The following is a 115,343-nucleotide window of genomic DNA, read 5'->3' as shown; positions in this document are numbered from 1 at the left end:
GAATTACCCTACCTTATATCTTACCATTACACTATTTGTTTTTCAACAAGACAGAAATGGATATATCTACTGCTCTACAATGACAGATTCACCTTCACTTTGATCTCCGTCCATCCATTTCCACTTTTCAAACAGTTGAATTTTTCCGTTATCCAGCTGCTTAGGAGTGGACTCGCAAGCCCCGCTTCTCATGCTGCCGTCCTTGCTTACATGGTGATATCTAAAATGAAGTGTTCCATCCTCATTCACAGTTCCTACAAGTACGCCAGATATAATACTGCCGCCTTGATATGTGCCCGTTAATATATTCCCGTCCTGACGATATTGAAATATGGTTCCTGCTGATACTTCTCCGTTACTCGAATTAGACTGCGGGATAAAGGTTTTTCCGTCATATTGAAACAACCGAATCAACCACCTTTTCTTTCCTATTGTACCATAGGCCTGTCACACATTCGACAAAAATGATGCAAATTTTAACAAGTGGGATTCAATTTATATTAGTTTAGCCACATTTTAGCTTTTCTATATATTAAATTGCTTTTTTTAGAAAATGTTCTACTTTCTCAAACAATTGCTGGGCACATGGCTCATGACAAACATGATGTTTACAATCGGGCAAATAAAACATTTCTTTCTGGCGAGACGGGACCTTATGATAAATAAATTCTGCACTTGAAGCAGGCACAATCCCGTCGCTTTCCCCTTGAACAATTAACACAGGCAGATGAAGCTTCTCAAGCGAATTCTTCGTCTGCTTTACCAGCTTCACAAATTCTATCGCAGCTGACAGCGGCGTGCTTGTGAGCTTATGACGATATCGATCATACAAAGGGTTTGTATCAATTAACCCAGACAGGGACTCCTTTACCATCTGCCTTGTGTCTTGCATCATTTGTTTTGGGTTCACATATTTAGCCGCAGCACTTAATAGGACGAGACGGGCAACTGGGTACTTCGCTGCTAAATAAGAAGCAATCATTCCGCCCATAGAAAAGCCGATCAAATACATGGTGTCACAAGTTCGATAAAGGGATAGAAGTTCGAGTTCAGCTGTCGCTATCCATTCTTGATAAAGAATGCCTTTTAACTGAAGCTCCTCTCCATGCCCCGGAAGCGTAACAGACTGCACATTCCAATCTGCCGCCTGTTTTAAATATTGCGCCAGCGGTTCTACTTCATAAGGGGCACCAGTAAAACCGTGGATACATAAACAGCCAATCATTCTGTCACCTTCTCACTTTTATAGTGCAGTAATGACTTCTTCCAATTTCATACCGCGTGAGGCTTTGACAAGCACAACATCGTCAGGCCCTGCCACTTCAGCTAGTTTTTTCTTCAGGTCCTCTTTGTCCATAAAGGAGAAGACGTGCTCAGCCCCGAATGATTTTTTCGCTCCTTCAGCAATGAATGCACCTAGACGGCCATACGTCATGACATGATCAATAAATTCTGGCTTGATGTAACGGCCTAATTCATAATGATACGTTTCTTCTTCGCTGCCCATTTCGAGCATATCTCCAAGTACAAGAATACGATTGGCGAAGCCGTCCATATCTCCCACAAGATCAATGGCTGCTTTCATAGAAGTAGGACTTGCATTATATGCATCATTGATGACAGTGATTCCTTTGTCTGTTTTAATCAGCTCAAGACGCATCCCCGTCAACTTCGTTTGCATCAGTCCTTGGGCAATTTGTCTTTCATTCAGCCCAAAATGCTGGCCTATAGCAATAGCAGCAAGTGCATTCTTCACATTATGTTTCCCTAATACAGGAATGAGAAAACCTTGGGCATACCCTTCGACCTGAAATTCTGTTCCTTCTGCAAGCTGGTTGATGTGCGTTACCTTGATATCACAGTCCTCTGCTTCTCCAAAGGTTTTCACACGCTGAGAAAGTGAACTTGCTCTTTCGCGAAGCAAAGGCTCATCACCTAAGTAATAAAAGATGCCGTCTTCTTTTAATCCTTTTACGATCTCACATTTTGCATCAGCAATGGCTTCTCTTGATCCTAAATCTTGCATATGTGATTCCCCGATATTTGTGATGACTGCCGCATCAGGCTCAGCCAGATCTGATAAAAATTCGATTTCGCCTTTTGCACTCATGCCCATCTCCAAAACCGCAATATCGGTTCCTTCTGGCATTGCAAGAATGGTGAGCGGAAGACCGATATGATTATTAAAGTTACCGTTTGTTTTATGAACTCGATACGCTGTTTGCAAGACGGAATGAATCATATCTTTCGTTGTGGTTTTCCCATTACTTCCTGTAATACCGACAACACGAGGGTTTTCTTCTTTTAAGTATGATTTCGCCAGCTGTTGAAGGGCAGCTAGTGTATCCTCTACAAGAATTACCGGAACGCCTTCTGGCGGATTGGCTTCTTTTTGATTCCAAAGAACAGCTGATGCTCCAAGCTCCACTGCTTTCGAAGCAAATGTGTGACCATTAAAATGTTCTCCGATAAGCGGGATAAACAGGGCGCCGTTTGATACTTTTCGTGTATCTGTTGTCACTCCGTGAATCTGTTCTTCGCCAAAAGCTTGATTAGATAGGGTTCCACCAGCCATTTGGGCGATTTGTTTCACTGTACGTTTGATCATGATTTTTCGCCTCTCTTTCTCATTTCACGTTTGAAGGAAAAGAGACACTACCTAAGGATAGTGTCTGCTTGCTGCTCACATTAAAAAGTTGTTTTAATGGTTTGTTTTTCTTGATGGCGTTCAATTGCAAGTGACACCAGCTTTTCAATTAACTCTGGATACTCTACACCAGTGTGCTTCCAAAGTAATGGGAACATACTAAATGGTGTGAATCCAGGCATTGTATTCACTTCATTGATCAACACTTCACCTTTTTCTGTAAGGAAGAAGTCTGCACGTACGAGACCAGATCCATCGAGGGCTTTAAATGCCTTAATTGCCATGTCATGAATCGTCTTATATTCATCCTCTGACACACTCGCCGGAATGATCAAATCTGTATCGCCGTCTTCATATTTTGCTTTGTAATCATAAAAATCTGTTTTAGGCGCAATCTCACCAACGACAGAGCATTTCGGCTCATCATTGCCTAATACACCAATCTCGATTTCTCTTCCAACGACGCCTTCTTCTACGACCACACGACGATCATATTGGAAAGCGAGGTCAAATGCAGTCTGCAGTTCTTCTTTGCTGCGGCATTTGCTAATTCCAACACTTGATCCCATGTTGGCAGGTTTCACAAAGCATGGATAGCCCAGTACTTTTTCCACCTGTTCTAAGCTGTCTGGTGTCGCTTTCTCGTAGTCTTTTTTATTGAAAGAAAGGTGCTTTGCTTGTGCAAGTCCTGCTTGTGCAAAAACATCTTTCATCATGACTTTATCCATACCCGCGGCAGACGCGAGAACGCCGTTGCCGACATACGGGATATTTAACAGTTCAAGTAATCCTTGCATTGTGCCATCTTCTCCATTTGGTCCGTGCAGCAACGGGAAGACAACATCAATTTTCTCATCAGCCGATGCAGGCTGTGGAAACATGCTTTCATTTAAAGAAGTTGGTAAAAACGTCTTTGCGTTCTGTTCAAATTGAAGCATTTTGACGTTTGATACTGGTTCAGTGAGTTTTTCTCCTCTTAACCATTCACCCTCTTCTGTAATATAAATTGGATGTATATCGAACTTCTCAGTGTTAAGTGCTTTTGTAACTGCAAGGGCTGTTTGCAGTGATACATTATGTTCGGCTGACTTTCCGCCGTAAATCAATCCTAAACTTATTTTCAATGGATACTCCCCCCACTAAAATTCATCTTTACTATCTTATCACTTTCAAGCAAAAATGCTCTAATTAATTTTTGTTGTTACGTAATTGAAATGATTTGTAAAGGTTGTAAGCGCCTCCCGAGCATTTGTATGTCATTCGCCTTTATTTTATATTAAAATGACAATGAAAAGGAGTTGTGACAAATTGAAAAAAATCACAAGTACTGAACAATTCAATGAAATGATTCAATCAGACAAAGAAGTCATCGTTAAATTCTTTGCAACATGGTGTCCTGACTGTACAAGAATGGACATGTTCATTCCAGACATCCTAGAAGCTTATGCTCACCATGAATGGTTTGAAATAAATAAAGATGATTTCCCTGAATTAGCTGAAACGTATCAGGTAATGGGCATTCCAAGCCTGTTAATTTTCAAAAATGGTGAAAAAACAGGTCATTTACACAGTGCAAATGCAAAATCGCCTGAAGAAGTGACAGAATTTCTTCAAGAGCACGTTTCTTAATTGATGAAACGAAGGACATCAGCAAACTCTTGCTGATGTCTTTTTTCTTTTTAAATCTCTTCATAAGACGAGCTGCACAGCCAAAACGTTTCAAATTGATGTTTCACTTACGACAAGTCACGACAACATTATTTCCTGGGAAAGAATGCAGCGTCGAACCAGCTTGGAATATGTCGGTTACGTGAATTTTCTGAATTGAATCTTTACTTCTGACATTTGTCTTTGTATAATGGAATTGCTAATTGAAAATGATTATCAATTTCATCTATGTGAAATCCTATAGACGTCCATTCTTATTAAGGAGCGATGAGTCACATGTCTAAGAAGAAAATTAAAACCTACCAGCAATTGATTGAAGAGAACAAAAAGGCCATCATGCGCGATCCTCAAATGATGGAAAGTATTTACGAAACCATCGACAAAAAACACCAGAAGCAGCTTGCAGCTGCTGGGCGTGAATCATAACTATGAGAGGAGCAGTCATCACTGACTGCTCTTTTGTCTGCTTCAACAAAATAAAAAAGCCGATAAAATCTGTTATTCGATTTTATCGGCTTTTGTTTTAATGTGATTTCGCTACACGGTCCTGCTTCATACCTAAATAAATGAGCATATATGTGAGATAACCCATTGTCATCGTTAAACCACCGAAGAAAAATTGAGAAAAGACTGGTTCCTCAAATGTCGTGACGGCAGCAAGAACGATCCAGCTCGCATATAAATAGACCATGAACCATTTCATATTTCTTTTAAGTGTATACAGAAAGAAAAGACCCGCTAACGAAAAAATCCCCAGCGCTAGTCTGAAATAAACAAGATGATCAAATTGGAAGGCAAAAGACACAAACGAAAACGACAGCAGCAGCAAAATTGGTAAAGCCGTAATGAAATTTTTCACGATAGTGCCACCTCCATGACTCTTTCTTATTATAAGACAAAATCAGCAGGTTATCGTGAAATACAGACTCGTTTTCACAAAGATGTCACGAATTTTTCTTGTTATTTGACACAATTTTTACACATTTACATCACGTTTCCAAAAAAGAATCCAAGCCGATCCAATAAAGAAAACAAAATGCGCCCCTACTATAAATAGAGAAAACAAAATGCTCATCCCATGAAAAGGCGGCGGTCCTTGAAAGCTGTACTGAGTAAAGTCCGTATTCGCGAAAAGGAGGATTTTCCCCCACTGATTTTCTAAGAGAGACATGATCGGCACAAGTGATTTCGCCGCATATAAAACAAAAAACGAGGTCACAAGGGCAACAAGACTGTTTCTAAACAAACTGGAACACATAAAAGCAAAGCTTGCCATCATGATCACTTCCACCCACTGAGATCCAATGACGGCAAACGTATGCTGAAATAATTGCCCTGTTCTTTCATCAAAATCAGTACCGAAGAAAATAAGACCAAATAGAAAAGCCAAAACATAATAAAAAACAAACAAATAAATGACTGTCAGCACAAGTGTGATGTATTTTGACAGAAAAATGTGCAGTCTTGTTTTTGGCCGGATCAATAGAAACTTGATCGTCCTTTTCTGAAACTCTGTTGAGATCAAGGTCGCGCCAATAACAACAGCAAGCACCTGCAAAATAAACACGACGTTCGTGGAATAAGCAAAATAGTTCGCGACTGTGTCTTGTCCACCAAAGCTTGATATGACTCGTTTTAAGGTTAGAGCCATGGCCAGTTGAAATACAACGATCAATAAAAGAGCAATGAGTGTGATCTTTTTCTTCATGATTTTCTTATGCTCATTCTTGATGAGGTTAAGCATCTGTCGTCCCGCCTTCCGTCCATTTCATAAATGCCTCTTCAATTGACTGCTTTTGAGGCATCAATTCAAGTACATCAAACCCCGCCAGCACAAGCTGTTTGTTCAGCTCTGGCACACGTTCTTTGTTCAGTTGAAGCAGTACACGCGCTCCATTTCGTTCATATGTATAGTCGTGTGCGTCAAGCCATGAGACGGCCTTTTCTACTGGCTGAACATTCATCAGCACCTGCTCTTTCCCCTCCATATCCCGGAGATGAGTACTAGCTTTGATCTGTCCCTTTTGAATGATAATCATGCGGTCACATAGCTCCTCTACCTCATGCAATAAATGCGTCGCAAATAACACCGAGGTTCCTTCTTCCTTTACAAGCATTTGTAAGTGCTCCCGGAATTCCTTCATTCCTGCAGGGTCCAGTCCATTTGTCGGTTCGTCTAAAATGAGCAGGCTCGGCCGATGCAAAATAGCTTGTGCAATCCCAAGCCTTTGTTTCATCCCTAGTGAATACGTCTTGACCTTCTGATGAATGGCATCCTCCAGACGAACTCTTTCCACCACTTCCTGAATGCGTTCCTCCGTCACGCCATCGTGCATCGCTGCATACATTTCAAGGTTTTCAAAGCCTGTTAAATACGAATAAAATTCTGGGTTTTCTATGATCGCACCAACAGATGACATCGCTTTAAGAAAATCGTCATCTTGTGAATATCCATTGATCATGATGTTGCCATTGTTTTTTTTCATCAAGCCAACGATCAATCGAATCAAAGTTGTTTTTCCAGACCCATTGGGACCAAGTAATCCGACAATTTCTCCTTGCCCAATGTCTATAGAAATATCCTGCAAGATCATTTTCCGGCCAATTAGTTTATCGACTTTCTCTACTTTTAAAACAGCAGACTGCAAAGTGGTTCCTCCTTCTGATGTAAAGCCTGTGGCGGCAGTTATGACCGCTCATCCTGTAAAAAGTATATCACGCGAGACAAATCAATCCATGAAAAAAAGGACTGATCCAGTCAGCCCTTCTTGCTTATTACAGTGATAAGTTAGGTGTCGGCGCTTCTTTTTCGTGCTTCTTTTCAGTTTCAGAAACAATCACCGCACATGCTGCGTCACCTGTAATATTAACTACGGTTCTTGCCATATCTAATAAGCGGTCTATGCCAAGGATCAGCGCTATTCCCTCAACAGGAAGATTCACGGAATTTAACACCATGGCCAGCATGATGAGCCCTACCCCTGGGACACCTGCTGTACCGATACTTGCTAAAACAGCTGTTAAGACAACCGTCAGCATTTGAACAAGCGTCAGTTCAACCCCATACACTTGAGCGATAAAAATGGTCGCAACACCTTGCATAATGGCTGTGCCATCCATATTAATGGTTGCACCCAGCGGCTGCACAAAGCTTGAAATCGGCTCTGGCACCTTTAAACGCTTTTGCGCTGTTTCCATTGATACCGGCAGCACTGCGTTACTGCTTGATGTACTAAATGCAACAACCATCGCTGGGGAAAATCCCTTAAAGAATGCCATTGGATTTCGTTTAGCTAAGATAGCAATGGTTGATCCATATGTCAGGAAGAAATGCAGGATAAGCGCAATTAACACGACCGAGAAGTAAAGTCCCATCGCTTTCATGGCATCCAGCCCCTGACTGCCGATTGCCGTTGCAATCAAACCGAATGTCCCGTACGGTGCAAATTTCATCACAACACCGACAAGATACATCATTAATTCATTTCCTTGTTCAAACAGTTTCAGCAAGCCTTCCGTTTTTTTACCAAGCATGGCTATGCCAAGACCTAAAAATACACAGAAGACGATAATTTGAAGCATGTCTCCTTCAACTAACGATTGGACTGGATTGGTTGGAATGATGTTGAGTAGTGTGTCTGCCATTGATGGGGCTTCCTCTGCGGAATAATCAGCCGCTTTTGTATCAAAATTGCCGAAGGCTCCCGGCTTGATCAATAAGGCTAATGAGATGCCAATGATGATGGCAAAAGTTGTAGTGAGCAGGAAATAAGTAATGGTTTTTGCGCCGATTCTGCCTAGCTTCTTCGGATCACCAAGGCCTGCTACACCGAGCGTGATCGAAAAGAATACAATGGGCACAACCAGCATTTTAATCAGGTTTAAGAAGATTTGACCTAGAGGTGTAAATAAATAAGGGTCTAACACTTTGAATACATCTGGAGCAAAAAGGTTGAGCAGCAATCCTGTGATTGCACCTACAAACAAGGCAATAATAATTTTCGTCGCCAGCTTCAATAAAATCTCCCCTTCCTCGTCAAAAAGCCCACGAGAGAGTCTTCTCGTGGGCCTGCGTGTCCATACATGTACCACTGTCTACTCTCTTCACGCTGATGAGGTTAGCTGACGGGTTAGGACGAAGAGATGTCCTTTTTTCTCAGATAAGAAAAATTCACCCCAAAAATTTGGGTCCCCCATTCCTTTAGAAGGATTAAGCGTGTGGTAATATGATATTTTCATACCATTTATACCTTATTTTTAGAAAATTGTAAACAGGTTCATATGAACTTTTTAATTACTTTCTTCCCTATTTGTCACTTCAAGAATATCTAAAATAAACACAAAGATTGGGATACCGATAATAAGTCCCCAAATGCCAATATAGTGTTCAGAGAAGATCAGCACAATAAACGTGAAGAAAATAGGGAGCTCTGTTTTAGCTGACATGAGCTTCGGATTCAAGAAGTATGCTTCAATGGCATGGATAATGACAATCACCAGCACAATATACAGGACATACATTCCGCCTCCGAGTGTATACGCAATGATGCTGAGTGGAATAAGAGAGATCACTACACCCGCTACTGGGATTAAGCCTAGCAAAAAGACCATGACCGCTAATCCAAATAACTGCGGGAAACCCATAATGCCTAACGCGATGGTCGTTAGCACACAATTAACGGTTGCAATAATAAACTGAGCTTCAAGTACTTTTCCAAACGTTCGGGAAAATTTACGTCCAAAGAAGGCAATTTCATGATAGAACACGGAGATTTTACTCGTTTTGAACTTGTTCATGAATTGAATGAGGCGTTCTTTTTCGAACAGGAAGAACATGCTTAATATTAAGGACATAATGACCTGGATACTGAATGTGCTGAAATCGGTTATGTATGTATAGAGGAAATTAAACCCTTTCTCAAAGAAAGCTGATATTTTGAAATCTCCGAATACGTTCGTGATGACGTCAAAGAAGGGTAAATCTTGTGGATGATCTGCAATTTTCTTTCCTAAATGAAATAGCTGCTCTACCTGTTTGGCGATGATTGGCACAAAAACGAATCCGCCAAATGTCAATCCGCCAGCCAGAAGAATATACAAAATGGTAATGACCGATTTCTGTCCTATTTTCAGGAAGCGATTTAAAAAGCCTCTAATGACCTCTTCCAACCGATTCATCAAAAAGGTGAAAATGAAGGTCAAAAGAATTAAATTCATCATTCCTCTTAATAGATATAATGCTGTGGCTAATACTACAAATACTGAAAACCGCTTAACACCGGGTTTTTCGAACAATTTTAAAAATGCCGTCATTACGTTACACACCTGCCAGGACTAAAGTCTATTTTTCATCGTATCTGATATACATTATATCGGATCTTTCTGTAAATTATATAATAAAAGGTCAAAGAGGTCTTACGATTTGTATTAATTTTATTGTTTTTTCTTTTTTACACAAAAAAACCGAACCCATGTAGAACATAAGGTTTCGGTTTTTGGTTGTTTTTATACTAAACAGCCTGCTTCATATTCCGCATTTCCTGAAGTGCTGTTTTGCTCTTCGCTTCGTCAAATTCACCTTCACTCTTCGCGACAACAATTGTTGCAATTCCATTTCCAATGAGGTTTGTAATCGCTCTTCCTTCACTCATGAAGCGGTCAACCCCAAGCAGCAGTGCTAGACCCTCTAACGGAATGACCTGTAGTGCCGCAAGAGTAGATGCAAGCACGATAAATCCGCTTCCTGTCACCCCAGCTGCTCCCTTTGATGTAAGCATCAGAACAAGGATAATAGTGATCTGCTGACCGATCGACAAGTCTACACCAAACACTTGTGCCAAGAAGACGACGGCCATTGATAAATAGATTGAAGTTCCGTCTAGGTTAAAGGAATAACCTGTTGGAATGACAAGACCAACAACAGACTTAGAGCACCCGTAGCGTTCCATTTTATCCATCATTCTTGGCAGCACGGATTCTGAAGAACTTGTGCCAAGAACAATCAAAATTTCATCCTTGATAAACCTTAAATAACCTAGCAGGCTGAAGCCATACATTTTACAAATGATGTTCAGCACAACGAAGATGAACAGGAACATCGTCATATAAACGGAGAGCATCAGACTCGCCAGCGGTCTAATTGATGCTAAACCAAAGTGTCCGATCGTATAAGCCATTGCCCCAAACGCACCGAGCGGCGCAGCACGCATGATATATCCAATGATTTTAAAGAAAACAAGTGACAGCTTATCAAGCCATTCGATGATGCCTTTCCCCTTCTCGCCAAGAGCAGCGAGCGCAACACCGAATAAAATAGAGAAGAATAAGACCTGTAAAATATCACCCTTTGCGAAAGCATCAACCATGTTAGATGGCACGATGTGTGTAACAAATTCCATCCAGTCGATACCCTGTCCGCCATTTTGGGTATATTGTGAGACATCCCCTTTTTCAAGCTTGCTATAGTCAAGACCTGCACCTGGCTTCATGATATTCACAACAAAAAGACCGATGACCAGAGCAAGTGTCGTGACGACTTCAAAATAAATAAATGCTTTTCCCCCAACTTTTCCAACCTTTTTCATATCCCCCATCTTGGCAATACCAAGAACAATGGTTAAGAAAATAATTGGTGCTATGACCATTTTAACGGCATTGATAAAGGTGTCACCAAGCGGCTTCATTTCTTTTCCGACGTTTGGCCAAACCATCCCGACAATGATCCCGATGATGACAGCTGCAATCACCTGAAATGTCAGGTTCTTCAAAAGCCTTTTCATAAAAAATCAACTCCCTCACCCTTTGATGTAAACGCTTAACTGTTATCTGTAGATAAATGATAGCGATTTCATCAAAGGCTGTGAAGCTTATGGACATATCGTACATTTTGGTCTTTTTGGTCTCTTAGTCAGAATGTACGATATATTTATTCACAGGACGTCCAATCCCCCCATATTGCATATCTAATTTCAGCTCGCCTTCTTTGACGAGGAAGTCTAAATACCGGCGTGCCGTGACACGGGCTATGCCAAGTGCATTAGCAACTTCCTCTGCAGACTGGGCGCCTTCCTGCAAGCCCATATAAGCTTTAATTTCGTTCATCGTATGCACATTCAGCCCTTTAGGAAGCCAAGTATCTTCCTGCTTAACAGCAGGCTTTCGTATGATATCATCGAGCATCTCCTGAGAAAATTCTGCTGCGGTTTGGATCTTTGATTTAAACGCCTTATAGCTTTCAAGTGATTCTTTCATTCGTTCAAATTTGAATGGTTTAATAATATAATCCCGCGCACCATTTTGAAGCATGATGCCGATGGTCTCTTTGTCCTTCGCTGCTGAAATGACAATCACATCCACTTTCATCTTCTGTTTTCTGATGTCTTGCAGCGTTTTGACGCCATCCTTTTTTGGCATATATACATCAAGTACCACGAGGTCTGGACGAATCTCTTTGATCAGCTGGATGCCCTGCTCCCCATTTCCAGCGACAGCTGCTACTTGAAAGCCAGGAACACTCATAATGAACTCTTTATTCACTTCTTGCACCATCGGGTCATCTTCAATTAACAGCACCTTAATCTGAGTCATCTGTCTCTCTCCTCTATGGTCATTGGGAATTCGATTGAGAAGGTGGTACCAATGCCGATGCTTGATGTGACCTCTACACTTCCCATCCCTTTGTCGATAATCGTTTTTACAATATACAGGCCATAGCCTGTTCCGCCCTCTTTGCCATGTGTGAAGCCTTTATCGAAAATAGAAGGTATCATTTCTTCTTCGATCCCGGAGCCATTGTCTTCAATTAAAATCGCGAGGACATCCTCCGTTTGATCGATACTAATGGAAATGACTTTTGTGTCTCTTTCTACAGTATCATACGAAGCAAAGGCGTTCTCAATGAGATTTCCGAGCAGCTTCGTCATATCATGCTGATCAAGCCGTTCAGGGAAATCACGCAGACAGCTATGTTCATCTACTTCGACCATGATGCCAAGCTCCTTGCCCCTTCTGATTTTGCTCATCAATAACCCTGAGACAGCATCATGCTCTATGACGCGGTGAAGAAAGTCCGTCACATGTTCCTGCTCCTCTGTCGTTTGAAAGGCCAGATCGAGCGCCTGATCGGCTTTACCCAGCTGAATCAGACCGGCAATCGTATGAAGCTTATTCATATGCTCATGGTTTTGCACCCGCAAACCGTCCACAAAGTTCTTAACCCCTGTGAGCTCCTCCGCCAATTTTGCCGCTTCCGTCCGGTCCTGAAAAATGGCAACTGCTCCGATGATCTTCTTTTTCATCACAATCGGAATCCGGCTGCTCATGATCCGCTTTCCACTCATATGAATTTCTTCATTGTAGACGGGTTCTGCGCGGTCGATAATTTCAGGAAGTCTTGTATCAGACAGCACATCCCAAATATTCCGGCCCACGACATCACCCGTCACGCCAAAAATCTGCTTCGCCTTCTCATTAAAAATGGTGATCATGTGCTGATTATCAATGGCGATAACCCCTTCATTAATAGAGTGAAAGGTTGCAGTGCGTTCCTCTAGCATTCTGACAATCTCATGCGGCTCCAGCTTAAACATTTGCTGTTTAATATGACGGGCGAGTAAAAATGAACCCACAAGCCCAAAGCTGAGCGTCAAGAGGAGGATCATGAGGATATCGCGCTTCATTTCTCCTAATATATCTGCCATACTTGGCAGAGTTCTTCCTACAAGCACAACCCCTGTTTGATTAAATTGATCATCCTTGACTGGATAAAAAGCTCTGATGGCTGTTCCAAGCTCTCCCTCTGCTTCTGAGAAATAAATATGCTCTGCAAAAGCCGGCTCTTCATCAGTTCCTTCTGAGCGCTGGCCAATCCTCGTTTTCACTGGATGCGTTAATCTCACATGATCCATATCCATCACGACAATGTAGTCAGCGTCTTGAATAATCCGAATCTCTTCGATCGCATGCTGTAATCGATCACGTTCCTTTGTCTGATCAGCTAACGCCTGCTTCACCTCATTCATTTCAGCCACAGTTCTCGCCGTGTTCATGAGTCTTTTTCGAAGCTCCCGTTCCTCTGTTTGCTGAATTCCCCCAACAAGAACAATTCCTCCGATTAAAAGGGCGAAAATGACAACGAAATATGTGAGGATGGTAAGCTTCCATCTAATAGATAATTGTTGTAATTTCAATCGATTTCTCATCATTTTTTCACCTGTATCTTTACGAATTCTTCCTCTGTCAAGTATGCTTGACATAAGGGGGATCTGACGCATGAAGAATTTACTCGCTTATACACTTTTGCTCATGATCGGTTTTGTAACCGCTTTATACTTTGGTTTTTATCATATGATGCCAAAATCAGCGACAACCTTTGATGATGAACAGACAGGACTGAAGGACCAGCTTGTGTTCAAATTCAGCCATGTCGTGGCAGACAATACACCTAAAGGACTTGCCGCAAAGAAATTTGCTGAGCTCGTGCACGAAAAATCCGATGGAAAGATCAGCATTCAAATTTTCTCCAACGGAAGCCTTTATTCTGATATTGAAGAAATTAATGCACTCAAAGAGAATCAAGTTCAATTTATCGCTCCGTCTACCTCGAAGCTCGGCATGCTGTCTCCTGAGTGGCTGGCACTTGATCTTCCCTTTGCTTTTTCAAATTACAGCGCGGTTCAAGAAGGCCTGCACGGTGCAATTGGACAAAGGTTGTTTGGCACGCTGCAAAAAGATGGATTAAAGGGAATGGCTTATTGGACAAATGGCTTTAAGCAAATTACCTCTAATAAAGGACCCATCAAACAGCCGGCTGATTTAAAAAACCAGTCTCTCCGCATTATGCAAAGCGACATGATTGAAAAACAATTCAAACTCCTTGGCGCAAAGCCCTATCAGGAATCATTTAATTCAACGTTTCAGCTATTAGAAACCAAAAAAGTAGACGGTGAAGAAAATACCATTTCAAATATTTATTCAAAAAAATTCTATCATATACAAGACTATATGACGATCAGCAATCACGGGTATTTAGGCTATGTGGTCTTAACAGATCAATCCTTCTTTGACCGCCAGACACCCGAAACGAAACGAATTTTACTTGAAGCCATGGAAGAAACAACGGCTTGGAATGAAAAGCATGCAGAACAGATGAACAAAGATCAGCTGGAGGACATTAAACGTGAATCGCCGATTGCCATTCATGAATTGACGCCAGCAGAAAGACAAAAATGGATGAAAGCCCTTGATCCTTTGTATGATGAAGCCGAAAAAACGATCGGCTCCACCCTCATCAAACAGATCCGCGAACTGCGTGCACGTTATGAACACTCACCTATTCATGCTTTTCAGGAAGAGGATGAGAGCAAATAAAAAATCCCTTTGATAAGGGATTTTTTTATGCGCCGGACTCACTCTGTTCTTGCTGCGTGAGCTCTTCTAATCTTGTTAAAATTCTTCGTTTTCGGTATTGCATCATGCCTGTTTCGGCAATTCCTTTTAATTGTGAGCGGTTCGAAACGGCACCAAACAAAATCCCAGCAATGGGCACAAGCTGAAACAGTTTCTTCCAGCCAAACGAATCCCGGTAATTATAGACGACCTCACGCCACCCTTGGATTTGAGAAATCATGTTTTCATGCTTCCCTTCGGATGCATGATAGCTTTTCAGCTCTTTTAGAATCGATTTCTTTCCAACGACATCAGCAGAGTTCAGCTGCAAGCATTTAATGATGAAGACCCGCTCCTCTTTGTTTTTAGGATCATAGCCATAGGTGACGGCAATATCCTGCAATGTTTTCAGAGAGAGGCCCAGTACCGCAGGAATATCAGCAGCTAGCGTAAACATTCCGCCGACACCAGTTGTCGCGCCTTGTACCGTCGCGAGATTCGTTCTGTTTTTCCCCATATGTTCACTAATGGCATCCATCAATTCGATTGGGGCCTTTCCAATATCCTCTATACGCTGGATGGATTCGCCCTCACACTTCTTTTGAAATTGATGAATGATGCCTTTTTCCGACGTCAAATAGGCACCGCCAGACTGAATGTAATGACCCATTTCATCTAGCAGCACACCGATTTTTTTCTGAATAAAAGCAGGCGTCAGCTTGTCCAGCATTTGAAATGGAAGGCGGCTGAGTTTCTCCCAAAACCATACCTTTTGCTGGTCTTTCTCCCATTTTTCAATCTCCTTTAATTGTGCTTTTAGCCACTCTCTTTCCTCCATGCATATGCCTCCTTAGATGTCGCTGAAGTATTTGTCTGTTATTATACACAATCCTTGTCCATCATACGTATAGAACATTGAAGCGGTTCCGAAAGGTTTTAATCTTTTTCAAAACGGTTATTGCTTAATAAACAAACAAAAGAGGAGTGGTCAACATGTTAGGATTTCTAATTTCATTAGTTGTGGCGATTGTCATCGGTCTCATTGGGAGTGCACTCGCTGGGGGCAGTGTACCAGGAGGATGGATCGGTTCAATGATTGCCGGGTTTGTAGGCGCTTGGATTGGTCATGGATTACTGGGAACGTGGGGTCCTAGTCTGGCAGGCTTTGCGATCATTCCAGCAATCTTAGGAGCAGCGATCTTTGTCATTATTTTAAGCCTGATCTTCCGCAGTGTGGGATCAAGGGTATCTTAAAAAACAAATAACAGAGGAAGCAGTAGGGACACCGTCTAAAAGGCGGTGTTTTTTATGTTGCTCGTTGACAAGGTATCTATTTTTTTCACTTACATATGATAAACAAACCTATTAGTTCAGATAGTTGACTTTTCATGAATATGGGCATATGATGATTAAAAATTGCATCAAGGAAACTTTTTGTGCCCAAGCAAAACTTTGTAGAATCTAGGTGATGACATATGACAAACAAATACATCGAGGCACAGGCACACATGTCAACGGCAGCTGAGCGTGCACTTGAAGGTAAGGTCAAAGGATTTAGAAGGCTTCTTCCTTTTCTAGGCCCTGCTTTTATCGCTGCCATTGCTTATATTGACCCAGGAAATTTTGCCACCAACATTGCGGCTGGCTCTAAATATGGATATCTCCTTTTATGGGTCATTCTCATATCAAATCTCATGGCTTTGCTCATCCAATCCTTGTCCGCAAAGCTTGGAATAGCGACAGGTAAAAACTTACCTGAAATCGCACGTGAAGAGTTTCCAAAACCCGTCTCCATCGGTTTATGGATTCAGGGCGAACTCGTCATTATTGCCACAGATTTAGCCGAGTTTATCGGGGCTGCACTTGGTTTATACTTGCTTTTTCGGATCCCGCTGCTTGAAGCATCCATTATTGCAGCTATCGGATCATTTGCGATTTTAGAATTGCAAAGACGGGGATATCGCGCATTAGAAGCCGGCATCACTGGCATGCTGTTCGTTGTCGTGATCGCTTTCGCTGTGCAAACCTTTGTCGCCAAGCCTGATATGGCAAGTGTCGCAGGCGGGCTTTTCATTCCAAAATTTGATGGCGCAGATAGTGTACTGCTTGCAGCCGGAATTTTAGGTGCCACTGTGATGCCGCACGCGATCTATTTACATTCAGCATTAACCCAAAGGAGAGTCGTCGGCAGAACGGAAAAGGAGAAAAAACAGATTTTCCGCTTTGAGTTTTTAGATATCCTTATTGCGATGCTAGTCGCTGGAGCCATCAATGCCAGTATGTTGATTGTGGCAGCCGCTTTATTTTATAAAAATGGTCTCTTTGTTGAAGATCTGGATGTTGCGTTCCAGCATTTTAGCACACTCGCAGGTCCTGTATCAGCTATCTTATTTGGTGTAGGACTGCTTGTAGCCGGACTATCAAGCTCTTCTGTCGGTACATTGTCAGGCGATATCATTATGCAGGGTTTTATTCAATACCGGATTCCGCTGTATGTCCGCCGGCTGATTACTATGATTCCCCCTATTGTGATCATTGCATCTGGGGTGAATCCGACATCTGCACTTGTGATGAGTCAGGTGGTCTTATCCTTTGGTATTGCCTTTGCTTTAATTCCGCTCATCTTATTTACAAGTAAAAAACGAATTATGGGCGAATTAACGAATGCCCGCTGGGTAACAGGAATATCTTGGGTGATAGCAGCTCTTGTTGTCGCACTCAATCTCTTTTTAATTGTGGATACGTTTATGTAAAAGACAGTAGTGATGCTGTCTTTTTCTTTTCATATGGTTATGGTAAAATTCCCCTGAGAGGATGTGGGCACATGTTTTTTTATCAGGATCAAGAGATAGCTATGCGGCTGCTTGAGCCAAGAGACGCAAGAAGTCTATATTTGCTCATCCAGCGGTCAAGAGAGCATTTACGTGAATGGATGCTTTGGGTGGATTCAACGAAAACAGAGGAAGACAGCATGGCGTTCATTCAAGGCGCAATGCAGCAAGCCTTGCAGAACAACGGTTTTCAAGCGGGCATCTGGTCACATGGAGAGCTTGTCGGGATCATCGGCACCCACCAAATTCATTGGATCGACAGGACTGTTTCAATTGGCTATTGGCTCGGAGAAGGCTATCAAGGAAAAGGCATCATGACAAGAGCGTGCAAAGCAGTCATTCATTATTTATTTGAAGATTGTGGACTGCACCGCATTGAAATCAGGGCTGCTGTCGATAACCTGAAGAGCAGACGCATCGCAGAGCGTTTATCCTTTTCGCTTGAAGGCATTTTGAGACAATGTGAATGGCTGGGCGACCGCTTTACGGATCATTGTGTATACGCTCTTTTGCAGCCTGAATATATGAAAGAAAAAACGCATTCTATGAATCAGCCCACGTAATTGTGTCGATTGCATGAATTATTTTACAAAGTGAAGCTTTGTAGTATCGGTTGCGATCAGCATCTGATAAAATAGAAGGAAAAATCGAGGTATGAAGTATGTCTCTTATTATTTTATTTTACTTATGGATTGTCCCTTTATTATTTGGCATTTTCTTCTCATTCTTAACAAAGAAAGCCACCTACAAACGCCGCTTTGTCCCATCATATAGCATGGCAGGACTCAGCATCGTTTTTCTCATTCTGGCACTTGTCTTTTCAGCCAGCCATTTTCTATTCATTTGCGGTATGTTCCTATTTGCCACAACCCTTGTCGGCACAGGCATTCCTTTATTTTTAGCCTTTACAAAAACACCATCATAAACAAAAACCACCTTTTCGCAATGGAAAGGTGGTTTCTTTTTTATTGATTTGGCATTCTGTAAGTCACAGTGGCATCTTGATTGGCTTCAATTACTTTCACAATGTCTTGAAGGATCTCTGCTGCACGATCGTTTGAGTCATACTTACCAAGCGTCTTGACCCAAGTATCGCTTCCTGCGATCATCCCTTCAATCTTTTTGCCGGCTACAGTGACTTCGTGGACATGAACGAAACTTTGCTGGTTTTGTGTGAAAATCCATAGCATGGTTTTGGCTCCTTTACGATTTGAAATGTTTTTATCTCTTTTCTTCTCATTTTAAACTTCTTTAACTAAAAATTCATTTGAACATTGATCAACCATTGAACTTTTCAGCATAAATGAGATCTGATTCACTAGGTTCTGCCTTAAGTTCTTTCACATTACCTTCTTTATCATATTTTATATAAGTCATCTCTCGACCAGCAATACACTCACATTCATATTTTTTATTTCCATTCTCAAAAAACTCGACTTGATATCCATCCACAGCGTTCTTCCTCATATACCCTATTTTTTTCACAAAGCCATTTGGATAAAATTCCACATACTTCCCCTGTTTAATACCTTTCTCTACATAGAAATAACTTTCAAGATGTCCGTTTTCGTACATATCATACGCTAGTCCAGTAAAGAGTTGTTCTTCCCCTCCTGAAGTATATTCCACAATTGCTAGTTCGTAGGGTCCCCCATACTCTAGAGATTTTTCAAACTCAGTACCACTTTCTAGAACTATCTTCTTTGACAATATATCATTTAACATATAAAAACCCTTTCAGTTTTCTAACTTTCAGCAAAATGAAAATATAGGTTAACTAAAATGAAATCTCCTTACCCACTGCTCAAGAAATCATTCCTAACACTTTCTTTTCGCATTCTAAATTTGCGTCTGTTTCAAAAAGGATTCACTTCGAAAAATGTTCTGTCATTGATCTTAACTAATGCTATTTACTGTATCACCAGAATCAATAGCATAAGGTTTTAAACCCACTTTTCCCCTGAAACACAAAAACCTCGAAAGGTTTTTAGCCATCAAGGTTTTTTGTATTTCATAATTCTCTAATTCAATGCATCTTCTAATGTTTTCTTTTCATGTTCTAACACACCACTTATGATAATGCCACATACTACCTCATCTTTGTCCAAAGCAAATCCTACTGTATCGTTTTGTAAAACAGACACTGTATCATTTTCTGAAAATAAAATTAAAACCTTATCTAACCCTATATATACGTCTAATTTACCTTTCTCATCTATATAGGTCTTATCATTATGTTCTTCTACTTGAAAATTTGGTACTCCTTTAATCACATTTATATTTTTGTTATCCAATTTAAAATTTTCCATTTTGTGTACATTTTCACTTAATGTTAGTGTAATTGAACGAAGGCTGCCTGTATATTTCCCTATACCTATTTCAATTAAAGATTTCTTAAAATCTCCAGTTCTCCAATATATCGTTGGCTCTTTTGATATATTCCAACTACCAAATTCTATATTAATCGGTGTATAAAGATCATATTCAATATTTATAGACTGACTGTCTTTGTATTCTGTTACTTTTAACATCATCATGTCTCCTTCTAAGGCATATACACAGCATGCTTTATTACAGGTAGTAATCCGTCTCCGCGGGGTTTACTAAATATTAATTCCCAATTTCCTATCTTCATAATTTCTTCGTATTTAATTCCTTGCTTAGCAGCATTGTTAACAGAGCTTTGGAAACTCGACAATAAAGTTTGGCTATTTATCGGCATACCATGTGTAGTTGCATCTCTTGTTATATACTCAACCATATGTTTCGTTCCATTCGGATGCACCCAAAACTTCCCATCTGATGTTGCTAATTCAAATGATTTTGGGATTTTTGTACCTTCATAATGTGGTTGAGTAATTTTTATATTTCTCCACACTGTACCATTATCTCCATTTTTAACAGCACTCTTAACTCCCATCTTACCATGAAACCCTTTCGCCCCAAACGGCAAAAGCATCCCCAGAGCCGCGTTCATACTTGCTTCCTGCTGTTCTTTTGAGATCTTGTTTCCAAACATGTCTCGGCCTGTGATCGCTTCGCTGAAACCGTTGGTGGCGGTGAGACCATATAAGCCTTTTTGCGATGTTTTCAGGGCGTCAAAGGATTTTTGCGATGTCTTGTAGATATCGACTGCCCTGACTGCGGCTGATGTGGCTTGAGTTGTTTTATAGACGGCCTTTCCGCCTTTGAAAATGCGGCCTGCCCAGCCGACGATTGGGATGTAGCCTGCGGCTGCCATGCCGCCTGCCGCGACTCGCTGGCCTGCGGTGAGTTCCTCGCCTGTGATTGGATCAACGCCTGTTGCGGCACGTTTTGCATCGTTCACGCCAGTCAGTTCATTCACGATGTTTCCACCATAATCGAGGGCTTTTTCATACCAAGGGCGGTTGGCGAGGGCTTCTTGTTCCTTTGCGATCTTGCGGGCTTCTTCTTGTTCTTTTTTGATTTTCAGATATTCAGAAGTTTGCTTCTCAATATCGCTCTTTGCCTTGTAGATGTCGCTATTTTGATACGCTTTCTTGTCAAAATTCATAGGCGAAATCGCTTTTCCGTCATTTGTCGCATTCATCATTTCAGCGTACAATGCCATTGCAGCTTGCTGTTCCGTCTCTGACAAAGCATATTCATCTTTTAAATTTTGATCAAGCTCTCTCAGTTCTTTGACCGTCTTTTTTCGTTCATCTTCCGCATCTTCTATTTTTTCATCAAAGGTTTGGCTATCAAATACCTCTAGGGAAATGAGGTCATCAATGTCTTGAAAAATCGTTTTGAGTGCCTTTTTTTGATCCTTTACAATGCTTTTGGCGTTTTTGATGCCCATATGTACTGCGTTGTCTAAAAAGTGTTCCTCTATAAAGGTATCGCCGCCAAAGCTCGTATCATCCAGTGTCCCAGAAACACCTTCATGAAAGGCTTTTTGCTTATCAATGAAGCTGATAAACATGTCTACATTTCCAGCGAGCTCTTTATAGAAACTTTTAATATTATCGGCTCCTTTCCCAGTGAAATCATCACCGAGGTTGGCAACACCTTGTAATGCCTTTTTTAAATCTACCATTTGTTCGCGGAGTTCTTGATAGTGTTTTGCCCTTGTGTCCATGGCACTGGTTAGTGCTTTTGCATCAAGTATCTTGCCCAGAAGAAGTCACTCCCCCCATTATTGATCATAAAGTCTATTTTACCTTTCTCAGCGAATTGGAAAAATAGGCTTTAAGTTACAAAAATAATTTCCATATATTTTTAGAGGAAATAAAACAAGTGATAATTGAAATGTTTTTTCCTTTCATTAAAAAAAGTCAGTCCTCTTTTGAGAGGACCGACTACATTTTGTTTAGAAAAAGCGTTTTAAACTTTTCTTGAGTGGAGGGATATCCAGCTCGCCTTTTTCGAAGAATTTTTTCAGTAAGTATTTACTAAAACCAGCTGCTTGTGTGTACGTAATTTTCCCAGGTAACGGCGGTTCATTGGTGACAGCAACATCAATAATGACGGGTTTATCTGATTGAAGGGCTGCACTAAAAGCTGGAGCTAGTTCTTCATGTGATGACACGGAGATTCCTTTGCCGCCGCATGCTTCTGCGAACTTAGCAAAATCAATATCTTCCAGCTCTATACCATAATTGATGTTTCCTTTTACCTGTTGTTCATATTCGATCATTCCAAGGTTGTTGTTGTTTAAGATCACAACAACGATCGGCAGTTTATATTTTACCGCTGTCACAAAGTCTTGCATGACCATTGTGAAGCCACCATCGCCGCAGACAGCAACCGCTTGACGATTCGGTTCATTTAACTTAGCAGAGATCGCTCCAGGCAAACCACAGCCCATTGTGGCAAGCCAGCTGGAGATGATGAAATCCTGCTGTTTCATTTCAAAATGGCGTGCCATCCATACGGTCACATTCCCTACATCAACAGAAAGAATGGCGTCGTCTTCAACTGCTTCTTCTAGTCTAGCAATGACTTGCTGCGGTTTAAGCGGTGATGTGGCAACGGATTTTTCCTTATCCATTTCTTCCCGCCATTTCATCATATGCTCTGTACAAGCTTCAAGGAAACCACGCTGCTCTTTATATTCAATGTAGGAGGTCAGTTCCTGCAAACCACTCTTGCTGTCACTCACGATTCCTACGTCTACTGGATATCTTTTACCGATTTGATCTGGTTTAATATCCAGTTGAATGGCAGGTGTGTCCTCTGGTAAGTAGTCTCTATATGGAAAAGAAGTTCCAAGCATAATTAAGAGGTCACACTCTTCCATTGCTTCATAAGCTGGCTTCGTTCCAATTTGACCTAGGTTTCCTAAAAAGTATGGATGCCTGTCTGGCACAACCCCTTTTGCAGGAAGTGTGATGACGATAGGTGCAGCAGCCTTTTCTGCAAATGAAAGAAGCTCTTCTTTTGCATTTCGTAATCCTTTACCTGCTAAGATGACCGGCTTCTTCGCATTGTTAATTAGCTGTGCTGCCTTTAGCAGTTGATCTTTCTTTGGCCGTACCTCTCCCTCAACATAAAGAGGAGATGTATAAACTGGCTTACGCTTAATTTTTTGAGAAAATAAGTCATCTGATACGGTGAGAACAGCCACCCCTTTATGGGTATAAGCTGCTTTAATGGCTTGATTCAATAAATCAGGCAGAGCTTCTGCTGTTTGTACCTGCTGATTAAAGACAGCGACGTCGTCAAACATCCGCTCTAATTTGATTTCTTGGAATGTGTCTCTTCCTACTTCATTCGACGCAACCTGCCCTGCAATTGCTAAAACGGGTGCGCCATCTGCTTTTGCATCGTATAGTCCATTTAATAAGTGGACAGCACCCGGTCCAGCGATGGATAAGCAGACACCGAGCTTACCTGTTAGTTTGGCATCAGCCGCCGCTGAGAGTGCCGCCACTTCTTCATGTCTCGTTTGTATAAATTGTATTTGGCTTGATTCATGCCTAAGCTCTTCAATCAATTCGTTTATGCTGTCGCCGGGCATTCCATAAATATGTTTTACGCCCCACTCTTCCAGTAGCGCTGTTACTTCTTTTCCTGCGGTTCTTTGCGGCATGTGAGAAAACTCCTTTTTTCTTACTCCATACCACCGCACCCTTTTGATCAAACGTTTCAACTTGCTGCTACTTTTTAAAATGATATGGAAGGGTGGCGACCACAATATCCCGTTTCCATAATAGACGGAACCTTAATAAAAAGGCAGATTGGTTATGCAAGATCGTATGCCATCTTTTTTTCGGGATAAATTGAGGCACGAGCACCATCACTTTATATTGATGCGCATTTGCTTTTGCCTCAACCGTTTCAAGAAATTTATCAAGCGGATGAATAAGACTTCGATAAGACGAATGCAATATCACAAGCCGCACACCGCTGTTCAGTTTTTCCCAATCCGCTTCAATTTTCTTATCTTTTTCTTTATCAAAGGATACATGAACTGCTATGACTTGATCTGATAAGGATTTTGCATATTGAACAGATTGCTCGACGACACGTGTTACACCGGCAATTGGCACGATGACCACATTTCCTTTAATCTCAACAGGCTCTGTTTCATTCATTAAACGCAGTTGTTCTCCAACAGACAGATAATGCTTTTTAATGGAATGAAAGATCAATAGCACAATAGGCATGAAAACAAATACTGGCCATACAAGATGGAACTTGGTCAAAATGAGAATCATGAGAACGGTGAAAGAAATCAGTGCTCCGACTATATTGATAGGCATTTTCGTTTTCCAGCCCTGCGGTTTTTCACGAATCCACTTCACACACATACCGGTCTGCGACAAGGTAAATGGAATAAATACACCGACAGCATATAGCGGGATGAGGTGTTCCGTTTTCCCATCAAACAACCAAATGAGCAGCATGGAAGCTACACCTAAAAAGATAATGCCATTAGAATAACCAAGTCGATCCCCTCTTACTGTAAACATGCGCGGCATATATTTATCCTTTGCTAAGTTGACCGCCAATAAAGGAAAGGCGGAAAAACCTGTGTTTGCCGCTAATATCAAGATTAAAGCTGTGACAGCCTGAATAACATAATAGAAAAATGTACGTCCAAATGTATCTGATGCAATTTGTGATACAACCGTTTCTTCTGGCTTTGGTGAGATGCCAAAACCAAACGCAAGCAATGTCACACCCACAAATAAAACAGCTAGTAATCCACCCATCATCAATAATGTTCTCGCTGCATTTTGTGCAGCTGGTTTTTTAAAGGATGGAATGGTATTTGAAATGGCTTCTACCCCAGTCAGTGCAGAACAGCCAGACGAAAATGCTTTTAATAAAAGAAACAATGTAATGCCAGGTACATGCGTGCCTATCGCTGTATGCTCAGGTGCTGGAGGAACGCCTCCTGTTAATAATTTAAAACCGCCGACTCCAATTAATATAAGAAGTGATATGACAAACAAGTATACGGGATAAGCCAAAATAGATGCCGATTCTGTCAATCCACGAAGGTTAAGCACCATAATCAAGATGACCAATACAATTGAAATCAGCACATGATATGGATATAGTGCCGGAAAAGCCGATGTGACGGCATCGGTACCCGCTGATATGCTCACTGCTACAGTCAAAATATAATCTACAAGCAATGATCCGCCAGCGACCAGTCCTGGCTTTTCACCTAAGTTTCTGCTAGAGACGACATAGGCTCCGCCGCCTTCTGGATAAGCATAAATAATCTGGCGGTAAGATAGAATTAACGCCATTAAAAGAATTAATACACAACCTGCAATCGGGAGTGAGTACCAAAATGCTGCTGCACTAACGACTGAAAGAACTATCAAGATTTGTTCTGTACCGTATGCAACGGATGACAATGCGTCTGATGACAATAATGCCAACGCTTTGATTTTTGATAGTTTTTGTTCTCCTGCTGCCTGTGATTTTAATGGTTTCCCAATTAAAATACGCTTCATCAAACTGTACATGTGATGCCCGCTCCTTTAGTGTCAAACGATTTAAGTTACAAAAGATGGATCGCCAAAAAGACACAGAGGCAATAGAATGCCCCTGCGTCTATTGTTTAGATCACAGGTTGGTCTTTGCTCTCTTTAACGCTTACGAGGTTAGCTGACGGATTCGGGCGCAAGAGACTTTGCCCTACCTAAAAAGGATTCACCCCACGTGGTGTCCTGCACCACCAATGGTTCCCCCGCTCATCGAAATGATTCAGCGATTGGTCTTTTATAAAAGAGATCATACTCCCGTTTAACACCAAAGTAAAGACATTTTTTCAAGGTCTTTTGATCGTTTAATCAATCAGTCTTTTTGCGGTTTTTTCGCACGAAATAAATAATCATCACGACCACAAAAATAATCAGTGCAGCGATACATGCAAAGTAAATCCAAGAATCATTGATGCCTTGCTTTTCATCTTTTGGGAGATCATTTGTTGTGCTGCTGACCGTTTGATGATTAGAGAACATGTCTTTGTTTTTGCTCTCGATTGCAACTGTTGCCGTTTCCGTATTTGTTTGCAGGAAATGAATCACTTCATGTGAAAGATCAGCGTCAGCTGCATTCATTCCGGAAAAGACGGTCATTGTTTGTTCTTTATTCCATACAGATGGCTGCGTCCATACAATACGAGCAGTCGTTTCATTGATCATGCCAAAGGAGGATACATCATACTGATCCTTTTTCACTGGAACGATGAGATCGTCTGCCTTTTCTTTTAAAAGAGAGAACGTTTGAATGCCCCCGATGAAAATGAGAGAGTGATCTTTCAATTGATCATTTGTCACATTTGAAGCTTTGATCAAATGATATTGGGCAGCTTCCGGCTGACTAAATGATTCTGTCAGCATCGCCATTTGATTGATCGTTTCTTGCTTGATTTGATCTGGCATGATGATCAATGTTTTTCCTTGCTGCGTTTTTGATGTGAAAGGAAGCGGCCATGCGGCTAAATCCGGTGTATCACTAGTCGTCCCTTCTGGTATTTGAAGAGAGCTGTTCTTATCAATGTAAATCCAGCCTTCTTCATCCGTATGTCTGCAGGCTTCCATGTTTTTAAAGCCTGTAGTAACAAATTGCAAATCAATATATTCGTTCTTTTGGAGTACTTGTGAATCTACTGGAATTGACACATGATAGAATCCATTCTCATCTTTGTTTCCTAGTTTTGTTAACGGTACGTCGTGCGGTTCGTTATTGATCATGACTGTTAAGCGTTCCGCTTTGTTCGCTGTATCAGATTTTTTAAATGATAGATTTAGTTTAGCTCCTGATTTTTGATGAGCGATCAATGCCTTTGGATAATAGTAATGATCAGATGCCGTCTTTTTGGTTCCAACCGTGACATCATCACCACCAAAATCTTTTAAACGAATTTGATGAGATGGTTTTGATGTTTTAACAGTAACCTTTTGAAGGAGTAAATCTGTCCCAGTGAGCTGACCTGTCAGTTCTGGTTGAGTCAGGACATTGATTTTTTCAGCAATTGTTTTTGGCTGCTTAGCAGTGACAAATAAAATGGGCTGTTCTTTTTTCTTTCCTGTCAAGGTTCTCACCGCTAACGTGAGCTGATCGCTTGCTGTTTTCATCTTTGCAGCTTGCTCGATCGATTTCACTCGTCCATCCCAGTTTCCTTTTGCTCCCACAGCAATGGTTGGATGAGCGATTTGCTTGAGGTCCTTTTCTTGGACGAGTTTGAGGTCTGCTTGGCGGTCTTTGTTTTTCAACGTCCGGTATACTTTCATAGCCGCTTCTAATTCAGCTGCTTCCGGTGAATTTGGAATCACAATATCTGTTTGTTCTTTCTGATCACCTGTTTGAATGAAAAATGAAGGGAAGCTGTCTAACGTCACGTCTTTCGTTTGAGTTCCTTTGAAATCCAGCTCACTTTCAGGATATACTTTCAGCCAATTGGCAGGTGTCTCTTGGTTGATACACACACCTTCTTTTAACACGCCATAAAATGTGAGCTGAATTTGATGAGAACCTTTTTTCAATTGCGCTTTGTTCAATTTGATTTGAATTGATTTCTTTTGATTTTTCCCTGATACGGGAATGGTCTTTTCAATCTCTCCATCAATCATGACTGTGAACGAAGATGGCGAAATAAGTAATGGTGAAGCCTCTATATTTAATGTAAGGGTGCTAGACTCAACTTTTCCTCTCTCTATTTGATAGGAAAATTCAGTGCGGTCTTCTTGTCCATACAAGGTTACTAGATCTTCTGATAATGCTTGCGTTTCCGTTTGACTTCCTTTAGATGAGCGAATCCAGTCATCTTTCACTTGTACTCGATTTGATTGCGCCATTGCTTGACCCGCCATGAAAAAAGGCTGAATGGCAAGGGATATCATCAATATAAAAATCATCCATTTTACCGATTTCAATTTGTCACCCGCTTTTCTTTTGTTGTTGATCGTAACGCTCAGTTTTGTACCATTTCACTTCTTGTTTGAATAAACGGCTCTTTGCCTCTACACATAAGGAGTACACGACTAGCGCAATCCATACTTGAGAATAAGTGAAGTACATGAGCGCCACAATGAGTATATTTTGTTTGGTGAGCTCTGTTTTCTCAATACTTAGTGTAATCATCACTTCTGTTAGAAAGAGGAAGAAGGCCAATCCCCACAGGATCAGTGCAACAGCCCCTACAGATAAGTGAAGGTCAACAAATAGGTTCACGATAAAGATGCCATTTGAGAGCAGGACACCGAAGAAAAATAAGAAATACGTAAAGAAGAAATAAAACAAATCAAAAATCATTCGTTTTCGTTTCAGCTTCATAAACTGTTTCAAAAATTTGAGGACAACATATTGATTGCCTCGAGCCCAGCGCGTTCTTTGCCGCCACCAGACCTTCCATGTCTCAGGCTCTTGTTCCCATGTAATCGCAGCTGGGAAAAATCGAATGACATAGCCAAGGTTATAGACACGGATCGTTAATTCGGTGTCTTCAGCCAACGCATGAACATCCCAGCCGCCAAGCTCTTCTAAAATGTGCCGGCGGATGGCGAAGTTGGTGCCCGGTATTGTCGCAATGCCAAACCACTTCCATCTTCCGCCTTGCGCCATCCATTGAAAGCAGATGGTCTCAATATTAATAAATTTGGTCAGCAGATTTTTGGCTGCATTGATGACCCTGAATTTCCCGACAACAGCGCCTGCCTTTGGGTCATTCAATAAACCAAGAACCAAATGATAGACGGCCTTTTGTTCAGGCATGTTATCTGCATCGTATACGCAGATGACTTCTCCTGTTGAAGCCTTTAAGCCTTCATTCAGTGCAGTTGATTTTCCCTTTCCTGCAAATGGCGGTTTCGTTTCAATCATATGGACATGATCATATTGCTCACTGAATGACTGCACGATGTCCCCTGTGCCATCGGAGGAATTGTCATTTATCACAATGATTTCAAGGAGATGTTGAGGATAGGATAGCTGGACCATTGCTTTTAGCGTTTGCCGAATGACAACTTCTTCATTATGAGCAGGAATCAGAATGCTGACGGTCGGCAGTTCTTTCCCTTGTTTCGTCCATTCAGGCAGCACTTTTTCGTAGGTCAGGTAGTGCTGAAAGCCGCCCTGCATGAGAAACATGTGGTATAGGAGCATGATCCAAATCAGTATTAATGAAAGATAAAATAAGACATCAGCCACCTAATTTTCTCTCCTTAAAAATACGTTTTTTCATTGTCAGTCTTAAATACAATGTGTAAAAAGCAAATGCCGCAATAAACAGCATCACCACGACGGTGAGAATTCGCAGCATATTTTCCATGCCGCTTCGTTTAACTGTTGTGGTTTCCGCTCTATTGGATTGTTCTACATGAATATGTCCATCCCCTGATGTTTTGATCTGTACATGTGGTGTTTGGACTGTCTGTTTTGTTTTCTTTAAATCCAGCCATTCACTAGAAGGAATTGCATCCATCTGCGTCATCAGATTCTGCAATCCAGTTATTCCGGATTCCACATCATAGGACAGCCCGATTGCGGCTGATTGAAGATGCTGGATGGATTGAATCTTTTGTTCTGTTAAAATATTTGAACCTTCTTCGTCAGATGCTGGCTCTACTGATTGCTGGGGATATAAAGTCATGCCATGAAGCATGTCGGGTTTCGTCACGAGCGGCGGAGCGCCGGCTGTTTTCCAAGTATGATCCGACAGCTGTACCTGTCCAAACAGACTGGACACATGCCTTGATATCACTTCGTAGCCTTGTTGAGATATGGCATCATGCGGCACCTCGAATGCCAGTGGATAGAGACCTTGCTGCGCAAGAAACTCAATGCCTTTTGTCAGTTTTTCTTCTGTATAGATGGTTTCTTGCTGCTGATTCGATTTCGTATAAGCATGGAAGTCTTTTTCATTCGAAAAATGGCTTTCACTTTGCTTCTTCTCAGCTTTTTTAGGGTCATTTGACGTAATGGACTGATCATTCTTTGCATCCCAGAACTCAAAGTCCTGACCAGAATCCTCCGTGCGATACGTACGGCTAAATCCATGGAGAATGATGCTGGCTCCATCGCTTTGCAATTGTTTTAACACTTTTACAAGCTTCGGGCGGTCACTCAGTGTCACTTCATCGCCTGTTGTTCGATCCACCCAAACAGGGGTTACCGCTATTAGAAACGGAATATGCTGAGTGGATACGTATTGTCCAAGCTCAAGCAGCTTCTTTTCGTCAGTGACAGGACTGATGTTCCCAAGCCTTAAGTATTTTGTGGTCAGCTGATTAGAAGAAGGAAGGCGTTTTTCTAGCACTTCTGCAAGAAGCTCGCTGTGCTGCACGACATTTAGGATTCCAATATAGGCGGCACCTTCCTTTGTTTGAATCACAAATGGAAGATCAGCTTTATGTTTTTTCAATAGAAATTCCCTTTGCAAGTCTGCCCCTTGAACCGTTAACGCACTGATCCTTTTCTCTAGCTGACGGTATGCTTTATCATCTGTATATTTGATTTGACTCGTGTGATCTTGTTTGTGAAAAGTAAGCGCGGAAAATGGGCGCAGCTGTTCCGCATTGTATCCAATGGCTATGATCTTCTGTGCTTCGTTCATTACACGAATGGTCTGTTTTGGTAAGGTTCTCTTTATTTCCCCTAGATAGATGACTTGCTGAAATTCGCTGATCTTCTTTTCAGCCAAATGTTCATCAGATACAATCGTCGTCTGTTTGGAAAAATGTCCGGCGAGTAGATCCAGCATATGCACTGCTGGAGTCGTTTCTCCTGATTCTGTTGAATAAACGATCAGGGTATCTGGCTTGGCAAGAGCGTCGGCTGAAGCCATGTATTGAAACGAAAGAATCAAAAAGAGAGCAATCATCAAACAGCATTTCATCAAAGAATTAAAGTTCATTCATCATCATCTCTTTTTCTAGTTCTTCTAAAAATTGTTCTGGCGTGCGATACTCCGAACTGCTTGTTAAATGACAGACATGAAATGTCAAGGTGACTTCACGGCCGTTTAACAGCACATGCTTTTTCAATTTATCCTTTAGCTTCTCAAGGACGACAGAGACATTTTCTTCTGGTGTGTGAGTAAGCAGCAGGCCTATTCGTTCTTCAGATAATCGAAATTTCTTATCGGTTTCTCTGACACTTTCGCGAATCTTGTTACTTAATTGCTGAAATAGGTGCTGCATTTCTTTTTCTCCATATAACGATTTGAATTCTGCTGCATAATGAATGTGAAGAAGGATAAAAACGAATGGCTGTTTGTAGCGTTCTGCCCGTTTCATTTCCTCAGACAATTCCAGCCTCATCCGTTCTGCATTGTCAAATCCAGTGGTCGAGTCAATTGCCACAAATTGTTTCATAGCCTGCTTTTGTTGTTCAATGGTTTGCCGCATCGTCTTGATCCGCTCATGCAAGCTTCCTGCTGAAATCGCGAAAAAGAGGAGGGCTGCGCCCCAAATCACCACATCTTGCAATGTTTGATTGGTAAAGAAGGGGTTTGTGTGGCCAAGCTCTGTAAAGAACATAGCACTTCCTATAAAGAACAACATCAGCAAGGTAAAAATTAATGCTGGTAAGATGCCAAATAAAATCCCGCATCCTAACACGACAAAAGTCAGTGTGATCATCAAAAAGCTCTCTGCATCATGTACGCCAAGGTAGCCCATAAACAAAATAAGACCTGCAAACGTGAGGAGCAGAGAATAATATAAACGATACGTATTACTGAATAACCGATTCATTAAAAAGCTCCCTTTCTGCAATGAGAGGCAATAAATTGTCAAATGAGTGTGTGTCTTTTTCGTTCATGTACCCTCCATAATAATCCTTGAGAGGATCTTGAATTTGTAATTCTTTCATGCGGTCATACACCTCTTTTGCGAATTCCGGTTCGTTTCGTTTAAGAGCATACAAGATGACCAGCGCATATACAGAAGGCGATTCATATGTCACTGCTGGCTGCAATGTGCTCAGTTTATATCTACCGTACAATTTTCCTTCTTTTGTAAAAGTCGTTTTAAGCCATTTCATGATCGCGGACGTATTCACCTTTGCACGATCGGCATGTAGAGCCGTATAGAGTTGATCAATCATATTGATTTCTCGATCAAATGAATAGGCTTTTTTCTTTATGTCATAGGATTTAGGAAAGAATCCTTTTTTTCTCGGTGCTTGTTTTAGAATGGCCAATTGGTTACTCGTCATTTGTTTCGTGAATATTTTGAGGGATTCCAATTCTTTGATTGCTTTTGGGTCTAAATATGAGAGTGTGATTGTGTGTGAAGTTCGATTTGTTGATGCATCATAATAATCGGACAAGATGCCTCTATACATATTTTTGTCTTTTAACGCTTGTGCGATTTCTTTTGCTGTTGTTTGATATGCTGCATTCTTCCATAAACGATCTGCCTTTTGAAGTGCCGCCACTACCCGTAAATCATCAACCAAGGCATTGGCTTTACTTTTTTGATCAGATTCGATTTGCCAGCTGAGAAGATGATGGTCTAGTAAAAATTCATCTTGCAGGACACCCAATTGTTGGTCAAACGAATTTTGGTCTTTTTTTCGAACAAGATAATCCATCCAAAGCCCCAGCGATTCGGATAAGTAGATGTGCTGCTCTGCAAATGAAGTGCGGATCAAGCCTTGATCTGTCATGAGGTGATGAGTAATAAAATATTCTCCAGGCAATACTGGCTGTGGTGATACTGGATAAGCTGATTCCGTCTGCTGCTTCCAGGTACATCCACCTAGTAGAATGACAATGAGTAAAACAATACCTATGCGATGTATGGGTGTATCCATTCGTGTCCCCTTTCAACTCCCGTTCTCTTAGCATTCCAACGATTTATTATAGATTGTTTCTGTTTAAATTTAAATAAATATTTTATACCAAATTACGAGTCTTTTCGCATAGACATTCCCATTTTCAGAAAAACAATATGTCGATATGCTTGATTACATTGGAAAACCCATGCGTTTCCGCATGGGTTTTTATAATACTATTGATCTAATTTTAATTTCTTTAATTGCTCAGCCAGTGCGTTATTGATTGGTTCTTCCACTTTCTTTTGTTTCTTCATATATTTAGACACATCGTGCTTACTGGCTTTCTTTTGATTGGATTGTGATTTGCGTTTTTCGAAAACAGACAGTTTTTCTCTATGGCCGCACACACAAGCAAAGATTTTGCCATCGCCTTCTCCGCGCAGCTCGAGCTTTTTATGACAGTTCGGGCAGCGTGCGTTTGTTTTCTTCGCCACATTTTTACGGTGGCCGCATTCTCGGTCTTGGCACACGAGCATTGTGCCATGTTTTCCGTTTACTTTCAGCATCAGTTTTCCGCAGTCCGGACAATGGGTGCCAGTGACATTGTCATGCTTAAAGGTTTGGTTCGTCTGTTTGATTTCAGATACGGCTTGTTTTGCATAGGTCTTCATTTCACTCATGAATTGAGAAGCCTTCAGCTGTCCTTTTGCGATTTTAGAAAGCTTTTGTTCCCATTCCGCTGTTAACGCAGGAGACTTTAAGTCTTCAGGCACTAAGGAGAGCAGCTGCTTCCCTTTCGATGTGATGAAAATGTCTTTGCCCTTTTTCTCGATTAAGAAACTGTTAAACAGTTTTTCAATGATATCGGCTCTTGTGGCCACTGTCCCTAGTCCGCCTGTTTCACCAAGGGTTTTCACTAAATCCTTTTCCTGATTCTGCATAAATGCCGCTGGGTTCTCCATAGCAGATAGCAGGGTTGCTTCATTAAAACGAGCAGGAGGTTTCGTTTCTCCTTTTGTTTCTTTCAGCTGGCGTACTTCAAGTGATTGCCCTTCGGAAAGTACCGGCAGATGCTGATCTGCTTCGGCTGATTCCTCTTCTTCATAGGATTCATCGTACACAGCTTTCCAGCCGGCTGATTGCACAGTTTTTCCTTTTGCTGTGAATGTTTCACTGCCTATTTTGGCGATCACCGTTGTTTCCTCGTATTCAAAAGGATTCATGAGTACAGCAAGGAATCGTTTGGCAATCAGATCATATAATTTACGCTCTTTATCACTTAATGCACCAGGATACAGCTCTTCCTCGGTTGGAATAATCGCATGGTGATCTGACACTTTTGCATCGTTGACAAAGCCTTTGTGTGCTTTCACGCCTGATTGTAAAATGCGGTTCACATGCTGAGCGTACGGTCTGACATTCATTCCTTTTAATCGATCTTTTAATGTAGGAACGATATCCGCTGAAATAAATCGTGAATCTGTACGCGGGTATGTCACAAGCTTATGCTGCTCATACAACCGTTGAAGCGTAGACAAGGTTTCTTTCGCTGAGAAGCCATAGCGTTTATGCGCATCACGCTGCAATTCAGTGAGGTCGTACAGCCCTGGAGCAAAAGCTTTTTTCGCTGTTTTTTTCAATGCATCGATCGCTGCTGGTTTTCCTTTGCAGCCTGCCAAGCGCTCTTTTATGACATTCTCTTGGAATGTGCGGTTTTGCTTTGTTTTGGCATCCTGCCACGTCAAGGTAAGTCCATCTACTTGTGCAGTCATTCCATAAAACGGCTTCGGCTGGAATTGCTGAATGTCTTCTTCTCGTTTGGCGATCATGGCAATCGTTGGTGTTTGTACCCGTCCGCAGGAAAGCTGCGCATTGAACTTGGTCGTCAGCGCTCTTGTTGCGTTGATCCCTACAATCCAGTCTGCCTCAGCACGTGCAACCGCTGAGCGGTACAGATTATCATATTCTCTGCCGTCTTTTAGTCGTTTGAAGCCTTCTTGAATGGCTTTGTCCGTAACAGATGAGATCCATAGTCGTTTTAGCGGCTTTTTCACATGCGCTTTTTCAAGAATCCATCTTGCGACAAGCTCCCCTTCACGTCCAGCATCTGTTGCGATGACAATGTCTTTTACATCTTTTCTTGCTAGCTGTGCTTTTACTGCTTGGAATTGTTTTCCTGTCTTTTTCATGACGACAAGCTTTAGCGGCTCTGGAATGATCGGCAAATCCTCTAAACGCCAGGATTGAAATTCTTTTCCGTAGCCTTCTGGATCAGCCAGTGTGACCAAATGGCCAAGGGCCCACGTGACAATGTATTGATCTCCTTCTAAAAAACCATTTCCTTTTTTATGACACTTCAGTACACGCGCTAAGTCACGTCCTACTGAAGGTTTCTCTGCTAATACAACTGTTTTTGACACTAGATTTCACATCTCTTTCTTCTATCCATCCTTTTATTATAGCAGACGTGGAGATGCGGTTCTAATGACGGATTATTTCTTCAAACGCGTGATAATTTCGTTTGTGATTTCTTGTGTTTGATAAGCCCCGCCGATGTCTGCCGTTAAAAAGCCGTCTGCTGTGACTGACTCGATGATTTCGAGCAGGTGTGTACCTAGTTCTTCCTCTCCGAAATGATCAAGCATGAGTTTAGCGGTCCAAATTTGACCGATTGGGTTGGCAATTCCTTTCCCTGCAATATCTGGGGCTGATCCATGTACAGGCTCAAACATGGATGGATATTTGCCATTTACATTGATGTTGGCAGCAGGCGCCACGCCAATACTTCCCATAATCGCAGCCCCAAGATCAGTTAAAATATCGCCAAATAAATTGCTGGCAACAATCACATCGAATTTCTCTGGTCTTGTCACAAAGAAGGCTGAGAGCGCATCAATGTGCTGCGAGTCTGCTGTCACCTCTGGATAATCCTTTGCTACGTCTCGAAACACTTCATCCCAAAATGGCATTGTATGAACGATTCCATTCGATTTGGTTGCACTTGTCACATGCTTTCGTCTTTTTTCTGCTAATTGAAAAGCAAAGCGCATGGCTCTCTCTGTCCCTTTTCTGGAGAAAACAGCATTTTGAATGGCAAGCTGATCTTCCCCTTGATAGATGCGGCCTCCGATTTCACTATATTCGCCTTCACCGTTTTCTCTTACAACAAGAAGATCGAAATCCTTTGGCTGAGCAAGCGGGGAGCGAATACCGCTCAGCTGTTTTGCAGGTCTAACGTTAATCACCTGCTCAAATTCACGTCTAATTTTAATCAGCAATCCCCAAAGCGATACATGATCCGGCACTAAATTGGCATCTCCGACTGCCCCTAAGAAAATGCTGTCAAAGGCTTTCAGTTGTTCCAATCCATCCTTTGGCATCATTTCGCCATGCTCTAAATAATATTCACAGCTCCACGGAAAATCCTGAAAGGTGAAAGACAGACCGCCATGCACATCTGATATCGCTTTCAAAACTCGGATGGCTTCAGGCACAACTTCCTTTCCAACCCCGTCTCCTAGAATTGCTGCAATTGAAACATGCTTCATTGATTTTTCCCCCTTCGTCATCGGTCGACCGTCGACCATTTAATTCGAGTTTACTAGAGAGTGTCTGTTCTTACAATGGACAAAAGACGCTTTTTTGATCAAAGCGCCTTTTTATCCTGCATCAGCACACGGGGCTTCTTTTTCTTTCTTCCCGCACTTTTTTTATCTGAAAGCAGCAAACCTCCTAAGGTCAGTACCGTTCCAAGCGCAGACATGAAGGTCAATCTCTCGTGAAGAACGATCATTGAAATGACCATCGTAATAATGGGCACTCCATAAATATACACACTCGATTTCACCACACCGAGCGTTTTCACGGAAAAGCTCCATGTCAGAAAACAAATGGCAGATGCGAAAAGGCCTAAAAACAGCAAGTGGAAGGCAAACGATGGATTCGTCAATCGTTCCCAGTCTAAACGAATTTTAAAATGCCAGATCAGTGGAATCATCCATAGCAGTCCGTAAAAGAAGACACGCCTTGTTACCTGAATGATATGGTAGCCATATTGGTTGATCATCTTCGATAAAATGGAATAGAATGCCCAGACGATAGTGGCCGTTAATGCTAACGCATCACCGAGTGGATTCAATTGAAACGTCGCCATTCCATTCATACTGATCAGCACGATTCCCGTCATCGCGATGAAAAAGCCTATGAAAAACCGGCTGTGCAGCGGCTCATCTTTTAATAAAAAATAAGACAATAGAAAAGAGAAGAATGGGACAACGGAGCTGATGACACCTGCATTCGAAGCAAACGTATAAGTAAGTGCGACATTTTCTAAAAAGTAATATAAGACCACACCGCATAAACCTGCCAGCGCAAACATCCCTTCATGCTTTTTATTTCGCACCTTCATGGTGACTGGATAGATGATCACCAGAGCCAAGTACCCTATAAAAAAACGGAAAAATAAAATCTCTGTTGGAGAAAAAGCCGTTAATAATATTTTGGTAGAGATAAAGGTGGATCCCCATAAAAAAATGGTGAACATGGCCGCTAAATGACCAAGCAGCTGTTTATTTTTCATCAGCTGTTACCTGCTTTACAAAAATTTGCTGATACTGCCCTGGCGTGAGCCCAATAAATTCTGAAAAGAAATGACTGAAATGACTTTGATCAGAAAATCCAGCGGAGGCAGCCGCATCTACAGGCTTCACTCCTTGGGCGAGAAGTTCCTTCGCATAGTTCACTCTGACTGTCTGTAAATAACGGTACGGTGTAATCCCTCTGAACTTTGTAAAAGCACGCAGCAATGAATATTTGTTCATGGACACAAGCTCACCTAAGTCATCTAACGAGATATTTTCCGTGAGGTGTGTTTCGATATATTGCTGTACGTCTTGGACTTTTTGTTCGTTGGCATGTGCGGCTGATATTTTTTCCCCTGAGGTATCAGCATAGGCTTCAATCAATTGTTTCATAAAGAAATAGAAGGTTTCCTGTTTATTCAAAGCAGGCGCTTCTTCTGTGATCATTTGATGTAGATCATATAACGGCTTTGTTCGTTCACTTTGTGAAAACACAGGGGCTTTAAAATGCGGCTTGTGCTGAAAGATTTTTTCCAGCACCTCAGCTTCAATATTTAAGCAGCGATAATCGAGTGTCCTGTGATCAATTTGTTCACATGCGTGATTATCATACGGATTGAAAAGAAGGATATCACCCTTTTCAATGATGTATTCTTGATTTTGGCAGATCAAACGTCTTTGACCATCTTCAATAAATCCAATCACATAATATGTATGAAAATGATTCGGGAACTTTTGCATGATGCCATGAAAGCGATACGCCTCTATTTGCAAGTCTTGATCAAAATGTACAGTTCGTTCCTCTTGTGTGTTCATGTCGATCCCTCTTTTCACTGAACTGATCATTAGTGTAGCACACCCTTTTTCTCTTGGATTGTACGATATTGACTTTTCGATGCAGGCTTGCCTAGAGGGAAAAACTTGGATAACATGAGACAAAAGATGATGAATAAAAGAGGGAATGATGGGATGAATTCATTCGAGATGGAAAGACCAGCACCGTATCACATGCAATTTTATGAACAGCTGAAGCAAATGATATTTGATGGCCAGTTTCAGCCAGGAGAGCGCATCAATGAAACGCAGCTTGCCAAGCAATTTGGCGTAAGCCGATCACCGGTAAGAGAGGCGATGAGGCTGTTAGAAAAAGACGAGCTTTTAATCGCGGATCATCGCTCAGGCTATTCCGTCTATACGTTAACAGAAAAAGATGTTGAGGAGCTTTATCAAATTCGGGCGGCCTTAGAAACACTTGCTGTTGAACTTGCCTGTAAGGAAGCCTCGCAAAGAGAAATGGATGAAATTGAGCAGGTTCTCACACAGGCGGACGAAGCGATCAAGCAGCTGCTGCCATCTAAAGAGATCGTCCAGTTACATGAAGCCTTTCACCAAAAAATCATGTTGGCGAGTCACAATGACCGCTTATCCAAACAATTGAATCACGTGAATGCACTCATTCACTATTGCCGCATCTTCCATTTTAGCGGCGGGGCTCGTGCTGAAACCATTCAAAGAGAGCATATAGCCATCTATTCTGAAATAAAAGAGCGCCGCTCCATAGAAGCGGTTCAAGCAATGACAGAGCACTTATTACATGATGTGATGCACTTAAAGCAAGTACTCTCTAAAACAAACAAAGAATAAAGGGCTTTTCCCATTTTTTAAGCATTCCATGAACATATTTTGAATTTTTCGTAGATTTCAGCATGTCCAGACGATCTTTCGTTTATATTAGAAGATGAGAAACTAGCTTTTATACAGGAGGATTTGTATATGCATACAAGTATTAGCCGTCTTCGACAGGCGGGTTTTATTGAGGGTATGTCTCTTTTAACCCTTCTTTTAATTGCCATGCCTCTAAAATATTTTGCGGATATTCCGATGGCAGTCACTATTGTAGGCTCTCTTCATGGCGCATTGTTTGTCATCTATATGCTCGTTTTGGCATATGTGACTTTTAAAGTTCGCTGGCATTTGAAATGGTCCATCGCCGGTTTTTTTGCGGCTTTCATTCCTTTCGGTAACTTCGCCTACGATAAGGTGCTCCGCCAATATGATACAAAAGCTTAATCAAAAAGGGCTAAAACGACATTCGTTTTAGCCCTTTTTTTCCACGCTGGGGAACGCTTTTTTATATCGATGCATATTTCACAATGGCTGCTTGACGCGTCATGTCGTGATACGCCACCCATAATTCATCACCAGGCAAGACGCTAGTGATTGGATCGATTGGCTGTTTCACTTCATACATCATGCCATTTCTCTCAACCTGAATGATTGCTAACGGCAGATTGCCGATGACGCCAGCAAATTCAACATTGGTCACTTTTGCACTTCCTTGTTTCTCTTGCATGAGACCCATTTCTCTATCCAGCTCTTCTTTTTTTGTCTGGATCGTGATTTGAGTGCCGGCTGTGACCTGCATATGATCAGGGATGAATTGGCTGACCGTTTTTGTGATGGACTCATCGCCGTTTGAAACCGACACATCAAGCTGAATAGGCTTTTGTTCATGGATGGCCACTGGATATTGCTTCACACGCTGAATCGTTCCTGTTAACGTCACATCTTTCCCCGATCGATTCCGCACTTCATGGCCATAGGCTGCCATTTTGAGCTGGCCGTTGATATCGACAAGATCGGCTTTTTCTCCTGTTCTAAATTCAAAACCGGCGGCTTGAATCATCGGAATGATATACGTTTTCTGATCTAATTCAAATGTGAGTGATAAGACGGTGCCTCGTCCTACAGTTCCATATGATTCTATGTTTCTTAAAACAGCGCCTTTGATAAACTTTGCCTCGCTTGGCTGCGAGAAGTCACCCTCTTTTAAGAGCATCGCTTTTTTCTTCTTTGGATCATAGTGAATGACAATACGCTGTCCCGGCTGTGGTATCTGGGTGTAGGATACAACCGTTTTAACCGTCTTCTCGATGTTTTCCCCATCATATTGAAATTGAAGCAGCATTTTGACGACTGGCTGTTCGTTGATGTAGGTGCCCGTTTCTTTAACAGACACAATATTGGCTTCTAATGTGACACTGTCCTTTATCTTGTTTCTCCTCACCAGTCTCAAAATCGGCGGCAGGAAGATCGCTAGCACAAATAATAATAGCGGGATCAAGATCCATATCGCCCAGTTAAGAATGAGCGGTCCGCCCTTCATAACATATTGCGTAAAGGTATCAACAGACGTTTGGTGGGCCGGACTGGCGTTTTCAATTGAGATGACCTTTTGCAAAGGAAATTCCTTTAGTTCTTTGCTTTTCGTCTCAAATGCACCCGTTAATTGATTGTCAAATGAATAATAGAGCCAGTCGCTCTTCACATTTTTATTGAAAGAGAGCCCTTCTCTTTGTAAAGATTCATATGAAAACGACTGCAAAAGCTTGCTGGCAGACGTCGCCTTATTCGTGCGATGGTTATAAATATAACCTGTCAGTTTGCCTTTTGCTTCGTCCTTTGCTGTAGAGCCTGCAAGAAAAACTTCTTCTTCATTAAGCTGGTAAATAAAGGTTTGATAAATCGGCTTTGGTGTTGGAATGACTTCCCCAAGCCTTCCCTCTGCATTCACTTTCCTTGCCCTTTTTGGATAGTTAGATTCGACAGCGACTGCAAAGTTTTGTGATGTCCCGATTGTTTTCTCCAGCTGCTGCTCCACTTTATCTTCAATGAGACTGAACGGTTCAGCGTTTTTGGAGACATAAACCCCAAGCTGTTGCTTCTCGTTTGAGATTCCGCTGACATACGCCTTCTGGTCATTTTTCAAAGCCAATTCAAACATAGGAATTGGCGTCTGCCCTCTAAAGGAATTCATGACGACATCGATAGAAACGGGTCTTGCTGGCAGCTTTAGATCGTTCAGATTGTGCACATGAAACTGACCATCCTTCAGCTCACCGATGACTGCAGCGGCACCATCCATTTCTCCTGTAAATACGAGCCGTCCATTCCATTGGTATGTATTCGTCTTTAGAAATGAGGGAATCTGCAGGGTATTTTGAACGAGCTCTTTCTTTTTTCCGCTTGGTGTTAGTTTCTCGATCAACAGCTGCCCGTCTTTATTTTTTAAAGTCAGTAAGAGATTGTTTCCTTGAATGGATGGCAGCATTTCATGAAACGTATCACTTTCTGTGGTCCATTCACTAATTCTTTTTCCTGATTGAGGATCATACATTGCAAAATGGAGCTGCTGGTCTTTTGATACAGCACTCACCACTCGTTTTCCTTCATCAAATGTAAACATTCCTTTGACGTCATACTCTGTTACTTTCCCATCTGACAAATCATCTTGGTAATGATTCCACACCAAGACACTGAGAATGATGGCTGGAATAAAGAAGACAATATATCTGAGGAAGATGATTGGTATTCTTTTCACTTGATCGCTTCCTTTCATGAGGTTCCTTAAACTTATACGTCAGTACAGCGAAAATGTTTCATGCTAGAAGAATACCATCAAAGCCTCTGAAATCCATATTTTACAAACTTTGTTGTTTACGATAAAATCCAATCAGATTCAAAAAAGGAGTTATCTCATTGGATAAGCTATCATCAATCATTCTAGCGGCTTGGCTGCGTGTCCCTCGCTGGTTCAAGCAATGGGTACTCGTATCCATTTCCATTTTCTTTTTTTATATGTGTTTTGTAAAGGGGCTGACTAGCTGGCACACCTTGCCGCCTGTCACTTTGCTCTCATGTGTGATTGCTTCCTTCATCATTTGGCTGTTGTGGCTTAAGGGACAAAAAAATAAGTGAAAAGGGGAAAATGATGAAACAATCTATTCTTTATTTTGCGATCTCTTTTGTTCTTCAATTCATTTGGTTTGGTCTTGTGCATCCAAATAGAGGCGTGACACTGCTGGATATGTTCATGTTTTCTATTTTGTTTGCGGTCATGTTCTTTTTTATTGAGCGGATTTGGCGGTATCAGAAAAAAGGACAAAGTAAATGATCATGAAGCTCGCTTTATTCACTCTGATTATTTGTGCATTTATCGGCCTGCTGTTAGTGTCAAACCCTTTTGGGGCGGACGCTATGCGATTGGTTTGTATCTTCATCTCCCCTTTTCTTGGGCTTATTGGTTTCGGGTTCCTATTGTTTGACCCAATGAAAAAGGCTGCCAAATAGATGGCAGCCTGTTCCTTACTCTTTTCATGCAAATAAATAATCAATGTTTAATCTCCGTTACGGAGTGTATGAATTAAGATTCGATCATATCAGTGTGTCATATGTGTTCCGAGTGAACCTACGTTTGAAAGTAAACGCCATGGAAGTTCTGGATAACAAGACAACGAAAGCCCTACCTCTCATTCGTCCTTACGGCTCCGAAGCCGTGCCAGTGTGAATTGTAAATCAAAACGTCTTTTTTCCATTCTTCCGCTCTTATAGGGGGGCGGTGGCAGAAGGAAAAGAATAAGTTTGTTCGCTTTGACAGCGTCTCGTTCTTATCAAGTAGAAGCTCTATTGCTTCTCATTATGTCATAGAAAAAAGAAAGTTTACTTTCTTTATTTATTTGCTTATTTCAACACTTAATATCAAACTATAACACATTCCCCCTGCTTGCGCAAGTGTTAAAGTGATAATTCTGCTGGTGTACGGCTTCCTTCATTCATATAACGAATGGAGGCTGGGTCAATCTTCAGGATCACTAGATTTGGGTCATCTTTTCCTTTAAACCATTTCTCCATCTCATCAGACCAAAGACGGTCAATCAGTTCCGGATCGTCGGTTAATGCTGCGGTGCCTGCAATCTCTGCATACGTATCACCGAATCCTTCGCCTGAATATCCAATGAGAATATGAACATTCGGGTTTTTTTCAATTTCTTCTGCTTTATGTGTTTCTTTACTCGTTGGTGTATATAACGTCAGCCCTTCATGGAAAAAAGTCATATAGCGGGTATGCGGCTTATCCTGTTCAACAGTCGCTAGTGTTCCCACCTTTTGTTCATCTAACAGGTTTAATACCTTTTGTTTTAATTCTCCTTGAGACATATCGTTTCACTCCTTCAAAATTTCATCCGTATACGTAGGTTTCCACGACAGCCCATTCATTAAACAAAGAAATGTGTTTTTCATAAAAAGAGACCTTCTGGCTGATGCTATAAAAAACAGGTTCAATGAAGGGAGAAATTGAACATGCATCATGAAACGATGTTTCATTTGAGCTCACTTGTCATTGCGGCAGTTGTTGTAGGCATAATCGTATGGTCTGTCATATCTGTGCAGAAAAATCGCAAGAAATACTAAAAACACCGCCCAATCAAAGCTGGGCGGTGCCGCGGTAGATCATGTATTCATAAAGGAACCGCCATTGACATGAAGTGTCTGTCCTGTCATATAAGACGATTCGTCAGAAGCCAGCAGTACAAAGCAGCCGACATGCTCAACAGGCTGTCCTGGTCTTCCCATCGGAGTTTCTGCTCCGAAGCTTTCCACACTGTCTTCATCAAATGTAGATGGAATGAGCGGCGTCCAAATTGGACCTGGCGCTACACCGTTCACTCGAATCCCATCTTTCACAAGCGATTGTGCCATAGAACGCGTAAAGCCGTTAATGGCTCCTTTTGTTGCCGTATAATCAATCAGCACTGGGTTACCTCTATATGGGTTAATGGATGTTGTGTTAATAATGGAGCTTCCCGGTTTTAAATAATCCAATGCCTTTTTCGTAAAATAGAAATAGGAATAGAAGTTGGTTCTAAAGGTTTGGTGAAGCTGTTCACTCGAAATATCTTGAATACGTTCTTGCGGATGCTGTTCAGCCGCATTATTTACTAAAATGTCTAATTGACCAAAGGCTTCAACTGTTTTTTCTACTGCTTTCTCACAGAAGGCTTCGTCACCGACATCTCCTGCAATCGTTAAGCATTTGACGCCTTCTTGTTCTACACGTTTTTGCGTATCCTCTGCATCCTCATGTTCATTTAAATACACAATGGCAACATGTGCACCTTCCTTTGCATAGGCAACAGATACTGCCCGTCCAATTCCACTATCTCCACCTGTAATCAGGGCCACTTTTCCTTTTAGCTTGCCAGAACCTTGATATGATTCATCCTCAAAGATCGGCGCTGGATTCATTTCTCTTTCACTGCCTGGCTGCTGATCCTGCGTTTGGCGCGGAATGCCATTTGTTAAATAATCACGTAAATCCATGTGTAAGCTCCTCCTTGATTTGTTGATGTATCCTTTCATTACCACCTCATTTTTTCTCTCAAACATCATGAAGCTGTACTGATGTGTTCCCGAAAATCAGCATGTTTGAAGAGGGGAAAAATCGGTTACATGATCATCAAAAAGGAGCGTTCTCACATGCTGTCTATTTCGAAAACCTTTAGCAGACCAAAAGGCTGGCTCGGAAGCATTGCTGGACTCATTATGGCAAATGAAAATAAAGCATTGAATCAATGGGCCATCCGCCACTTAGATTTGACAGATGGTGAAAACATTCTGGAAATTGGCTATGGACCCGGCTACAGTATCAAACATATGCTCAAGCATTATCAAGACCTTCACATTGATGGGCTGGATGCTTCTTCCACCATGCAGGAGCAAGCACAGTCCCGCGTCAGCAAACGGGCAAAAGACAAACAGGTTCGTCTGTATGTCGGCAAAATCGAGAAAACACGTCTTCCCGGAGAGCAGTATGACAAAGTACTGTCTGTTAACAATTTTACGATTTGGGATGATCCAAAAACGGGCTTACTCAATCTTTATCACACCTTAAAACCAGGCGGGACACTCGTTATTGTGATGCAGCCAAGAGAAAAAGGAGCTGACGCCAATCGGACAAAAGAGATGGGTGAAAACATATTAAATGACTTGCAGTTTGCAGGGTTTGATGAATTTTCTATTGAGTATGAAGAAATTCGCCCTACCCTTGCTGTCTGTGTCACAGCAAAAAAGCCGAGAAGCGAATAAGCTCTCGGCCTTTTTCTTACCACTTTGCCTCTTTGACAAATTGATAGAAAAGCTGATGTAATTTCTGTTCAATGTTTTCCTTTGTTCCTTGTCCATAAAGCGCCATGCTTTCTTCACTTTCAATGATGGATGAACTGATCAGACTAAACATTTCTGACCCTTCCTTGCCAAGCTCTTGCGGCGCCAGCATCATGAGCATTCGTGACATCTGCTGCTGCCCGCCATCCATGCTTTTAACCTCGTATGTCTGATCAAGATCATAAATATGAAAGATTGGTTCCTTGATGAATGTATGCTTTAAATGGTAAAGAGCAAATTCAGTGCCAGGTATGCCTAAGCCGCCTTGCTGTTCACGTTCCAAAAGGCCGCCCGCCACATCATCTGCATGTATGATAAATCCTTCCTCTTCAAGCTGACGAAGCAGCTGCCTAATGGTTTCATCATTCTGCGGCATCGTCTCTCTTTTTTCGATGGTAAAATGGGACAGGATGCTGCGAATCACAAACATATAATTCGTCACCTGCTCTGCCACCGCCATCATATCAACGGTTTCTTGCACCAATTCTTCGGGAGGTTCTTTTATTCTTTTTTTCTCGATGATATAAGGAATCTTCCGTTTAATATGAGCCTTCACACGCATAGCATCATCCTCGTTTAAAAGGGGGCTGACCATGATGTAATCGATATGCTCATATGGGATTGGAACGGTCGAGACAATCATGTCATAGCTCGATGCATCGATTTCCTTTAGCTCCATCAAAGAGGATAGATCGAATTTGGCGATCTCCGGCAATTCTTTTTTCAACCGGGAGGCGAGCATTTTAGATGAACCAATCCCGCTTGAGCAAACAACCAGCGCATGAATTTTTGTTTCTTCTTTTTTGATTTCAAGCACTGAGCCAAAGTGAAGCACAAGAAAGGCAATTTCATCCTCTGGAAATTCAATCTCTGGAAAGAAACGCTCGACTCCTTCTTCAATCGCCATAAACAGCAAAAAGTAGTCTTTTTTAATTTGTTGTGTGAGCGGATTATAGATTCTCATCTTTTCCTTTAGACGGTTCATGGCAGGCTCAAGATGAGACACGAGCCCCTCATACAATGAATCATTTTCATTGAGATGATAGCCGGTTTTATTTGAAATAAAATCAATGAGCTTTTTCGTTCTCAGCGCTATATCCAGCTCAATTTCATCAATACGGTATTCAGTCTGAAAGCTGCGATTTGCGCTGCGAAGGTGGATGGTCATATATCCGACCTCCGCTTCAGGGATCTCCACATTAAACATGCGTTCAAGCGCTCTTGCCATTCGAAGTGATGATTCAAATTCCTTCGTCCGCTTTAATTCCAGCAGCTCTTCCTCTTCCATTCGAATGGTTTCCCCAAGCTGAATACGTTCAATAGCATAGGTTAAGTGAACAACAAGTGCAATATAGGCACTATCAGATAAAGAGAGTGACAGTCGATCTTTCAAATGAAAGAGCAGCCTTTCTACCTTTAGCAGCTGTCCTCTGCTGACAACGCCAAACACCTTTTCCGTTGCTTTCGTTCGATGTTTGATATTCATTTCAATCGTTTCTAAAAACAATTGAATGTCGAGCCGGTCAACAATGAGATTGCCGACAATTTTTCGTTTTGCTTCCTCCGGCCCTTTTAATTCAATGCCGTACCCGCGCTTGCGGATAAGCTGCAAACCGTATGGAGCAATCCACTCCGTCAGTTCATCTAAATCATAGCTGATCGTCGCATTTGTTACCTGCAAGTCAGCTGCGAGTGTGTATAATTTCACCGGTTCCTTCGCTTCAAGCAGCGCACATAGAATTAAGAGCTTTCGTTCATCTGAGCTATATTCGATTTGATCCTCATTTGACATATGAGCAAGAAGCCGCTGTTTATCCTCCTGTTCGCCGACTGCCTTCAAGCCTTTCCCCGGCTGTTTATCTAATGAAAGATGATAATCTTTCAATATTGGTTTAATGGATTTTAGTTCTCTATGGATCGTTCTAGTACTTACCTGAACAGAATCGGCTATCTCACGAATGGTGACATAACGATTTTGCTGAATGATGTATTTAATGACTTTCTGTTCTCGTGCCGTTATGTACATGAAATGCCTCCTTCTGTATAAATAGGTCTATTGTCACACCTTAATATAAAACGCTTTCAACGAGCGCTGCAATCTTAAGTTGATCTGAATTTGGCACAGCGGCTGTGACAAAATATAAACAAGGAATCATCAGACACTTTTCCAAAATGACGGTCCATAATCCTTTTGATGAAATTGAACCTTTTGTTCTTGAAAAGGCAGTGAACCCCCGGCTTTTAAAGAATAAGTCGGATTGTATACGGGAGAGCCAAAGCAATAATCGATTGTGCCTTCTTCTGGACGGAACATGACGGTTCGCATCGTTCCAAACAGCTCCTCATAATTGTGCACAGTCAGACCATCAGGATATTCTGTCTGGAACAGCTTCACAAGAGAATCACTTGATCGCTGCTCTTTTAAAGCTTCCATTAACATATCGTATCTGACAACAGAATGATGTTTGGTCATCCCTTTTGCTGTTTGATCAGCTACCGGATGATTCGTTGCAGCAATATAACCTCTCTCCGGTCTCCTCACCCTTTTTTGACCATCAATGATTTCAATCACAGCCGCCTTTCCTTTTCGATCGGCAAGCATGATATGAACATTTGAGGCAACGGGCATTTCCTCGATAGAGCGAATGGCTTCCTCGACCGTTGGACAGGATTCCAGAACAGAGCGAATCACATGATACACCTGCAAACCGGCGACGGCTGGAGGCTTTAAACCGGGTTCATTGCCAACCGGCGGACCGCAAGCAGAGAAAGTCACAGCAAGACCATGCTCATTCATTCCATCAGATCTGCCAAACAACAGCAGCGACGAGCCTGTATGATATACTGAGCCTTTCACATGTGTCGTCACAAGACGCATATCATCAAAAATCGGGGAGAAATCATAGTTACGCAGCATGACCGTTTGTTGACCTGCCGCCATATTCCCCTGCCTCACACAGTGGGAACAGCCTGGCTGAAGATGAGATGAATAGAAAAAGGTCAAATATCGCTCATCTAATTGCATTTCATCACAAAACCCAGCAATCTCTTCATCTAATTGAGGAAGAAAGGGACGGATCAGCTGCTTCGTTTCTTTCACAGCCTGTTGTGTTACCGGTTCTGTTCGAATATATTGTGTCTTTAGCAACGGGTTCTCCTTAAGCCAGACAGCCTGCTGTTTTCCTACTTCATAAGCCGTTCCTGTCATCTTTTGAAAAAACGCACTGATTTCCTCCATGCCTGCACACCTCTTTCGCCTTCGTTTCTTTTATCATATCGAAACCGTCATATATTGAAAAGGATGAAAAAAACTGCAATCCCACCGGATTACAGCTGTTTACAGTATGCCTTAAACAATGCTTCTGCCATCGCTTCATACCCCTTAGGATTCGGGTGAAATTGATCAATCGATAAGTAGGCTCTTTCATGTCCTTCAAACGCCCGGTACACATCCACAACTTCTACATGCGGATTCGCAGCAAGCAAACGAAGCTGTTGATTATATTGCTGAAGCCACCGACCGGCTATTGGTATTTGTGGAAATGGATTATATAAATTCATGAAATACACGTAGTAGGGCTGATGCTGCCCTCTTTTGATCTGAGCGATTTCTTGAATCATCTTGCTAAAATTCGCCTGGCAATGTATGACTGCTTGCAGCAGTTTCTTTTCATCTTCACCATCTTCATACTGCTGAACAGCTTGAACAAGGTCATTCCCACAGCCTGTGATGGTGATGATGTCAGCTGCCGCAATCGAACGTCTCACCTCTGACCGTTTGAAGAGCTGTAAAATCTGCTCGGTCGTTAACCCTGATTTTGCAAATACGGACAGCTCAACTGGTGCATGCGTCTTTTTTTCAAGCATCCACCAAAACCGCTGAACAAATCCTCCGCAAAATAAACGCGCCCCCACCCCAACTGTTAAGGAATCTCCAATCGCAACATAGGATCGTCCCACTCTTATCCCTCACTCTCTCCTGCCTTCTCTTATATATACGAAACCGGAGAACAGATGCTTGTAGCAGATGACTTAGGGGCATCCATCTTTTTTTGAGATGCAGCGCCTTTACAAACTCTTTACTTGCGATATCGATCAATTTTTTGTTCAATAAGAGTAGGTTTTTTGCGCTGAAAACTGCGTGTTTACGCGTTCCAGAAAAATTTACAAACTTTTTATCTTGATTTCGAGACTTTTTACCTTGACTTCAAACTACATTGTGATTACAATGAAAATATCAGTTTTCATGTAACTGTGCTTGTTACATCTTTTTCATAGCATTCCAATATGATTAAAGATGCCACATATTCAGTGTATCATTGGGATACGCTAAAAAAATAACCGAAACAGAAAGGATTGAATGAACATGGCAAAAGTTTTATACATCACTGCACATCCGCATGATGAAACAGTTTCTTACAGTATGGCTACTGCTAAGGCATTTATCGAATCTTATAAGGAAGCAAATCCAAGTGACGAGGTTGTACATATCGATTTGTACAAAGAAAACATCCCTCACATTGATGCAGATGTATTCGCTGGCTGGGGCAAACTTCAATCTGGCGCTGGTTTCGATACACTTTCAGCTGAAGAGCAAGCGAAAGTTGCTCGTCTAAACGAATTAAGTGATCAATTCGTTTCTGCTGACAAATATGTATTTGTTTCACCACTTTGGAACTTCTCATTCCCACCAGTTCTTAAAGCATACATCGACTCTGTTGCTGTAGCTGGTAAAACATTCAAATACACTGAGCAAGGTCCTGTTGGATTATTAACAGACAAAAAAGCTCTTCACATCCAAGCACGTGGCGGATACTACTCTGAAGGTCCTGCTGCTGAACTTGAAGCAGGTCACCGTTACCTTGGTACAATCGCTAACTTCTTCGGAATTCCTTCTTTCGAAGGTCTTATCGTTGAAGGTCACAATGCTGAGCCTGCGAAAGCAGAGCAAATTAAAGCAGATGCAATCGAACGTGCGAAAGCTTTAGGAAAAACTTTCTAATAACTGCACGCAAAAAGCCAATGATCTTTACGGTCATTGGCTTTTTATTTGTTCAGATGAAAATCCTAATTCCCTCGAAATATCACTGGCGGCTTTTTTCACCTGTTTAATTAAGTAAGGTAAGCGTTCTTTTTGATATCCTGCTTCAAATCCTGCAATGCTAATACCTGCTACCACTTCCCCCAGATGATTGAAAATTGGGGCTCCAATCGCAGCTGTATAGTTTTCAAGCTCAGAATAGCTTAGCGTATATCCCCGTGCATTTGATTCTTCCAGCATGTTTCTTAGAACCTCTTTATCTGTGATGGTCCCAATTCCGATCTTCCCCAGCTCAATTGAGTCAATATAGGCAAGTCTCTCGCTCTCTGGCAAAAAGGAGAGAATACTTCTCGCACAGGCACCCGCATATAGGGGGGACCGTCTGCCGACGGCGGTGTAGAGACGAACAGGCTGCGTACCTTCAATCTTTTCCACGTAAATGGCTTCGTCGCCCTCACGAACAATGAGCTGTACAGCTTCACCTACTTCATCCCGTAAGCTTTCCATAAATGGTCTTGCAATCCTTCGAATATCAAGGCGGTCCGCCACAAGCTGACCGTATTCAAGGAACATCAAGCCTAATCGATAAACACCCGTTTCTTGCTTTTCTAACAGCCCCATATCAGCTAAAGAGCTCGCCATACGATGAACAGATGTTTTCGGCATACCGGAAAGCTCGATCATTTCATTTAATGTTAATTGATCGTGAGCGATAAACAGCCGCAAAATCTCCATTGATTTCACAACCGTTTTATTTGTGTTTTGCATCTTCTTCACCTTTTCTAAACGAGAATGCTTCCAGCTTGATTCTTGCGGCCAGCTCCCTCAGTTCGGCTTCTTGCTTAAATAACGCCTGCTCTGCATCCCGGTGATCTATTTGTTCAAAATACAGCTTTGCCCCAGGCATCGCCTGTGCAATAAGCGGCAGATCAACAGTTGCTACTTCTCCAATACGCGGGTATCCGCCTGTCGTCTGCCGATCTGCCAGCAGAATAATCGGCTGGCCATCGGGTGGAATTTGAATAGATCCAAAGGCGACAGCTTCTGAGATCAATTCCAGCTTTTCTTTTAAATGAACCGGCTCCCCCTTCAGCCGGCAGCCCATACGATCTGATTGGGGTGTGACCTGATAAGGCTGCTCAAAAAAAGCAGTTTGAGATGTTTCTTGAAAAAAAGAAAGATGCCTGCCTGCCAGCACGCGAATCACTGGCGATTTCCGCAGCGGCAAAAAATGATCATGACTCACTGTCCAATCGGGTGCGCCGTACCCCGTCTGATTCACTTTATTTTTCAGCCTATCAAACAAATGATCTGCTACGATAGACGGCTCTCCAACAGGCAGAATGTCGCCTTTTTCAAGCGGTCGTCCTTTCAGTCCACCGATTCCTGCTCTGACATAAGTGCTTTTGCTCTGCATGACTGGCGCCACATCAAATCCACCTGCCACAGCAAGATAAACGCGGCAGCCTCTCTTACAAAGACCAAAGGTGATCGTGCTTCCTGATCGGACAAAAAGCGGCTTCCATAACGGTGCCCGCTCTCCATCAATATCAATCTCTACATCAGCACCAGTGACGGCAATGAGCTGATCCTTCTCACATGTGAGCACAGGCCCCGGCCCCATCAACGTGACTTCCAGCACGGCTTCGTTTTCTTGGTTACCGGTGAGAATGTTGGCGATTCTAAGTGAGAGCGGGTCCATGCCGCCGCTCGTTAAGACACCATACTTTTGATAGCCTTGACGCCCTTTATCTTGAATGGTTGTGTACATCCCTGGCTTGATGACATGAATACTCAACATTCTGCCTCCTTCATGCTGAAAAATTCCTTTTCAGACATTTGGACAAATCTGACCTCGTCCCCTGCTTTCAATAGACTCGGAATTTCATCGTCTGGGCGAAAAAGCGGCAGCGGGGTTTGTCCAATGAGCTGCCAGCCCCCGGGTGTAGAAATTGGATAAACGCCTGTCTGCTTTCCTGCAATACCAACAGAGCCTTTTGGAATGGACATTCTTGGTGTTTCTCTGCGTGGTGCTGCGATCTTTTCAGACAGCCCGCCTAAAAACGGAAACCCTGGGGCAAATCCAATCATATAGACAAGGTACGTGCCCGCAGTGTGAATACGCACGACTTCCTCTGGCGTTAAACCATTGATACGGGCAACCTCTTCTAAATCAGGGCCCAGCGCTCCCCCGTAACAGACTGGAATGTCAACGATGCGGCGCTTTACCTGAACTCCCTCCTGCCATTTGTCTTCAAGAAGTTGTTCAATGTAGCCTTTGACCCATTCATATGGAGACAGGTCATGTGTTTGAAGCTGGGCCGATTGATGAACGGTATAAGGCTCGTAGAAAACAGTCACGTTTGTAAAGGCTTGAACCGCTTCTACATATCCTTCAAATGGGTGCTGTTCAATACATGCAAACAGCTGCTCAACACGTGCATGAATCTCCTCACGTATGTCAGCTCCAGCTTGGATGACGATCGCTGCATCTCCCAGCGGGTGGTAGGTGATGGAGTCTTTTATCGTTGAAAAAGCCACTTGAGAACACCTCTCTTTCTACAGTACACCTAGCTTTTGATCTCTTCGATCTGTGATGAACATATGACCGGGTGCATGAGTGATCGCAATATCGGGTTTTGTATGCATGACAATGGCTTGCGGCGTCACACCACATGCCCAAAACACCGGGACTTCTCCTTCTTTGATCACAGATGGTTCTCCAAAGTCAGGCTGACCTATATCGGAAATGCCAATCACCGCTGGGTCCCCTATATGGATCGGTCCGCCATGGACTGATGGAAATCGAGATGTCACTTGAACACTTCTTGTGACTTGATGCGCCGGAATGGGTCTCATGCTGACCACCATCGGGCCATGAAAGACTCCTGCTTTTTCACAAGCTATATTCGTTTGATACATGGGTACGTTATGACCGTCTTCGATATGGCGGACAGGAATGTCATTTAGCATAAGCGCGTGCTCAAACGTAAAACTGCATCCAATGAGAAAGGCAACCATATCATCCTCCCAATAAGCAGTGATATCTGTCACCTCTTCTTCAAGAATCCCTTTTCGGTAAATACGGTACTTAGGAAAGTCCGTACGAATATCCGCTTGAGGGGCCGACCGTCTTGGTACTGGATCACCTGGGTCCAGTACATCAAGCAAGGGACATGCAGCCGGATTCCGCTGACAAAATAAAAGAAAATCAAAGGCAAGTTCCTTTTTGACAATCATTAAATTGGCTTGAGCAAACCCCTCTGCAAAGCCAGCCGTTGGTCCTGTGATCTTTTTTTCGCGAATCAATTCTCTCATCTGTGATGGCTCATATGTTTGATAAGTATTCATCTGAATCAACTCCATAGTTTCGGGATTTCATTAATGATGGTATAGCCGCCCATCATCGCCATAATGACCACAACAAATGCACCAGTCACTGTCAAAAAGAATGGATGCCGATAATCTCCGACAATGTCTTTCTTATACGCCGCAACGAGTAATGTGCCAAGGGCGAGCGGCAAAATCAATGCATTGATCGCTCCAACTAATATCAAGATGTTCACTGGTCTTCCGATCGTAATAAAACAAAGGGTCGAGAGGGCAATAAAGCCAATGATGATACCACGCTGGTTTTGCTCAATTTTTGGTGAGAAGGTTTTGAAGAAAGAAACAGATGTGTATGCTGCTCCAATGACGGATGTAATCGCCGCAGCCCACATAATAATCCCGAACATTTTATATCCGATATTTCCTGAAGCTAATTGAAAAACAGAGGCAGGCGGGTTGGATGGATCTATCTGCAAGCCTTTTGAGACAACTCCTAATGTGGCAAGAAAGAGTGCCACACGCATGACAGATGTAATTAACACACCGAAAATAGAGCTTTTCGTCACTTGCGGCAGTGCTTTCTTCCCCTTAATACCTGCATCCAGCAAGCGATGCCCGCCAGCAAAGACGATATAGCCGCCTACCGTTCCGCCCACAAGTGTCACAATGGATAAAATATCAATCGTCTCTGGGACAAATGTTCTCACGGCTGCTTCTCCAACTGGCGGCGCTGTTGAAATCGCCACGTACAGCATCAGGCCAATCATGACAAAGCCTGCTGCCTGCGTAAAACGGTCCATCGCTTTCCCAGCCTCTTTGATCACAAAGATGAGAATGGCAATCACAGCACTGATCCCTGCGCCGATTCGCGGATCGACACCGAAGATCACCTGAAAACCGAGACCAGCTCCAGCGATATTTCCGATGTTAAAGGCAAGTCCTCCAATGACAATCAAAAAGGCCAGCACATACCCGAGACCCGGGAGCACCATATTCGCTATATCCTGACCTCGTTTTTCTGAAACCGCAATGATGCGCCATACATTTGTTTGTGCAAAAATATCTAATAAAATTGAGATCAAAATGACAAACCCAAAGCTAGCCGCAAGCTGCTGTGTGAAGACGGTTGTTTGTGTTAAAAATCCCGGTCCGATCGCGGACGTCGCCATTAAAAAGGCAGCGCCCATCAGCATAGAACGATTCCCCTTTGGTGCCTTCATGTGTTTGACTTTCTCTGTTTTCATGCTGTTTCCCCCTTTGATGACGATTTTTATTGAAAGGCCTTGAGATGAATCCCGGCTTCTTTTAGCTTCGCTGTAATGGTTTTTGCAAATTGAAGCGCATGGCTGCCGTCTCCGTGAATGCAGACCGTATCTGCTTTGAGCTCGATATCTTCTCCTTGAACTGTACGAACCCTGCCTTCTCTCACCATACGAACAACCTGGTGGACGGCCCGTTCATCCTCTTCAATGAGTGCATGTGGTTCGCGGCGGGATGTCAGCGTCCCGTCTGTTTGATACGTCCGATCAGAAAACACTTCATGTGCCACTTGCAGACCTATTCGTTCACCTGCTAACGCAAGTTCACTGCCTGACAGACCAAATAACACAAGGTTTGGATCCACATCATACACAGCCTGCGCAATCGATTCAGATAATTCAGTATTTTCAGCCGCCATGTTGTAGAGGGCGCCGTGTGGTTTGACATGCTGCATCGTGCCGCCCTCGGCCTTGAGAAAGGCTGATAGAGCGCCAATTTGATAGATGACAAGATCATAGGCTTCCTCTGCGGAGATAGCCATTGGACGTCTGCCAAAGCCGGCCAAATCTTGCAAACCCGGATGCGCACCAATTTTGACCCCTTTATCCAGTGCCATTCTAACTGTCTTTCTCATGACCGTTGGATCTCCTGCATGAAAACCGCAAGCAATGTTGGCTGAGGTGACATATTCTAAGATTTGTTCGTCTGCACCGATTGTGTATTGACCAAAGCTTTCTCCCAAATCACAGTTGATATCCACTTGATACATAGAATCCCTCCTTGTTGTTCCGAAATACGGAATATAAAGTCCGAATATTCGAATTTATATTGATTATACCAACTTTGGATAGACTACACATGAAATTGGCAGAAAATATAACATTCGAACTAGGAGAAAACAAAAAAAGCGAGAGGCAAAGTCCTCTCACTTTTTCTTGTAATGAAGTGCACCTTATTTAGACAGCACCCAATGTTGGATGGCTTTTGCAACACCGTGTTCTGTGTTAGGAGCCGTAATCCAATCAGCCGCCTCTTTCACCACTTCCTGGGCATTTCCCATCGCAATGCCTAATCCGGCTTCTTGAATCATGGCCATATCATTGAGGCTGTCGCCAAGTGACATGACGTTGTCCATCGTACAGCCAATGCGTTCTGCTACTTTTGCAAGAGCTGCCGCTTTGTTAATGCCGGCTGCATTCACTTCGATATTCGTTGGACTTGAGTTTGTGATCTCTAGGTGCTTATTTGTTTTCAATGTATTGAGTACTTCCTCACGAACGTCATCATCATGAATATCAAAGCCAAATTTCAGCCATTCATGGTCATGAATCCGTTCAGGGAATTCACCTCTCCACACCTTATCCACAGTCGAAGCCCAGTAATCGGTTTCGTACCTATTTTTTAAATCCCACATCATTTGGACGTGATCAGGATGCAGCAGATCTCGTTCGATCAGCTGAAAATTTGAATCCCAGATTTCACTTCCGTTTGCTGTCACGAGGTAAGACGATAACTTGAGCGGCTCAACCAGCTCTCGGCATGTCATCAGTGTCCGCCCTGTGCTAATGACCACATGGACCCCTTTTGCTTCAGCTTCTTTAATGGCTTGTTTATTTTCCTCTGGAATGATGTGCTCACTGTTTAACAGCGTGCCATCCATATCAATGGCAATCAATCGGATGTCTTTCTTATGAGCTTGTGTTGACAAATTGAGTACCCCACTTTGTATCGATTTTTGAAACTATCTTTATTTTAATATAAAGAGGAAGCTGGCACAAAGGGACGAGTTTGATCCCATAGAAAAAAGACCTTATTACAGGTCTTTTCACATGTGCTTAGCGTTCACACGCAATGCCGTCTTTGTCGCGGTCAAGCTTCATGTTTTTTTGATAAAGTGCTTTTGATACATATGGCTTGTACTTTGTTTTTCCGCCTTTGTTTTTCGTGTTTTTGCTTTTTGCTACGCCGCCTTTATATACCTTGTTCAGCGCTTTACAGTTTTTGTACTTCACTGTCTTTGCATCTGCTGTGTGGGTGTCGACTTGTGTAAAGCTTAGTAAAAGACCTAAAGACAAGACAGCCACCATGATTTTTTTCAACATGTAAGATCCCCCTATTTTTTCTAATTTTACAATTTTATCATATGTCACCACTTTTTGTTTTTCAAGACTATCGAGCTAAATATTTTGATTTTTTTGGCACGAAATACACCTTATATCCTATATGGTACAATGAGTGGGAAACCTTTCCGTTTTTTACACGTATATGAAGAGAGGAGTTTTTCACATGAAAATGAAATATACCATTTTATATGTAAACGATGTGGAGTCGAGTATTCATTTCTATCAGCAAGTACTTGGTTTCCCAATAAAATTGAGGGTTGAATCCTATGTTGAGTTTGACACTGGAGACGTGACGTTATCGATTAATTCACGCCAAGATGTCAAAGAAGCACTCGGATTGCCTGTCCCTGAAGCAAATCAAGCGTCTCACACGTTTGAAATTGGCTTTGTTGTGGATGATGTGGAGCAAACGATTGCATCAATGAAGGAAAAAGGGGTTTCGATCATCAAAGAACCTGCAAAAAAACCATGGGGTCAAACGGTCGCTTATGTGTCTGATCCTGATGGTCATTTCATTGAAATATGTGATGCGGTCTCCTAATGGGCTTTGAAGGGAGTGAATCAGAATGAGAAAAAAACATGCTTTTTTCGCCGGTGTTTGCTCAATGATTGTGATTTGCAGTGCTTTTCATAGTAACAATAAGTGATGTATTCAAGAGTAACGATAGATACCTTCCTAAATGAGACTAGCACTAACTACCAATGTGGAATGAAAAGAAATTTTGTTATTGTCTAAGCTTCTCACTTTCTTTGCACTCTACACAAATATGTGTAAATCATACTTAAAGTCTTTCAAAATATATAAGTAAAAATAAACCTTAAAATAACCTTAAAATTGAAAATATGGGTTTAAAGGGCAGTTTTTTTATTGTATATTTTACTTATAAATTTGAAGGGAGATTTTAGTATGATAAATAAACAAACGTTTAAAACTGTTTTATGTTCTACACTTTTAATTACTGGTATTGGGTTTTCTCAGCAATCTTTTGCTGCAGAATCAAATTCTTTAGAAAAAGAGGCAATAAAACAACACAAAATATCAGGAATGAGCGATAAAGAAATTACTGAATTAATTAAGACCGCTAAAGATGATCGAAAATTCGCTGAAACTAAAGGGGACGAATTATACAAAAAAGATCAAAAAGAGTTCAAACAGCTTGAAACTTCAGGACAAATTGACAAACTTTATCCTAAATATAAAGTAGAGAAAAATAAAATATCTGCTTTGTCTACTAAAAAATCTATGGGCACAAAGGGAGATGTATTAGTTAGTTATGAAATTAACTCTGGAAGCGCCTCAATAGGAGTTGGACATGCAGCAATTGTAGCCCAAAACAGCTCAAATACTGTAGAATCTTGGGCTAAAAGTTATAGCCCAAAGAAGCAAGATGGTGTGAGAAAATACCCGAATACATGGAATACGAAGAAAAAAGTTTATGGTTTATGGGTTAAAGGTTCTTCTAACGCTAAATATATTGGAGCAGCTAAATATGCAGAAAAACAAGCATCAAATAAAAAACCTTATAACTGGAATTTTTTAAACAAAAACACTACTAAAAGTTTCTATTGTTCACAGCTTGCATGGAGAGCATGGAAGAATCAAGGCATAGATATTGATAATATCAAATGGGATACTATTGTCACTCCAATGGAACTTGTAAAGTCAAATAATACTAAGATTTTTAAACATAACAAATAAAATAATTAACTCAAAACAATCGTATTTCTTATACGGTTGTTTTAGTCTTTAAGGAGATGTCTATAAATGTTTAGTAAACGTATCTTTTTAAGTATATTTGTTATTTTAATTTTATCAGCTTGTACAGCCAATAATTTAGAAAATAACCCAAAAGAGAAAAAATTCACCAAAATGAAGGATACATCATTTATTATTTCTCTGTCCAATACATTAAAATCCGGTACTGAAATAATTTACTTTGATAGTAAAGGAAATAGTATAAAAGATAGTTTATTGAATTCTGGTTATAGTATTATATCCAGCACACAAAGCAAGGATAATATTTATTTTAATAGCAGTCGAAGTAATGATTATTTTACCATAAACAAAAAATCAGGTTCACTAAAAGAAGGTAATTTAAAAAGTATGTCAAAAACAACAGAAGATGAAGGATCTTTCTTTATTAATGCTAGCAACTCATACGTTTTTAAAGATATAAATATCGGTTATACAGATAAAGGGTATGAGAGCGAATTTATTTATTGGACAGACAACAACGATGATAAAAAACAACATATAAAGTTAAAGGGGATGCTCAACTCTGCAAGGTTAATAGATGGGAAATTTTATATACTTTCCAACTATGACGATGAATACTTATCCATAAAAGTTCTTGATCCAAATAACAATAAAATTATTTCGGATAAACGTATTCCAAATAAACAGATTTATTTTATTGAAGGTAACGAAAAAGATGCATTTAAAGAGTTAGACTCTGATACAATAGCTTTAGCCCTAACCGATACGGTTAACCAAAATGAAGAATCTAAAATTTTATTAATTAATAAGTCTAATTTAAAAATAAAAAAAGAAATTACAATTAATCAAAAATCTTTTTCTCCAACACAAATTGAATTACTCCATGATGGTAATATTGCTATCCCATCCTCTGAGGGCAAAGTATTAATCTATGATAAAAATTTTAAGTTAATAAAATCTTTTGTTATGAAAGATACAAAAGAAGAACAATATCTCCAAAACATTCAATACTCTAAAGATAATATGTATGCGTTTTTCAAGTATCCTACTCAAAAAAAACAAAATGTGATAGGACATGTAGATATATATAATTTAAAGAAGGGAACATTAACTAATTCCATCGATATTCACTCAAAAAAAGATTGGGAAACGGGACGACTTGAATTAATTCAGTAATAAGGGGGATAACCTAGTGGGATCTATTGTTTTATTAATTATTTTCGTCTTGCCAATATTGTCGATTCTAATTGGAATATTAGGTACACGTATCTTTAGAAACATATGGATTTCTCCTCTTGTTTCTCTTGTCTTAAGTTTGGTGTTTTGGTTTACTTTAGCAGAAGGAAACTTCTCTTTTTTATTTTGGGTAGTTTGTTACACTGTTATTTCCATAATCTCTTCTGTTATAACATTTATCATTATTAAAAAATCTTCTTAATCAACAGGACCGGAAATCATCCGGTCCTCTTTGATTTACAGACGATAACGCGCAATGTCCTGATTCAATCGCATGCTAAGCTCATTAAGTCTTTCTGCTGCTTTTGCCACATTAGAAATGGCTGTCACTTGTTCGTCTGTGGATGCAGTAATTTCTTCGATCGCCGCCGCATTTTCTTGAGAAACATGTGCTGCGCCGTGCATGGCTTTTGTGATGAGGTCGTTTTGCTCCAGCAGTGTATTCAGCTCTTTTGCCATCGCGTTTGTTTCAACGATGGTTTGTGAAATCAATGTAGAGATGGCATTGAATTCATGTTCTGTTTTATGCACTGCTTCATCCAGCTCGGCAAAACGATCCATTGTGCTCGACATGATGCCGGCTGTTGCCGTCGTTTCTTCTTTAATGCCTTGAATCATTTGCTGAATTTGAACGGCTGATTGCTTTGTCTGTTCAGCTAAATTCCGCACTTCACTCGCCACAACTGAGAAGCCTTTGCCATGCTCTCCTGCACGTGCTGCCTCAATACTTGCATTCAGTGCCAGTAAATTCGTCTCATTTGAAATGCTCTCAATCGTATCTGTGATTTGAGAGATATCCTGTACTTTTGTACTTAACTGCTCGATTCCTGCTCTAATGCCTTGAGACGCCTGAATCGATTGTTCATTCGATTGTTTTAATTGCTGTACGATTTGCTGGCCCTGCTGTGATGATTGACTCGATTGGTCGGAAATCCGTTTAATTTGATCACTCTGTTCTTTGACATTCTCAATCGATTGATTAAACTGGGTCATTTGTTGATTGGCTACTTCAAGATCAGATGCTTGATGAAGTGTTCCATTCGAAATATCTCCGATGGCTCGTCCAATTTCTTCACTGCTGGCTGAGGTTTCTTCAGATATCGCCGATAAATCTGTCGCTGATTCAACAAGCTGACTGCTCGTTTCCTGTAAACCGCTCACCAGTGTTCTGAGCTCTCCTGACATATGGTTAAAGCCTTTTGCCAGCTGTCCGATTTCATCCGTTGTTTCCTTTAAGCTCGTGCGTTCAATATTCCCCGCCGCAATTTCCTTTGAAGCAGCAGTGACTTGCTTCAGCAGTCTGACTTTTCCTCGAGCAGCTAAATAAAAGACGCCTAGACTCAGAAGGGCGACACCCGCTGTAATGAGAATAATATAAAGCTTCATCTGCTCTAATTCTTTATAAAATTCGTCCTGGAAGACAGCGATACCTACACTCCAATTCCACGGTGTAAACTGGCTCATATAGGCGAGCTTTTCTTTTTCTTCGCCGGTTGCATCGTCCTTATCCATATAGGTCACATAGTGTGCATCCTCGCCTTTTGCATTGGCGCCAGCGACCATTTTTTCACGATTGGTCGTGTTATCTGGAATGACACCGATGTCGTTGACCGGATGAACCTGGGTAGAATAGTCAGTGCCATAAGCGATCAGATAGCCTTTATTTTTATAGATAAAATCTGATTTTTGAGATTGGTATCCCTTCCCGTTGTCATTTTTGGGTCCGCTCAAGTAAAGCCGGGCTTGTTCTTGCGCCTGCTCAAGCGTCAGTTCTTTTTTCTCCACACGGTCATTCAACTGTTCAAGTGTGGCCATCGCTCCGCTGACGATGTGCTTTAAATCTGCTTTCCCTGCATCAATTAAGACATGTTTCGCTAACAAATACCCCGTTGTTCCAACTAGTCCGCCCGTTAAAATCGTGATCACGATAATGGCAGACATTAATTGAAAAAAGACACTTCTTGACGCAAACGCTTTCTTTTTCATGTACAAATTCCCCCTTACTTTATATATCGTCAAGCAGGGAAAAGTATTAAAAAAGTCATAGAAAAAATCCCTTTCTCACAATGGAAAGGGATTTTCTGATTAATGAGCTGCTTCTTTAAGAATGGCTTGATAAAGATCGTCTGATGGTGAGAGTCCACATACCTCTTCCAGCACACCTTCAATGCCTTTTTCTTTTCTTAATGCCTGCAGACGAACAGCTTCTTCGTCTTCAGTAAAGTCGTAAGCCAAAGCTGCCACAATGCCTTTAATTAAATACTCTGGCTGTCTGATCTTTTTCGCTGGACCGATTAAACGGTCATTTGCTCCAAGCTTTCTAAGCGGAGAACGTGCGACGCGCGTGACTTCATCAGAGATAAAGGCATTTTCAAATCGTTTGATGATTTTTTGAATATACGCATCATGTTCTTCTTTTTGAAAGCCATAGGTGTCGATTAAATAACTGCCCGTTTCGTGTAGTGCACCTTCGACCACTTGACGAATCTCTGGTGTATCGACAGCTTCTTTAATCGTTTGAACGCCTTTTTCGTACCCGACATAAGCAGCTAGTGCATGTCCTGTGTTGACAGTAAAGAGCTTACGCTCAATATAAGGCGTTAAATCTTGTACAAAGGTCGCTCCATCGATCTGAGGAACGTCTCCAATAAAGCCTGTCTCATCAATGACCCACTCGAAAAATGGCTCGACTGATACTTTCAAAATGTCCTCATGGTGCTGAATGGGGACAATGCGGTCAACCGCAGCGTTTGGAAAACCAACTGTGTGTGACAGCGCTTCTTGTTCATCAGCTGTTAGATGAGAGAAAACAGCTTCCTTTAAATGAGAGCTGCCGCCAATCATATTTTCACACGCCACAATGTTGATGATATGATCAGACTTTTTCTGTTTTAAACCTTCAGCAATCGATGAAGCAATGATGTTCAAAACAGCTGGTCCAACAGCTGTTGTAATGAGGTCAGCTGTTGCAACTGCCTCAGTTAATGCAGCTGGATCTTTTGCGGAATTGATAGCGGACACTGGACCGACTACTTCTTGCTGCTGCCCTGGTGCTGCGAGCTCAACCGTGTATTCTCCTTTTTCATTCAGCTCGTTGATCACCGCTTCATTTACATCGGTAAAAACGAGCTCAAAGCCTGATGCTTTTAACAAAGATCCGATAAATCCTCTGCCAATATTGCCTGCTCCAAAATGAAGTGCCTTCATGTTAGTTCACCTCGTTAAAGATGGCGATCAGTTCATCCTGATCCTTTGCATGAATGATACGCTCTACGTTTTCTTCCTCTGAACAGACAATCGCAATTTGAGAAAGAATATCGAGGTGCTCATTGTTTTTACCAGCGATACCAAATACAACTTTGGCAATATTCCCCTCGCCATATTCAACGCCATCAGGAATTTGGATAATGGAAATTCCTGAATGAAGGACAGCCGCTTTCGCATCCTCTGTTCCATGAGGAATGGCAATTCCGTTGCCCATAAATGTAGAAGAAATATTTTCTCTTTCAAACATTTTGTCCACATAATCACTTGTGACATAACCGTTTGCCACTAAGACTTCGCCTGCTTTTTTAATGGCTTCTTCTTTAGAGCCCGCTTGTTCGTTTAGAAAAATATTGTCTTTTGAAAGTACTTGTTTCATGAAAGATCACACACCTTTTTTAGAATGGAAAATCAGAAAACAACCAAAACGGGGAGTTCAATTAGGAAAAATTGGACTCAACCCGTTTCGTCATGTTATTTTTTCAATTTCTCAATCAGCTCATCGTATTTCGGGCTGTTTAAGAAATTATCAACTGAGATATGCACAGCTCCTGGCAGTTTTGCCTTGGCTCTATCTGTTAAATCTTTATGAGTAAAGACCACATCGGCATCATCTGGGATGTTGCTGATGGATGTATTTGTTACATCAATATCTAGCTCTGCCTTTTTGACTTTATTCTTTAAAACGGACGCACCCATCGCACTTGAGCCCATTCCTGCATCACAGGCAAAGATGATTTTGTTCACGTTATCTGGATTGATTTCATCTGGAGACGCTGCTTGCTCGCTTGCTTCAGCACCTTCTTTTTGTGCTGTAAGAGCAGCTGCTGCTGCACTTTTCTTGCCTTTCATGTCTTGCATTTTTTCAGTTGCTGCTGTTAAGTCTTCGTCCACTGCTTTAGACGCTTTCAAAATGACAGAAGCGACAAGGAATGATACGACCGCTGCCACGACAACACCTGCTAGAACGGCAAGGTGGCCGCCTTTTGGTGACATGAGCATAAGAGCGATGATACTTCCTGGTGACGGCACAGCCTTTAAGCCTGCATTTAACAGTGTAAAGGTCAGAACGCCGCTCGCTCCCCCAGCAATAACCGCCAAAATGAGCTTTGGCTTCATTAAGATGTATGGGAAGTAAATCTCATGGATTCCCCCTAAAAATTGAATGACAATCGCACCCGGTGCAGACTGCTTTGCAGTCCCTCTCCCAAAGAACATGTAGGCTAGAAGAACACCTAGACCTGGTCCTGGGTTTGTTTCAAGCAAGAACAGAACGGACTGGCCTGTCTTCGCCGCTTGCTCCACCCCTAATGGACCTAAAATTCCTTGGTTAATTGCATTGTTTAAGAACAATACTTTCGCTGGTTCAATGAAAATACTTGCCAGCGGAAGTAAATGTGCATTGACAATGATATCTACACCTGCCGCAAGGGCTTTATTCAGGCCTAATACCACTGGACCGATGGCGTAGAAAGCAATGGCGACTAAAATGGCACCTAGAATACCTGCACTAAAGTTATTAATCAGCATTTCAAAACCTGATTTGATTCGGTCTTTAAACAGCTGGTCGATTTTCTTAATGAGATAACCGCCAAGCGGTCCCATGATCATTGCGCCTAAAAACATTGGGATGTCCGAACCGACAATAACCCCAATCGTAGCGGTTGCACCGAGTACCCCGCCTCGATGGTCATATACGAGCTTCCCGCCTGTGTAACCGATTAAGAGCGGCAGCAAGTAGTTGATCATTGGACCAACAAGTGTATTTAATTGTTCATTTGGAAAATAACCACTTGGAATGAATAATGCGGTGATGAGTCCCCAAGCGATAAACGCTCCAATATTCGGCATGATCATACCGCTTAAATAGCTTCCAAAGCGCTGTACTTTTACTCGAAATCCGCTTTTTTCCTGCATCTATGAAAACTCCTTTCTTCTCTCCCTTTATTTAGGGCTTTATAGGTCAAAAGATATAATAACAAGATTCAGTGAAGCCCTTATGCCTATCGTAAAACGCTTTCACTTTCTCTTCAATTGAAACTAAATGTCACTTTGTCATATAGTGTGTGACAAAATTGAAAAATGATGTGAAAATACCTTCAGATCCCAATACAAAAGGGGTGAAAAGGTTGATCTGCCGTTGTTTTGAAACAAAATTCATGGGAATTTCACAACTTTCAAATGGTCTCTTCTTGTTTCCTCTTCTTAAATCGAATAGGCTTATAATTGATCAAACCTATTCAATTAAGAAATGTCTGCGCAGACATGACACAGAAAAAGTGAACCATCTTGCTGTTTGTTTCGTTTACCTTTTAAAGAGGGCGGTACAATAGGAAGAGCGGTTTTTTCTGTGACTCACAGTTTACTGCCGCTTTCTTTCTGATACATGAGACATTTTCATAGGTAGAAAGGCGGTTATTCACCTTGTTTAAAAATAGTAAGTGGCTTCTGCTTCTTATGGTCATGTTCGCTTTTTTCATTCCAAAGGAAGCATTCGCTCACGCATACGTCGTGAGCTCGAACCCAGCAGCAAATGAAGAGCTGGATCAGCAGCCTCCTTCAGTCTCGATCACATTTAGTGAAGGAATTGAAAGTGGCTTTCATGCCATTAAGGTGCTAAATGCAAAAGGTGATCGTGTGGATAAAGGAGATACGGTCATTAAAGATCAAAAGATCATGGAAGCAGCTTTAAAAAAGAATTTACCAAAAGGGATTTACACCATTCAGTGGAATGCGGTATCAGCGGACGGACACTCTGTCTCTGGCATGATTCCGTTTAGTATTGGAAAAGCGGATGGCGGTTTTGACCAATTAGAGCAAGGCCAAACGGATGAATCCATAGATATGGCTTCAACTATTGATAAAGCCTTTCTTTATACGTCATTCAGCTTATTCCTTGGGACCATTTTGTTTGGACTGCTTTGGTTTAAGAATACGATTTCACCTGTATTGGAGAAACGAATGAAGCGGCTTTTGACCGTGTCATTGATCATGATGGGCGGAGCACTTGTGTTCCAGCTGCCGATTCAGACAAAATCAGCGGCAGACGTGTCCTTTTGGGGGGCATTTCAGCCTTCGCTTTTACAAGAAACGATTGCGTCCACTTCTGGCGGTAGTCTGTGGATGATGCTTATGGCGTCATTTGTTCTTCTCACCATCTGGACGATTGTGGCGGTGAGAAAAGGAGATTTCTCTTCTTTTCGAGTTTGGCTGTTTCCACTGCTTCTCTTCATAGTGCTTCTTTGGCTGAAGGCACAAATCGGACATCCAGCCGCAACAGACAATAAAATACTCACAACATCACTTGATTTCATCCATCTCATCTCTGCTTCGATTTGGGTCGGTGGTTTAACAGCCATTGTCCTTCTATTGATAAAGAAACTGCCAAATGAAGATGAGCCGCTCATACGGAGTACGCTAGCAGCATTTCATCCTTGGGCACTGCTCTCCGTTGGACTCATTGTGTTTTCAGGATTTGTGAATGCGATCTTTATTTTGCAATCGTTTGACGCTCTTTTCCAATCAGCATACGGACGCACCTTTTTAATCAAGCTTGGTTTATTTATCATCATGGGCCTTCTTGGGCTTATGCATTACTTGATGCTGAGATGGGAAAAGAAGCAGAAACGCAGCATTTCCTTACGAGCTGAATGGATGTTCGGGATCGCCATTTTGTTATTAACGGCTGTCTTTACCAATATTCCGAGCCCTCCTCCGCCTGCACCAGAGCCCTTCTTTGGCGCAAATCAGGTCGAGCATCGTGATATTGTGTCCTTGAGCATTACTCCGAATGCCCCGGGGAAAAACTCATTCGAAGTGGCATTTACAAAGAAGAATGGCGAAACGATCACTGATATTCAATCTGTAACAGCCAAGATCCATAAGGTGGCTTTATTCGGTGATGAGACACCGAGTGAATTTCAGCTGAAACGATTAAAAAATGGGCATTTCTCTGCTGAAAATCTCTTATTAAATGAAAAAGGCACATGGAAAATTGAAATCCATGCGTTAACTGGTTCTTTTGAGAATATCGATACCACATTTATTAGAAGAAACTAAAAGGAGTTATCACATATGAAAAAATACGTTAAAGCTTTATTACCAATGCTTCTCGCTTCATTTTTATTGGCAATTCCTGTGAGTGCGCACGTAACAGTCAAGCCTGATACATCTGCGACAAATGCTTGGGAGACCTATACATTAAAGGTTCCTTCTGAGAGTGACAGCCCGACGACTAAGGTTGTCGTGACAATTCCTAAAGGCGTAGAATTCCAGCAATATGAGCCAGTACCTGGCTGGAAAACATCAACTGAAGAGAAAGATGGCAAGGTAACAAGAGTGACTTGGGAAGCAACAGGTAAAGGTGTGCTTGCTGGACAATTCCAGCAATTCGTTTTTGTAGCGAAAAACCCTGAAAAAGCAGGTGAAGCTGCTTGGGATGCGTATCAATATTATAAGGATGGAACAGTCGTTGAATGGACTGGCGATAAAGATGCTGATAAACCTCATTCCATCACAAACATTGTGGCATCCAATACTGTAACGGATTCACATGGCCAGGAAAAACCAAAAGAAGAAAAGGCCTCTGAAACGGCCACTGCTTCTTCCTCACCACTTGTCCTTGGTCTGTCCATTGCTGCTCTAGTCGTGGCACTGATTGCACTTGGACTTGCTTTTAGAAAGAAATAAAAGTGTATGAGCGATCGTTTTCTTAGAAACGATCGCTTTTTCTTCCTTTACACATGTGCAAATCGCACTGTTTACTTTTATGACGATCAATTATTTTCCATTTTCCCAACTTGTTATTACCAATATAGGATTGAATAGGATAAAGCCGCGTGACATAATGAGACAGATGACCACATAGGAGGCTATGAGATGAACCATGTAATCATATTTGCTCATCCCCAGCAAAGCTTAAATCAAACCTTATTAGATCTTGTTGTGAGCACTCTATTGAACAATGGTCATAAAGTGACTGTTCGTGATGTCTATGCCCTAGGTTTTTCGCCAGAGCTCACCATTGCAGAAAAGGCTGCCATCAAATGCGGTGATGTCCCGATTGCTATTCAAAGAGAGCAGACGCTGATTCAGCAAGCGGATGTGCTGACGTTTATTTTTTCAATATGGTGGACAGGCTTGCCGGCTATGCTAAAAGGATATGTAGAACGCGTCTTTTCTGAAGGTTTTGCTTATCAGATCAGTGAGGATGGAGAGATTGAAAATCTGCTTCGGCACAAAAAAGGTGTCATTATCAACACCCACGATGCACCGAGGACTTTTCTTAATTCCAATAAAATTTCCACCTCCTCCCATCACATGACAACTGATACTGAAGTCTTCAATTTTATTGGCGTTCAGCCTGTCGAACGGCTTTTGTTCAGCAGCATGGAGCAGGCATCTGCAGATTACATACATGAAATTCTGAAAGAAACGAAAGAAACGGTGGATCAGCTTTTCCCGCCTGCTGTATAACATAAAAAAGACTGCCGAGATTCCTCTGACAGTCTTTTTCACGTTTATTCGTCTAAACCAATGGATACATATTTTGTTTCTAAATAAGGCTCGATCCCTTCGATGCCGCCTTCTCGGCCAATTCCGCTCTCTTTCATACCGCCAAAAGGTGCTTGGACAGCCGATGGACCGCCATCATTCCAGCCAATGATCCCATAATCGAGATGTTCTGAAATGTAGAGTCCGTTCCGATAATTTTCTGTAAAGAAATAAGCTGCAAGGCCAAAAGGTGTATCGTTGGCTAATTCAATTGCCTCGTCTAACGTTTTGAATGTCGTAATAGGTGCCACTGGACCAAAGGTCTCTTCATGCATAATGTTCATCGAAGGGTCCACATGTGTAAGAACCGTTGGCTGGACAAAATAATATGATTTGTCATCGTCGAAATGCGTATCGCCGCCTACAAGAACTTTCGCCCCTTTATCCACTGCATCTTGAATTTGGCCGACAATTTTATCAAAACCGCGCTTGTTGATAATTGGACCGATGGATGTGCCTTCTTCAAACCCATTTCCTACTTTCAGCTTTTCTACTTCTTTGCTGAATCTTTGCGCAAATGCTTCATGAATGTCTTCATGCACAATTAAGCGGTTGGCACAGACACAGGTTTGCCCTGCGTTCCGAAACTTAGATGCCACTGCTTGTTTGACAGCTAGTTCAAGATTCGCATCCTTGTCTACGATGAGCGGAGCATGACCGCCAAGCTCCATTGATACGTGTTTGACTGTACTGGCACTGTTTTTGATCAGGTGCTTCCCGACGGGCGTTGAGCCTGTAAACGTGATTTTTCGAATCAATGGACTATCTGTGAAGATTTCACCCACTTCTTTGCCATCTCCCACAACCCATTGCAGTGCATCCTCTGGAATGCCGGCGTCATGACCTAATTTTACTAGTTCAATAGCTGTCAGCGGTGTGTCTTCAGCAGGTTTTACAATAAACGTACAGCCTGCTGCAAGCGCAGGAGCTGCCTTTCTCGTAATCATCGCCGCAGGGAAATTCCACGGAGTAATGGCAGCAACAGGACCAACTGGCTGTTTTGTGACGAAAAGGCGTTTGTTCGTCGTATGTGACGGGATGGTTCTGCCGTAGATTCGCTTTGCTTCTTCTGCGTACCATTCAATATAACCAGCCGCATAGACGATTTCTCCTAATGCTTCTTGATACGGCTTTCCGTTTTCTTCTGTGATGATTTTCGCAAGCCTCTCTTTATGCTCAATCATCAGATCAAACCACTTGCGAATGATATTGGCACGTTCATGTGCTGACGTTTTTGCCCATGATTTGAATGCTTTATGTGAGCGGGAAATTGCGTCTTGGATCTGTTCTTTTGTATGCTGAGCAACTGAAGCAATTTCTTCTCCTGTTGCAGGATTATACACTTTGAGTTCGTTTGTCATGCTCTATCGTCTCCTTCGTTCTTGGATTCATTACATATAGTATATACCCAATGAGTACCCAACCTAAAAGCAATATCCATTCAGCTGGCCAAGATAAGGAGGCCGGCATTCCTGGAAAGTAAAATGAAAGGAAAAGAAGACTCAGTCCGATAGCTAAAACACCTGTCGTCCGCCAATATTTTATGCGATATGGACGCTCCAGCTCAGGTTCTGTTTTCCGAAGTCTCATAAAGGCAATGGACACGATTAAGTACCCGACGATGATTCCGACACCGCCCGCATTGACAATCCATACGAGGGCAGGGCGCCCTAGTAATGGAGCGAAAAAAGCCAAAGCCCCAAGAAATAAAATGGCATTTGTCGGTGTTTTATACTTTGGATGAATATACGCAAACCATTTGGAAATCATACCTCTTTCCGCCATAGCATATAAAATACGGCTTGCACCGATAATAAAAGCATTCCAGCTCGTCACAATCCCTGCTACACCGCCGATAACCAGCACTGTTCCAAACGCTTGATGACCGAGAAGCTGAACCATCGCATCTGCTGTTGCTAATGAAGAGGCTTCAAGCTGTCCCTTTGACATTCCAGCAGCTACCCCAAAAACAATAAGCAGATAAAAAATGACCGCACTCACGATGGAAATAATCAAGATTCTCCCAATGATTTTTTTTGGTGCGTTAATCTCCGCCGCTACTTGCGGAATGACATCAAACCCAACGAATAAAAAGGGAATCATGACTAACACCGCCATAAGACCGCCAACACCGCCTTGAAACATCGGCTCAAGGTTTGCAAAATCTCCATTAAATGTTGCGCCGCCTAAAAGGAGAAAACCTGTCAGAATAATTGCCACTGTGAACACGGACTGAAAAATGGCAGCAGGCTTCGCCCCAATGTAATTCAGCGCTGTTAAAAACAATGCACCGCCAGATCCAATCAATACCCACGTGAAATAAACGTCCCATCCCCCTATATTCCATAAGAAGCCAGCATGCTGTGTTGGAATCACATAATCAATGACGGTCGGCAAGGCAACAGCTTCAAACGTAATCACAGACACATAACCAAATAATACGCCCCATGCTGAGACGAACGCTGCTTTCATCCCAAATGCCCGCTGGACAAAAACGAGCCCTCCGCCTGTTTCTGGAATCGCAGACGAAAGCTCGGCATACGTGAGTCCAATAAAGATCACTAGAATGCCTCCTATCACAAAGGCAATCACACTGCCTAAAAATCCAGCTGTTAAAATCCAATCTCCCGAAAGTACAACCCAGCCCCAGCCAAGCATTGCACCAATGGACAAAAACAGTACGTCAGACTGCGACATGGTTTTTGCCATTTGTTGTTTTTGCATACAACCATCCCCCTTTGTTGTTTAGCGTGCTTTGAAGGCGTCCTCGATGATCCCTAGTCCTTCGTGAAGCAGCTCATCTGTGATGACAAGTGGTGTTAAGAAGCGAATGATATTCCCATTAATCCCTGCCGTTAAAAGAAGCAGCCCGTGCTCATTTGCATATGCTGCAATCGCTGCGGCTCTTTTCTTATCTGGTGTACGCGTTTTTTGATCTTCCACAATTTCAATTGCCGCCATTGCCCCTAACCGGCGGACTTCCCCAATGAATGGATACGCTGTTCTCCATTCATTGGCTTTGTCCTCAATGACTTGTCCAATATGTTCAGATCGTTGATTCAGTTGTTCTGTTTCAATGATATCAAGGACAGCTAGTGCAGCTACACAGCCTAACGGACTTCCTGCATATGTTCCCCCGAGCTCCCCTGGATCTGCCGCATCAAGCATTTCTTTTCTGCCAACGACTCCGCTCAGCGGTAAGCCAGCTGCAAGAGATTTTGACACAGTAATTAAGTCCGGTACCACATCAAAGTGCTCAATCGCAAAGTATTTCCCTGTTCTTGCAAAACCGGTTTGGATTTCATCTGCAACAAAGACAATCCCGTGCTGCTGACAGAAGGAAGCGACATGCTGAACGAAGCGCTTCGATGGCACAATGAATCCGCCCTCCCCTTGGACTGGTTCCATGACCACACAAGCAACGGTTTCTGGTGCAACGGCTGCGACGAAGAATTGATTGAATTGATCAATGATGTACTCGTCGTAAGCAGCATCGCTTAATCCTTCAGGTTTTTGATAGTAATAAGGGTACGGTGCTTGGTACACCTCAGATGCAAATGGCCCGAATCCAAATTTATACGGCTTAACCTTGCTCGTCATGCTCATTGTCATATTCGTTCTGCCGTGAAAACCTCTTGTGAACGACACAACGGCCTGTCTTTTCGTATATTTACGTGCAATTTTCACCGCATTTTCAACAGCTTCTGCACCTGAATTAAGGAAAATGGCTTTCTTATCATGATCCCCTGGTGTGAGATGGCACAGCTTCTCTGCCAATTCGATATACGATTCGTACATCATCACGTTGAATCCTGGGTGAATCAGGCTCTCTGCCTGTGCTTTGACCGCTTCCACGACCTTTGGATGTGAATGTCCTACGTTTAATGTGCCAATGGCGCCTGCAAAATCGATAAATCGGTTCCCATCAATATCGAACAGCTCGGCTCCTTTCCCCTTCGCTGCAAGATGACGGTTGCCATTACTCACGCCTCTTGCGACGTATTGATCTCTTTTCCCCTGCCATTCTTCAGTTGAAAAACGGTTTGTTGTCGTTTGACTCATTGTCATCCATCCCCTTTATATCCTTTTTTATTATTCTGAATATTTTTTGGTATGATAGAAAGTACCAATATCATTTTTTTCATGGTATCAGAGAGGATGGAATGATGAGATGCTGACAATTCAACTAGATCAAACAGGGCAAAACGGATATATTTATCATCAAATTTATACGAAAATTAAAGGGGAAATCTTAAACCGCAACCTTCAGCCGCATGATCAATTACCGTCCAAACGAGAGTTAGCCCATACATTAAACGTCAGCGTTAATTCAGTGAATGGCGCCTATCAGCAGCTGCTTGCCGAGGGATATTTATATTCGGTTGAACGCAAAGGGTTTTTCGTGGAATCACTAGAAACGTTTCATGAATCTGGTCAGCTAAAATCCTCTTCTCTTCCTGTAGATTTAAAGGAAGAACCGATTGCACGAGACGACTGGTATTCCTTTTCACATATCTCCGTCGATACAGCGAACTTTCCATTTAAAAGCTGGCTGAAAAGTGAACAAAAGGCGATCCATCTCCACCAAGATGCCTTCGGTGAGCTTCCGCATCCACAAGGTGTGTATGAGCTGAGGGAAACGATTGCCCGATTGATCGGACTTGCGCGAGGAGTCAAATGCTATCCGGAACAGCTCATTTTAAGTGCAGGCACACAGTCACTGATCCATTCGTTATCAAGCATTCTTCCAGCCGATCAAGTATACGGGCTAGAAAACCCCGGCTACCGCAGGCTCTATCAAATGCTGAAAAACAATCATCACCAAATTGAAACGATTGGCATTGACCAAAAAGGTGTGCGGATGAGCGACATTCATAAACAACAGCCGAATGTGTTGATCATTACCCCTTCACATCAATTTCCAACAGGGGTGATTATGCCGATTTCCCGGCGTATTCAGCTGTTAAACTGGGCAGCTGATCAGCCAGACCGTTATATCATTGAGGATGATTATGACAGTGAATTTAAATATGGCACAGACAGCATTCCGGCGCTGCAAAGTCTTGACCGATATGACAAAGTCATTTATATGGGCACCTTTTCAAAATCATTGCTGCCCGGCTTGCGGCTAAGCTATATGGTGCTGCCTCAGCATTTATTGAGACGCTATAAGGAGGAACAGCATTTTTTCATTCAAACAGCTAATCTTTTTACACAATACACCCTTCTTCATTTTATAAAAGATGGGGCGTATCAACGGCATATTAAACGAATGAATGGTTTATATGAGGAAAAACGGAAGCAGCTCATTGAAGAGCTCAATACGGTTTTTGCTGACAATGTGCGGATTATTGGGGAAAATGCCGGGCTTCATTTTATTGCAGAGTTTCGCTCAAATCGAACGCAGCATGAGATTTTACAGCGAGCGAAAGAAAGAAAGCTGAAAATGTACGGAATGGATCGCTTTACCCTTGATGAGCAATTGCCGGGGCATCAGCCAGGCTTTGTTCCGCTCGTCCTCGGCTTCTCACATATGAAGCAAGAGGATATTCAGCCGGCAGTAAAACGGCTGTATGACGCCATTTTCGGGAAATAAAACAGCCAGCTGCCCTTCACAGACAGCTGGCTTACCACCGCTTTTTATCTATAGCTAGAATCGATGACATGAGTCCAGGAAAAGCGGTCTCGATGTCTTCTTTTCTTAAAGAATAGTAACGGTGCTTCCCGTCAATTCTCACTTTCACGACGCCTGCCTCCCTCAGCACTTTGAAGTGATGGGAAAGCGTGGATTTGGCAATATTCATCTCATACGTGCCGCATGTCCTCTCCCCCGCCTCTGCTAAGCAGCGGACAATTTCTAACCGGATTGGATCAGCCAATGCGTGCAGCACAGAAATCAGTCTCATATCTTCTTTATTTGGATGGTTTGGATTCGTCATACAATAAATGTATCGTATTTTGTGCCAACATACAATCTCATTCACCTGAAGCTGACGGTCAAGTAACGATATGGCTTCACAAACGTCTAAGAGTAATGAGACTGCTTTGAAGAAAGACATTTTGGTCATCGAACTTCACGGCAAAACAAAAATATATGTCGCACATGCGGAAGGATAAAATACCTGTCATGCAGACGGGTATTTTTTTAAGTTCATTTTCTTGTCTTAGGGCATTGGTTTTGTTATCATAGCAAAAGTGACCACTCGGTTTCCATTGTGACCCTATGGTTTTGCCGATTCGGAAAGGACTTATGAAGATGAACGAAAAGCAAGAAGAGATTTTGCGGGTTTCAAAGAAATTATTTTCTCAAAAAGGCTATATGAGTGTCTCCATGCAGTCAATTGCCGATGCCTGTAAAATATCAAAAGCGTCTATTTATAAACTGTTTGATTCAAAGGAAGCTCTTCTATTAGAACTGATTAAATACAATCAGCGCAAAATGAGAGAGATTTCCCGCATCATTCATTCAGAAACGACGCTGTCCAAAAAGGAAAAATTCACAAAGAAGATCAAGCTTGAGCTTGAAGAGTTTAAAGAGAATCATAAATTTTTGAACATGCTGTCCTTTGAAGCTTTTTCTCAGCATTCGCCTATTGTCATTAAACACTTACGCGAGACACGCTCCATTATCATGCAGCGGCACAGAGACATTATTTTGAGCACATATGGTGAATCCGTCGCTCCTTATGTCTGGGATCTCGTGATTGTTCTCAATGGATTAATGAGAGAATTCATCTTAATGCTGGCGATTGAGCACAAGAACATCAAATTAGAAAATGCTGCCGAGATGATTATCGGTGTGATGGACCGTGTATCAAAAAAACCTTGCTCAATTGAGCCTGTGTTAACAGATCAGCTGATGGAATCTTATTTGTTTTCCTCACAGGACGGATATGATGAAGAAAAACTTGTCATCTCGTACTTAACGAAGATCAAACAAGAGCTTCACGCACTGTCAAACGGAGAAGAAAAAGACGATCTCCTCTCTGCGTATGAGCTACTCAATCAAGAATTATCAAAGGATGAACCGAGAACCTTTTTAGTCAGCTCACTGCTCGATTATTTAGGCAAAAACAGCGTTTTATCACAAAACGTGTCACAGCTGAAAAACATCATTTTATAGATAAAGAAGGGATAACATGAACCAATCAACTACATCGTATAATCGATCTGTGATTGTTGGGATTTTCCTCGTTGGGGCATTCGTCGCGATTTTAAACCAAACGCTTCTCATTCCAGCGATCCCGCATATCATGGAAGATTTCAATATTGAGGTCAGCAAAGGACAGTGGCTTACAACAGCCTTTATGCTGACAAACGGGATTCTCATCCCCATTACGGCTTTCCTCATTGAGAAATTTTCAAGCCGTTCTTTAGTTTTAACGGCACTTAGCATCTTTACAGCCGGTACAATTCTTGCTTCATTTGCAACAAATTTCCCGGTGTTACTTGCTGCGCGTATCGTGCAGGCAGCCGGTGCAGGGATTTTAATGCCGCTGATGCAAACGATCTTTTTAACCATTTTCCCGAAAGAAAAACGCGGGCAGGCAATGGGCATGGTCGGACTTGTCATTTCGTTCGCACCTGCACTTGGGCCAACACTTGGCGGCTGGATTGTTGACTCCTTCAGCTGGAAGTTCTTATTCTATATTGTTCTGCCAATCGGTATCATTGATCTCATTCTTGCTTTCTTCTTAATGAAAAATGTGACGCAGCAAAGAGAGACACGTATTGATGTCTTATCTGTCATCTTGTCATCGTTCGGTTTCGGCGGGCTGCTTTATGGATTTTCTAGTGTCGGCACGTATGGATGGACGAGTGCGACTGTTCTCATTTCGCTGATTGTCGGCGCTGTGAGCTTGTTCTTCTTTATCCTGCGCCAGTCGAACTTAACAAGACCGATGCTTGAGTTTGGTGTATTTAAATTTGCGATCTTTAGCTTAACAACCTTCCTTGGGATGCTTGTCTTTGCTTTATTGATTGGTACAGAGACGATTCTGCCGCTTTATACGCAGAATGTCAGAGGGCTGTCTGCACTTGATACAGGGCTTATCTTACTGCCAGGTGCTCTCTTCATGGGACTCCTGTCACCGATTATTGGACGGATTTTTGATAAAGTCGGCGGAAAAGGGCTGGCATTAGGCGGTTTTACGATACTCACCGTTACCACCCTGCCGTTTATGCTGCTCACCCTTGATTCATCAATCGCCCTCATTACGGTCGCCTACACGCTTCGCTTAATTGGGGTTGGGATGATCATGATGCCGTTGACAACCGCAGGTATTAACTCTTTACCGCCTCATTTGATCCCTCATGGGACAGCGATGAATAACACGATGAGACAAATAGGCGGTTCCATTGGAACGGCTGTGCTTGTTTCCATCATGAGCACCTCTGCTGCAAATGCAGAATTGGCCAATCCATTAAAATCGGCCGTTCATGGAATGAATACGTCATTCTTCATTTCTGGTCTGATTGCGGTCATTGGACTCGTCCTCTCCTTTTTCTTAAAGGAAAAAAAACGTGAGAATAAAGTGATGAAGCAGGAACTATCTTCCTCCTCGTCTTCTTCATAAGAAAAAGAGCTCGGCATATGGCCGGCTCTTTTTTCATATACTCATACAATATCGTCCTCTCTGAAAACACATTTGTATTTCTAGTAAAGAAAAACCTTGATAATTTAAGGAAAAGAGTTGATAATAGGAACTATTCAATTTGTGAGAAAATTTTTACTATAGGAGATGTATGCATTGAAGGTCGTTAAATTTGGTGGCAGTTCACTTGCATCTGGCAAGCAGCTGCAAAAGGTATTTGACATTGTAACAGCAGATCCAGCTCGAAAAGCAGTCGTTGTTTCCGCACCAGGAAAACGGCATTCAACGGATACGAAGGTCACCGATCTATTAATTAGCTGCGGCGAACAATATTTACGTTTAGGCGAAGCACATGATTTAAAGGAAGCAGTCATCGAGAGGTATGCCTCAATAGCGGATGAACTCGGATTAGGTCAAGACATTATCGATACCATCAGGCAAGATCTAGACACATTATTACAGGCTGATTCATCCCGCCCTGAGTGCTATCTTGATGCCATTAAAGCAAGCGGTGAAGACAATAACGCTAAGCTCATTGCCGCCTATTTCCGCCACCAGGGTGTTGAAGCTCATTATGTGAATCCAAAGGAAGCTGGTTTGTTTGTGAGCGATGAGCCTGGCCAAGCGCAAGTTCTGCCGGAGTCTTATGATCATTTGTACAAATTAAGAGAGCGCTCTGGCATTATTATATTCCCTGGCTTTTTTGGCTTTAGTCTCGCGGGAGACATCGTCACCTTTTCGCGAAGCGGCTCCGATATTACCGGCTCCATTTTGGCGAACGGTTTGAAGGCAGATGTATATGAAAACTTTACAGATGTCGATGCTGTCTATGCCGTCAATCCAACGATTGTTCATGAACCGAAAGAGATTACAGAGCTGACATACCGGGAAATGCGCGAGCTGTCCTATGCTGGTTTTTCTGTGTTCCATGATGAAGCACTTATTCCTGCCTTCCGTGCAGGTATTCCAGTTCAGATTAAAAACACCAATAACCCTTCAGCAAAAGGGACAAAAATCGTGAATCAGCGGGATCATACAAATGGACCTGTTGTTGGAATTGCCTCAGACAATGGATTTTGCAGCATTTACATTAGCAAATATTTGATGAACAGAGAAGTCGGTTTTGGACGTAAGGTGCTGCAAACACTAGAAGAGTATGGGCTTACGTATGAGCATGTTCCTTCTGGCATTGATGATATGACCATTATTTTACGGCAGGATCAGCTGGAGGAGCAGCATATTGAAGAGGAGCTGCTAGACCGCTTGAAGCTCGTGCTTGATGCAGATGAGGTCGTTTTAGAGCGAAATCTCTCGCTGATTATGGTTGTAGGAGAAGCGATGCGTCATAATGTTGGCACAACAGCAAGAGCGGCAAAGGCGCTGTCAAAAGCGAAGGTCAATATTGAAATGATCAATCAAGGCTCTTCAGAGGTCAGCATGATGTTTGGCGTCAAAGCGGCGCAAGAAAAAGAAGCTGTCCAAGCCTTGTATGAGGAATTTTTCTCCATGTCTACTGTCCCTGTCTCTCTTTAATCAGCAGACTGCCAGATCTTTGGATCGGCAGTCTTTTTCATCTCGACGATCAGAGTGTTTTTGCGCATTAAAGTGTATCTATTTCTTGTTTGATTTTGTATGATAGAGACACATCAACTACACGTTCCGGCCTATGTTCGGAGCTACAAGGAGTCCTAAAACAATGCCTCGTCAACAACTATTAAAACAGTTTCGCAATTTTCATGATGCTTCTACTAGTATTTTAAACATGATGAGTCAATTCATTGATGTGAATACACTGTTTATTGCTAAAAATGATCAAAACACCAATCAGATTGTAAAGGTGCTAAATCATGACGAGCAGCTTCTTGAAGAAGGAGAAGAACTTCCTTACGAAAAAACATTTTGCAAGCTGGCGGTCGATCATCAGGATACACTTGTGATCCCTGACATTTCGAGGGATGACCGTTCTAAATACTTAGAGGTCACGAAACACCTTCAAAGCGGCTCGTTTATTGGGGTTCCCATTGATTTCACAGATGGGACGAACTACGGGACGATTTGCGGACTTGATTTGAGGCCGAAGCAGTTCACAGAAGAGCATGTATATATGTTTGAAACGATGGCTTCTTTATTAAGCTACGTTCTCGAACTAGACCGTGCTAACCGGCAGATTAAGCAATTGTCTGTACCGATCGTACCTGTTGTTGATGGTGTCGCCGTGCTTCCTCTGCTTGGTGATATCGAAGAGACACGTGCTCAGCATATTTTGGAAACCATTTTACAGGAAAGCTACAGGCTGTCGCTCTCTCATTTGGTCATTGATGTATCGGGAACTAAAAGCCTGAATGAACAAAGCATTCAATATTTGGTCAGCTATGCACAAACACTGAGACTTTTAGGAATTTCGGCAGTTTTAACGGGCATTAAGCAAGACCTTGCTTTAAGTGCGATTCAATCCAATATATCGTTTAAAGACATCACCATCCGGAAAGACTTACCACAGGCACTTGCTCATATTGGATTGACGTTTACCAAGAATGAATAAGTTGTGATTTTGTGACTCCATAAAGAAAGGCTCATCTCAATGGATGAGCCTCAGATGATTGACAAAGAGCTAAAATGATCTCTATTTTAGCTCTGTCTTCTTTTCAGTGTGATAGAAAACCTTTGCAGTCTAGGAAGGACGAGTACCGGAGCGGAGCGAATGAAACATTCGTGAGCACCGGCACGCAGGACTGACAACGAATGCGAGGGTTTGTCTACACGCTGAGGCTCATCCCGATGGATGAGCCTCATTCGTGATCATACCAAAAGCTTCAAAAAGGAAGAATCGTTCCCCTCTTCTACTGCCTGCCGCATAAGCTGGGCATGAGAATCGTCTGTCACACTGTTTAATTTTTTCATGATATCATCTGTCGATAGCGCGTGTCCGGGTGCTCCCTGCGGAATATCAACACGTTTGCTGATGGTGGTGCCGTCAGATAAGGTGAGCTTCACAATCGTAAAGCGGCCTTTTGGAACAGCATCGGAATGAGGTACAATCATTTGATCATATCCTCTGCTTACCCGCTTCATCCATGTCCGCATGTCTGATGGAATGGTTTTTTTCGTAAAGGCATCCAGCGTAAGCGTCTGTCCAAACACTGCCAGTGCGATGACGTATTCGACACTGAAACGTCCTTCTTCTCCAGTCAAAGGTGTCTGCTCAATAAGCGCTGCATCTCCGCCTGGCGGGAATATGACATCGATCTGTTTCACCTGCTCCGGCAAGAAAGCCCGCTCTTTCGTTAAAGATTGGATCGCATCTGCTGCATGGTGGGCTGCTGAGCAGAATGGATATACTTTGAACCACAGCCCCGGTGAAACGATACGCCATGTAGAACCATAGCCCTCTAGTAAACGGCTTTCCGCAAGTTCCAGGTCTCCATAGAGTGAAAAAAAACCAAGTGCGCCATCAAGAACCGAGTCATTCCCGCCAAAACCTGAACAAGCTAAGTCCATAGACCAAACGGCTGTTTTAGCAGCTAAGCCGGCTTGTAATGGTTTCATATCAGAGCCAAATTGCTTCCGCATTCCGGCTGATTGCGCTCCGGCAAAGCCGATTGCTTTCATCAGTTCTTCTCGTGTGACCTGCTTCAAATAGCCAATCGCACACACTGCCGCAATGGCTCCGAGTGTTCCTGTATTATGCCAGCCCCGCTCATAATGCGCCTTGCCGATGGATTCGCCAAGTCTTGCCATCACTTCAACACCAGTGATATAGGCAGCTAAAAACCGCTCGCCATACCCTTTGCCGTCTGTCAGCTGTGATAGCAGCGCCGGAATGATGACCGCACTTGGATGTCCTCTCACATCTGAGTGCACATCATCATAATCAAGGGCATGGATGAGGTAGCCGTTCAGCATCGCTGCGGATTGGCGGCTCACCTTCTTTCCTTGTCCAATGACAGGAATCTGAGCGGTTCCGCCTTCCTGTTCAACAACCTGAATCAGCTTCTGAATCCCTTCATCCCCTTTCGCAGCAAGCGCTGATGCCGCAGCGTCTAACAGTGCATTTCTCGCCATTTGAATGGCCCGTTCATCTTGAAGCGGATCAGCAGAAAGCACTGCTTCTGCCAGTTGTTTTGTTAATTCCATGATCGAGACTCCAATGCCCGAACGGCAAGCTCAGCAAAGAAGGCAGCGGAAACTGGAAGTGCGTCTTCATTTAATGTAAACGCAGGGTGATGCCACTCCCTCGTACCACTAGTCCCCATCCATACAAAAAATCCTGGAATGCGTTCTTGATAAAGGGCAAAATCTTCTCCGCCCGGTGACTGCTCTGCCTGCACAACATGTAAGTCAAGCGAGCCAGCCGTTTCTTCAACCACCTTTGTCAGACGCTCATCATTCATGACAGAAGGCAAATAAGGATGCAATCTTACTTCAGCCTCTGCTCCAAATCCTTCTGCAATTCCGCTGACGATTTGTTTCATAAGCTCCGGAATCATCGCTCTTACTTCAGGCTCAAACGTCCGAACGGTTCCTTCCATCTCAACACGGTCGGGTATGACATTCCATGATGTACCGCCTTGGATGCGTGTGATACTGACAACCGCATGATGCAAGGAGCTGATGCGGCGGCTGACGATTTGCTGAAGGGCGCTTGTGATCTGCCCGCTGATGGCAATGGGGTCTACCGTGTGATTTGGAATACCGGCGTGGCCACCCGTTCCTTTAATATCGATTTCAAACCGGTCCACACTCGCCATCAATGCTTTTTCTCTAACGCCAATCGTGCCAACTGGCAGGTCAGGTTTGTTGTGCATACCGAAAATTGCATCGACTCCATCTAAAACGCCTGCCTCTATGACGTGTTTCGCCCCTTGAGCAACTTCCTCAGCCGGCTGGAACAAAATACGGACCGTTCCTTTGATCTCGTGTTTCCGCTCTTTTAATAAAAGAGCCGCACCAAAAATAGAAGCTGTATGGAAATCATGACCGCATGCATGCATTTTACCCGGTACCTTTGAAGAAAATGGTTCGCCAGATGCTTCTTCAATCGGAAGTGCATCAATATCGGCTCTCAGAGCAATCGTCGGTCCCTCTTGTTCTCCCTTGATTTCACAGACAGCACCTGTTTGAAGTGCCGGGATATCAAGCACAGTAATCCCTTCCTCTTCTAACCAGCGGCGCAGTTTCTTTGTCGTTTCATATTCTTCAAACGCCAGCTCTGGATGCTCATGAAGCGCTCGGCGAATATGAATCAAACGTTTGTTTAAATCTTCATTTCCTATTGATTTCACTAGACACTCACCCCTCTAAAGAATAAAAAGCAGCTTATGCTTCTTCAGCCGCTGCTTCTTTTTGGATAAATCGTTTCGTCCGTTCATTCTTCGTTTCATCAAATAGCTCAGTTGGCGTCCCCTGCTCGATAATATGACCATCCGCCATGAAAATCACATGGTCTGCCACTTCTCTTGCAAACGCCATTTCATGTGTGACGATGATCATCGTTGTTTCTTGGATCGCAATGGATTTAATGACTTGAAGCACACCTGAAACAAGCTCTGGATCAAGCGCTGACGTTGGTTCATCCAGCAAAATCGCATGTGGATCAACTGCTAACGCGCGGGCAATCCCAATCCGCTGCTGCTGTCCGCCAGATAACGTGACTGGATAGCTGTCAGCCTTTTGTTCTAACCCTACCTGCTTCAGCAGTTTCATACCGATTTCATTCGCCTGCTGCTTCGTCATTTTTTTCGTCACAAGCAATGATTCTGTTATGTTTTGCAGTGCTGTCTTGTTTTTAAATAAATTATAGTTTTGAAACACCATGGCCGTTTGTTGACGCAGGTGATAGGCTTCTTTACGTGAATATTTGGACGCATCGAGCCTCGCATCGCCAATTTCAATCGTGCCTTCATCAGGCGTTTCTAATAAATTTAAACAGCGCAGCAAGGTGGATTTACCGGAGCCAGAAGGTCCGATAATGGCCACAACCTGCCCTTTTTTCACGTCGAGATTGATTCCGTCTAAGACGACAAGGTCGCCGAATGATTTCTTCAAATTGGTGAGCTTGATCATGTCCACACCTCCTTAATTCCGGTAAGGTTTGCTGATTTTTCGTTCAAACAGGTCCTGCAGGAAGCTATAAATGATCGTCATCACCCAATACACGATCCCTACGGCTAAATAGGTTTCAAAGTATTTATAGTTCGCCGATGCAATCATCTTCCCTTGTGCAAACATTTCTGCCACACCAATCGTAAAGGCAAGAGATGTTTCTTTTAAAAGACCGATAAAGGTATTCCCCGTCGCTGGAATTGCATTTCTGATCGCCTGCGGGAAAATAATTCTAATGTAAGACTGCCATCTTGTCATACCGACAGATAAGCATGCCTCAAGCTGCCCTTCATCCACTGAGTTCAGAGCCGCTCTGAAAATTTCTGCTAAGTATGCTGAGTTTTTAATACTTAATCCGATAATGACCGCTGTTAAAGCATCCATTGAGGTCATCGCAGGGAATAGCTGCGGGAGACCAAAATAAATGAGAAAGAGCTGAACCAAGGTTGGAACCGCTCTGAAGAAAGAAATATACAGCTTGGCAAATTGGTATAAAACAGGTATCCGGTTTTTCGTAATGAGAGCGAATACCACACCAATGATAATGGCAAATACCATGGAGACAATCGCCATGAAGATCGTTATCGGCAAGTATTGAAGCAATGTCGGAAACACCGTCACCATATACTGCCAATCAATTTTGTTCATGTCTGCTCTTCACCGCCGCTGTCGTTATTTTTTAATTGGCACTGTGACATCGTCTTTGAAATATTTCTCAGACAATTTCTTAAGTGTCCCGTCTTCTCTTAATTCTTTGATGGCTTTGTTAAATTCTTCTCTTAGTTTGTCATGCTTTTTATCTTTCGCAAATGGGTAGCCTACTTCTTCATATACAATTGGGTTGCCTACGATTTTCAGCGGCAGACCTGTTTTTTCAATTTGAGCAAGTAATACACTGCGTCCGTTGACATAAGCATCTACGCGGCCATTTGCCACTTCATTTAATACGCCGTCTTGCGTTTCATATGTTTTAATCTTAATTTTCTTGTCCGGGTCTTTGCTCTCTAAGTTTTTAGCATGGTTAGAGCCAAGAACCGCCGCCACTGTTTTTCCTTTTAAATCGTCAAGACCTTTGATGTCGTTGTTGTCTTTTTTCACGATGATTTGTGTTCCTGCGTAAGCGTACGTATCTGTAAAGTTAAATGTTTGTTTACGCTCGTCTGTGATGGCAACTTGGTTTGACACTGTATCGAGCTTACCAGACGTCAGCTGTCCCATCAGTCCGCTGAATTCACTCAGCTGCCAGTCTAGTTTGTAGCCAAGCTTTTTCGCAATGGCTTCTGTTACTTCAACATCGAATCCGACAAGCTTGCCATTGTCTTTATAAGCAAACGGATAGCTTTGTCCTGTAGCGCCTACTTTTAACACTTTTTCGTCTTTGCCTTCACTCTGATTGCCGCCGCCGCAAGCTGCTAAAACTGCCAGCATTGCTGCAAATAGAACGACTAGCCACTTTTTGTTTTTCATGTTTGTATACCCTTCTTCCTCTTATGGTTGTGTGATATCTGATCTTAATTGTTTTTTGAAATAAACCGTGATATGACCTTTGCCTAAATCTTTTTCTCCTGCTCTGACATAGCCTTTACGCTCATACATCTCTATCAGCCATGGATGCTTATCAGCTGTACCGAGCGACACGTACGGCACCTTCAGTGTATCCCTTAGCACTTCGGTTTCCACCCATTCCAGCAAGGCTGAGCCTGTGCCTTTTTTGGCGGCTGGTTCTGAGGCAAACCACCAGATATGAGGGACGCCGAACGGTCCTGGCTGCTCTCCCCAAGGCATACGGAGTGATAAGGTGGATAGAAGCTCTCCGTTTTCTTCCATCACATAGCAAAGATTCTTTTGTACATTTTTCTGAACGAGAGCGAAATCGGCATGTGCTGCTTGGAACTGGATGCCTAGCTCACGAATTGGCTCGTATGCTCTTGTTGTCAGTTCAAGCAGCGCCTCTATATCTGCCTCTGTTGCCAGACGAAACGTGTATCCCAACGTTAGTCACCTCACCCTTATGTCGTGTAGCGATTTTTTGGCTCTGTTAATCCAAGATTTTCTCGTAAGGTTTGTCCTGTGTAATCAGTTTTGAATAAGCCTCGCTCCTGAAGGATTGGGACGACGCGGTCTACGAACACATCCAGCCCTTCTGGCAAGAGCGGCGGCATGACATTAAAGCCGTCTGCTGCTTCTTCACGAAGCCATGTTTCCATCACATCTGCCAGCTGCTGCGGCGTTCCAATGAAAATATTATGACCGCGTGAGCCGGCAACCGATTGATAAAGCTGGCGAATGGTCAGGTTATCCTTTCTCGCCATATTCATCACGAGATCAAAACGGCTTTTCACCGCATTTGTTGTGCTTGGATCAATCTCTGGAAGCGGTCCGTCTAAAGGATACTGAGACAGATCAATTCCGCCTAAGTAATTTTGCAGAATGCTCAGTCCAATCTCAGGAACAATCAGCTCCTGTAATTCTTCATATTTCGCTTGGGCTTCTTCCTCTGTATCAGCAATGATCGGAAAGATACCCGGCATGATGCTGACGTCCTCTCTAGCACGGCCAGCAGCCTCTACTTTCCCCTTCAAGCTTTGATAAAATTCCTTCGCTTTGTCGAGATCGTTTTGTGCAGTGAAAATGAGCTCTGCTGTTTTTGCTGCAAGCTTTTGGCCATCTTCAGAAGATCCTGCTTGAATGATCACGGGCTGCCCTTGCGGCGTACGTGATACGTTGAGAGGACCTCTTACTGAGAAGAACTCACCTTTGTGCTGGAGCTCATGAAGCTTACTAGATTCGAAGAATTCTCCCGTTTCCTTGTTTCTGACAAGGGCGTCTTCCTCCCAAGAATCCCAGAGACCTTTGACGACCTCGACGAACTCTTCTGCCCGCTCATATCGTTTATGGTGTGCTAAATGCTCTTCTCCGCTAAAATTTTTCGCTGTTTCTTCAATAGAAGATGTGACCACATTCCATGCCGCTCTTCCGCCTGATAAATGATCAAGGGAGGCAAACTGCCTTGCAATATGGAAAGGCTCACTGTATGTAGTGGAAGCTGTTGCTGCTAAACCAATGGTTGAAGTAGACTCAGCAATAGATGAAAGTAGCGTGAGCGGTTCAAATCTTGTTAATACGTTCGGATGAGAGGTTTGATTAATGGATAAACTGTCGGCTAAAAAGAGCAAATCCAGCTTTCCTTCCTCTGCCTTTTTCGCTAATTGTTTAAAATAATCTAGATTCATGGCTGCGTCTGGTACTGCATTCGGATGTCTCCAAGAGGCAACGTGATGTCCAGTTCCTGCGATGAATACGCCTAGCTTGAGCTTCCTTTTCGGCTGTGACACTTGTTCTTCATCCTTTCTATATCCTAAATGTATCAAACCGAAGTCCTTAGATACATTTTTCTGATTGAATTAATGGGTTTTATTAATAAAAAAAGGGCAAATGTTGCGAAAAATGAAAAATAATTATTACTATATGCCCTTTTTACAGGATTGTCAACCGCCTTCTGAACCTCCAAAATAAGGGATTTCAAACACTCATGACGGTGTATCAATCTCAATATTTCCGATGAGCCTGTCTGTGGTATGTGTCACCAATTGACTACGCTCCAGCATGTTGTGAGCGATGACAGAATGAGTGGAATTGGCGGTACGGACGGCAATTGCTTTTTGAGGAGAAATATTGATGATGTTATTGCGCAGCACACGGGCTGAGGCGGCCTGGTCAATAAAGATCGCCGTCGGCTGTCCAATCGATCGATTTAAATAGAAACGGTTATCTCCAATTTGTGGTGAACCATTTTTAATATACATCACCACATATAAGGATGTTTCTTCAAAGGAATTATCTTTAATTTCCAATGCCCCCGTCGTGCTGCTGTATACAGCGTAGTTTTGATAGTGCTTAAAGCGATTCTGCCAGATGAAAGCCTTTGCATTTCCAGTGACACTGATCGTATACGAAGAATCTAGCTCCGGGTGTCCTTCTTGAATAAAGTGGTTGCCGTTGAGCCCAGCTTCCCCTTCCTGCACCCAGATTCCTCTGCTGAATTCTTTGAATTGATTGTGCTGGATGAGAATATTCGTTCCTCTCACCACGGCCGCATCGATAACAGAGTAGACCGTATTGTTTGAAAAGACGACACTATCCGATTGATAGATACGCAGCGAGGCGCTTCTTTTTCCGGTATTCGTTCCTGATTCAATATGGTTTCCTTCTATTAGAATACGATTCGCCATATAAACGGACACAGCCGCATCTTCAAAAAGACTAATCTTATTGCCTGTAATGTGAACGCTGTCTCCTCTCACATCAATTCCTTTTTCAAACCCCTCAATCATATTGCCAATAATCATTACATTGTTTTCCGTTTGGCCAAGTGAGACGCCTAAGCTCGTAATCCCTGCTTTTGTCACACCTCCTCCTACTGCACGAATCAAATTGTTGGCAATGATCGTTTCGGTGGAGAAGCCATAGGAGATACTGCTATCTGTATGATTGCCTTCAATGATCACACCATAGCCGTTAAAGTTATAGATGGAGCTTGCAGCACCTCCTCTGACGATGTTGTTGCGAATCTGAATATTCAAAGGCTCCTCCATATTAACGGCATTTTCTCCATAGCCTTCAATATCAATGCCCATTCTGGGCTCGACCCCATTTACTCCTGCTCTTTCCAAGAGACAATCCTCCACAATAACCCCATCACAGCCTGTAATCGAAATATTGTTTCGTCTCGAATCTGTGATGGTGCAGCCAGAAATATCAATAGATGCAGCAGGAGAATAAGGTTCACCCTCTGTCAATAAACCATGGGGACTGACAATGATGCCGTCTCCCGTACAATTTTTTATTTGGACATGATTCACCTCCACATGTGAGGCACCTTCAATACATATCCCAAAGCCCCATTCATGGGTTCTTCGTTCAGCGGGGAGCGGCTTGTATACATGCTCATGACGATCCCCTTCAATACGCCCGCCTCGGATGGTCACATGCTGAACCTTTCCTATATAAAAGGCTGCATACCCCCATGAATCATTTGGTTTTACCTTTATCACAGCGTCTGACGCCATCTCAATGCATATATGACTTGGCACCCGTATACCCGCACCTCGAAAAGGAAAAAATAAATCACCTCTGTACACCGCATCGATTAAATACGTGCCGCTCGGCAGCCAGACATGGGAATACCCCTGTGCTTTTGTCCACTCTAAACATTCATTGAGCTTAGCTGTGCAATCCGTTTTCCCGTCAGCAATTACGCCAAAATCTAGTACATTGACAACAGGTTTTTTTAGATCAGCTTCATTCAATTCCCCCAACCTAAATCACTCCTTTTCACACATGTTCTCTCGTCATCCTATGCATGTGTCAAAGGTTTGCTTGTACATTACTTCAAATTTTAAATAAATTCTTTCGAAATAACTTTCCGATAATTTTCACTTCAATGAATTTTTCATTTTTTTGAGTCTTTACGCCTATTGAACTAACATTTTCCTGTTTTAGAATAGTTTTATATTGACACAAGAACTATACAAGAATATCATTTTTCTCATATCTCTTTTTTTAAGAAAGGATCTATGCCATGTCTACAATTGACCACGATAAAATTGTTAAAAGTGTTCCTCAAAAAGGGTTTTTTGGACATCCTAAAGGACTTTACACACTGTTTTTCACTGAATTTTGGGAGCGTTTCTCCTATTATGGCATGCGTGCACTGCTTATTTATTATATGTACACAGAGGTGACAAAAGGCGGTCTAGGCTTTGATCAGACGACAGCCAATTCGATCATGTCTGTCTACGGTGCGCTTGTCTATATGTCAGGAGTGATTGGCGGATGGCTCGCCGACCGGGTATTTGGATCATCCAGTACGGTCTTTTATGGCGGAGTTTTCATTATGCTTGGCCACGTGATTTTGGCTTTGCCAAGCGGAGCAACAGCGCTCTTTATTAGTATGGGACTGATTATTATCGGGACAGGTCTTCTCAAGCCAAACGTTTCAAACATTGTTGGCGACCTGTATACAAAAACAGACCCGCGCAGGGACTCTGGATTTAGTATTTTCTACATGGGGATCAATATGGGTGGCTTTATCTCTCCATTAATTGTCGGAACACTCGGTCAAAAAGTGAATTTCCACCTCGGGTTCTCACTTGCTGCCGTTGGGATGCTTGTTGGACTCATTACATTTGTGGTCACAAAAAAACCGAACCTTGGTCTTGCCGGCACGTATGTGACCAATCCATTATCAGCTGCCGAACGTAAGAACTTCAAAATTTACGGTTCATTGGTTGTGATTTTGCTTGCGATTTTTGCTGTCATTGGCATTCAAACAGGCGCACTCACAATTAATCTATTCACTTGGTTTGTCAGTGCCCTTGGTGTACTCATTCCAATTGTTTATTTCATTATCATGTATTTCAGTAAAAAGACGAGCGCAGTGGAACAATCCAGGGTTCTCGCTTATATTCCATTGTTCCTTGCTGCCGTGATGTTCTGGGCGATTCAAGAACAGGGCTCAAACATTTTAGCGACATATGCAGATCAACGAACAAACTTGAATTTCCTTGGGATGACACTAGCGTCTTCATGGTTCCAATCATTGAACCCAATCTTTATTGTGCTGCTGTCTCCAGTGTTTGCTTGGTTATGGGTCAGACTTGGGAAGAAACAGCCGTCTACCCCGATTAAGTTCTCACTCGGTCTTTTGTTTGCAGGATTATCCTTCATCATCATGATCATTCCTGCATACATGTCTGGTCCGAACACACTTGTGAGCCCATTATGGCTCGTTTTGAGCTTCTTCCTCGTCGTGATCGGGGAGCTCTGCTTATCACCAGTTGGACTGTCAGCGACAACAAAGCTGGCCCCTGCTGCCTTCTCAGCGCAAACGATGAGCCTTTGGTTCCTTTCAAATGCGATGGCACAGGCGATCAATGCGCAAGTAGTCAAACTGTTTGATAAAGTGCCGGAAACCGTCTATTTCGGTATCATCGGATTCCTTGCCATCGTTTTATGCGTTGTGATGCTATTACTTACACCAGTGATTAAGAAAGCGATGAAAGGCGTTCATTGAATCAAAAAAAGAAGCCTCCCGATTGGGTTGGCTTCTTTTTGATGGTTTAAAACCGGATCTCGTCATCTCCATTGATTTGCAGCTTCAGCGGCTCACTTTGTGCCTGATGCTTTTTCACATAGCGGTGATAGACAACATATCCAATGATCATAAGCGGTACGCCGACATATAGCCCGATGCGCTGCTCTTGATCAAAGGCAAGACTGACCAATACGATGGTATTCAGTGTAATTGCAATGATCGGCAGCACAGGATAAAGAGGCGTTTTAAATTTTAAGTTTTCCAGCTTTCCGCCTGCTTTCAAGTATTTTCTACGGAAAAGCAGCTGTGATAATGTAATCGTGATCCAGCCTGTCTGGGCACTCATGCCGGCAATGGACACGATCCAGGCAAATACCGTTTTCTCTGCAAAGAAGCCGGATAACAGCGAAATCCCTGTAAACAGGAAGGTGAGCAGTAAGGCATTCATCGGAATACCGCGCTGATTGACGCGTCTAAATGCTTTTCCTGCCATTCCTTCCTTCGATAAGGAATACAGCATTCTTGTTGATGCATACAAGCCAGAGTTCGCAACAGATAATAAAGCAATGATAATGACAAAGTTCATGATGTCTGCCGCAAAAGGAATGCCCGTTCTCTCAAACACAGTAACAAATGGGCTTTGCAGCACACTAGCTTCCTTCCAAGGCACCATACCCGCTAAGACAAAAATAGATAAGACGAAAAAGACAAGTGTACGCCATACGGTCTGATGGATCGAACGGGGAACGGTTTTCTCAGGGTTTTCACTTTCTCCTGCCGCAATCCCGATCAGCTCTGTTCCTTGAAATGAAAAATTCACTGTGATCATCGTAACCACAACAGCAAGCAGGCCATTTGGAAACAGCCCGTCATTCACAAAATGGCTGAAGTAAGGGGCGGGTTCACCGCTCGTTGTATCAATAAACCCAAACATCGCCGCTCCGCCTACGCCAATAAAGAGTAAAATTGCAATAATCTTAATGGTAGAAAAGAAAAATTCCGACTCCCCGAACGCTTTCGCTGACCGGGCATTTAATAAGAAAAGACAGAGTCCGAATACGAGACACCAAATCCACACATCCACTTGCGGGAGCCAGCGCCTCATCAGCTGCCCTGCTGATAAGAACTCAAGGGCAACCGTTGCTGCCCAGCCGAGCCAATAAATCCAGCCGACAGCAAAACCCGCTGCCGGGCTGACAAATTTCGTCGCATACGTATGAAACGACCCCGACACAGGAAGTGCAACAGACAGCTCCCCAAGACACAGCATGGTTAAATACATGATCAATCCGCCCACAATATATGAAAGAACGGCTCCGACCGGTCCTGCTTGTCCAATCGTATAGCCCGTTCCTAAGAAAAAGCCTGTCCCTATGACACCGCCAAGTGAAATCATAAATAAATGGCGGGAGGTCATCGCCCTTTTCAATTGTTCAGGCTGATTTTGTCCAACATCCACAATGATGCCCTCCTTCTTCTAAGATGCTCTGTTATCAAAACATGTCTCCATGTGATTCATTCCATTTTCAAAACAACCTACTAATTATACATCTTTTATAATAAATATGCTTCCTTCTATGGTCACTGTCTCAAAGTCTTTATTTTAGTAATGTTCGCACAACTATGTGGTGGATAGGATGTCATATATCTAAAATATTGCACAAAAAAACCAGCATGAAACTTTATCGTTGCACACTGGTTTCGTTTCATTCTTTTCGAGTCTCATTTTAGACAGTTCTTATGATCACTTTTGTCACAAGTCATTCTGCTTTTAGCAAACACACTTTGATAAATTCATCTATTTCCTGAAAGCAGCGATTTTTAGATTCAGCGTGAAAAGCCGCAGAATAAGGATTGGCGAATCCATGCTCTCCCTCTACTATTGTCACGCAAAGCTTTTCTTTTTCTCCAAAACACTCGCAATCTCCCTGGGATGAAAGGATGCTTCGATCTCCGGGAAAAATAACAGCGTTTTGCAGGCGGGCGCAAGATCGACGTCATCTCTGATCCTTGAACCATAAAATCCAATAACTCCTCTAAACAGCTGATCATTTTGGCTGCATCGCCAGGCAATTGTTGCCCCCACACTAAAACCTAGCAGAAATATATCTATCGCGGCATTCTTCGTCTTTAACTCTTTTGCCAGATTCAGTACACTCTTTACCGGCTTATCAAAACCAACTTTATTCATAAAGTAGTCGTAAGCCTCATTTTCACTGACATAAGGGAAGTGCTTCGCCGGTCCCAATAAATGAGGACAATTAACCTCAAATCCAGCTTTGTCGAAATAATGGATCATACTCTTCATATGATCATTTATTCCGTATATTTCGTGTATTAAGATCATGACAGGTTTTTGTTTCGATGTATGCAAATGTTCACACTTCCCTTTTGTTTCTTAGAAGTCAATTGAATCGATTGGAAAATTTCGTTGGGATGATCATAGCATATTTTACCCGAATCGTTTATCTAACGTTCCACCAATCAAATCATCTTAATCATCTTGAACTTGTGTATGGTTTTATTCACCTTTTAACTTGGGTATAGTTCTATCGTTTGTCCGTTCGACCGTTTGAGGGCATAAAGTTGGTGAGATTCGCTCAAGCTAGTTTCAAATGCTTTACTTTTAGGTTGCTTCTCTGTAAGATCATATGTTGTAAATACCAACAAGAAAAGTGGGGAATAAAATGAAAAAAATGTTCTTTGCCATTATTTTAGGCGTTTGTGTTGCATTGATCACGGCATGTGGATCTGGTGCAAGCGACAACGCGAATAAACAATCTGGGTCTAAGGAATCAGGAGACCTTTGGAAATCCATTCAGGATAAAGGTGTATTAACCATCGGAACAGAGGGTACTTATGCTCCTTTCACCTTCCATGACAAAAAGACAGATAAATTAACTGGCTATGATGTAGAAGTCATCACAGAAGTAGCAAAACGTCTTGACTTAAAACCTGAATTCAAAGAAACACAATGGGACAGTATGTTTGCTGGACTGAATGCAAAACGTTTTGACGTGGTAGCGAACCAAGTTGGGAAAACTGGACGTGAAAATCAATACGATTTCTCTGATAAATACACAACGTCTCAAGCTATTGTTGTGACAAAATCAGATAACAACGACATCAAGAAACTATCTGATGTGAAAGGCAAAAAAGCAGCACAATCATTAACAAGTAACTACAATAAACTAGCAACAGATGCTGGCGCTAAGATTGAAGGCGTTGAAGGTCTTGCACAATCCATTCAATTGATTCAGCAAGGACGTGCTGATCTGACGTTCAATGACAAATTGGCTGTATTGAATTACTTGAAAACAAGCGGTAACAAAAACCTAAAAGTTGCATTTGAAACAGGAGATCCTCAAGAAACGTATTTCGCATTCAGAAAAGGCAGCGGCGAAGTCGTTGACAAAGTGAATGGCGCATTAAAAGAAATGAAAAAAGACGGTACACTCGCTAAGATTTCTAAGAAATGGTTTGGTGAAGATGTTACAAAATAACATCCTAGGAGTCGTCATTCCTTGGGATCTTCTTCAGCAATCTTTTTGGCCAATGGTGATGCAGGGGATTTATTATACAATTCCCCTCGCCATCGTTGCCTTTATTATTGGTATTTTTATCGCGCTTGTGACAGCTCTTGCTAGAATGTCTAAAATGAAAGCCCTCAGATGGATTTTCTCCATCTATGTGTCGGCCGTTCGCGGAACGCCGCTTTTTGTGCAATTGTTTATTATTTTCTATTTCTTTCCGACATTTAATATCACACTGGATCCATATCCAAGTGCCATTATTGCTTTTTCATTAAACGTAGGTGCGTATGCGTCGGAAATTATCCGTGCATCCGTCCTGTCTGTTCCAAAAGGGCAATGGGAAGCAGGTTATTCCATTGGGATGACACATCGCAAAACGCTCGTCCGCGTGATTTTACCGCAGGCTGTGCGTGTATCGATTCCACCGCTCTCTAATTCATTTATTAGTTTGGTGAAGGATACATCCCTTGCCTCCCAAATTCTCGTGGCAGAGATGTTCCGTAAATCACAGGAGATTGCTGCGGCGAACTTGGATCAGATCTTGTTTATTTATATGGAAGCAGCCCTCATCTATTGGGTATTCTGCTTCATTCTATCGCTCGTTCAGCATCAAATTGAAAAACGCCTTGATCGATATGTCGCAAGGTAAGGAGGGAACGACATGCTAACAGTCAAAGGCTTAAAGAAATCCTTTGGTGAAAATGAGATTTTAAAGTCGATTGATTTTTCGATCAACAAAGGGCAGGTTGTGGCCATCCTCGGTCCATCTGGTTCAGGAAAAACAACGATGCTTCGCTGTTTAAATGCACTTGAAATACCAAATGGCGGCTCCTTTACCTTCGATGATTTCTCGATTGATTTTTCGAAAAAAAATAAATCAGCTGATCTGCTGAAGCTACGCCGGAAATCAGGAATGGTGTTTCAGGATTATCACCTGTTTCCTCACCGTACAGTGCTTGAAAATGTGATGGAAGGCCCTGTCCAAGTGCAGCGCCGTCCAAAGGAAACGGTTCGAAAAGAAGCCATTCAGCTCTTGCAAAAGGTCGGTCTGGAAGATAAAAAGGATCTGTATCCATTCCAGCTCTCAGGCGGTCAAAAGCAGCGTGTCGGGATTGCCCGTGCACTTGCCATTCAGCCAGAGCTCATGCTTTTTGATGAACCTACCTCTGCGCTTGACCCTGAGCTTGTCGGAGAAGTCTTAAAGGTCATGAAGGATCTAGCGAAGGAAGGCTGGACCATGGCGGTTGTCACACATGAAATCAAGTTTGCCCAAGAAGTAGCAGACGAAGTGATTTTTATTGATGGCGGCGTCATCGTCGAACAAGGTCCTCCAGAGGAAATCTTCAAACGACCAAAGGAAGAACGAACAAAACAATTCTTAAACCGGATTTTGAATCCAGTATGATGAAAAAAGGCTGTTCTCACGTGGTGAGAACAGCCTTTTTTTATATCTCTTTTTGCAGGCGAAGCGCCAGTAAATCCTGCAGGAGCAGTCTCGCTCCCTCTGGACTGATGACCACCCCGCCGGATAGCACCTTATTGGAGTTTGTCACTTCCCCTGTGACGATACAAGGTTTGTCCTGCCAATATGGCTTCATCACAATTTGGTCTTCTTCTCGATAAATCTCCATAAAATCTTGCGGAAGAATTTTTAGCCGTTTTCTTATATCTGTCGGAAGAACAATTCTTCCAAAGTTATCTATATATCTTACATAGTCTTGATTTAACAAATTGACCCCCCTCCTGCATCTCTAGATATAGGCAATTCCCTCTTTATCAAGGAATGAAGCGCTTTAATCGGTTAGTGAAAGGATAAGTTGCAGGCTGATCCAGTGGTTAAACACGCTTTCCATATATGATATATCTGTTTGGTGCAGGACCAATGAAAGAAAAAGGATAGCATGTTGTCAGGACAAGTTCTTCCTTTTCCTGTTGTAGTGTAATAATACTTTGATCATCTTTTTTTACAATCTTTGTTTTCTCAATTTCATAGGTAAACCGACCGTATGAAAGCTCAATGACGAGTTGATCCCCTTTCACAAGTTCTCCTGTTCGTCTAAACACAGTATCACGATGCCCAGATAAAACGATTTGTCCCTGTTCATTTGGTAAATTGCTCTCATGATAATGACCAACACCCTTTGCCAAGTCCTCTGCTTCTGTTCCTTCTACAATTGGTAACTCAGCGTTTAACTTTGGAATGTGTAAGAGTCCAATGGTTTCACCAGCCTTTGGAACAAAAGGGGAATCCGTTTCCCCCTTTTGCTGAATGGCTGCTTGTGCAGACTGGAAAGATTGATCTACTTGCCTTTGTCCATCAACGATCCTTATATATCCTATGATCACAAGACAAATACCTGCTGTAATCAATAGAGTTGAGATGATTTTTTGAACCATGGACGATTATCCGTTTCTTTTTCTTCTTTTCCATACAATAAGGGATGCACCTATTAATACAAGGGCAAATCCTGCTAGTAAAAGGTTGTACATTGCTGTTGCAGTATTCGGAAGATGATGTCCAGGTGTATCCTGTTGTGGATCAGAAGGTTGATCTGGATTTGCTGGCACTTCTGGCACATTCGGTGGTTCTACTGTCGTTGAGTTTTCAGGTTTGTCTGGTTCATCTACATTCTCACCCTTCACGACTCCAATATTTTGAATGGTTTTACCTTCAGATCCTTTGGCAGCCTTCGCTTCAAAGGTCACTGTATGCCAGTCCGTATCTTTGATATCGCCAAATTGACCGGTGACTGTGCCTTTTGTGTAATCTCCGTTATCGTCATCTTTTGCATCTGTGGCAGCTTGTCCATCTACTTTTAACGACCCTTCAACATATTCAAGACCTTCTGGCAGTTTATCTGTGATCACTAGATCTTTGATGATACTGTCTTCTAAACTATTTTTTGTTTTGATGGTGTAAAGAAGGGTGTCGCCTACTTGTACTTCTTTTTCATCGGTATTGCCTTCTGCTTTTTGAGAGATTTCTGATGTTTTTTCTGATTCAAGCTTTGGATCTCTTGGATCAATGTGTGTTTCGGTTGTTGGTTCGTCTGGCGGTGTATTATCGCCTGTTACTTTGGCTGTGTTTTGAATGCTTTTACCTGATTGGCCTTTAGCGACCTTCGCTTCAAAGGTCACTGTATGCCAGTCCGTATCTTTGATATCGCCAAATTGACCGGTCACCGTACCTTTTGTGTAGTCTCCCTTGTCGTCATCTTTTGCATCTGTGACGGCTTGTCCATCTACTTTTAATGATCCTTCGACGTATTCAAGACCTTCTGGCAGTTCATCGAAAATCACAAGATTGTTGACGATGCTGTCTTCTTCAAGATTCTTTGTTTTGATTGTATAAAGAAGGGTATCGCCTACCTGTGGTGTCTTTTTATCTTTGTTGCCTTCTGCCTTTTTCTGAATACTTGCAGCCTTTTCAGATGCTAGTTTTGGTTCACGAGGATAAATTTCTGTTTTCGTTGTTGGATCATCTGGCGGCGTGTTTTCGCCAGTTACTTCAGCTGTGTTTTGAATGTCTTGACCAGCCTGTCCCTTTTCAACTGTCACTTCAAACGTCACAGTATGCCAGTCCGTGTCCTTCACATCACCAAAAGAACCTGTAACCTTTCCATCTGTGTAGTCACCGCTATCGTCGTCTTTCACATCTGTGACAGATTCCCCATCAATTTGAAGGGACCCGGTGACATACTTCAACCCTTTTGGTAATTGATCTGAAATCACTAGATTTTCAACAAGACTGTCTTCTACCGTGTTTTTTGTTTTAATTGTATAAAGCAGGGTATCGCCTACTTCTGGGTGTTTCTCATCTTTGTTACCTTCTGCTTTTTTCTGCAAAACCGCTGATTTTTCTGATTCAAGCTTTGGATCACGCGGATAGATTTCTGTTTTTGTTGTCGGCTTATCTGGCGGTGTGTTGCCGCCTGTGACATTGGCTGTATTTTGAATGTCTTTGCCTGATTGTCCTTTTTCAACCGTCACTTCAAACGTCACGGTATGCCAATCTGTATCCTTAATGTCGCCAAATTGTCCTGAGATGGTTCCGTTTGTAAAGTCTCCGTTATCGTCATCCTTTGCGTCTGTGACTGCATCTCCATTCACCTGAAGTGAATTCGGTACATATGCCAACCCTTCCGGCAGTTCATCTGAGATCACTAAGTTTTCAACGAGACTGTCTTCTATCGTATTCTTTGTTTTAATTGTATAAAGCAGGGTATCGCCTACTTCTGGATGCTTCTCATCTGTGTTACCTTCTGCTTTTTTCTGTAAAACTGCTGATTTTTCAGAAGTCAGCTTTGGGTTACGCGGATAGATTTCTTTTTTTGTTGTCGGCTCGTCTGGCGGTGTGTTGCCGCTTGTGACATTAGCTGTATTTTGAATATCTTTGCCTGCCTGACCTTTTTCAACTGTGACTTCAAACGTCACGGTATGCCATTTCGCATCTTTCACTTCACCGAACGTTCCAGTGACAGTTCCGTCTGTCATATCCCCGTTGTCATCATCTTTTACATCTGTGACTGGATTTCCATCTACCTGAAGTGAATTTGGTACATATGATAACCCTTGAGGTAACTTGTCAGAAATCACAAGATCTTCAATCACACTATCTTCAACAGCGTTACGGGCTTGAATGGTATACAGTAATGTGTCGCCTACTTCTGGATGCTTCTCATCTGTGTTACCTTCTGCTTTTTTCTGTAAGACCGCTGATTTTTTTGATTCAAGCTTTGGGTCACGCGGGTAAATTTCTATGTTTGTTGTTGGTTCATCCGGAGGTGCGTTTTCCCCTTTGACATTCGCGGTATTTTGAATATCTTTGCCTGCCTGACCTTTGCCTACCGTCGCTTCAAATGTCACTGTGTGCCAATCGGTATCTTTCACGTCACCTATTTGACCTGAAACAGTGCCGTTTGTATAATCACCTTTGTCTTGATCTTTTGCATCTGTTACGCTCGTTCCATCCACCTTAAGAGACCCTGAAACATACGTTAAGCTGCTTGGCAGCTTATCTGATATAATCAGATTTTTGACAATACCATATTGCACAGTATTTTTTGCTTTAATAGTATAAAGTAACGTGTCGCCTACTTCTGGATGCTTCTCATCTGTGTTGCCCTCTGCTTTTTTCTGTAAGACAACTGATTTTTCTGATTCAAGCTCTGGAGGATATGGATCAAATTCTGGCTTTACTCGTGAAGCTAAGTCGTAAGATAATGAATCACCTACAGTGCCCATATATGTTGTACTTAAAGTTTTCGCATCAAGTGTAAAAAGAGTTGAATGGCCAATGGAGTCATTTAACCCTGACTGTAATAGCATTTGTCCATTGGGCAAAAAGCTAATCCCCCGAACGCCTCCGTCAATCGTTTTACCATCTGCATTTTTAATCGGAATGACACGAATGACTTCTGCTGTATCAGGGTTCATTTGCGCAATGGCCCCACTGCCATTTGATGCGAACCAAAGATAGCCGTCCTTATCAACGACAAGATCTCCGCCAACGCCAGACCCGATGTCATATCCGACAATTTTTTTAGACGATTTTTGACCCGTAGCTAAATCGTATGTTCCAAGGAAATACTCACCATTAGAAGCATAAGAATAGATATATTTATCTTGATACACAACGGCATTAGAAGCACCTTCTGGTAATTGGGTTACGCTCTCTGCTTGCCCTGATGTCGCATTTATTTTATATAGAGTAGGGGTCGTGCTATTTGCAGTTGCATACACAACATTTTCTCGATCACTTACAGCAACACCATTCACTGCACCCATATCGATTCCTTTCACCTCTACACTAGCTTTTACATTTGTTGGATTATTTCCATCGAGCTGCTGAAGAACCAGTGGCCTACTCCCAATAATATAAGAATCCGTGTTATTGACAACAACCGTCCCAGCGGCTTTCGTAACAGCTGGTGAGACCGTTAATAGATTTCCAACGATCAGCACCAATATAAGAAATAATTGACTCGTTCTTTTTAATAAGTTCATTCTTTGACCTCCCCTTTTTCTCGCTTCATATCGTAATGGTATGTACCAGTTCACCTCCCACACTTTGGTAAAGAATATCAGTAACATTTCAAATGCCTCAACATGACTAAATGACTATTTTCGACAAAAATAGTCATTTAGTAACATACACTTCTCGACGTTTGATTCTCCTATGTTTTTTCCAATAAAATGACCTTTTTTATCGTATACCTCCGCATTTCCCTTTTCCTCCAAACAGGTCTAATGACATGATTTATATACAATCTCTTCTATTTAAAGATAATTATTCTTTAATTGGTGCAGATTATTTTTTTGGGAAAATATATTGAATTATTTTCTTTTTCTCTTAAAATGCGGAAATTAATGGCTTCTTTTGCTAAAAAAAACAATCCGAAAGTCTTGCTGCCTGTTTTGATGTTTTGACCCTTACAATTCGACAAAATTCTTTTTTTGAAGTAAGCGATTACAATTGAGCAAAGCCATTTAAAGGGGAGTGAGAGTATGTTACGATGGAAATCGAGTGTTTAAGAAAGAAGGGAAAGCTTTTGAAGCGGGAACATCTTTTACGTTGGTTTTTTTATTTTGTTGGATTGATCGTATTAGCTTTTGGACTATCGCTGACAGTGAAAGGAAAGATTCTTGGGATTGGTCCTTGGGACGCTTTCCACTACGGACTGTTTCAGCATTTTGGACTCACAATTGGACAATGGTCCATTATCATTGGTGCACTCATTGTGACACTGACTTCTATTTTTACGAAATCATTTCCAAAGATCGGCGCTTTACTGAATATGGTGCTGATTGGCGTGTTTATTGATTTCTTTAATGCGATATTACCTGCGCCACACGGTTATTTTCCGGCCTTATATATATTTATTACAGGTGTTGTTGTTTCTGGATATGGCGTTGGCATTTATGTTTCAGCCAATCTTGGCGCTGGGCCACGGGACTCATTAATGCTGCTCATCTCAGCGAAAACGGGGCTGAACGTACAGTGGGTTCGAAATGGCATTGAGTTAACAGTGCTTTTATTTGCATGGATGCTCGGTGGACCGATTGGCGTTGGAACGATTTTGACTGCGATCTTCACAGGTCTTGTCCTTCGTTTCTCCTTGCCGCAATCAACACGGCTCCTGCAGCTGCTCATTACAAAAACAGCAGAAAAACCTGTTCAAACCCTTACAAGATGAAAGCAAGCCATTCTATAATTAGAATGGCTTTTCTTGTGCTAAAATAAATAAACAGAATATTCACATACTGGAGATGAGACCTATGCAGCTTTTCCACTATCATTACTGGACACCATTTGTTGAAGAGACAGAACAAACATGTCGTTCGCTAGGCTTTGAGGTTAAAGGCCGTTTCACAAAGGATGGCTCCTATCATCCCCCGCTGACATGGGATGATTTTAGAGAAGAGCAGCCGACTTTTCGAATCATCGAAATGAGAAAAGGACAGATCAATATCACATTTGGCTATAGCAAAAAAGTCCTTTTTGATCACATCGGCTTTCTTGTCTCAGACGAAAAATATGATCAACTGCTTGCACAAGCTAAAGAACTAAACTGGCCAATCCAAGCTGGGGAACGGAGAACGTTTCTTACGACACCTCTTCGTTTAAGGCTTGAATTACAGCGCCTTACAGATGTCATTGAAACTGGAACCGATGCGCTGCATGCTATGACAATTGCTGTTCCTGATTTGTCACAGACACCTAAAGTCGATCAGCTGCTATCACCTTTGCATCAGCCCATTCACTGGCAAAAAGGAGAACGGCTTTCCCTGCTTGACGTGATCATGACGGATGTTGATGGAGTTGATACAACTGATCCGAATGGTGTTCACATCGTAAATCGTTAATGGACCCTTTTGCACGCCGCTCTCCAATGGTACAATCAATGTAAAAAATTAGAGGTTTGTTATGAAGATATTTGCTATCCAATTACAACACTTAGATGAAATCAATGAACGACAACAAATAGATCGTCTGAAACCCTTTGTTTCAGCTGAAAAGCGTGCTGCCGCTGAACGCTTTCGTTTTTTGATCGACGCAAGAAGGACCTTGTTAGGTGAAGTGCTGGTTCGTCAAACGATCCATGATATGTACGAGCTGCCTATGGACGAGATCGTTTTTGAAACAGAGGGCAATGGCAAACCTGTCGTCCGGCAGCTTCCTTCTTTTCATTTTAATCTTTCTCACTCTGGCGATTGGGTCGTTTGCGCAGTAGATGATGCACCTGTGGGCATTGATATTGAGGAAATCAAGCCTATTGATCTGGCGATTGCCAAACGATTTTTTTCAGCGGATGAGTATCAGGATTTACTCTCACAGCCGGCAGAACGGCAGGAAGCCTATTTCTTTCATCTTTGGTCAATGAAGGAGGCCTTTATCAAGCTGACTGGAAAAGGATTATCCTATGGGCTTTCGTCCTTTACAGCCCGTCTGTCAGAGGATGGACAGGCTGCGTTGACATTACCTGATCATGAAGCGCCTTGCTTTGTTCAAACATACTCACTTGACCCTGCCTACCAAATGGCGGTATGCACACGAAAACCTGCTGCGACTGAAAGCGTTGAGAGTCTCACTTGCAGCGATGTACTGTCCCGCCTTTAATAACGCGTGCTTTGCTGAAATACCGTCTTTAATAGATCGACTCCGCGTGTGATCTGCTCTTCTTTCACCTGCCAAATGTTCAGCTGAAGAATGGGGTCCTTTTGATAGGCCGACAGGTAATAACGGTCAATTGGCTGAATGGAAACAGATGCCTTTTTCAGCTGCTGAATAATCTGGTTCATGGGAATCGACCGGTCGACACGTAAATGTGTATGGGTAGCCGGCTCCTGTTCTCCCAGCTGATAAGCGCTCTGATCATTTTTTAAACTTGCCACGAGCTGCTTGGAGCGGTTTCGATAGGTCGCCCGCATCCTGTCTCTATGCCGCTCAAACATCCCGCTTTTTAAATATATTTCTAAGGCTGCCTGGGACAGCATGGAGCTGTCGATATCAATCAGCCGTTTGTGTTCGCTAAAAGGCCGAATCAGTTCTTCAGGTAAGACGACCGCTCCTGTTCGCAGCCCCGGAAAAATGATTTTAGAAAAGCTTTTCAAATAAATGACCTTTCCAGCCTGATCGTACGAGTAGATCGGGTCTCTTTTTGTGTCGAATTCTAAATCTGCTATATAATCATCCTCAACAATGTAGACATCATATTTCTCAGCAAGGGCTGCAATCGCTCTTTTTTCTCGTTTTGATAAACTCGTTCCAAGCGGGTTTTGAAATCTTGGCATCGTATAGAAAAAACGAATCTCCTCTTCTCGAAAGATATGCTCTAATTCGATAAGATCGATCCCTTTTTCCGTCCGCTGAATTCCGCGCACAGGCAATTGATTTTTCTCTAAATATTGGAGATATAAGTGATAACCCGGCTGTTCGACTAGTATGGTTTGTTTTCCATTCGGAAAAGGAATGGTGCTTAAAATGGATAAAGCGAGCTGAATACCAGAGGTCATGACGATCTGTTCTGGATGAGCAAACACTTGATAATCCATTAATCGCTTTGAAATGACTGGCAGCAGCGATGGTAAGCCGTTGGCTGTGCCGTAAATAAATAAGTCATTTTGATATAAATCGATCGCTTGGTTGATGCAGTGCTGGAAATCGACATATGGAAACACAACGGGATCAGGTGCAGATGAAGCAAAATCAATCCATGTGCCGTCCTGCTTGCCTGCTCGCTGCTTCGTTTTCACGACATAATAACCGCTTCTTTCTACAGAATATAGCAGATGTTCACGCTCCAATGTATCCAGCGCCTTGATGACAGTGCTTTTACTCACTACATATTGAGCCGCTAAGTGGCGAATGGATGGAATTTTCATCCCAGCACTGTACTCACCAGAATCCATTTTTTCTTTTAAGCTCAAGACAAGCTGATCATATTTCCTCACACCTTTTCCTCCTTGTACCGGTACAGATATCATGTTCTCTTATTGTACACGTTAGATGATCCGATTACGATAGAAGAACAGAACCGGTCAATTCATTTGAAGCATGCATGCTCATGTAAGGAGTCACGTTATGAATATGTCAAAACAAAAAGCGTATGCTGCTGCGATCGCATACGCCTCTATCATTGGCTTTTCCTTTTTGTTTGTCAAAATAGCATTAGAATCAGCAAACCCAATCGATTTATTGGCACACCGCTTTACCGTTTCTTTTGCTGCCGCTCTATTGCTGTATCCGTTTCTACGAAAAAAGTATCGCATATCCATTCAATGGCGTGATCTCATTTATATCGTACCGTTTTCCTTGCTTTATCCTGTTTTGTTCTTTGCTTTTCAAGTGTGGGGATTGATGTATACATCTTCTTCAGAGGCTGGCATCATTCAAGCGACGATTCCCATTCTGACGATGCTGCTGGCAGCCTGGTTTTTAAAGGAACGTGCGACATGGATACAAGTGCTGTTTACCTTTCTTTCTGTGTGCGGGGTGATGCTTCTCTTTGTCATGAAGGGAATTGATGTCAAGCATTCTCACTTCATCGGCTATGTGCTGATTTTACTTTCAGCCCTGTCATCCAGTGCATATAGTGTTTTTGCCAGAGTGATTACAAAACGATTCCATGTGATTGAACTCACCTTTGTGATGACCTTCTTTGGCTTTGTCTTTTTCAATGCCGCCGCGCTTATCCGGCATTCGATCAATGGGTCATTGCCGGAGTTTTTCAGTCCATTTACACAAGTATCCTTTGTATGGTCAATGCTCTTTTTAGGCATTGTTTCATCGCTTCTCACGGCATATTTATCAAATTATGCACTCTCTCAGCTTGAAGCGGCAAAGGTCAGCATCTTTAACAATTTATCCGCGTTTATCACGGTCGCCGCCGGGGTTCTCATTTTACACGAAACGATTGATTGGTATCATCTCCTCGGAGGGGTGCTGGTCATTGGCGGGGTGATTGGCGGGAATGTGGTGAAGAAACAGCATTCATAAGTAAAAGCGGCCTCATTAAAGAGGGCCGCTTTCTTTTTAATGTCTAATCAATTGTTGATTGTCTTGTATAAGCATCTTTTTTCGTCCAAATTAAATATCATATTTAATATAATAAGTAATTTCACCTTGTATTTCATAGCTAGTTACTCAAGTAATGTCATTATCAATATAAAAAATACGATTTAGGAGCTATTAATTCTCGAGTAATTTTACTACCCTTTCTCATTCCATCAAAATACTACTAAATCTTTCGTTACAGAGAAATAAAATACAGTATAAAAAACCCATTTATTAAATATCCTTTTTTTGTATAATATGGGCATATAAGCAAGGGAGGGGGTGTTCATTATGGAATTGAGTTTAAAAAATAGATTTTTTGCAATTGTAGGCTTGAGTCTTATTTTCACTCTAACTCTAACAACTATGATTTTATTGACTCTTGAACCAGTTACACCTTTTGCAAATCTAGTAGCAAACTATCCTCAAATACCTGGCTGGGCTATAACTTCTGTTAGTGCAATTCTAAATGCAGCAGGTACAGTGGGTGCTGTTGCTGCTGTCTTAGGTACTTTTGGACTTGGTGCTATTGCTTCATTGGTCATTAGTTATGCTAGAAAATACGGAGTGAAATACGCTATTTCTTTCTAAAAAAGATTTAATAGAGAAGGTGTAACAGCCTTCTCTATACACCTTTAAAATGGAAGTGTTGTAAATGCATAAATATTTAACATATACAAAAATCTTGTTAATCAATGATTTAAGAAGACATCATCGGAAAGATGCTCTCATTTTTGTATTTTTTGCTTTTTTATACATAATAACACCACTATTACTAGGTATATTAACTCCTTTTTTCTTTAAGGATTTATCAATAATTTATTTATCGCTGTTTATATTTATGTTTACAGTTAATATTGATAAGAGTTTGATGAGAATACTTTTCTCCTCTGATAAAAAACAGATGGCTATTTTAAAAGTTCATCTAGATCAATATATTTTCGGCAAAGATATGAGTAAGTTTTTCAGCACTATTGTGGGTGTATTATTCTTCATTTTAGGGTCTTACTTAGCAAATTTAATTATAAATGGGTACGAGGGATCTTTTACAATAGCAGCTCTGGCCGCCACTTCTTTTATTTTTGGTTACTTACTTAGATTACACGTCTTGTTGCTACTTTCTAATCCAAAGTTTTTCTCAATTTCATCGAGCATTGGTTATATAACTACAGGCCTCATTGCTCTATGGGTATTCACTGTATTTAGATTCAATTTATTAACAAATTCTTTATCTAGTTATTCAATATATTTTATTTTAATCTTCACATTCATTAGTTTATTGTTATTGATGAATTGGAAGAAAAATGTTCGTAATGTACCAATTTTTAATTCCCAAAAAGAATTACAAGAAAAACGAAAAAGAACATCTAGAGAGTTTAATCATATCTTGTTTTATGAAATTACACTTCTCTTGAGAAATCCTCCTATTCAATGGTCAGTATTATTATTTATATTAACATTATCTGGGGGGTTATTTGGTCTCATTCTTTATGGTGTTAATACAAATCAACTTGAAACATTGAATATAGAAAATGATTTTTTATTTATTTTTAGTGTAATTTTTCCAATGATTATTATATCGAATGCCATACAACCATATGTCTCTTTTGATATTGATGGCCCCATTCTTCCTTTGAAACAGAATCTACCTAACTTAGTGAAAAATAAAATTAAAAATAAGATTATTTTATCTATTATATTACACTTGTTTTTTTGTATTTTATATATCATTTTTTCAAGTTTTGTATTAAAACTAGATCAGCCTTTTTACGTGATGATTACTTTAATAAACACTTGCATTCTCGTCAGTATTTGTACTGTCGGTTCTACTGTTGTATTTCCTTATTTTAATTGGGAATTTGTTTATCAAGTTCCAAGTTCTCTTAGTAAATTGACTTTAAATATTTGTTATGGTTTCATTCTAGCTTTATCAGTGATTTCCTCATACAGCACAGTATATCTCATTTTAACAAATTCTGTTATGGCTGCTTGTTCATTCATCATTTTATTTTTAATGATTAAATTTTGGGATAGAACAATCAATAAAAACTACAAATCATTTAAAACATTATTTGAGTGAGGGATTGTATGTTATCAATTCATGGTCTAATTAAAGAATACAAAGAGTCTAACTTTAAAGTTATGATCCCTGAGATGCATTTCCAAGAGGGTAGAATAATCGGACTATTAGGTAAAAATGGTGCTGGAAAAACGACTATTTTAGAAATGGTAGCTGGATTAATAAATCCTGATGAAGGTCAAATATTAATAAATCATAAAAAGCAAAATTTTTCTTCTGTCGGATATATGGAAGACGATCCAACTCTATTTGAAAACTTAACCTGTTTTGAACTTGTAAAATATCAATCTATGCTTGTAGAAGAACCTTTAGAAAATGGACAAATCAAGGATTTATTGAGCAAATATGGATTAGAAGAGCAAATTCACCGCCGTTCCTCTGCTCTTTCAAGAGGCATGAGACAAAGAATGTCTTTTATTTTAACAATATTACATCATCCAAACATTATTTTATTAGATGAGCCATTTACAGGTCTTGATCCTACAAACATGGCTGACATGAAAAAACATTTAAGAAATTTCAGAGATGCCAACAAAATCATTTTGCTCTCCACACATATCATTCAATTTGCTGCAGACTTATGTGATGAAATCCTTTTTATTGATAATGGTAGTATTATTCACTCAGAAAAAAAATCTTCAGGAGTGACTTTTCATGAAGATCAACTCGAAAAGAAATTTTTTGAAAAATTATCTTAAAAATTTTTCAGTTTTTATCATACTATTTTTAGGAGGTTTTAGTTTAAGTATTTTTGCTTCAACATTTATAGATAGTATAGATTTTAAAAACAACATTGAGATTCATAGCTATCTAGAAATTTTTTTAAATAACCTTTTTGTGTCACTCCTAATATTAATATCTGGAATAGTTAGTTTAGGTTTGTTATCTAGCATGATTATTTTTCTAAATGGTTTTTTCCTAGGTGCATTTTTTATATCGTATACCTATATATATGGAATTGATATAGCATTATACTATATTATTTTCCACGCTCCGATGGAGATTGTCGGTTTGTTCCTTTTTTATTTTGTCTCTTTTGATATATCAAGACAGATTATAGGATATATCATATCTAAAAACAAAATTTCATTTAAAACAAAAGGGAAAATCTATGCTAGTCAGCTTATAACCGGCGTTTTCTTATTATTTATTGCTTCGATGATTGAATTTTATTTTATAAAAATTTGATATTGTTAAAGGGTGCTATTATGAAAAAACACATTTTATTAGTATGTATGCTTTCTGGTATAATAGCTTTCATCCTTTCTATAATAAAAATGGATGAAATAAACAAAAACCTACTGGAACTACAACTTGATGGGAATCAAGATGTAATTGAAGTTAGTAAGTGGATAGGTATTTCACTTGCTGTGATTGGAGAAATATTCAAGCCAATGGTTGAGGTTTTATTTTTTTCATTAGTCATTTTTTTAAGTTTTATCATTTTCGGAATAAAAGATTCCTATAAAAATATTTTTAAAAAAGGGATATTAGCTTACTATTACATTTTGCTAGGCAACTTGATTGTTATTATTTTATACCTACTAAAAGTATCTAATGCTGAACGAACGATTACACTTCCATTTTTATGGAACATCAATATTTTCGTCATAGTATCATTTAGTGTGTGGTGCTATTCTTACGTAAAAAATCAAGAAAATAGAAGCTATAAATTTTTCATTCCTTTCGTTTTATTATTCTTATTTTCATTAGCCATATCAGCGTTTTCAAGTATGATTCCTCAGTAAAAAACGACCCTATTGATGGGTCGTTTTTTCTTAATTGTTGATCAATTGCTGCTTGGCTGTAAGCTCAATGACATGTCTCATCTCTTCTGCAAATTGCTCAAGGTGTGTGTTGATATACATGTGGCCTCCATCGAAATTAGTGCGCTCGATGGTTTTTGCCCATTTTAGCCAGCCGCTTGCATCCTGCATGCATTTCTCATCTTGCTTCCCATTGAATAAATAAACAGGTGTGTCGATGATCGATTGATCTGTGTGCTGGAAGGTTTCCAGTGCCCGGTAGTCTGCACGCAAGGACGGTGTAAAGTAATCCATCATTGGTTTGTTCTCTAGTAATTCCTTTGGAATCCCGCCCATTTCGGCAATATGCTGTACAAATGCTTCGTTGGATAAATGCGTCAGCATCTGCCGTTTTGTTTGCGGAGGCTGAATGGCTGAGATCACCACTGCTGCAGGATAAATTCCTTCCTTTTCTAGCAGCTGGGTTAGTCTGTATACCACAAGCCCACCCATTGAATGTCCGAACAGAATAAATGGGCGGTTCAATTTGTTCGTGAGTCCTTCTTTGTACAGCTCTGCCAGCCGGTCAATGCTTGATTCAAGCGGCATGAGATTGGTGCCGTGCCCTGGGGGCTCTGCTGCTGTGATTTCGGCCACGTCTTTTAGCTGTTCAAAGAGCGGACGGTATGAGGCAGAATATCCGCCGGCAAAAGGAAAACAAATAAGCTGAATGAGATCTGATTTTTTTTCAAAGGTTTTCAATAACTGATTCATACGTCTTTACCCCTTTATAATCGTTTGAAGAATCCGTGCAAGTTCATCTGCCTGCGGTCTTTTCATCATGGTGACATGGTCGCCTTTGATGTGGTAATACGAGCACGACTCTTTCGTATAAGCCTCCCAGTCTGCGAACTTCTTCTGGAAATCGCTTGCGTGATCACTGCTTTGGACAATATAAAATGGCACAGGGAATGGTTCTTTTTCTAATTCAATGGCTTGTGACATGATCGTATTATGCGTTTGCATTTGCAAATATTTATCTAAATATTGATCATTCATGAATTGATGAACAACTTCATCCTTTTCTGCCTCTTTGAGAATTTTCTGCTTTACTTCTTGGAAGGTCAATCCTTGTAAAGCTTCTGGCTGAATGCCGACCAGATTCCCCATTCCAAGGACAAGCGCGAGCATTTTCACTTCTTCTTCGTTCATATCGGCATGAAGTGCCTGATCTGCCTCATCTCTTAGCACTGGCACCGTATCTAAAATGATGAGCCCTTTCGGTGCTTTCCCTGCATGGCAGAGCCGCTGATTCATTCCGTAGGCAAGATGCCCGCCCATTGAATGGCCTGCGAGATAGTCAATGCCCGGACGGTAGAACGTCTCAATAGCTTCAATAAAAAGGGTTACAAGCTCCGTGTAATGGAGGAATTGCGGCTCTTCATCCTCATATAGGCCAGGAGACTGCAAGGCATACACAGCACCTTGATGTGTCATGAGCTTAGTAACATCAATATAGCCCATCACCGTTCCACCAGCAGGCGGCGCAAAGAATATTCTCGGTTCGGCTGGATCGCCTTTTTTCAGTTCGATCACGTAGTCCTTCGGAGACCTTTCGACGTTCTCAGCGGCTGCTGGCACTGCGTCCAAATGTGCGGCTAATTGCGCAGGCGCCGGGTGCATGAAAATCCATTTTGGATCAACACGAACACCTTTTTCTTTTAATTTGGCCACAGCCTGAATACTCATAATGGAATCGCCGCCCAGATCAAAGAAGGAATCATGCATACCCACTTGCTTCACACCAAGCACTTCCTTGAAAGCGGCGACAATCCGCTCCTCCGTTTCGGTGACAGGTTTGTCGTCATCATGGGAAAGGGTGATTGTTTCTGTTGGCTCTGGCAATGCTTTTTGATCAATCTTTCCGTTCGTTGTCACCGGCATTTCATCCAGTACGACAAAGTAACTTGGTATCATATAGCCTGGCAGGCTTTCCTGCAAAAAGGCTTTCCAGCCCGGAACAGGGTTTTCTCCGTTTGTTACAAGGTAGGCCGCCAGCCGTTTTGAGCTGCCATACGTTTTGGCGATGACTGTACATTCTTTGATTTGTGGATGCTTGAGCAGGGCTGTCTCAATTTCTCCGCATTCAATCCGGTAGCCTCTAATTTTCACCAGGTGATCTTTTCGGCCGAGATATTCAATGGTGCCATCTGACCGCCATGTACCAAGGTCGCCTGAACGATACAGCTTGTCTCCCTTTAGTTCAGGAAAAGGATTGTCAATAAACCGCTCCTTTGTCTGCTCTGGATCATGAAGGTAGCCTTTCGCAAGGCCGGTTCCGCCGATATAAATTTCTCCTTTGACGCCTGCTGGTACTGGATTGAGCGCTTCGTCTAGTATGACAACAGTTGAGTTCGACACCGGCACACCAATTGGAACTGATTTTGCGCCTGCTGGCACGTGTGTGACTTGATGTGTTGTGGCTAATGTCGTGTTTTCTGTTGGACCGTAAGCATTGACAAGCACACCTTCCATATGCGGCAGTGCCTTTCGTGCATGCTCACTAGACATGGCTTCCCCGCCAACGAGTAATGTGCGGTAGCCTGCCACACTTTTTGGATCGTGCTCCACCAGTCTATTAAATAAAGCGGTTGGCAGACAGTTGGCTGTCACTTGATACGTTTTGATGAATTGCGTTAATTCTTCCATATTCAGTGCTGCATATTTTGGGAGCAGAATCAGCTGACCGCCATTCAGCAGCATTCCCCATAATTCAAATGTAAAGGCATCAAAAGCATAGTTTGAGAGCTGTAGCATTTTGTCATCTGGACCGAGCTTGATATAGTTTGTTTCTCTCACTAAGCGGACAACTCCTGCATGAGGGAGCATCACGCCTTTTGGTGTACCTGTTGAGCCTGATGTGTAATTGACATAGGCGATCTGGTCTTCACCTATAATCGATGATTCTCTTTGATACACTGCATTTGTTTCTCGTATTGGCTTGTCCATGATAATCCTTGTACCTGTAAAGCCTACTAGACGATCTGCAAGATGAGACTGAGTGATAATCACATCGCTTTGCGTATCACGAACGATGAGACGGATGCGTGCATCAGGATATTCAGGTGACATCGGAACATATGCAGCACCAGATTTGATGATTCCTAGTACCGACACAATCATGTCAAAGGAGCGATCAAAAAGCATTGGTACAAGGGAGCCTGGTCCAATTCCTTTTGACTGCAAGTAAGCAGCAAGCTTTGTCGCCTTCTTATCCAAGGCTTCATACGTCATGTGTTCATCCATATAGGACAAGGCAATACGATAAGGATCACGCTTCACCTGTTCTTCAAACAATTCTTGAAGCGTCCGCTTTGGATATGGCGTATCTGTTTGATTTTTTCCTAGAATCATGGCCGCCTGTTCCACTTTGTCCATTAAGCAATAATCAGCAAATGTACGCTCAGGCTGTGCCGTCATGCCATCTAGCACATGGAGATAATAGTTCATATAACGATGAATGGTCTCTTGATCAAATAAATCCGTATTGTATTCCACATGAATCGACAGCTGCTCTTCCTGTTCAAATATATGAAGGGTGAGATCAAATTTAGATACTGTATGATGGACCATCACATGTTCACTTGTCAGCCCTTTAAGGTTTACATCGAGCGAATCGGTGACATACCCCATAGCCGCCTGAAAAATAGGTGACCGGCTTAAATCTCGATCTAACGAAAGGTCATCGACAAGCTTGTCAAATGGATAATGCTGATGCTCAAAGGCTTTTAACGTCATCTCTTTCACGTTTTCCAAGAGATCAGCGAACGTCTCTGCTGTTGAGACGTCCTGTCTCAGCGCAAGTGTATTCACAAACATCCCAACAAGCTTCTCTGATTGCTTGGCATCCCGGCCCGCGATAGGCGATCCAATGATGATATCCGTCTGTCCGGACAGCTTGTGAAGCAGGACGTAGTACGCGGACAGCATCGTCATGAACAAGGTCGTGCCCTGCTTTTTGGACAAAGCCTGCAAGCGGCGGATAAGCGGTTCATCCAGTACAATTTGCTCTGTAGCACCGTTAAATGTTTGAACCGGCGGACGAGGACGGTCAAACGGCAGCTCCAGCACTGGAAGTTCACCTTGTAACGTATTGAGCCAATAGGTTTGGTCTTCTTGATGATGCTTTAATTGTTCATTTTCCCAATGTACATAATCTGTCCATTCGATTTCTAAGGCTGGGAGCTGCGGCGTTTCATCTGCAAGCAGCGCTTCATATGCCACTTCTAATTCCTGAATGAGCAGGCTGAGTGACCATGCATCTGAAATGATGTGGTGCTGCGCGCAAAGGAGATAATACTCCTCCTTGCCCATATCTACTATCGTCCACTGCGCAAGAGGCCCTCTTTCTAAATCATAGACACGTTCTGCCTCTTGCTGAATGAGCTGCTTGAGTCTTCTCGCTCTTGTTTTTTCATTAAATAACGAGAAATTTGCCACTGTCACAGATGGCGGAAGGTCTTCACGAATGAGTTGAACCGGCTTGCCGCCAAGTGATTTAAATACTGCCCGAAGTGCTTCATGCCGTTTTGTTAAAAGACCAATCGCTTTTGTTAATGCTTGAATGTGTAATGGTCCTGTCAGCTTCCAAGCACCTAATATATTGTAATGATGGCTCTTTTCTAATGTGGATAAGAACCAAATACGCTTCTGGGCATGAGACAGTTCATAGCTTGTTTGCTTTTCAAGCTTTGGAATTTCAGCCTCCTGAACGGCTGGCGCCCCTTTGATGTCATCAACCATTTGCGCCAGATGTGCCAGATGTTTGCTTTCAAATAATATTTTTAAAGGCGCCTTCATTGAAAATTCATGATTGATCCGGGAAATGGTTTGAGTCGCTTTTAGTGAATGTCCGCCAAGGTCGAAGAATTGATCCTCTTTGTACACGCGATCTACATCTAAAATGTCCTGCCATATGGCGGCAAGAACCTGCTCTGTCTTCGTTTCTGGTAATTGCTTTTCAAGACTTTGTCCATTTTTGTGATGATTCAGTTTGAGGGCTTCATGATCAATAAAGCCATCTTGTTTTTTCGGTATTTCCTGTACTTGCTGAATGTCCCATTTGCCTGCTGCGGCGCTCGTGATCTCTTCAACATGCACTTCTTTGCCAGGCTGAACGGTGTAAAAAAGCTTTTTCTCAAAGACTGGTATTGGAGCTGGCTGAAGATACCCGGCGATGTCTGGGTTTGCTCCGTCCAGACCAATAAATAGATGCGCTTCATTGAGCCGGACACCTAAACATAATGAATGGAGACCTTGTTTCTTTCCAATCAATTGAAATCCCTTGCGAATGGTGAGAGCTGCTCCGGTATGCCCCTTAGACAAACCGAGATTATCCCACATACTGAAGTTCAAAGAGATTGCTCGTCTTCCTTCTTGAAAGGTGAGAGCGTGCGCGAGTCCATCTAAAAAGCTGTTGGCCGCAGAGTATGCCCCAAATGTTGTGCCGCCAAAAAAGCCATTGACCGATCCAAAAAAGACAAACGGTACTGTCGGATCATACTTAAAGGCTTCCTGCAGGACCCATGCCCCGTCTGCTTTCCCTGACATTTCTTTTGTGAAATCCTCTTCTGACGTATGAGCCAGTGTATACTTGTCCGCCTGCTGAAAATGCTCAGACACATTACCAGCACCGGCCAAATGCAGCACACCCCGGATCGATTGTCCAAAATGCTTTTCTGCTTCATAAATCGCTTGTTCAACGTCACATAAGTTGGTCACATCTGCTTGGATATAAATGACGTCACCAACTTCTTTTAGCTGTGAGAAGGCTTCTTTCTTTTCCAAGCTGTCTTCCAGAGATGTCCGTCCAATCAATACGAGCTTTAAGCCAAATTGGATCATCTGCTTAGACAGCTCAAACCCAATTCCGCCAAGTCCTCCAGTCAATAAATAAAGACCTTCATATTCTAAAAATCCTTCTGTTTGAGGCGCTTCAATCATATTGACTTTTTCCAGCTTTGGTACAAATCTGTCCCCATTTCGGTAAGAAACCTCTGCTTTAATATGAATCGCAGACAATTCTTCCGCAATATGCTTGGCATCCTGTTCTACATTCTCCGCTTCAATATCAAGATGAGACACCTCTGCTCCTTCCCATTCTTGCGGAATGGTTTTTAGCAGACCGACAAGCGTCGTTTTCTCCACATGAAGATCGTCTCCAGGCTTCACAAATTGACCGCCTTTTGTCACAACGACAAGACGGATGGGCTCTTTATTTGCTTGTC

At 42.1% G+C, this 115,343-nt stretch carries 104 protein-coding genes and 2 riboswitches (1 of these 106 running past the window's edge); of the genes, 38 read left to right on the top strand and 66 right to left on the bottom strand.

Annotated features, from left to right (window positions below):
• Positions 1–66 precede the first annotated feature (66 nt).
• The 4 genes from NSQ34_RS02475 to NSQ34_RS02460 all read right to left on the bottom strand — a co-directional run bounded on the left by NSQ34_RS02475 (position 67) and on the right by NSQ34_RS02460 (position 3,771).
• Positions 67–405, bottom strand: a complete 339-nt coding sequence (locus tag NSQ34_RS02475; RefSeq protein WP_144496845.1) for a n-acetylglutamate synthase — start codon at positions 403–405, stop codon at positions 67–69.
• Positions 406–532: 127 nt separating this feature from the next.
• Positions 533–1,225 carry an alpha/beta fold hydrolase gene (locus tag NSQ34_RS02470; RefSeq protein WP_254001581.1) on the bottom strand — a complete coding sequence of 231 codons (693 nt, stop codon included), beginning with the start codon at positions 1,223–1,225 and terminating at the stop codon, positions 533–535.
• 18 nt (positions 1,226–1,243) lie between these two features.
• Positions 1,244–2,608, bottom strand: coding sequence for a UDP-N-acetylmuramoyl-tripeptide--D-alanyl-D-alanine ligase (gene murF, locus NSQ34_RS02465; protein WP_070326711.1), 1,365 nt, complete (start codon positions 2,606–2,608; stop codon positions 1,244–1,246).
• Between the two features lie 80 nt (positions 2,609–2,688).
• The gene (locus tag NSQ34_RS02460; protein WP_041107469.1) at positions 2,689–3,771 is read right to left on the bottom strand and encodes a D-alanine--D-alanine ligase; all 1,083 of its coding nucleotides are present in this window, start codon (positions 3,769–3,771) and stop codon (positions 2,689–2,691) included.
• 184 nt (positions 3,772–3,955) lie between these two features.
• Between NSQ34_RS02460 and NSQ34_RS02455 the strand changes: the two genes are divergently transcribed.
• Both NSQ34_RS02455 and fbpB read left to right on the top strand, forming a co-directional pair.
• Positions 3,956–4,276: a thioredoxin family protein gene (locus tag NSQ34_RS02455; RefSeq protein ID WP_034283964.1), complete on the top strand. Its 321-nt coding sequence runs from the start codon at positions 3,956–3,958 to the stop codon at positions 4,274–4,276.
• Between the two features lie 315 nt (positions 4,277–4,591).
• Positions 4,592–4,741 (top strand): Fur-regulated basic protein FbpB, encoded by a 150-nt coding sequence (gene fbpB, locus NSQ34_RS02450; protein WP_065215285.1) that lies wholly within the window; start codon positions 4,592–4,594, stop codon positions 4,739–4,741.
• A gap of 97 nt (positions 4,742–4,838) precedes the next feature.
• Here the strand turns inward: fbpB and NSQ34_RS02445 are convergent, their stop codons facing one another.
• The 8 genes from NSQ34_RS02445 to NSQ34_RS02410 all read right to left on the bottom strand — a co-directional run bounded on the left by NSQ34_RS02445 (position 4,839) and on the right by NSQ34_RS02410 (position 13,503).
• Positions 4,839–5,174 carry a hypothetical protein gene (locus NSQ34_RS02445; protein WP_017366657.1) on the bottom strand — a complete coding sequence of 112 codons (336 nt, stop codon included), beginning with the start codon at positions 5,172–5,174 and terminating at the stop codon, positions 4,839–4,841.
• 117 nt (positions 5,175–5,291) lie between these two features.
• Positions 5,292–6,059, bottom strand: coding sequence for an ABC transporter permease (locus NSQ34_RS02440; protein WP_041116743.1), 768 nt, complete (start codon positions 6,057–6,059; stop codon positions 5,292–5,294).
• Positions 6,052–6,963: an ABC transporter ATP-binding protein gene (locus NSQ34_RS02435; protein WP_034283965.1), complete on the bottom strand. Its 912-nt coding sequence runs from the start codon at positions 6,961–6,963 to the stop codon at positions 6,052–6,054. The genes NSQ34_RS02440 and NSQ34_RS02435 overlap by 8 nt, the downstream gene beginning before the upstream one ends.
• Positions 6,964–7,090: 127 nt before the next feature.
• The gene (locus NSQ34_RS02430; RefSeq protein WP_034283966.1) at positions 7,091–8,332 is read right to left on the bottom strand and encodes a dicarboxylate/amino acid:cation symporter; all 1,242 of its coding nucleotides are present in this window, start codon (positions 8,330–8,332) and stop codon (positions 7,091–7,093) included.
• Positions 8,333–8,408: 76 nt separating this feature from the next.
• Positions 8,409–8,542: riboswitch (cyclic di-AMP (ydaO/yuaA leader) on the bottom strand.
• A gap of 63 nt (positions 8,543–8,605) precedes the next feature.
• Positions 8,606–9,628: an AI-2E family transporter gene (locus tag NSQ34_RS02425; RefSeq protein ID WP_024425375.1), complete on the bottom strand. Its 1,023-nt coding sequence runs from the start codon at positions 9,626–9,628 to the stop codon at positions 8,606–8,608.
• A 197-nt stretch (positions 9,629–9,825) separates the two neighbouring features.
• Positions 9,826–11,094, bottom strand: a complete 1,269-nt coding sequence (gene dctP / locus NSQ34_RS02420; protein ID WP_034283967.1) for a C4-dicarboxylate transporter DctP — start codon at positions 11,092–11,094, stop codon at positions 9,826–9,828.
• Between the two features lie 124 nt (positions 11,095–11,218).
• A complete protein-coding gene (locus tag NSQ34_RS02415) occupies positions 11,219–11,902 on the bottom strand; it encodes a response regulator (RefSeq protein WP_034283970.1) in 684 nt (227 codons plus the stop codon).
• Complete coding sequence (locus NSQ34_RS02410; RefSeq protein WP_169737561.1) at positions 11,899–13,503, bottom strand: sensor histidine kinase; 1,605 nt, start codon at positions 13,501–13,503, stop codon at positions 11,899–11,901. The genes NSQ34_RS02415 and NSQ34_RS02410 overlap by 4 nt, the downstream gene beginning before the upstream one ends.
• An 82-nt stretch (positions 13,504–13,585) precedes the next feature.
• Between NSQ34_RS02410 and NSQ34_RS02405 the strand changes: the two genes are divergently transcribed.
• Positions 13,586–14,683: a DctP family TRAP transporter solute-binding subunit gene (locus NSQ34_RS02405; RefSeq protein ID WP_041116739.1), complete on the top strand. Its 1,098-nt coding sequence runs from the start codon at positions 13,586–13,588 to the stop codon at positions 14,681–14,683.
• Between the two features lie 25 nt (positions 14,684–14,708).
• Here NSQ34_RS02405 and NSQ34_RS02400 read toward each other — a convergent pair whose 3' ends face one another.
• A complete protein-coding gene (locus NSQ34_RS02400; RefSeq protein WP_034283975.1) occupies positions 14,709–15,539 on the bottom strand; it encodes an EcsC family protein in 831 nt (276 codons plus the stop codon).
• A gap of 155 nt (positions 15,540–15,694) precedes the next feature.
• On the opposite strand from NSQ34_RS02400, the gene NSQ34_RS02395 reads away from it, so the two are divergent.
• The 4 genes from NSQ34_RS02395 (at position 15,695) to NSQ34_RS02380 (ending at position 18,457) form a co-directional block, all read left to right on the top strand.
• Positions 15,695–15,955 carry a GlsB/YeaQ/YmgE family stress response membrane protein gene (locus tag NSQ34_RS02395; RefSeq protein ID WP_024427360.1) on the top strand — a complete coding sequence of 87 codons (261 nt, stop codon included), beginning with the start codon at positions 15,695–15,697 and terminating at the stop codon, positions 15,953–15,955.
• Between the two features lie 221 nt (positions 15,956–16,176).
• On the top strand, positions 16,177–17,454 hold the full coding sequence (locus NSQ34_RS02390) for an Nramp family divalent metal transporter (RefSeq protein ID WP_254001580.1): 1,278 nt from the start codon (positions 16,177–16,179) through the stop codon (positions 17,452–17,454).
• Positions 17,455–17,525: 71 nt separating this feature from the next.
• Entirely contained in the window at positions 17,526–18,095 is a 570-nt protein-coding gene (locus tag NSQ34_RS02385) for a GNAT family protein (protein WP_034283978.1), read from the top strand.
• Positions 18,096–18,193: 98 nt separating this feature from the next.
• Positions 18,194–18,457 (top strand): hypothetical protein, encoded by a 264-nt coding sequence (locus NSQ34_RS02380; RefSeq protein ID WP_008346966.1) that lies wholly within the window; start codon positions 18,194–18,196, stop codon positions 18,455–18,457.
• A gap of 40 nt (positions 18,458–18,497) precedes the next feature.
• On the opposite strand, the gene NSQ34_RS02375 is transcribed toward NSQ34_RS02380, so the two are convergent.
• From NSQ34_RS02375 to NSQ34_RS02305, 15 genes are all read right to left on the bottom strand, one after another.
• Positions 18,498–18,722: a hypothetical protein gene (locus NSQ34_RS02375; RefSeq protein ID WP_081124009.1), complete on the bottom strand. Its 225-nt coding sequence runs from the start codon at positions 18,720–18,722 to the stop codon at positions 18,498–18,500.
• Positions 18,723–18,810: 88 nt separating this feature from the next.
• Positions 18,811–19,257 carry a hypothetical protein gene (locus NSQ34_RS02370; RefSeq protein ID WP_144496849.1) on the bottom strand — a complete coding sequence of 149 codons (447 nt, stop codon included), beginning with the start codon at positions 19,255–19,257 and terminating at the stop codon, positions 18,811–18,813.
• A 296-nt stretch (positions 19,258–19,553) separates the two neighbouring features.
• Positions 19,554–20,063 (bottom strand): hypothetical protein, encoded by a 510-nt coding sequence (locus NSQ34_RS02365; RefSeq protein WP_144496850.1) that lies wholly within the window; start codon positions 20,061–20,063, stop codon positions 19,554–19,556.
• 14 nt (positions 20,064–20,077) lie between these two features.
• A complete protein-coding gene (locus tag NSQ34_RS02360; RefSeq protein WP_264316110.1) occupies positions 20,078–21,673 on the bottom strand; it encodes a T7SS effector LXG polymorphic toxin in 1,596 nt (531 codons plus the stop codon).
• Between the two features lie 192 nt (positions 21,674–21,865).
• The gene (locus tag NSQ34_RS02355; RefSeq protein WP_034283856.1) at positions 21,866–23,587 is read right to left on the bottom strand and encodes a pyruvate oxidase; all 1,722 of its coding nucleotides are present in this window, start codon (positions 23,585–23,587) and stop codon (positions 21,866–21,868) included.
• A gap of 67 nt (positions 23,588–23,654) precedes the next feature.
• Positions 23,655–25,481, bottom strand: a complete 1,827-nt coding sequence (locus NSQ34_RS02350; protein ID WP_034283853.1) for an APC family permease — start codon at positions 25,479–25,481, stop codon at positions 23,655–23,657.
• A 112-nt stretch (positions 25,482–25,593) separates the two neighbouring features.
• Positions 25,594–25,738, bottom strand: a riboswitch (cyclic di-AMP (ydaO/yuaA leader).
• 70 nt (positions 25,739–25,808) lie between these two features.
• Positions 25,809–27,896 (bottom strand): cellulose biosynthesis cyclic di-GMP-binding regulatory protein BcsB, encoded by a 2,088-nt coding sequence (locus NSQ34_RS02345; RefSeq protein ID WP_254001579.1) that lies wholly within the window; start codon positions 27,894–27,896, stop codon positions 25,809–25,811.
• Positions 27,897–27,900: 4 nt separating this feature from the next.
• Complete coding sequence (locus NSQ34_RS02340) at positions 27,901–29,169, bottom strand: glycosyltransferase (protein ID WP_120208353.1); 1,269 nt, start codon at positions 29,167–29,169, stop codon at positions 27,901–27,903.
• The gene (locus tag NSQ34_RS02335; RefSeq protein WP_268456399.1) at positions 29,162–30,874 is read right to left on the bottom strand and encodes a DUF2334 domain-containing protein; all 1,713 of its coding nucleotides are present in this window, start codon (positions 30,872–30,874) and stop codon (positions 29,162–29,164) included. The genes NSQ34_RS02340 and NSQ34_RS02335 overlap by 8 nt, the downstream gene beginning before the upstream one ends.
• The gene (locus tag NSQ34_RS02330) at positions 30,864–31,715 is read right to left on the bottom strand and encodes a diguanylate cyclase (protein ID WP_111927511.1); all 852 of its coding nucleotides are present in this window, start codon (positions 31,713–31,715) and stop codon (positions 30,864–30,866) included. The genes NSQ34_RS02335 and NSQ34_RS02330 overlap by 11 nt, the downstream gene beginning before the upstream one ends.
• Positions 31,696–32,778: a glycosyl hydrolase family 8 gene (locus tag NSQ34_RS02325; RefSeq protein ID WP_034283849.1), complete on the bottom strand. Its 1,083-nt coding sequence runs from the start codon at positions 32,776–32,778 to the stop codon at positions 31,696–31,698. The genes NSQ34_RS02330 and NSQ34_RS02325 overlap by 20 nt, the downstream gene beginning before the upstream one ends.
• A 197-nt stretch (positions 32,779–32,975) precedes the next feature.
• Positions 32,976–35,162, bottom strand: a complete 2,187-nt coding sequence (locus NSQ34_RS02320; protein ID WP_268456396.1) for a DNA topoisomerase III — start codon at positions 35,160–35,162, stop codon at positions 32,976–32,978.
• 72 nt (positions 35,163–35,234) lie between these two features.
• Entirely contained in the window at positions 35,235–36,290 is a 1,056-nt protein-coding gene (locus NSQ34_RS02315; protein WP_120208358.1) for a tartrate dehydrogenase, read from the bottom strand.
• Positions 36,291–36,388: 98 nt separating this feature from the next.
• Positions 36,389–37,321: a DMT family transporter gene (locus NSQ34_RS02310; protein WP_268456395.1), complete on the bottom strand. Its 933-nt coding sequence runs from the start codon at positions 37,319–37,321 to the stop codon at positions 36,389–36,391.
• Complete coding sequence (locus NSQ34_RS02305) at positions 37,311–38,138, bottom strand: AraC family transcriptional regulator (protein ID WP_268456394.1); 828 nt, start codon at positions 38,136–38,138, stop codon at positions 37,311–37,313. The genes NSQ34_RS02310 and NSQ34_RS02305 overlap by 11 nt, the downstream gene beginning before the upstream one ends.
• Positions 38,139–38,291: 153 nt before the next feature.
• On the opposite strand from NSQ34_RS02305, the gene NSQ34_RS02300 reads away from it, so the two are divergent.
• The gene (locus NSQ34_RS02300) at positions 38,292–38,966 is read left to right on the top strand and encodes a GntR family transcriptional regulator (protein ID WP_342501026.1); all 675 of its coding nucleotides are present in this window, start codon (positions 38,292–38,294) and stop codon (positions 38,964–38,966) included.
• Positions 38,967–39,095: 129 nt separating this feature from the next.
• A complete protein-coding gene (locus NSQ34_RS02295; RefSeq protein ID WP_034664017.1) occupies positions 39,096–39,392 on the top strand; it encodes a DUF3817 domain-containing protein in 297 nt (98 codons plus the stop codon).
• A 61-nt stretch (positions 39,393–39,453) separates the two neighbouring features.
• On the opposite strand, the gene NSQ34_RS02290 is transcribed toward NSQ34_RS02295, so the two are convergent.
• Positions 39,454–41,703, bottom strand: a complete 2,250-nt coding sequence (locus tag NSQ34_RS02290; protein ID WP_268456393.1) for a hypothetical protein — start codon at positions 41,701–41,703, stop codon at positions 39,454–39,456.
• A gap of 158 nt (positions 41,704–41,861) precedes the next feature.
• On the opposite strand from NSQ34_RS02290, the gene NSQ34_RS02285 reads away from it, so the two are divergent.
• Entirely contained in the window at positions 41,862–42,080 is a 219-nt protein-coding gene (locus NSQ34_RS02285) for a hypothetical protein (RefSeq protein ID WP_081123999.1), read from the top strand.
• A 13-nt stretch (positions 42,081–42,093) separates the two neighbouring features.
• Positions 42,094–42,276 carry a hypothetical protein gene (locus tag NSQ34_RS02280; RefSeq protein ID WP_041116717.1) on the top strand — a complete coding sequence of 61 codons (183 nt, stop codon included), beginning with the start codon at positions 42,094–42,096 and terminating at the stop codon, positions 42,274–42,276.
• 620 nt (positions 42,277–42,896) lie between these two features.
• On the opposite strand, the gene NSQ34_RS02275 is transcribed toward NSQ34_RS02280, so the two are convergent.
• A complete protein-coding gene (locus NSQ34_RS02275; RefSeq protein ID WP_046313929.1) occupies positions 42,897–43,319 on the bottom strand; it encodes a pyridoxamine 5'-phosphate oxidase family protein in 423 nt (140 codons plus the stop codon).
• Between the two features lie 294 nt (positions 43,320–43,613).
• Complete coding sequence (locus NSQ34_RS02270) at positions 43,614–44,483, bottom strand: SDR family oxidoreductase (protein WP_034283829.1); 870 nt, start codon at positions 44,481–44,483, stop codon at positions 43,614–43,616.
• Between the two features lie 156 nt (positions 44,484–44,639).
• Between NSQ34_RS02270 and NSQ34_RS02265 the strand changes: the two genes are divergently transcribed.
• On the top strand, positions 44,640–45,248 hold the full coding sequence (locus NSQ34_RS02265; protein ID WP_034283827.1) for a class I SAM-dependent methyltransferase: 609 nt from the start codon (positions 44,640–44,642) through the stop codon (positions 45,246–45,248).
• 16 nt (positions 45,249–45,264) lie between these two features.
• On the opposite strand, the gene NSQ34_RS02260 is transcribed toward NSQ34_RS02265, so the two are convergent.
• The 3 genes from NSQ34_RS02260 to NSQ34_RS02250 form a co-directional block, all read right to left on the bottom strand.
• On the bottom strand, positions 45,265–47,352 hold the full coding sequence (locus tag NSQ34_RS02260; RefSeq protein WP_254001576.1) for a PRD domain-containing protein: 2,088 nt from the start codon (positions 47,350–47,352) through the stop codon (positions 45,265–45,267).
• Positions 47,353–47,481: 129 nt separating this feature from the next.
• Positions 47,482–48,564, bottom strand: coding sequence for a C45 family peptidase (locus tag NSQ34_RS02255; protein ID WP_120208370.1), 1,083 nt, complete (start codon positions 48,562–48,564; stop codon positions 47,482–47,484).
• A gap of 89 nt (positions 48,565–48,653) precedes the next feature.
• Positions 48,654–49,286, bottom strand: coding sequence for a GDSL-type esterase/lipase family protein (locus NSQ34_RS02250; RefSeq protein WP_120208372.1), 633 nt, complete (start codon positions 49,284–49,286; stop codon positions 48,654–48,656).
• Between the two features lie 406 nt (positions 49,287–49,692).
• Here NSQ34_RS02250 and NSQ34_RS02245 point away from each other — a divergent pair, with 406 nt between their 5' ends.
• Positions 49,693–50,328, top strand: a complete 636-nt coding sequence (locus NSQ34_RS02245) for an FMN-dependent NADH-azoreductase (protein ID WP_024425558.1) — start codon at positions 49,693–49,695, stop codon at positions 50,326–50,328.
• A gap of 33 nt (positions 50,329–50,361) precedes the next feature.
• Here NSQ34_RS02245 and NSQ34_RS02240 read toward each other — a convergent pair whose 3' ends face one another.
• The 8 genes from NSQ34_RS02240 to NSQ34_RS02205 all read right to left on the bottom strand — a co-directional run bounded on the left by NSQ34_RS02240 (position 50,362) and on the right by NSQ34_RS02205 (position 57,059).
• A complete protein-coding gene (locus tag NSQ34_RS02240) occupies positions 50,362–51,135 on the bottom strand; it encodes an IclR family transcriptional regulator (RefSeq protein ID WP_041116704.1) in 774 nt (257 codons plus the stop codon).
• Positions 51,119–52,165 (bottom strand): biotin-dependent carboxyltransferase family protein, encoded by a 1,047-nt coding sequence (locus tag NSQ34_RS02235; protein WP_098677283.1) that lies wholly within the window; start codon positions 52,163–52,165, stop codon positions 51,119–51,121. The genes NSQ34_RS02240 and NSQ34_RS02235 overlap by 17 nt, the downstream gene beginning before the upstream one ends.
• Complete coding sequence (gene pxpB / locus NSQ34_RS02230) at positions 52,162–52,908, bottom strand: 5-oxoprolinase subunit PxpB (protein WP_046313919.1); 747 nt, start codon at positions 52,906–52,908, stop codon at positions 52,162–52,164. Before pxpB ends, NSQ34_RS02235 begins: the two co-directional genes overlap by 4 nt.
• Positions 52,909–52,926: 18 nt before the next feature.
• Complete coding sequence (locus tag NSQ34_RS02225) at positions 52,927–53,718, bottom strand: putative hydro-lyase (protein WP_041116698.1); 792 nt, start codon at positions 53,716–53,718, stop codon at positions 52,927–52,929.
• 5 nt (positions 53,719–53,723) lie between these two features.
• On the bottom strand, positions 53,724–54,941 hold the full coding sequence (locus NSQ34_RS02220) for an NRAMP family divalent metal transporter (protein WP_061110660.1): 1,218 nt from the start codon (positions 54,939–54,941) through the stop codon (positions 53,724–53,726).
• 26 nt (positions 54,942–54,967) lie between these two features.
• Positions 54,968–55,726 (bottom strand): 5-oxoprolinase subunit PxpA, encoded by a 759-nt coding sequence (locus NSQ34_RS02215; RefSeq protein WP_034283808.1) that lies wholly within the window; start codon positions 55,724–55,726, stop codon positions 54,968–54,970.
• Positions 55,727–55,909: 183 nt separating this feature from the next.
• On the bottom strand, positions 55,910–56,665 hold the full coding sequence (locus tag NSQ34_RS02210) for a Cof-type HAD-IIB family hydrolase (protein ID WP_024425552.1): 756 nt from the start codon (positions 56,663–56,665) through the stop codon (positions 55,910–55,912).
• 127 nt (positions 56,666–56,792) lie between these two features.
• Positions 56,793–57,059: an excalibur calcium-binding domain-containing protein gene (locus NSQ34_RS02205; RefSeq protein ID WP_080943500.1), complete on the bottom strand. Its 267-nt coding sequence runs from the start codon at positions 57,057–57,059 to the stop codon at positions 56,793–56,795.
• Between the two features lie 184 nt (positions 57,060–57,243).
• Between NSQ34_RS02205 and NSQ34_RS02200 the strand changes: the two genes are divergently transcribed.
• The 4 genes from NSQ34_RS02200 to NSQ34_RS02185 all read left to right on the top strand — a co-directional run bounded on the left by NSQ34_RS02200 (position 57,244) and on the right by NSQ34_RS02185 (position 60,235).
• Entirely contained in the window at positions 57,244–57,621 is a 378-nt protein-coding gene (locus NSQ34_RS02200) for a VOC family protein (protein ID WP_061110657.1), read from the top strand.
• A 366-nt stretch (positions 57,622–57,987) separates the two neighbouring features.
• Entirely contained in the window at positions 57,988–58,779 is a 792-nt protein-coding gene (locus tag NSQ34_RS02195; protein WP_034283804.1) for a septation ring formation regulator EzrA, read from the top strand.
• Positions 58,780–58,845: 66 nt separating this feature from the next.
• Positions 58,846–59,973 carry a hypothetical protein gene (locus tag NSQ34_RS02190; RefSeq protein ID WP_176967317.1) on the top strand — a complete coding sequence of 376 codons (1,128 nt, stop codon included), beginning with the start codon at positions 58,846–58,848 and terminating at the stop codon, positions 59,971–59,973.
• Positions 59,974–59,989: 16 nt separating this feature from the next.
• Positions 59,990–60,235 (top strand): DUF2651 family protein, encoded by a 246-nt coding sequence (locus NSQ34_RS02185; RefSeq protein ID WP_080701244.1) that lies wholly within the window; start codon positions 59,990–59,992, stop codon positions 60,233–60,235.
• A gap of 35 nt (positions 60,236–60,270) precedes the next feature.
• On the opposite strand, the gene NSQ34_RS02180 is transcribed toward NSQ34_RS02185, so the two are convergent.
• From NSQ34_RS02180 to NSQ34_RS02165, 4 genes are all read right to left on the bottom strand, one after another.
• On the bottom strand, positions 60,271–62,019 hold the full coding sequence (locus NSQ34_RS02180) for a methyl-accepting chemotaxis protein (protein WP_101677056.1): 1,749 nt from the start codon (positions 62,017–62,019) through the stop codon (positions 60,271–60,273).
• 99 nt (positions 62,020–62,118) lie between these two features.
• Complete coding sequence (locus NSQ34_RS02175) at positions 62,119–63,240, bottom strand: mannitol-1-phosphate 5-dehydrogenase (protein ID WP_254001575.1); 1,122 nt, start codon at positions 63,238–63,240, stop codon at positions 62,119–62,121.
• A 1-nt stretch (position 63,241) separates the two neighbouring features.
• Positions 63,242–63,676, bottom strand: a complete 435-nt coding sequence (locus NSQ34_RS02170; RefSeq protein ID WP_012008933.1) for a PTS sugar transporter subunit IIA — start codon at positions 63,674–63,676, stop codon at positions 63,242–63,244.
• A gap of 95 nt (positions 63,677–63,771) precedes the next feature.
• Positions 63,772–65,214 (bottom strand): PTS mannitol transporter subunit IICB, encoded by a 1,443-nt coding sequence (locus NSQ34_RS02165; protein WP_034283798.1) that lies wholly within the window; start codon positions 65,212–65,214, stop codon positions 63,772–63,774.
• Between the two features lie 507 nt (positions 65,215–65,721).
• Here NSQ34_RS02165 and NSQ34_RS02160 point away from each other — a divergent pair.
• The 3 genes from NSQ34_RS02160 (at position 65,722) to NSQ34_RS02150 (ending at position 68,772) form a co-directional block, all read left to right on the top strand.
• Positions 65,722–67,356 (top strand): copper resistance CopC/CopD family protein, encoded by a 1,635-nt coding sequence (locus NSQ34_RS02160; RefSeq protein ID WP_254001574.1) that lies wholly within the window; start codon positions 65,722–65,724, stop codon positions 67,354–67,356.
• A 15-nt stretch (positions 67,357–67,371) separates the two neighbouring features.
• Positions 67,372–67,986: a DUF1775 domain-containing protein gene (locus NSQ34_RS02155; RefSeq protein ID WP_041106532.1), complete on the top strand. Its 615-nt coding sequence runs from the start codon at positions 67,372–67,374 to the stop codon at positions 67,984–67,986.
• Positions 67,987–68,175: 189 nt separating this feature from the next.
• Positions 68,176–68,772 (top strand): NAD(P)H-dependent oxidoreductase, encoded by a 597-nt coding sequence (locus tag NSQ34_RS02150; protein ID WP_254001573.1) that lies wholly within the window; start codon positions 68,176–68,178, stop codon positions 68,770–68,772.
• Between the two features lie 44 nt (positions 68,773–68,816).
• Here the strand turns inward: NSQ34_RS02150 and NSQ34_RS02145 are convergent, their stop codons facing one another.
• From NSQ34_RS02145 to gabT, 3 genes are read right to left on the bottom strand one after another with little or no spacing between them, the layout of a single operon-like run.
• Positions 68,817–70,211, bottom strand: coding sequence for an NAD-dependent succinate-semialdehyde dehydrogenase (locus NSQ34_RS02145; protein ID WP_254001572.1), 1,395 nt, complete (start codon positions 70,209–70,211; stop codon positions 68,817–68,819).
• On the bottom strand, positions 70,186–71,574 hold the full coding sequence (locus tag NSQ34_RS02140; protein WP_034283791.1) for an APC family permease: 1,389 nt from the start codon (positions 71,572–71,574) through the stop codon (positions 70,186–70,188). The genes NSQ34_RS02145 and NSQ34_RS02140 overlap by 26 nt, the downstream gene beginning before the upstream one ends.
• A 21-nt stretch (positions 71,575–71,595) precedes the next feature.
• Positions 71,596–72,912, bottom strand: coding sequence for a 4-aminobutyrate--2-oxoglutarate transaminase (gene gabT, locus NSQ34_RS02135; protein ID WP_254001571.1), 1,317 nt, complete (start codon positions 72,910–72,912; stop codon positions 71,596–71,598).
• Between the two features lie 109 nt (positions 72,913–73,021).
• Between gabT and NSQ34_RS02130 the strand changes: the two genes are divergently transcribed.
• Positions 73,022–74,446 carry a PLP-dependent aminotransferase family protein gene (locus tag NSQ34_RS02130; RefSeq protein WP_254001570.1) on the top strand — a complete coding sequence of 475 codons (1,425 nt, stop codon included), beginning with the start codon at positions 73,022–73,024 and terminating at the stop codon, positions 74,444–74,446.
• Between the two features lie 31 nt (positions 74,447–74,477).
• Here the strand turns inward: NSQ34_RS02130 and NSQ34_RS02125 are convergent, their stop codons facing one another.
• A complete protein-coding gene (locus NSQ34_RS02125; RefSeq protein WP_034283858.1) occupies positions 74,478–74,789 on the bottom strand; it encodes a metalloregulator ArsR/SmtB family transcription factor in 312 nt (103 codons plus the stop codon).
• Positions 74,790–75,106: 317 nt separating this feature from the next.
• Between NSQ34_RS02125 and NSQ34_RS02120 the strand changes: the two genes are divergently transcribed.
• The 4 genes from NSQ34_RS02120 (at position 75,107) to NSQ34_RS02105 (ending at position 79,986) form a co-directional block, all read left to right on the top strand.
• Positions 75,107–75,973 (top strand): TetR/AcrR family transcriptional regulator, encoded by an 867-nt coding sequence (locus tag NSQ34_RS02120; protein WP_231293950.1) that lies wholly within the window; start codon positions 75,107–75,109, stop codon positions 75,971–75,973.
• A 16-nt stretch (positions 75,974–75,989) separates the two neighbouring features.
• Complete coding sequence (locus NSQ34_RS02115; RefSeq protein WP_046313897.1) at positions 75,990–77,426, top strand: MDR family MFS transporter; 1,437 nt, start codon at positions 75,990–75,992, stop codon at positions 77,424–77,426.
• 174 nt (positions 77,427–77,600) lie between these two features.
• Positions 77,601–78,977 carry an aspartate kinase gene (locus NSQ34_RS02110; protein ID WP_034283784.1) on the top strand — a complete coding sequence of 459 codons (1,377 nt, stop codon included), beginning with the start codon at positions 77,601–77,603 and terminating at the stop codon, positions 78,975–78,977.
• Positions 78,978–79,140: 163 nt separating this feature from the next.
• Entirely contained in the window at positions 79,141–79,986 is an 846-nt protein-coding gene (locus tag NSQ34_RS02105; RefSeq protein ID WP_034283782.1) for a GAF domain-containing protein, read from the top strand.
• A 257-nt stretch (positions 79,987–80,243) separates the two neighbouring features.
• On the opposite strand, the gene NSQ34_RS02100 is transcribed toward NSQ34_RS02105, so the two are convergent.
• From NSQ34_RS02100 to NSQ34_RS02065, 8 genes are all read right to left on the bottom strand, one after another.
• Positions 80,244–81,578 carry an MmgE/PrpD family protein gene (locus NSQ34_RS02100; RefSeq protein WP_176967319.1) on the bottom strand — a complete coding sequence of 445 codons (1,335 nt, stop codon included), beginning with the start codon at positions 81,576–81,578 and terminating at the stop codon, positions 80,244–80,246.
• Positions 81,569–82,726: an amidohydrolase gene (locus NSQ34_RS02095; protein WP_284384676.1), complete on the bottom strand. Its 1,158-nt coding sequence runs from the start codon at positions 82,724–82,726 to the stop codon at positions 81,569–81,571. Before NSQ34_RS02095 ends, NSQ34_RS02100 begins: the two co-directional genes overlap by 10 nt.
• A gap of 34 nt (positions 82,727–82,760) precedes the next feature.
• The gene (locus NSQ34_RS02090; RefSeq protein WP_061110644.1) at positions 82,761–83,507 is read right to left on the bottom strand and encodes an amino acid ABC transporter ATP-binding protein; all 747 of its coding nucleotides are present in this window, start codon (positions 83,505–83,507) and stop codon (positions 82,761–82,763) included.
• 12 nt (positions 83,508–83,519) lie between these two features.
• On the bottom strand, positions 83,520–84,194 hold the full coding sequence (locus NSQ34_RS02085) for an amino acid ABC transporter permease (protein ID WP_034283777.1): 675 nt from the start codon (positions 84,192–84,194) through the stop codon (positions 83,520–83,522).
• A 24-nt stretch (positions 84,195–84,218) separates the two neighbouring features.
• On the bottom strand, positions 84,219–85,013 hold the full coding sequence (locus NSQ34_RS02080) for an amino acid ABC transporter substrate-binding protein (protein WP_061110643.1): 795 nt from the start codon (positions 85,011–85,013) through the stop codon (positions 84,219–84,221).
• A 21-nt stretch (positions 85,014–85,034) separates the two neighbouring features.
• The gene (locus NSQ34_RS02075) at positions 85,035–85,538 is read right to left on the bottom strand and encodes a GNAT family N-acetyltransferase (RefSeq protein WP_024427303.1); all 504 of its coding nucleotides are present in this window, start codon (positions 85,536–85,538) and stop codon (positions 85,035–85,037) included.
• A gap of 17 nt (positions 85,539–85,555) precedes the next feature.
• The gene (locus NSQ34_RS02070; protein WP_061110642.1) at positions 85,556–86,881 is read right to left on the bottom strand and encodes an LLM class flavin-dependent oxidoreductase; all 1,326 of its coding nucleotides are present in this window, start codon (positions 86,879–86,881) and stop codon (positions 85,556–85,558) included.
• A 195-nt stretch (positions 86,882–87,076) separates the two neighbouring features.
• The gene (locus tag NSQ34_RS02065) at positions 87,077–88,864 is read right to left on the bottom strand and encodes a right-handed parallel beta-helix repeat-containing protein (protein ID WP_098677298.1); all 1,788 of its coding nucleotides are present in this window, start codon (positions 88,862–88,864) and stop codon (positions 87,077–87,079) included.
• A 263-nt stretch (positions 88,865–89,127) separates the two neighbouring features.
• Between NSQ34_RS02065 and NSQ34_RS02060 the strand changes: the two genes are divergently transcribed.
• Positions 89,128–90,621, top strand: coding sequence for a peptide MFS transporter (locus NSQ34_RS02060; RefSeq protein WP_098677299.1), 1,494 nt, complete (start codon positions 89,128–89,130; stop codon positions 90,619–90,621).
• 46 nt (positions 90,622–90,667) lie between these two features.
• Here NSQ34_RS02060 and NSQ34_RS02055 read toward each other — a convergent pair whose 3' ends face one another.
• Both NSQ34_RS02055 and NSQ34_RS02050 read right to left on the bottom strand, forming a co-directional pair.
• The gene (locus NSQ34_RS02055; RefSeq protein WP_046314015.1) at positions 90,668–92,059 is read right to left on the bottom strand and encodes an amino acid permease; all 1,392 of its coding nucleotides are present in this window, start codon (positions 92,057–92,059) and stop codon (positions 90,668–90,670) included.
• A 468-nt stretch (positions 92,060–92,527) separates the two neighbouring features.
• Entirely contained in the window at positions 92,528–92,950 is a 423-nt protein-coding gene (locus tag NSQ34_RS02050) for a dienelactone hydrolase family protein (protein WP_342501025.1), read from the bottom strand.
• A gap of 379 nt (positions 92,951–93,329) precedes the next feature.
• On the opposite strand from NSQ34_RS02050, the gene tcyA reads away from it, so the two are divergent.
• The 3 genes from tcyA to NSQ34_RS02035 are packed head-to-tail and all read left to right on the top strand — an operon-like array spanning position 93,330 to position 95,580.
• Complete coding sequence (gene tcyA, locus NSQ34_RS02045) at positions 93,330–94,145, top strand: cystine ABC transporter substrate-binding lipoprotein TcyA (RefSeq protein ID WP_024424285.1); 816 nt, start codon at positions 93,330–93,332, stop codon at positions 94,143–94,145.
• On the top strand, positions 94,132–94,824 hold the full coding sequence (locus NSQ34_RS02040; protein WP_342501079.1) for an amino acid ABC transporter permease: 693 nt from the start codon (positions 94,132–94,134) through the stop codon (positions 94,822–94,824). Before tcyA ends, NSQ34_RS02040 begins: the two co-directional genes overlap by 14 nt.
• A gap of 12 nt (positions 94,825–94,836) precedes the next feature.
• On the top strand, positions 94,837–95,580 hold the full coding sequence (locus tag NSQ34_RS02035; RefSeq protein ID WP_024424287.1) for an amino acid ABC transporter ATP-binding protein: 744 nt from the start codon (positions 94,837–94,839) through the stop codon (positions 95,578–95,580).
• Positions 95,581–95,620: 40 nt separating this feature from the next.
• On the opposite strand, the gene NSQ34_RS02030 is transcribed toward NSQ34_RS02035, so the two are convergent.
• The 3 genes from NSQ34_RS02030 to NSQ34_RS02020 form a co-directional block, all read right to left on the bottom strand.
• Complete coding sequence (locus tag NSQ34_RS02030; protein WP_034283768.1) at positions 95,621–95,905, bottom strand: AbrB/MazE/SpoVT family DNA-binding domain-containing protein; 285 nt, start codon at positions 95,903–95,905, stop codon at positions 95,621–95,623.
• Between the two features lie 106 nt (positions 95,906–96,011).
• Positions 96,012–96,572 carry a class D sortase gene (locus tag NSQ34_RS02025; protein ID WP_034283766.1) on the bottom strand — a complete coding sequence of 187 codons (561 nt, stop codon included), beginning with the start codon at positions 96,570–96,572 and terminating at the stop codon, positions 96,012–96,014.
• A 6-nt stretch (positions 96,573–96,578) separates the two neighbouring features.
• The gene (locus NSQ34_RS02020; RefSeq protein ID WP_342501024.1) at positions 96,579–100,181 is read right to left on the bottom strand and encodes an isopeptide-forming domain-containing fimbrial protein; all 3,603 of its coding nucleotides are present in this window, start codon (positions 100,179–100,181) and stop codon (positions 96,579–96,581) included.
• 545 nt (positions 100,182–100,726) lie between these two features.
• Between NSQ34_RS02020 and NSQ34_RS02015 the strand changes: the two genes are divergently transcribed.
• The 3 genes from NSQ34_RS02015 (at position 100,727) to NSQ34_RS02005 (ending at position 102,795) form a co-directional block, all read left to right on the top strand.
• Positions 100,727–101,371, top strand: coding sequence for a YitT family protein (locus NSQ34_RS02015; RefSeq protein ID WP_111927614.1), 645 nt, complete (start codon positions 100,727–100,729; stop codon positions 101,369–101,371).
• Between the two features lie 82 nt (positions 101,372–101,453).
• Positions 101,454–102,041: a hypothetical protein gene (locus NSQ34_RS02010; RefSeq protein ID WP_111927537.1), complete on the top strand. Its 588-nt coding sequence runs from the start codon at positions 101,454–101,456 to the stop codon at positions 102,039–102,041.
• A 61-nt stretch (positions 102,042–102,102) separates the two neighbouring features.
• On the top strand, positions 102,103–102,795 hold the full coding sequence (locus NSQ34_RS02005) for a 4'-phosphopantetheinyl transferase superfamily protein (RefSeq protein WP_111927538.1): 693 nt from the start codon (positions 102,103–102,105) through the stop codon (positions 102,793–102,795).
• Here the strand turns inward: NSQ34_RS02005 and NSQ34_RS02000 are convergent.
• A complete protein-coding gene (locus NSQ34_RS02000; protein WP_111927539.1) occupies positions 102,792–104,129 on the bottom strand; it encodes a PLP-dependent aminotransferase family protein in 1,338 nt (445 codons plus the stop codon). The genes NSQ34_RS02005 and NSQ34_RS02000 overlap by 4 nt on opposite strands.
• Before the next feature lie 130 nt (positions 104,130–104,259).
• On the opposite strand from NSQ34_RS02000, the gene NSQ34_RS01995 reads away from it, so the two are divergent.
• The 6 genes from NSQ34_RS01995 to NSQ34_RS01970 all read left to right on the top strand — a co-directional run bounded on the left by NSQ34_RS01995 (position 104,260) and on the right by NSQ34_RS01970 (position 109,059).
• A complete protein-coding gene (locus tag NSQ34_RS01995; protein ID WP_065215325.1) occupies positions 104,260–105,174 on the top strand; it encodes a DMT family transporter in 915 nt (304 codons plus the stop codon).
• Between the two features lie 348 nt (positions 105,175–105,522).
• Entirely contained in the window at positions 105,523–105,822 is a 300-nt protein-coding gene (locus NSQ34_RS01990) for a hypothetical protein (RefSeq protein ID WP_024427284.1), read from the top strand.
• Positions 105,823–105,886: 64 nt separating this feature from the next.
• Positions 105,887–107,311 (top strand): hypothetical protein, encoded by a 1,425-nt coding sequence (locus NSQ34_RS01985; RefSeq protein ID WP_111927540.1) that lies wholly within the window; start codon positions 105,887–105,889, stop codon positions 107,309–107,311.
• Positions 107,312–107,319: 8 nt separating this feature from the next.
• Positions 107,320–108,009: an ABC transporter ATP-binding protein gene (locus NSQ34_RS01980; RefSeq protein ID WP_065215327.1), complete on the top strand. Its 690-nt coding sequence runs from the start codon at positions 107,320–107,322 to the stop codon at positions 108,007–108,009.
• Positions 107,966–108,499, top strand: a complete 534-nt coding sequence (locus tag NSQ34_RS01975) for a stage II sporulation protein M (RefSeq protein WP_061110382.1) — start codon at positions 107,966–107,968, stop codon at positions 108,497–108,499. The genes NSQ34_RS01980 and NSQ34_RS01975 overlap by 44 nt, the downstream gene beginning before the upstream one ends.
• Before the next feature lie 20 nt (positions 108,500–108,519).
• Positions 108,520–109,059 (top strand): hypothetical protein, encoded by a 540-nt coding sequence (locus tag NSQ34_RS01970; RefSeq protein WP_041116633.1) that lies wholly within the window; start codon positions 108,520–108,522, stop codon positions 109,057–109,059.
• A 30-nt stretch (positions 109,060–109,089) separates the two neighbouring features.
• On the opposite strand, the gene NSQ34_RS01965 is transcribed toward NSQ34_RS01970, so the two are convergent.
• Positions 109,090–109,830, bottom strand: a complete 741-nt coding sequence (locus tag NSQ34_RS01965) for an alpha/beta fold hydrolase (RefSeq protein WP_065215329.1) — start codon at positions 109,828–109,830, stop codon at positions 109,090–109,092.
• A 6-nt stretch (positions 109,831–109,836) separates the two neighbouring features.
• Positions 109,837–115,343, bottom strand: partial view of a non-ribosomal peptide synthetase gene (locus NSQ34_RS01960; RefSeq protein ID WP_111927541.1) — the 3' portion only. Its footprint extends 2,689 nt past the window's final position; the window shows 5,507 of its 8,196 coding nt (coding positions 2,690–8,196); its start codon lies off the right edge, out of view; the stop codon is at positions 109,837–109,839.

Source organism: Bacillus sp. FSL P2-0069, assembly GCF_038593315.1.
In the GTDB taxonomy this organism is placed as follows: Bacteria; Bacillota; Bacilli; order Bacillales; family Bacillaceae; genus Bacillus; species Bacillus safensis.
The sequence above is the reverse complement of the archived record's forward strand: the minus strand, read 5'-3'. Positions and strand labels throughout refer to the sequence as shown.

What these genes read in the sequence shown, in the direction of transcription:
- NSQ34_RS02470 (WP_254001581.1), bottom strand. Translation starts at nt 1,225, where the DNA reads ATGATTGGCTGTTTATGTATCCACGGTTTTACTGGTGCCCCTTATGAA.
- murF (WP_070326711.1), bottom strand. Translation starts at nt 2,608, where the DNA reads ATGATCAAACGTACAGTGAAACAAATCGCCCAAATGGCTGGTGGAACC.
- fbpB (WP_065215285.1), top strand. Translation starts at nt 4,592, where the DNA reads ATGTCTAAGAAGAAAATTAAAACCTACCAGCAATTGATTGAAGAGAAC.
- NSQ34_RS02440 (WP_041116743.1), bottom strand. Translation starts at nt 6,059, where the DNA reads ATGCTTAACCTCATCAAGAATGAGCATAAGAAAATCATGAAGAAAAAG.
- NSQ34_RS02425 (WP_024425375.1), bottom strand. Translation starts at nt 9,628, where the DNA reads ATGACGGCATTTTTAAAATTGTTCGAAAAACCCGGTGTTAAGCGGTTT.
- dctP (WP_034283967.1), bottom strand. Translation starts at nt 11,094, where the DNA reads ATGAAAAGGCTTTTGAAGAACCTGACATTTCAGGTGATTGCAGCTGTC.
- NSQ34_RS02415 (WP_034283970.1), bottom strand. Translation starts at nt 11,902, where the DNA reads ATGACTCAGATTAAGGTGCTGTTAATTGAAGATGACCCGATGGTGCAA.
- NSQ34_RS02405 (WP_041116739.1), top strand. Translation starts at nt 13,586, where the DNA reads ATGAAGAATTTACTCGCTTATACACTTTTGCTCATGATCGGTTTTGTA.
- NSQ34_RS02400 (WP_034283975.1), bottom strand. Translation starts at nt 15,539, where the DNA reads ATGGAGGAAAGAGAGTGGCTAAAAGCACAATTAAAGGAGATTGAAAAA.
- NSQ34_RS02395 (WP_024427360.1), top strand. Translation starts at nt 15,695, where the DNA reads ATGTTAGGATTTCTAATTTCATTAGTTGTGGCGATTGTCATCGGTCTC.
- NSQ34_RS02390 (WP_254001580.1), top strand. Translation starts at nt 16,177, where the DNA reads ATGACAAACAAATACATCGAGGCACAGGCACACATGTCAACGGCAGCT.
- NSQ34_RS02385 (WP_034283978.1), top strand. Translation starts at nt 17,526, where the DNA reads ATGTTTTTTTATCAGGATCAAGAGATAGCTATGCGGCTGCTTGAGCCA.
- NSQ34_RS02380 (WP_008346966.1), top strand. Translation starts at nt 18,194, where the DNA reads ATGTCTCTTATTATTTTATTTTACTTATGGATTGTCCCTTTATTATTT.
- NSQ34_RS02375 (WP_081124009.1), bottom strand. Translation starts at nt 18,722, where the DNA reads ATGCTATGGATTTTCACACAAAACCAGCAAAGTTTCGTTCATGTCCAC.
- NSQ34_RS02370 (WP_144496849.1), bottom strand. Translation starts at nt 19,257, where the DNA reads ATGTTAAATGATATATTGTCAAAGAAGATAGTTCTAGAAAGTGGTACT.
- NSQ34_RS02365 (WP_144496850.1), bottom strand. Translation starts at nt 20,063, where the DNA reads ATGTTAAAAGTAACAGAATACAAAGACAGTCAGTCTATAAATATTGAA.
- NSQ34_RS02355 (WP_034283856.1), bottom strand. Translation starts at nt 23,587, where the DNA reads ATGCCGCAAAGAACCGCAGGAAAAGAAGTAACAGCGCTACTGGAAGAG.
- NSQ34_RS02350 (WP_034283853.1), bottom strand. Translation starts at nt 25,481, where the DNA reads ATGTACAGTTTGATGAAGCGTATTTTAATTGGGAAACCATTAAAATCA.
- NSQ34_RS02335 (WP_268456399.1), bottom strand. Translation starts at nt 30,874, where the DNA reads ATGAACTTTAATTCTTTGATGAAATGCTGTTTGATGATTGCTCTCTTT.
- NSQ34_RS02330 (WP_111927511.1), bottom strand. Translation starts at nt 31,715, where the DNA reads ATGAATCGGTTATTCAGTAATACGTATCGTTTATATTATTCTCTGCTC.
- NSQ34_RS02325 (WP_034283849.1), bottom strand. Translation starts at nt 32,778, where the DNA reads ATGGATACACCCATACATCGCATAGGTATTGTTTTACTCATTGTCATT.
- NSQ34_RS02315 (WP_120208358.1), bottom strand. Translation starts at nt 36,290, where the DNA reads ATGAAGCATGTTTCAATTGCAGCAATTCTAGGAGACGGGGTTGGAAAG.
- NSQ34_RS02310 (WP_268456395.1), bottom strand. Translation starts at nt 37,321, where the DNA reads ATGAAAAATAAACAGCTGCTTGGTCATTTAGCGGCCATGTTCACCATT.
- NSQ34_RS02305 (WP_268456394.1), bottom strand. Translation starts at nt 38,138, where the DNA reads ATGAACACACAAGAGGAACGAACTGTACATTTTGATCAAGACTTGCAA.
- NSQ34_RS02300 (WP_342501026.1), top strand. Translation starts at nt 38,292, where the DNA reads ATGAATTCATTCGAGATGGAAAGACCAGCACCGTATCACATGCAATTT.
- NSQ34_RS02295 (WP_034664017.1), top strand. Translation starts at nt 39,096, where the DNA reads ATGCATACAAGTATTAGCCGTCTTCGACAGGCGGGTTTTATTGAGGGT.
- NSQ34_RS02280 (WP_041116717.1), top strand. Translation starts at nt 42,094, where the DNA reads ATGAAACAATCTATTCTTTATTTTGCGATCTCTTTTGTTCTTCAATTC.
- NSQ34_RS02275 (WP_046313929.1), bottom strand. Translation starts at nt 43,319, where the DNA reads ATGTCTCAAGGAGAATTAAAACAAAAGGTATTAAACCTGTTAGATGAA.
- NSQ34_RS02270 (WP_034283829.1), bottom strand. Translation starts at nt 44,483, where the DNA reads ATGGATTTACGTGATTATTTAACAAATGGCATTCCGCGCCAAACGCAG.
- NSQ34_RS02265 (WP_034283827.1), top strand. Translation starts at nt 44,640, where the DNA reads ATGCTGTCTATTTCGAAAACCTTTAGCAGACCAAAAGGCTGGCTCGGA.
- NSQ34_RS02260 (WP_254001576.1), bottom strand. Translation starts at nt 47,352, where the DNA reads ATGTACATAACGGCACGAGAACAGAAAGTCATTAAATACATCATTCAG.
- NSQ34_RS02255 (WP_120208370.1), bottom strand. Translation starts at nt 48,564, where the DNA reads ATGGAGGAAATCAGTGCGTTTTTTCAAAAGATGACAGGAACGGCTTAT.
- NSQ34_RS02245 (WP_024425558.1), top strand. Translation starts at nt 49,693, where the DNA reads ATGGCAAAAGTTTTATACATCACTGCACATCCGCATGATGAAACAGTT.
- NSQ34_RS02240 (WP_041116704.1), bottom strand. Translation starts at nt 51,135, where the DNA reads ATGCAAAACACAAATAAAACGGTTGTGAAATCAATGGAGATTTTGCGG.
- NSQ34_RS02225 (WP_041116698.1), bottom strand. Translation starts at nt 53,718, where the DNA reads ATGAATACTTATCAAACATATGAGCCATCACAGATGAGAGAATTGATT.
- NSQ34_RS02220 (WP_061110660.1), bottom strand. Translation starts at nt 54,941, where the DNA reads ATGAAAACAGAGAAAGTCAAACACATGAAGGCACCAAAGGGGAATCGT.
- NSQ34_RS02215 (WP_034283808.1), bottom strand. Translation starts at nt 55,726, where the DNA reads ATGTATCAAGTGGATATCAACTGTGATTTGGGAGAAAGCTTTGGTCAA.
- NSQ34_RS02205 (WP_080943500.1), bottom strand. Translation starts at nt 57,059, where the DNA reads ATGTTGAAAAAAATCATGGTGGCTGTCTTGTCTTTAGGTCTTTTACTA.
- NSQ34_RS02200 (WP_061110657.1), top strand. Translation starts at nt 57,244, where the DNA reads ATGAAAATGAAATATACCATTTTATATGTAAACGATGTGGAGTCGAGT.
- NSQ34_RS02195 (WP_034283804.1), top strand. Translation starts at nt 57,988, where the DNA reads ATGATAAATAAACAAACGTTTAAAACTGTTTTATGTTCTACACTTTTA.
- NSQ34_RS02190 (WP_176967317.1), top strand. Translation starts at nt 58,846, where the DNA reads ATGTTTAGTAAACGTATCTTTTTAAGTATATTTGTTATTTTAATTTTA.
- NSQ34_RS02180 (WP_101677056.1), bottom strand. Translation starts at nt 62,019, where the DNA reads ATGAAAAAGAAAGCGTTTGCGTCAAGAAGTGTCTTTTTTCAATTAATG.
- NSQ34_RS02175 (WP_254001575.1), bottom strand. Translation starts at nt 63,240, where the DNA reads ATGAAGGCACTTCATTTTGGAGCAGGCAATATTGGCAGAGGATTTATC.
- NSQ34_RS02170 (WP_012008933.1), bottom strand. Translation starts at nt 63,676, where the DNA reads ATGAAACAAGTACTTTCAAAAGACAATATTTTTCTAAACGAACAAGCG.
- NSQ34_RS02165 (WP_034283798.1), bottom strand. Translation starts at nt 65,214, where the DNA reads ATGCAGGAAAAAAGCGGATTTCGAGTAAAAGTACAGCGCTTTGGAAGC.
- NSQ34_RS02155 (WP_041106532.1), top strand. Translation starts at nt 67,372, where the DNA reads ATGAAAAAATACGTTAAAGCTTTATTACCAATGCTTCTCGCTTCATTT.
- NSQ34_RS02150 (WP_254001573.1), top strand. Translation starts at nt 68,176, where the DNA reads ATGAACCATGTAATCATATTTGCTCATCCCCAGCAAAGCTTAAATCAA.
- NSQ34_RS02145 (WP_254001572.1), bottom strand. Translation starts at nt 70,211, where the DNA reads ATGACAAACGAACTCAAAGTGTATAATCCTGCAACAGGAGAAGAAATT.
- NSQ34_RS02140 (WP_034283791.1), bottom strand. Translation starts at nt 71,574, where the DNA reads ATGCAAAAACAACAAATGGCAAAAACCATGTCGCAGTCTGACGTACTG.
- gabT (WP_254001571.1), bottom strand. Translation starts at nt 72,912, where the DNA reads ATGAGTCAAACGACAACAAACCGTTTTTCAACTGAAGAATGGCAGGGG.
- NSQ34_RS02130 (WP_254001570.1), top strand. Translation starts at nt 73,022, where the DNA reads ATGCTGACAATTCAACTAGATCAAACAGGGCAAAACGGATATATTTAT.
- NSQ34_RS02125 (WP_034283858.1), bottom strand. Translation starts at nt 74,789, where the DNA reads ATGACGAATCCAAACCATCCAAATAAAGAAGATATGAGACTGATTTCT.
- NSQ34_RS02120 (WP_231293950.1), top strand. Translation starts at nt 75,107, where the DNA reads ATGAACGAAAAGCAAGAAGAGATTTTGCGGGTTTCAAAGAAATTATTT.
- NSQ34_RS02115 (WP_046313897.1), top strand. Translation starts at nt 75,990, where the DNA reads ATGAACCAATCAACTACATCGTATAATCGATCTGTGATTGTTGGGATT.
- NSQ34_RS02105 (WP_034283782.1), top strand. Translation starts at nt 79,141, where the DNA reads ATGCCTCGTCAACAACTATTAAAACAGTTTCGCAATTTTCATGATGCT.
- NSQ34_RS02100 (WP_176967319.1), bottom strand. Translation starts at nt 81,578, where the DNA reads ATGGAATTAACAAAACAACTGGCAGAAGCAGTGCTTTCTGCTGATCCG.
- NSQ34_RS02090 (WP_061110644.1), bottom strand. Translation starts at nt 83,507, where the DNA reads ATGATCAAGCTCACCAATTTGAAGAAATCATTCGGCGACCTTGTCGTC.
- NSQ34_RS02085 (WP_034283777.1), bottom strand. Translation starts at nt 84,194, where the DNA reads ATGAACAAAATTGATTGGCAGTATATGGTGACGGTGTTTCCGACATTG.
- NSQ34_RS02080 (WP_061110643.1), bottom strand. Translation starts at nt 85,013, where the DNA reads ATGAAAAACAAAAAGTGGCTAGTCGTTCTATTTGCAGCAATGCTGGCA.
- NSQ34_RS02060 (WP_098677299.1), top strand. Translation starts at nt 89,128, where the DNA reads ATGTCTACAATTGACCACGATAAAATTGTTAAAAGTGTTCCTCAAAAA.
- NSQ34_RS02055 (WP_046314015.1), bottom strand. Translation starts at nt 92,059, where the DNA reads ATGACCTCCCGCCATTTATTTATGATTTCACTTGGCGGTGTCATAGGG.
- NSQ34_RS02050 (WP_342501025.1), bottom strand. Translation starts at nt 92,950, where the DNA reads ATGAAGAGTATGATCCATTATTTCGACAAAGCTGGATTTGAGGTTAAT.
- tcyA (WP_024424285.1), top strand. Translation starts at nt 93,330, where the DNA reads ATGAAAAAAATGTTCTTTGCCATTATTTTAGGCGTTTGTGTTGCATTG.
- NSQ34_RS02040 (WP_342501079.1), top strand. Translation starts at nt 94,132, where the DNA reads ATGTTACAAAATAACATCCTAGGAGTCGTCATTCCTTGGGATCTTCTT.
- NSQ34_RS02035 (WP_024424287.1), top strand. Translation starts at nt 94,837, where the DNA reads ATGCTAACAGTCAAAGGCTTAAAGAAATCCTTTGGTGAAAATGAGATT.
- NSQ34_RS02025 (WP_034283766.1), bottom strand. Translation starts at nt 96,572, where the DNA reads ATGGTTCAAAAAATCATCTCAACTCTATTGATTACAGCAGGTATTTGT.
- NSQ34_RS02020 (WP_342501024.1), bottom strand. Translation starts at nt 100,181, where the DNA reads ATGAACTTATTAAAAAGAACGAGTCAATTATTTCTTATATTGGTGCTG.
- NSQ34_RS02010 (WP_111927537.1), top strand. Translation starts at nt 101,454, where the DNA reads ATGCAGCTTTTCCACTATCATTACTGGACACCATTTGTTGAAGAGACA.
- NSQ34_RS02005 (WP_111927538.1), top strand. Translation starts at nt 102,103, where the DNA reads ATGAAGATATTTGCTATCCAATTACAACACTTAGATGAAATCAATGAA.
- NSQ34_RS01995 (WP_065215325.1), top strand. Translation starts at nt 104,260, where the DNA reads ATGAATATGTCAAAACAAAAAGCGTATGCTGCTGCGATCGCATACGCC.
- NSQ34_RS01990 (WP_024427284.1), top strand. Translation starts at nt 105,523, where the DNA reads ATGGAATTGAGTTTAAAAAATAGATTTTTTGCAATTGTAGGCTTGAGT.
- NSQ34_RS01985 (WP_111927540.1), top strand. Translation starts at nt 105,887, where the DNA reads ATGCATAAATATTTAACATATACAAAAATCTTGTTAATCAATGATTTA.
- NSQ34_RS01980 (WP_065215327.1), top strand. Translation starts at nt 107,320, where the DNA reads ATGTTATCAATTCATGGTCTAATTAAAGAATACAAAGAGTCTAACTTT.
- NSQ34_RS01975 (WP_061110382.1), top strand. Translation starts at nt 107,966, where the DNA reads ATGAAGATCAACTCGAAAAGAAATTTTTTGAAAAATTATCTTAAAAAT.
- NSQ34_RS01970 (WP_041116633.1), top strand. Translation starts at nt 108,520, where the DNA reads ATGAAAAAACACATTTTATTAGTATGTATGCTTTCTGGTATAATAGCT.
- NSQ34_RS01965 (WP_065215329.1), bottom strand. Translation starts at nt 109,830, where the DNA reads ATGAATCAGTTATTGAAAACCTTTGAAAAAAAATCAGATCTCATTCAG.